This window comes from Pseudoalteromonas sp. APC 3358, assembly GCF_030408075.1.
Taxonomy (GTDB): Bacteria; Pseudomonadota; Gammaproteobacteria; order Enterobacterales; family Alteromonadaceae; genus Pseudoalteromonas; species Pseudoalteromonas arctica.
The window spans coordinates 57672-173014 of the sequence record NZ_JASDCE010000010.1 but is presented as its reverse complement, the minus strand read 5'-3'; the positions used below and the strand labels follow the sequence as shown (position 1 = coordinate 173014).

Annotated in this window: 105 protein-coding genes and 1 pseudogene (1 of these 106 only partly in view); 45 read left to right on the top strand and 61 right to left on the bottom strand. The window is 39.6% G+C overall.

Annotated features, from left to right (window positions below; genetic code table 11):
- From QL995_RS15855 to QL995_RS15820, 8 genes are all read left to right on the top strand, one after another.
- Nucleotides 1–2185: the 3' portion of a TonB-dependent receptor gene (locus QL995_RS15855; protein ID WP_290294577.1), read on the top strand. The gene continues 176 nt to the left of window position 1, outside the view; the window shows 2185 of its 2361 coding nt (coding positions 177–2361); the start codon falls outside the window, past its left edge; its stop codon occupies nt 2183–2185.
- A 10-nt stretch (nt 2186–2195) separates the two neighbouring features.
- On the top strand, nt 2196–4349 hold the full coding sequence (locus QL995_RS15850; protein ID WP_101216402.1) for a bifunctional TVP38/TMEM64 family protein/FAD-dependent oxidoreductase: 2154 nt from the start codon (nt 2196–2198) through the stop codon (nt 4347–4349).
- A gap of 2 nt (nt 4350–4351) precedes the next feature.
- The gene (locus tag QL995_RS15845) at nt 4352–5170 is read left to right on the top strand and encodes a DUF547 domain-containing protein (protein ID WP_290294576.1); all 819 of its coding nucleotides are present in this window, start codon (nt 4352–4354) and stop codon (nt 5168–5170) included.
- Nucleotides 5157–6491, top strand: coding sequence for an ABC transporter substrate-binding protein (locus QL995_RS15840; RefSeq protein ID WP_290294575.1), 1335 nt, complete (start codon nt 5157–5159; stop codon nt 6489–6491). The genes QL995_RS15845 and QL995_RS15840 overlap by 14 nt, the downstream gene beginning before the upstream one ends.
- On the top strand, nt 6488–8242 hold the full coding sequence (locus QL995_RS15835) for an ABC transporter permease subunit (protein ID WP_290294574.1): 1755 nt from the start codon (nt 6488–6490) through the stop codon (nt 8240–8242). Before QL995_RS15840 ends, QL995_RS15835 begins: the two co-directional genes overlap by 4 nt.
- A gap of 71 nt (nt 8243–8313) precedes the next feature.
- Nucleotides 8314–8952 (top strand): ATP-binding cassette domain-containing protein, encoded by a 639-nt coding sequence (locus QL995_RS15830; protein WP_290294573.1) that lies wholly within the window; start codon nt 8314–8316, stop codon nt 8950–8952.
- A 32-nt stretch (nt 8953–8984) separates the two neighbouring features.
- A complete protein-coding gene (locus QL995_RS15825; RefSeq protein ID WP_024607849.1) occupies nt 8985–9665 on the top strand; it encodes a CDP-alcohol phosphatidyltransferase family protein in 681 nt (226 codons plus the stop codon).
- Nucleotides 9658–10449 carry a sterol desaturase family protein gene (locus tag QL995_RS15820; protein WP_290294570.1) on the top strand — a complete coding sequence of 264 codons (792 nt, stop codon included), beginning with the start codon at nt 9658–9660 and terminating at the stop codon, nt 10447–10449. Before QL995_RS15825 ends, QL995_RS15820 begins: the two co-directional genes overlap by 8 nt.
- A gap of 34 nt (nt 10450–10483) precedes the next feature.
- Here the strand turns inward: QL995_RS15820 and QL995_RS15815 are convergent, their stop codons facing one another.
- Entirely contained in the window at nt 10484–12265 is a 1782-nt protein-coding gene (locus QL995_RS15815; RefSeq protein ID WP_290294569.1) for an alpha/beta hydrolase, read from the bottom strand.
- A 170-nt stretch (nt 12266–12435) separates the two neighbouring features.
- On the opposite strand from QL995_RS15815, the gene QL995_RS15810 reads away from it, so the two are divergent.
- The 3 genes from QL995_RS15810 to QL995_RS15800 all read left to right on the top strand — a co-directional run bounded on the left by QL995_RS15810 (nt 12436) and on the right by QL995_RS15800 (nt 20442).
- Nucleotides 12436–14460 carry a winged helix-turn-helix domain-containing protein gene (locus QL995_RS15810; protein WP_290294568.1) on the top strand — a complete coding sequence of 675 codons (2025 nt, stop codon included), beginning with the start codon at nt 12436–12438 and terminating at the stop codon, nt 14458–14460.
- Nucleotides 14461–14782: 322 nt separating this feature from the next.
- Nucleotides 14783–17443 (top strand): glycoside hydrolase family 16 protein, encoded by a 2661-nt coding sequence (locus tag QL995_RS15805; protein WP_290294567.1) that lies wholly within the window; start codon nt 14783–14785, stop codon nt 17441–17443.
- Between the two features lie 65 nt (nt 17444–17508).
- Complete coding sequence (locus QL995_RS15800) at nt 17509–20442, top strand: TonB-dependent receptor (RefSeq protein ID WP_290294566.1); 2934 nt, start codon at nt 17509–17511, stop codon at nt 20440–20442.
- A gap of 91 nt (nt 20443–20533) precedes the next feature.
- On the opposite strand, the gene QL995_RS15795 is transcribed toward QL995_RS15800, so the two are convergent.
- From QL995_RS15795 to QL995_RS15755, 9 genes are all read right to left on the bottom strand, one after another.
- Nucleotides 20534–21253 (bottom strand): hypothetical protein, encoded by a 720-nt coding sequence (locus QL995_RS15795; RefSeq protein ID WP_007584248.1) that lies wholly within the window; start codon nt 21251–21253, stop codon nt 20534–20536.
- 54 nt (nt 21254–21307) lie between these two features.
- Nucleotides 21308–22780 (bottom strand): S41 family peptidase, encoded by a 1473-nt coding sequence (locus tag QL995_RS15790; protein WP_290294565.1) that lies wholly within the window; start codon nt 22778–22780, stop codon nt 21308–21310.
- A 173-nt stretch (nt 22781–22953) separates the two neighbouring features.
- The gene (locus QL995_RS15785; RefSeq protein ID WP_007584259.1) at nt 22954–23325 is read right to left on the bottom strand and encodes a DUF3703 domain-containing protein; all 372 of its coding nucleotides are present in this window, start codon (nt 23323–23325) and stop codon (nt 22954–22956) included.
- Between the two features lie 104 nt (nt 23326–23429).
- A complete protein-coding gene (locus tag QL995_RS15780; RefSeq protein ID WP_290294564.1) occupies nt 23430–24668 on the bottom strand; it encodes a cation:proton antiporter in 1239 nt (412 codons plus the stop codon).
- A gap of 189 nt (nt 24669–24857) precedes the next feature.
- Nucleotides 24858–25400 (bottom strand): DoxX family protein, encoded by a 543-nt coding sequence (locus tag QL995_RS15775; RefSeq protein WP_290294563.1) that lies wholly within the window; start codon nt 25398–25400, stop codon nt 24858–24860.
- A 32-nt stretch (nt 25401–25432) separates the two neighbouring features.
- Complete coding sequence (locus QL995_RS15770) at nt 25433–26260, bottom strand: DNA-binding domain-containing protein (RefSeq protein WP_290294562.1); 828 nt, start codon at nt 26258–26260, stop codon at nt 25433–25435.
- Complete coding sequence (locus QL995_RS15765; protein ID WP_290294561.1) at nt 26257–27183, bottom strand: DUF692 domain-containing protein; 927 nt, start codon at nt 27181–27183, stop codon at nt 26257–26259. The genes QL995_RS15770 and QL995_RS15765 overlap by 4 nt, the downstream gene beginning before the upstream one ends.
- The gene (locus QL995_RS15760) at nt 27173–27520 is read right to left on the bottom strand and encodes a DUF2282 domain-containing protein (protein WP_008165743.1); all 348 of its coding nucleotides are present in this window, start codon (nt 27518–27520) and stop codon (nt 27173–27175) included. Before QL995_RS15760 ends, QL995_RS15765 begins: the two co-directional genes overlap by 11 nt.
- 747 nt (nt 27521–28267) lie before the next feature.
- Nucleotides 28268–29788 (bottom strand): aldehyde dehydrogenase family protein, encoded by a 1521-nt coding sequence (locus QL995_RS15755; protein WP_010553624.1) that lies wholly within the window; start codon nt 29786–29788, stop codon nt 28268–28270.
- 185 nt (nt 29789–29973) lie between these two features.
- Between QL995_RS15755 and QL995_RS15750 the strand changes: the two genes are divergently transcribed.
- Nucleotides 29974–30876 (top strand): AraC family transcriptional regulator, encoded by a 903-nt coding sequence (locus tag QL995_RS15750; protein ID WP_290294560.1) that lies wholly within the window; start codon nt 29974–29976, stop codon nt 30874–30876.
- A gap of 110 nt (nt 30877–30986) precedes the next feature.
- On the opposite strand, the pseudogene QL995_RS21730 reads toward QL995_RS15750, so the two are convergent.
- Nucleotides 30987–31097 (bottom strand): annotated as a pseudogene (locus tag QL995_RS21730) (hypothetical protein); the annotation flags it as partial.
- A 94-nt stretch (nt 31098–31191) separates the two neighbouring features.
- Complete coding sequence (locus QL995_RS15745; protein ID WP_290193274.1) at nt 31192–31587, bottom strand: hypothetical protein; 396 nt, start codon at nt 31585–31587, stop codon at nt 31192–31194.
- 202 nt (nt 31588–31789) lie between these two features.
- Between QL995_RS15745 and QL995_RS15740 the strand changes: the two genes are divergently transcribed.
- A complete protein-coding gene (locus QL995_RS15740) occupies nt 31790–33010 on the top strand; it encodes a Xaa-Pro peptidase family protein (protein WP_290294559.1) in 1221 nt (406 codons plus the stop codon).
- Nucleotides 33011–33093: 83 nt separating this feature from the next.
- Here the strand turns inward: QL995_RS15740 and QL995_RS15735 are convergent, their stop codons facing one another.
- Nucleotides 33094–33969 (bottom strand): DMT family transporter, encoded by an 876-nt coding sequence (locus QL995_RS15735; protein WP_010553617.1) that lies wholly within the window; start codon nt 33967–33969, stop codon nt 33094–33096.
- A gap of 97 nt (nt 33970–34066) precedes the next feature.
- Between QL995_RS15735 and QL995_RS15730 the strand changes: the two genes are divergently transcribed.
- Nucleotides 34067–34966, top strand: coding sequence for a LysR family transcriptional regulator (locus tag QL995_RS15730; protein ID WP_010553616.1), 900 nt, complete (start codon nt 34067–34069; stop codon nt 34964–34966).
- A gap of 114 nt (nt 34967–35080) precedes the next feature.
- A complete protein-coding gene (locus QL995_RS15725; protein ID WP_182194981.1) occupies nt 35081–36112 on the top strand; it encodes a LacI family DNA-binding transcriptional regulator in 1032 nt (343 codons plus the stop codon).
- Nucleotides 36113–36207: 95 nt separating this feature from the next.
- Here QL995_RS15725 and gtfA read toward each other — a convergent pair whose 3' ends face one another.
- A complete protein-coding gene (gene gtfA, locus QL995_RS15720; RefSeq protein WP_290294558.1) occupies nt 36208–37680 on the bottom strand; it encodes a sucrose phosphorylase in 1473 nt (490 codons plus the stop codon).
- Nucleotides 37681–37856: 176 nt separating this feature from the next.
- On the opposite strand from gtfA, the gene QL995_RS15715 reads away from it, so the two are divergent.
- From QL995_RS15715 to QL995_RS15705, 3 genes are all read left to right on the top strand, one after another.
- A complete protein-coding gene (locus QL995_RS15715) occupies nt 37857–39083 on the top strand; it encodes an MFS transporter (RefSeq protein ID WP_024597775.1) in 1227 nt (408 codons plus the stop codon).
- Between the two features lie 170 nt (nt 39084–39253).
- On the top strand, nt 39254–41650 hold the full coding sequence (locus tag QL995_RS15710) for a TonB-dependent receptor (protein WP_290294557.1): 2397 nt from the start codon (nt 39254–39256) through the stop codon (nt 41648–41650).
- A gap of 111 nt (nt 41651–41761) precedes the next feature.
- A complete protein-coding gene (locus QL995_RS15705) occupies nt 41762–42709 on the top strand; it encodes a carbohydrate kinase (protein ID WP_290294555.1) in 948 nt (315 codons plus the stop codon).
- Between the two features lie 44 nt (nt 42710–42753).
- Here the strand turns inward: QL995_RS15705 and QL995_RS15700 are convergent, their stop codons facing one another.
- From QL995_RS15700 to QL995_RS15685, 4 genes are all read right to left on the bottom strand, one after another.
- Nucleotides 42754–43206 (bottom strand): nuclear transport factor 2 family protein, encoded by a 453-nt coding sequence (locus QL995_RS15700; protein WP_165735588.1) that lies wholly within the window; start codon nt 43204–43206, stop codon nt 42754–42756.
- A gap of 157 nt (nt 43207–43363) precedes the next feature.
- Nucleotides 43364–43744: an STAS/SEC14 domain-containing protein gene (locus QL995_RS15695; protein WP_002960091.1), complete on the bottom strand. Its 381-nt coding sequence runs from the start codon at nt 43742–43744 to the stop codon at nt 43364–43366.
- Nucleotides 43745–43865: 121 nt separating this feature from the next.
- Nucleotides 43866–44558: a cupin domain-containing protein gene (locus QL995_RS15690; protein ID WP_290294554.1), complete on the bottom strand. Its 693-nt coding sequence runs from the start codon at nt 44556–44558 to the stop codon at nt 43866–43868.
- 49 nt (nt 44559–44607) lie between these two features.
- Nucleotides 44608–45228: a glutathione S-transferase gene (locus tag QL995_RS15685; RefSeq protein WP_290294553.1), complete on the bottom strand. Its 621-nt coding sequence runs from the start codon at nt 45226–45228 to the stop codon at nt 44608–44610.
- Nucleotides 45229–45617: 389 nt separating this feature from the next.
- Here QL995_RS15685 and QL995_RS15680 point away from each other — a divergent pair, with 389 nt between their 5' ends.
- Nucleotides 45618–46136, top strand: a complete 519-nt coding sequence (locus QL995_RS15680; protein ID WP_024597781.1) for a TetR/AcrR family transcriptional regulator — start codon at nt 45618–45620, stop codon at nt 46134–46136.
- Between the two features lie 84 nt (nt 46137–46220).
- On the opposite strand, the gene QL995_RS15675 is transcribed toward QL995_RS15680, so the two are convergent.
- The 5 genes from QL995_RS15675 to QL995_RS15655 all read right to left on the bottom strand — a co-directional run bounded on the left by QL995_RS15675 (nt 46221) and on the right by QL995_RS15655 (nt 53070).
- Nucleotides 46221–47690, bottom strand: a complete 1470-nt coding sequence (locus QL995_RS15675) for a carbon starvation CstA family protein (RefSeq protein ID WP_010553606.1) — start codon at nt 47688–47690, stop codon at nt 46221–46223.
- 269 nt (nt 47691–47959) lie between these two features.
- A complete protein-coding gene (locus QL995_RS15670) occupies nt 47960–48877 on the bottom strand; it encodes a carbohydrate kinase (protein WP_007584308.1) in 918 nt (305 codons plus the stop codon).
- 2 nt (nt 48878–48879) lie between these two features.
- Nucleotides 48880–50403, bottom strand: coding sequence for a mannitol dehydrogenase family protein (locus QL995_RS15665; RefSeq protein WP_169060747.1), 1524 nt, complete (start codon nt 50401–50403; stop codon nt 48880–48882).
- A gap of 60 nt (nt 50404–50463) precedes the next feature.
- Nucleotides 50464–52185, bottom strand: a complete 1722-nt coding sequence (locus QL995_RS15660) for a hypothetical protein (protein WP_290294552.1) — start codon at nt 52183–52185, stop codon at nt 50464–50466.
- Between the two features lie 210 nt (nt 52186–52395).
- A complete protein-coding gene (locus QL995_RS15655; protein ID WP_101216367.1) occupies nt 52396–53070 on the bottom strand; it encodes an HAD family hydrolase in 675 nt (224 codons plus the stop codon).
- 427 nt (nt 53071–53497) lie between these two features.
- Here QL995_RS15655 and QL995_RS15650 point away from each other — a divergent pair, with 427 nt between their 5' ends.
- Nucleotides 53498–55024 carry a catalase gene (locus QL995_RS15650; protein ID WP_024593258.1) on the top strand — a complete coding sequence of 509 codons (1527 nt, stop codon included), beginning with the start codon at nt 53498–53500 and terminating at the stop codon, nt 55022–55024.
- A gap of 134 nt (nt 55025–55158) precedes the next feature.
- Nucleotides 55159–55674 (top strand): ankyrin repeat domain-containing protein, encoded by a 516-nt coding sequence (locus tag QL995_RS15645; RefSeq protein ID WP_290294551.1) that lies wholly within the window; start codon nt 55159–55161, stop codon nt 55672–55674.
- Nucleotides 55675–55746: 72 nt separating this feature from the next.
- Here the strand turns inward: QL995_RS15645 and QL995_RS15640 are convergent, their stop codons facing one another.
- Together QL995_RS15640 and QL995_RS15635 are read right to left on the bottom strand one after the other, a co-directional pair.
- A complete protein-coding gene (locus tag QL995_RS15640; protein WP_290294550.1) occupies nt 55747–58902 on the bottom strand; it encodes a M1 family aminopeptidase in 3156 nt (1051 codons plus the stop codon).
- Nucleotides 58896–59759: an ABC transporter ATP-binding protein gene (locus QL995_RS15635; protein ID WP_290294549.1), complete on the bottom strand. Its 864-nt coding sequence runs from the start codon at nt 59757–59759 to the stop codon at nt 58896–58898. Before QL995_RS15635 ends, QL995_RS15640 begins: the two co-directional genes overlap by 7 nt.
- Nucleotides 59760–60102: 343 nt before the next feature.
- Between QL995_RS15635 and QL995_RS15630 the strand changes: the two genes are divergently transcribed.
- Nucleotides 60103–61611 carry a sensor histidine kinase gene (locus tag QL995_RS15630; RefSeq protein WP_290294548.1) on the top strand — a complete coding sequence of 503 codons (1509 nt, stop codon included), beginning with the start codon at nt 60103–60105 and terminating at the stop codon, nt 61609–61611.
- On the top strand, nt 61605–62285 hold the full coding sequence (locus tag QL995_RS15625) for a LytTR family DNA-binding domain-containing protein (RefSeq protein ID WP_007584325.1): 681 nt from the start codon (nt 61605–61607) through the stop codon (nt 62283–62285). Before QL995_RS15630 ends, QL995_RS15625 begins: the two co-directional genes overlap by 7 nt.
- Nucleotides 62286–62345: 60 nt before the next feature.
- On the opposite strand, the gene yddG is transcribed toward QL995_RS15625, so the two are convergent.
- Nucleotides 62346–63260: an aromatic amino acid DMT transporter YddG gene (yddG, locus tag QL995_RS15620; protein ID WP_290294547.1), complete on the bottom strand. Its 915-nt coding sequence runs from the start codon at nt 63258–63260 to the stop codon at nt 62346–62348.
- A gap of 447 nt (nt 63261–63707) precedes the next feature.
- Here yddG and QL995_RS15615 point away from each other — a divergent pair, with 447 nt between their 5' ends.
- The 7 genes from QL995_RS15615 (at nt 63708) to QL995_RS15585 (ending at nt 71455) form a co-directional block, all read left to right on the top strand.
- A complete protein-coding gene (locus tag QL995_RS15615; protein WP_290294546.1) occupies nt 63708–64361 on the top strand; it encodes a TetR/AcrR family transcriptional regulator in 654 nt (217 codons plus the stop codon).
- A 3-nt stretch (nt 64362–64364) separates the two neighbouring features.
- The gene (locus QL995_RS15610; RefSeq protein WP_165740670.1) at nt 64365–64847 is read left to right on the top strand and encodes a putative 4-hydroxy-4-methyl-2-oxoglutarate aldolase; all 483 of its coding nucleotides are present in this window, start codon (nt 64365–64367) and stop codon (nt 64845–64847) included.
- 464 nt (nt 64848–65311) lie between these two features.
- The gene (locus QL995_RS15605; protein WP_290294545.1) at nt 65312–66514 is read left to right on the top strand and encodes an amidase family protein; all 1203 of its coding nucleotides are present in this window, start codon (nt 65312–65314) and stop codon (nt 66512–66514) included.
- Nucleotides 66511–68112: a gamma-glutamyltransferase gene (locus QL995_RS15600; protein ID WP_290294544.1), complete on the top strand. Its 1602-nt coding sequence runs from the start codon at nt 66511–66513 to the stop codon at nt 68110–68112. Before QL995_RS15605 ends, QL995_RS15600 begins: the two co-directional genes overlap by 4 nt.
- Nucleotides 68100–68924, top strand: coding sequence for a sulfite exporter TauE/SafE family protein (locus QL995_RS15595; protein WP_290294543.1), 825 nt, complete (start codon nt 68100–68102; stop codon nt 68922–68924). Before QL995_RS15600 ends, QL995_RS15595 begins: the two co-directional genes overlap by 13 nt.
- A 3-nt stretch (nt 68925–68927) precedes the next feature.
- Nucleotides 68928–70157 carry an alanine--glyoxylate aminotransferase family protein gene (locus QL995_RS15590; protein WP_169044698.1) on the top strand — a complete coding sequence of 410 codons (1230 nt, stop codon included), beginning with the start codon at nt 68928–68930 and terminating at the stop codon, nt 70155–70157.
- Between the two features lie 14 nt (nt 70158–70171).
- The gene (locus QL995_RS15585) at nt 70172–71455 is read left to right on the top strand and encodes an allantoate amidohydrolase (RefSeq protein WP_290294542.1); all 1284 of its coding nucleotides are present in this window, start codon (nt 70172–70174) and stop codon (nt 71453–71455) included.
- Between the two features lie 137 nt (nt 71456–71592).
- Here the strand turns inward: QL995_RS15585 and QL995_RS15580 are convergent, their stop codons facing one another.
- From QL995_RS15580 to QL995_RS15505, 16 genes are all read right to left on the bottom strand, one after another.
- The gene (locus tag QL995_RS15580; protein ID WP_169044700.1) at nt 71593–71895 is read right to left on the bottom strand and encodes a hypothetical protein; all 303 of its coding nucleotides are present in this window, start codon (nt 71893–71895) and stop codon (nt 71593–71595) included.
- Between the two features lie 44 nt (nt 71896–71939).
- A complete protein-coding gene (locus tag QL995_RS15575) occupies nt 71940–72188 on the bottom strand; it encodes a DUF1272 domain-containing protein (RefSeq protein WP_169044701.1) in 249 nt (82 codons plus the stop codon).
- Nucleotides 72182–72544 carry a 2OG-Fe(II) oxygenase gene (locus tag QL995_RS15570; protein WP_010553586.1) on the bottom strand — a complete coding sequence of 121 codons (363 nt, stop codon included), beginning with the start codon at nt 72542–72544 and terminating at the stop codon, nt 72182–72184. The genes QL995_RS15575 and QL995_RS15570 overlap by 7 nt, the downstream gene beginning before the upstream one ends.
- Before the next feature lie 239 nt (nt 72545–72783).
- Nucleotides 72784–74322: a glucan biosynthesis protein gene (locus tag QL995_RS15565; RefSeq protein ID WP_169044702.1), complete on the bottom strand. Its 1539-nt coding sequence runs from the start codon at nt 74320–74322 to the stop codon at nt 72784–72786.
- A gap of 502 nt (nt 74323–74824) precedes the next feature.
- Complete coding sequence (locus QL995_RS15560; protein WP_007584346.1) at nt 74825–75121, bottom strand: YcxB family protein; 297 nt, start codon at nt 75119–75121, stop codon at nt 74825–74827.
- Nucleotides 75122–75629: 508 nt separating this feature from the next.
- Nucleotides 75630–75947 (bottom strand): hypothetical protein, encoded by a 318-nt coding sequence (locus QL995_RS15555; protein WP_165721719.1) that lies wholly within the window; start codon nt 75945–75947, stop codon nt 75630–75632.
- A gap of 115 nt (nt 75948–76062) precedes the next feature.
- Nucleotides 76063–76365 (bottom strand): hypothetical protein, encoded by a 303-nt coding sequence (locus tag QL995_RS15550; protein WP_290294541.1) that lies wholly within the window; start codon nt 76363–76365, stop codon nt 76063–76065.
- A 129-nt stretch (nt 76366–76494) separates the two neighbouring features.
- Entirely contained in the window at nt 76495–76617 is a 123-nt protein-coding gene (locus QL995_RS15545; RefSeq protein WP_269435573.1) for a hypothetical protein, read from the bottom strand.
- Between the two features lie 57 nt (nt 76618–76674).
- On the bottom strand, nt 76675–76842 hold the full coding sequence (locus QL995_RS15540; protein ID WP_290294540.1) for a hypothetical protein: 168 nt from the start codon (nt 76840–76842) through the stop codon (nt 76675–76677).
- A gap of 553 nt (nt 76843–77395) precedes the next feature.
- On the bottom strand, nt 77396–77800 hold the full coding sequence (locus tag QL995_RS15535) for a GNAT family N-acetyltransferase (protein WP_024599991.1): 405 nt from the start codon (nt 77798–77800) through the stop codon (nt 77396–77398).
- 327 nt (nt 77801–78127) lie between these two features.
- Nucleotides 78128–78550 (bottom strand): hypothetical protein, encoded by a 423-nt coding sequence (locus tag QL995_RS15530; RefSeq protein ID WP_169044704.1) that lies wholly within the window; start codon nt 78548–78550, stop codon nt 78128–78130.
- Nucleotides 78551–78628: 78 nt separating this feature from the next.
- The gene (locus tag QL995_RS15525; protein ID WP_197113126.1) at nt 78629–79027 is read right to left on the bottom strand and encodes a hypothetical protein; all 399 of its coding nucleotides are present in this window, start codon (nt 79025–79027) and stop codon (nt 78629–78631) included.
- A 66-nt stretch (nt 79028–79093) separates the two neighbouring features.
- The gene (locus tag QL995_RS15520; protein WP_024591965.1) at nt 79094–79276 is read right to left on the bottom strand and encodes a hypothetical protein; all 183 of its coding nucleotides are present in this window, start codon (nt 79274–79276) and stop codon (nt 79094–79096) included.
- A gap of 120 nt (nt 79277–79396) precedes the next feature.
- The gene (locus QL995_RS15515; protein ID WP_290294539.1) at nt 79397–79648 is read right to left on the bottom strand and encodes a hypothetical protein; all 252 of its coding nucleotides are present in this window, start codon (nt 79646–79648) and stop codon (nt 79397–79399) included.
- A gap of 537 nt (nt 79649–80185) precedes the next feature.
- Nucleotides 80186–80437, bottom strand: a complete 252-nt coding sequence (locus tag QL995_RS15510; RefSeq protein ID WP_024604525.1) for a Rho-binding antiterminator — start codon at nt 80435–80437, stop codon at nt 80186–80188.
- A gap of 17 nt (nt 80438–80454) precedes the next feature.
- Entirely contained in the window at nt 80455–81294 is an 840-nt protein-coding gene (locus QL995_RS15505; protein ID WP_290294538.1) for a DUF417 family protein, read from the bottom strand.
- Nucleotides 81295–81590: 296 nt separating this feature from the next.
- Here QL995_RS15505 and QL995_RS15500 point away from each other — a divergent pair, with 296 nt between their 5' ends.
- Both QL995_RS15500 and QL995_RS15495 read left to right on the top strand, forming a co-directional pair.
- A complete protein-coding gene (locus QL995_RS15500; protein ID WP_290294537.1) occupies nt 81591–83057 on the top strand; it encodes a DASS family sodium-coupled anion symporter in 1467 nt (488 codons plus the stop codon).
- 350 nt (nt 83058–83407) lie between these two features.
- Nucleotides 83408–83752: a GNAT family N-acetyltransferase gene (locus tag QL995_RS15495; protein ID WP_290294536.1), complete on the top strand. Its 345-nt coding sequence runs from the start codon at nt 83408–83410 to the stop codon at nt 83750–83752.
- Between the two features lie 2 nt (nt 83753–83754).
- Here the strand turns inward: QL995_RS15495 and QL995_RS15490 are convergent, their stop codons facing one another.
- From QL995_RS15490 to QL995_RS15435, 12 genes are all read right to left on the bottom strand, one after another.
- Nucleotides 83755–84390 carry a trimeric intracellular cation channel family protein gene (locus tag QL995_RS15490; protein ID WP_004334621.1) on the bottom strand — a complete coding sequence of 212 codons (636 nt, stop codon included), beginning with the start codon at nt 84388–84390 and terminating at the stop codon, nt 83755–83757.
- Nucleotides 84391–84562: 172 nt separating this feature from the next.
- The gene (locus tag QL995_RS15485) at nt 84563–84982 is read right to left on the bottom strand and encodes a hypothetical protein (protein ID WP_290294535.1); all 420 of its coding nucleotides are present in this window, start codon (nt 84980–84982) and stop codon (nt 84563–84565) included.
- An 11-nt stretch (nt 84983–84993) separates the two neighbouring features.
- Nucleotides 84994–85308, bottom strand: a complete 315-nt coding sequence (locus tag QL995_RS15480; RefSeq protein ID WP_290294534.1) for a hypothetical protein — start codon at nt 85306–85308, stop codon at nt 84994–84996.
- A gap of 75 nt (nt 85309–85383) precedes the next feature.
- A complete protein-coding gene (locus QL995_RS15475) occupies nt 85384–85869 on the bottom strand; it encodes a hypothetical protein (RefSeq protein ID WP_290294533.1) in 486 nt (161 codons plus the stop codon).
- A 21-nt stretch (nt 85870–85890) separates the two neighbouring features.
- Entirely contained in the window at nt 85891–86355 is a 465-nt protein-coding gene (locus tag QL995_RS15470; RefSeq protein ID WP_290294532.1) for a hypothetical protein, read from the bottom strand.
- A gap of 14 nt (nt 86356–86369) precedes the next feature.
- Nucleotides 86370–86966: an RDD family protein gene (locus QL995_RS15465; RefSeq protein ID WP_290294531.1), complete on the bottom strand. Its 597-nt coding sequence runs from the start codon at nt 86964–86966 to the stop codon at nt 86370–86372.
- A gap of 136 nt (nt 86967–87102) precedes the next feature.
- The gene (locus QL995_RS15460) at nt 87103–87837 is read right to left on the bottom strand and encodes a DUF5020 family protein (protein WP_197117244.1); all 735 of its coding nucleotides are present in this window, start codon (nt 87835–87837) and stop codon (nt 87103–87105) included.
- 30 nt (nt 87838–87867) lie between these two features.
- Nucleotides 87868–89244, bottom strand: coding sequence for a nucleobase:cation symporter-2 family protein (locus QL995_RS15455; protein WP_101216343.1), 1377 nt, complete (start codon nt 89242–89244; stop codon nt 87868–87870).
- Nucleotides 89245–89321: 77 nt separating this feature from the next.
- Entirely contained in the window at nt 89322–90389 is a 1068-nt protein-coding gene (locus QL995_RS15450) for a BMP family ABC transporter substrate-binding protein (protein ID WP_290294530.1), read from the bottom strand.
- A gap of 72 nt (nt 90390–90461) precedes the next feature.
- Nucleotides 90462–91388 carry an ABC transporter permease gene (locus tag QL995_RS15445; RefSeq protein ID WP_024591976.1) on the bottom strand — a complete coding sequence of 309 codons (927 nt, stop codon included), beginning with the start codon at nt 91386–91388 and terminating at the stop codon, nt 90462–90464.
- A gap of 3 nt (nt 91389–91391) precedes the next feature.
- Nucleotides 91392–92495 carry an ABC transporter permease gene (locus QL995_RS15440; protein ID WP_290294529.1) on the bottom strand — a complete coding sequence of 368 codons (1104 nt, stop codon included), beginning with the start codon at nt 92493–92495 and terminating at the stop codon, nt 91392–91394.
- The gene (locus QL995_RS15435) at nt 92492–94051 is read right to left on the bottom strand and encodes an ABC transporter ATP-binding protein (RefSeq protein WP_290294528.1); all 1560 of its coding nucleotides are present in this window, start codon (nt 94049–94051) and stop codon (nt 92492–92494) included. The genes QL995_RS15440 and QL995_RS15435 overlap by 4 nt, the downstream gene beginning before the upstream one ends.
- 198 nt (nt 94052–94249) lie before the next feature.
- Here QL995_RS15435 and xdhA point away from each other — a divergent pair, with 198 nt between their 5' ends.
- Genes xdhA through puuE form a run of 8 tightly spaced genes read left to right on the top strand, consistent with a single transcriptional unit; the run spans nt 94250 to nt 103320 of the window.
- Nucleotides 94250–95749, top strand: coding sequence for a xanthine dehydrogenase small subunit (gene xdhA / locus QL995_RS15430; protein WP_290294527.1), 1500 nt, complete (start codon nt 94250–94252; stop codon nt 95747–95749).
- Complete coding sequence (xdhB, locus tag QL995_RS15425) at nt 95736–98075, top strand: xanthine dehydrogenase molybdopterin binding subunit (RefSeq protein ID WP_290294526.1); 2340 nt, start codon at nt 95736–95738, stop codon at nt 98073–98075. Before xdhA ends, xdhB begins: the two co-directional genes overlap by 14 nt.
- Nucleotides 98068–98958 carry a xanthine dehydrogenase accessory protein XdhC gene (xdhC, locus tag QL995_RS15420; RefSeq protein WP_290294525.1) on the top strand — a complete coding sequence of 297 codons (891 nt, stop codon included), beginning with the start codon at nt 98068–98070 and terminating at the stop codon, nt 98956–98958. Before xdhB ends, xdhC begins: the two co-directional genes overlap by 8 nt.
- On the top strand, nt 98955–99455 hold the full coding sequence (uraD, locus tag QL995_RS15415) for a 2-oxo-4-hydroxy-4-carboxy-5-ureidoimidazoline decarboxylase (RefSeq protein ID WP_004334571.1): 501 nt from the start codon (nt 98955–98957) through the stop codon (nt 99453–99455). Before xdhC ends, uraD begins: the two co-directional genes overlap by 4 nt.
- Complete coding sequence (uraH, locus tag QL995_RS15410; RefSeq protein WP_033028479.1) at nt 99452–99802, top strand: hydroxyisourate hydrolase; 351 nt, start codon at nt 99452–99454, stop codon at nt 99800–99802. The genes uraD and uraH overlap by 4 nt, the downstream gene beginning before the upstream one ends.
- Nucleotides 99803–99804: 2 nt before the next feature.
- Nucleotides 99805–101169 (top strand): guanine deaminase, encoded by a 1365-nt coding sequence (guaD, locus tag QL995_RS15405; RefSeq protein WP_290294524.1) that lies wholly within the window; start codon nt 99805–99807, stop codon nt 101167–101169.
- A 5-nt stretch (nt 101170–101174) separates the two neighbouring features.
- Nucleotides 101175–102386 carry a urate hydroxylase PuuD gene (locus tag QL995_RS15400; protein ID WP_290294523.1) on the top strand — a complete coding sequence of 404 codons (1212 nt, stop codon included), beginning with the start codon at nt 101175–101177 and terminating at the stop codon, nt 102384–102386.
- Between the two features lies 1 nt (nt 102387).
- Complete coding sequence (gene puuE / locus QL995_RS15395; protein ID WP_290294522.1) at nt 102388–103320, top strand: allantoinase PuuE; 933 nt, start codon at nt 102388–102390, stop codon at nt 103318–103320.
- 68 nt (nt 103321–103388) lie between these two features.
- Here the strand turns inward: puuE and QL995_RS15390 are convergent, their stop codons facing one another.
- A complete protein-coding gene (locus tag QL995_RS15390) occupies nt 103389–105890 on the bottom strand; it encodes a S8 family serine peptidase (protein WP_007584405.1) in 2502 nt (833 codons plus the stop codon).
- A gap of 583 nt (nt 105891–106473) precedes the next feature.
- Between QL995_RS15390 and QL995_RS15385 the strand changes: the two genes are divergently transcribed.
- The 4 genes from QL995_RS15385 to QL995_RS15370 all read left to right on the top strand — a co-directional run bounded on the left by QL995_RS15385 (nt 106474) and on the right by QL995_RS15370 (nt 109604).
- A complete protein-coding gene (locus tag QL995_RS15385) occupies nt 106474–107976 on the top strand; it encodes a curlin (RefSeq protein WP_007584406.1) in 1503 nt (500 codons plus the stop codon).
- A 95-nt stretch (nt 107977–108071) separates the two neighbouring features.
- Entirely contained in the window at nt 108072–108416 is a 345-nt protein-coding gene (locus QL995_RS15380) for a curli production assembly/transport protein CsgE (RefSeq protein ID WP_085999476.1), read from the top strand.
- Nucleotides 108406–108831, top strand: a complete 426-nt coding sequence (locus QL995_RS15375; protein WP_007584408.1) for a curli assembly protein CsgF — start codon at nt 108406–108408, stop codon at nt 108829–108831. The genes QL995_RS15380 and QL995_RS15375 overlap by 11 nt, the downstream gene beginning before the upstream one ends.
- Nucleotides 108831–109604: a CsgG/HfaB family protein gene (locus QL995_RS15370; protein ID WP_007584410.1), complete on the top strand. Its 774-nt coding sequence runs from the start codon at nt 108831–108833 to the stop codon at nt 109602–109604. Before QL995_RS15375 ends, QL995_RS15370 begins: the two co-directional genes overlap by 1 nt.
- A gap of 157 nt (nt 109605–109761) precedes the next feature.
- Here QL995_RS15370 and QL995_RS15365 read toward each other — a convergent pair whose 3' ends face one another.
- From QL995_RS15365 to QL995_RS15340, 6 genes are all read right to left on the bottom strand, one after another.
- Entirely contained in the window at nt 109762–110451 is a 690-nt protein-coding gene (locus QL995_RS15365; protein ID WP_007584415.1) for a response regulator transcription factor, read from the bottom strand.
- A gap of 249 nt (nt 110452–110700) precedes the next feature.
- The gene (locus QL995_RS15360; RefSeq protein ID WP_169044721.1) at nt 110701–111222 is read right to left on the bottom strand and encodes a hypothetical protein; all 522 of its coding nucleotides are present in this window, start codon (nt 111220–111222) and stop codon (nt 110701–110703) included.
- A gap of 56 nt (nt 111223–111278) precedes the next feature.
- The gene (locus QL995_RS15355) at nt 111279–112817 is read right to left on the bottom strand and encodes an EAL domain-containing protein (protein WP_290294521.1); all 1539 of its coding nucleotides are present in this window, start codon (nt 112815–112817) and stop codon (nt 111279–111281) included.
- Between the two features lie 78 nt (nt 112818–112895).
- Nucleotides 112896–113531, bottom strand: a complete 636-nt coding sequence (locus QL995_RS15350; RefSeq protein WP_169060714.1) for an SGNH/GDSL hydrolase family protein — start codon at nt 113529–113531, stop codon at nt 112896–112898.
- 8 nt (nt 113532–113539) lie between these two features.
- Nucleotides 113540–114049 carry a DsrE family protein gene (locus QL995_RS15345; protein WP_197112997.1) on the bottom strand — a complete coding sequence of 170 codons (510 nt, stop codon included), beginning with the start codon at nt 114047–114049 and terminating at the stop codon, nt 113540–113542.
- A 72-nt stretch (nt 114050–114121) separates the two neighbouring features.
- On the bottom strand, nt 114122–114595 hold the full coding sequence (locus QL995_RS15340) for a flavodoxin family protein (protein ID WP_169044725.1): 474 nt from the start codon (nt 114593–114595) through the stop codon (nt 114122–114124).
- A gap of 76 nt (nt 114596–114671) precedes the next feature.
- On the opposite strand from QL995_RS15340, the gene soxR reads away from it, so the two are divergent.
- Nucleotides 114672–115130, top strand: a complete 459-nt coding sequence (soxR, locus tag QL995_RS15335; RefSeq protein WP_024607319.1) for a redox-sensitive transcriptional activator SoxR — start codon at nt 114672–114674, stop codon at nt 115128–115130.
- The last annotated feature ends 213 nt before the right edge of the window (nt 115131–115343 follow it).

The window sequence follows — 115343 nt, the reverse complement described above, 5'->3', positions numbered from 1 at the left end:
GTTTGGCGACAACTTAGCCCTACAAGATATAGCCCGATCAGTAACACCAATTTCAAGCGAGTTAATAGAGCAACTCAATATTACGACTTTACAAGACGTGCTCGCAGTAAGCCCTAATACCTATTCAGCCAGTGGTTTTGGCGCACCAAGTTTACCTACTATTCGTGGGCAATTAGGTGAGCTTTTCCAAGATGGTACACGCCGACAAGCCGGTAATAACGGCTTTGGCGTGCCGTTATCGTTCAACTCTATAGAACAGATAGACGTGGTAAAAGGCGCGCCGCCGGTATTATTTGGCTCAAGCCAACGCAACGGTGGTTTTGTAAACTTACATTCTAAAAAAGCATCAACTGACGAAAGTAAAGGCAAAGCAACGGTATCTGCAGGTCGATGGGATCAGTACAGTGTTTTAGTGGATTACAGTGCACCCATTGTAAAAGATAAAGTAGGTTTTAGAGTAAGCGCTGAACACATAGATAACGGCAGCTACTACGACTTTTCAGGCACAAAGAGCGACAGCTTATTTGCATCATTACGCGTATTACCCGATGACAAGAGCAGCTGGGATATTAACTTTGAGTTATACCAAGTTGAATTTACCGATAACGCAGGTATTAACCGCCCTACTCAAGCGCTAATAGATAATGGCCTTTATATTACCGGCCAAGGCGTGCAAGCAAATGGCAGCACAGTACCGGCAGCAGGTTCAATAATCTCACCAACTGGGCAAGTAAAAATAGACCGTAGTACAGTACTTACCGATCCTGATAATCAAAACGAAGCCACTACTTATTTACTACACAGCATTTATAAGCGTGAACTTTCCAACAACGCATCCATTAAAAACATTACGTATTTTCAGCACTTACAACGCGAAGAAATTGCACAAAATAGCTTTGTTGAAATTATAGATGGTGCCGATACCGCGCAAAACCGTACCGAGCTTACCTACCTTTGGAATAGTAATCAGCAAACAATTTTTGCATTTGATGTGCGTTATAACCGCGTATTAGGCTACAGCCAATTTACAACAGAAGCCGACTTACCTATTGATTTAACTGGCCCAATTTCAAATCGCCGCATTCCTTTAACTGATGTACAACAAGCGCGTTTAATTGAAATTAGCCCAGGTATATTTGTATCCCCTGGTGGTCAATATGATATTAATAATGACGGCAATGGCGACTTTAACTTATCAGACACTACCGATTCGCGCTCATGGCAAACAGGCTTTGCTATTCAGCAAGATTCTGATTGGACAGATAAGTTTCATACAAGTGTTGGCTACCGCATTGATTTTTATGACGTAGACGCGCACGACCCAATAGCACCAGAAGGTGAAATTGCAGCTCGCGATAGCATTAACGATAAGCTACATTCGGGGCAAGTAAGCTTTAACTACCGATTAAATGGTGATTACACCACTTATGGTGCAGCAAGTTACAACGAAGCCACATCAAATAGCATGGCTGGCGGCACGTCTCTTGGTGGCGACAACACGATTAGCGCGCAAAACTTTTCAACCGAAAATACTTTAGTTGAATTTGGTTTAAAATACGCACCAACCGACAGTGATTGGTACGCCGATGGAGCAGTATTCAGCCAACGTCGTAGTTTACGTAATCGCGATGGTAGCAATACCGGCATTCGTACTACCGGCTTTGAAAGCCAAGTATTTTATGATGCTTACCCTTATTGGCTAAGTGCTGGCTACAGCTATATTGACGCTCGCTACGATAATTCTGCAAGTAGCCAAGATTCAGCTCAAGTAGCCGATGCATTTGACAACTCACGTCCAGATATTATTGAAGGTACCAGTGTTGGCGCACCTAGCTTTACCGCTTTTGCACCTTCGAACACCCGTGTACAGGGTATCCCTGAGCAATCGTTCAGCTTTAACGGAAATTATTCAATTAATTCGAAATGGCAAACGGGTTTTTCAGGTCTATATACAAAGAGTTACCCATTAGACTTTTTGGCGACAGTAAAAATTCGTGATCAGTACACACTAAACGTAAATACTAGCTATGCTTTTACGCCTAGTACCAAGTTACGATTAGATGTGAACAACGTAACGAATCAAAAAAACTGGCGCCCAGTATTTGAAGGCGGTTACTTTGGTGCAACTTTAGCTTTCCCTGAGTTGCCAATTAACGCCAAGTTAACCCTTACGCATAGTTTTTAAGAGAGAGAACATGATTAAAAAAATATTTTTATTATTGATTGCAGCGGCCGCCGTCGGCCTGTTCTTTCATTTTGACTTACACCAACTACTTACGCTTGATGGCTTAAAAGGGTCAATGGATCAGTTTAGCGATTACAAAGAGCAGTCACCGTTGTTGGTTATTGGTGGGTTCTTTTTACTATACGTAGTTGTAACTGCTCTCTCTTTACCAGGCGCCGCTATTTTAACACTTGCCGCAGGTGCATTGTTTGGCTTGGTAGAGGGTTTATTGGTTGCATCTTTTGCCTCAACTATTGGCGCAACGCTTGCCTTTTTAGTATCGCGTTACTTACTACGCGACACTATTAAACAACGTTTTCCTGAGCGCTTAGCCGCCATTGATGCAGGCGTTGAAAAAGAAGGTGGATTTTACTTATTTACCCTTCGTTTAGTGCCGGTGTTTCCGTTCTTTTTAATCAATTTACTAATGGGTGTTACCTCAATAAAGTCATGGACTTATTACTGGGTAAGCCAAGCAGGTATGCTAGCCGGTACATTTGTATTTGTTAACGCAGGTACGCAACTGGCTCAAATAGATAGCTTATCTGGAATTTTATCATTCAACTTAATCTTATCATTCGCTTTATTGGGCATTTTCCCATTCATTGCTAAAGGAATCTTAAACGTGTTTAAAAAACGTCGCGTATACAAAAACTACACTAAGCCTAAAAAATTCGACCGTAACATGATTGTTATTGGCGCAGGCGCAGGTGGTTTGGTAACAAGTTATATAGCCGCTGCTGTTAAAGCAAAAGTAACCCTTATTGAAGCGGGCGAAATGGGCGGCGACTGTTTAAACTATGGTTGTGTTCCAAGTAAAGCAGTCATTAAAAGCGCTAAAATTGCAGAGCAAATTCGCCATGGTGAAAACTACGGCCTAGAAAACGCAACACCACAGTTTTCGTTCAAAAAAGTAATGGCACGTGTACATAAAGTTATTGCCGATGTAGCACCACACGACAGTGTTGAGCGTTACACAGACTTAGGCGTAGATGTAGTAAAAGGTTACGGTAAATTAATAGACCCGTGGACTGTAGAAATTAAACTTAACGACGGTGGCACGCAAACACTCACCGCTCGTACTATTGTGATTGCCACTGGCGCACGCCCATTTGTACCGCCACTACCTGGTATTGAAGAAACTGGCTATGTAACAAGCGATACATTGTGGAATAAATTTGCAGAGCTAGATGAGGCACCTAAAAAACTTGTAGTACTAGGTGGCGGTCCAATTGGTAGCGAATTAGCACAAAGCTTTGCACGTTTAGGTTCAAGTGTTACGCAAATTGAAATGAGCGAACGCATCATGATCAAAGAAGATCTTGAAGTGTCTACTTTTGCTCACGAAGCGTTAACCGAAAGTGGCGTTAATATTTTAACATCGCACCAAGCACTTCGCTGTGAAACGCGCGATGGTAAAAAATATATTGTTGTTAAACATAACGACAAAGAAATAGATATTGAATACGACGAGCTATTATGTGCTGTTGGTCGAAGTGCGCGCCTTAAAGGTTACGGTCTTGAAGAGCTAGGCATAGAAACAAACCGCACAGTAGTAACTAACGAATACCTAGAAACACTGTACCCAAATATTTTTGCAGCAGGCGATATTGTAGGTCCATACCAGTTTACACATGTGGCAGCCCATCAAGGTTGGTACGCAGCGGTAAATGGCTTATTTGGTCACCTTAAAAAGTTTAAAGTAGATTACCGTGTTATTCCGTGGACTACGTTTATTGACCCAGAAGTTGCACGTGTTGGCTTAAACGAGCAAGACGCAAAAGACAAAGGCATAGATTACGAAATTACTCGTTTTGAATTTGAAGAGCTAGACCGTGCAATTACCGACAGCGCTACAAAAGGCTTTATTAAAGTGATTACACCCAAAGGCAAAGATAAAATATTGGGCGTTACCGTGGTATCTGAACACGCTGGCGATTTAATTGCTGAGTTTGTACTGGCAATGAAACACGGCTTAGGTCTTAACAAAATACTCGGTACTATACACAGCTACCCTACTTGGGCTGAAGGTAACAAATACGCAGCAGGTGAGTGGAAACGCGCTCATGCACCTGAAAAAGTGCTTAACTTGCTTGAAAAATACCACACTTGGCGTAGAGGTTAATTATGTTTAAAACACCTCTAAAAGCATTGCTACTTGGTTCGGCTTTAGTTGTAACATCGTTTGCAACATCATTTTCGGCCCAAGCCCAAAACATGCACGATAGCTGGAATGCATTATTAAATAAGCATGTTGTCGCTATTAACCATAATCACAGTACTGAGGTTAATTACGCTGCCATAAAACGTGAGCATGCACAGCTAAAAACGTATTTAGATTCGTTAACGGCTGTAACGCAAAGCGAATTTGACGCATGGGAAAAGCCTAAGCAACTCGCTTTTTTAATCAATGCTTATAATGCGTGGACTGTTGAACTTATATTGACTAAGTACCCTGATATTAAGTCAATCAAAGACTTAGGGAGCTTTTTTAGCTCACCATGGAGTAAAGAGTTTGTGCCATTACTTGGCAAAACTCGCAGCCTTGATGATATAGAACATGGTTTAATTCGTGGCAGCGGTAAATACAACGACCCACGCATTCACTTTGCAGTAAATTGCGCAAGTATTGGTTGCCCAGCGCTTCGAGAAGAAGCGTATACAGCCACTGATTTGGAAAGCCAATTGCAAGAGCAAACAGTGCGCTTTTTATCAGATATGACACGCAATATGGCTCAAGAAAATACGCTAAGCGTGTCTTCAATATTTAAGTGGTACGGCGATGACTTTGAAAAAGGCTTTAGAGGTACAAACACGCTACAGCAGTTTTTCTTGCAATACAGCGATGCACTTAAACTGATACCCGCTCAGCAAAAAGCACTAAAAAATGATGACATGAAAGTTAAATTTTTAGACTATAACTGGGATTTAAATGTTCGCCATTAAGTTTTGGCAAACACAGGCGCGATACAGCTTTTGCTGTGTCGCGTTTTGCGTTTGTACAATCGCAAATTTTGCTGCTTTTTCGAGCACTGCGTTTGCTAATACCGTTATTAACTCAAATAGTAAAAGTAATTTAGTAATAAACACACAACAGGGATCTCGCTGGCAACAAGTTCAAACACTTGGTAGCAATCAAGATGTATACTTTTATGCATGGGGTGGCGACGCGCAAATAAATGCTTATATTCAATGGGCAGCGCAGCAAGTTAAAACTAAGTACAACATTAACCTAGTGCATGTAAAATTAAGCGATACCAGCGAAGCAGTTAGCCGTGTACTTGCCGAAAAATCAGCAAACAATAACAACCAAGGCAGCGTAGATTTAATGTGGATCAACGGGGCTAACTTTGCCACCATGAGTGAGCACTCTCTGCTTTTAAAGCAATGGGCAAATAAACTCCCCTACTTTGCATTAACCGATCCGGCTAATAACCCTGCTGTAACCTTTGATTTTGGTTTACCTACCAATGGGATGGAAGCGCCATGGGGGCAAGCGTCACTTACATTTTATTACGACAGCATTGCAATAAATGGTAAGGCAAACAATAAATTGCCGACGACATTAAACGAATTATTAAACTGGAGCGCGCAAAACCCTGGTCGCTTTAGTTACCCAAAGCCGCCTGACTTTTTAGGTATGAGCTTTTTAAAATACGCCTTAGTTGTACTGCATCAGCAAAGCGGCGAAAACATTAAAGCGCAGCTAAACCAACCAGCTACAACTAAAAATACGGCACAAGTATTAAACCCACTGTGGGACTTTTTAGATAAACTACACCCAACGCTTTGGCGTAGTGGCAGTCATTTTATGCAAAGTGGTGCTCAAATGCGCCGCCTTGTGGACGATACAGAGTTAAGTTTAGCCTTTACTTTTTCAGCACCTGAAGTACCGGCAGCTGTAAAACGCTATGATTTACCAAACAGCATTCGCAGTTACGCAATGAGTGATGGCAGTTTAAGTAATACTCATTTTGTGGCAATCCCTTACAATGTAAGCCACCAGCAAAGTGCGCAATTAGTGGCTAATTTTTTACTCAGCCCTGAGGCGCAAGCTGAAAAACAAAAAGCGCATATATGGGGCGATAAAAGCGTACTTATTCAATCAACGTTAACGCCTGAACAGCAAGCCTTATTTAAAACAGCTAAACCGCATCCAAGTGCACTGCCTTTAAACAGTATTAAACGCACATTGAGCGAACCTCATCCAAGCTGGGTAAACGCCATTATGCAAGGTTGGCAAACCCGTTATGGAGTAAGCCAATGAGCGTTATTTCAAAAAGTGCACCAGTAAATACCAAAGCAACAACGCAGTGCAGCACCGATATGTTTACGCGCATTGTAAAATTTAGCCCACGATTTTTACTCGCTTTACTTATACTACCCGTACTTGGTGGCTTAATTAGCGTATTGCTGCCTGCCTTTGGTTATGCGCCCGTACTTGAGCAAACAACGTTTAGCTTGCAAGGTTTTAATGCCCTTTGGCAAACACCTGGCCTTACCCAAATGGTTACCTTAAGCGTTGCAACGGGCTTAATAAGTACTTTGCTTGCATTTATCATTACCTTAATGATTTTAGCTGCGTTTTTTAATAGCCCGTGGCTTAACCGAATTCAGCGTTTATTGAGCCCTATATTAGTGATACCTCATGCCGCCGCGGCTATTGCAGTAGGGTTTTTAATTGCCCCTTCAGGTATGATTTCACGCTTAGCGTCGCCTTGGTTAAGCGGTTGGGATCTTGCACCAAACGGCATATTTCCCCATGACTCGTTTGGTATTAGTATTATTTTAGGCTTAACACTCAAAGAGCTTCCCTTTTTATTACTAATGGCACTGGGCGTACTTGCTCAACCTGAGCTTGGCAAAAAATTACGCCAACAACATAAGGTTGCGCTTAACTTGGGTTATTGCCCAATGACCGCCTTTTTTAAAGTAATACTGCCAAGCCTTTATCCGCTGCTGCGCTTACCACTTTTAGCCGTGCTTGCCTATGCAAGTGCCAGTGTAGAAATGCCACTCATTTTAGGCCCAAATACACCACCTACGTTGGCCGTTGCAATAATGCATTGGTTTAACGATGTTGATTTAAACCTGCGTATTAAAGCCTCAGCAGGTGCTTTATTACAACTGGTTGTTACAGGCGGTTTATTAGCCCTTTGGCTTGGCGGGGAAAAGGCCGTAAAAGTGCTATTTAGCGACTCTCTCACTAATGGAGTGCGCGAATACGGCGGATTTTATTGGCAAAAAATAACGGTAGTACTCACCACATTAGTAATTAGCTTTATACTGTTGTCACTTATTGGTTTAGTTATGTGGTCGGTTGCAGGTTTTTGGCGCTTTCCAGATGCAATGCCTGAGCAATTTACACTACTGCATTTCAAAAGTGCGCTAATGCAAATGGGCAGTCCGCTTTTTAATACGCTAGCAATCGGTTTAGTAACCACACTATTTGCCATTATTCTTACTTTATTATGTTTAGAATCAGAGCAGTTGAGTGACAAACCTATTTCTCGTTTTACCAGTTTAATTATTTATTTACCGTTATTAGTACCCAGTATTGCCTTTTTGTTTGGGCTAGTATGGATACAACAATTGGTAAATAACCAAGCCGCATTTTTTAATGTGGTACTTACGCATTTACTGTTTGTGTTGCCTTATGTGTTTTTGTCACTTGCGAGCAGTTATAGGCGCTTAGATCCTCGTTTTGCTCATGTTGCAGCAAGCCTAGGCGCAGCGCCATGCAAGGTGTTTTTTAAAGTAAAACTACCTCAGTTGTTTGCCCCTATTTTAATTGCAGCCGCACTGGGCTTAGCAATTAGTTTTGGACAATACCTCCCCACGCTTTTAGCTGGCGGCGGGCGCATAGCTACAATAACAACCGAAGCCGTTACGCTTGCCAATGGCGCAAGCAGACGCACCAGTGCCGTGTACGCTATTATGCAAATGGCGTTGCCACTTATTGGATTTATACTGGCATGGGGTTTACCTAAATATTTTTTCAAAAGTGCACGTGTTTAAAAGTACGCAAGTTTAAACGCGCACATATTTAAAGCACCCATGTTTAACACTATCAGGGTTAAGGTTTTTTAATGCAGTCATCGTTACAGATTAAAAATTGTCAGCTTTATCGCCAAAATGAGCTGTTACTTAGCTTAAACGAGCAAGTTAATGGCGGTGAAATTCTAACTATTATGGGCCCATCGGGCAGTGGTAAATCAAGCTTATTAAATTGGCTTACGGGTACTTTACCAAGTAGCTTTAAGGCCAATGGAGAGGTGTGGCTTAATGGTCAAAATATCGATAATACCCCTCCACACTTGCGCCATATTGGAGTGCTTTATCAAGACGCTTTATTGTTTTCGCATTTAACTGTTGCTGGTAACATTGCCTTTGCAATGCCCAAAGGTAATAAAAAACAACGCCTTGAAAAAATAGCACACGCACTTGAGCAAGTTGGTCTTAAAGACATGGGTAATCGTCACCCCGATAACTTATCGGGCGGGCAACAAGCCCGTGTTGCATTATTACGTATGCTGCTGAGCGAACCTAAAGCCATTTTACTCGACGAACCCTTTAGCAAACTCGACACCCAACTGCGTGTTGATACACGCGAACTCGTGTTTAGCCAAATACGCGATCATAAGCTACCTGCAATTATGGTAACTCATGACCATAGCGACGCCGACGCTGCAAATGGCAAACTCATTACTTTAAATAGCGCACTTTAATTCGTGGCTTTAATACGCATAAGGCAACAAACATGCTAGACAAATTTATCACCCCTGTAATTAAGCCACTTTTAACACCTGTGGTTATGCTTATGCATAAACGCGGCATAACTGCCGATCAGCTCACTGTGGTTGGCTTTTTAGTTGGCTTATTAGCCGTGCCATTACTGGCATTTGAAATGTGGTACGGGGCATTAGTTGCCATTGCTTTAAATCGAATTTTAGATGGACTTGATGGCGCATTAGCACGCTATGCAAACCAAAGTTCAAGCGCGGGTGGCTTTTTAGATATCACACTCGACTTTTTATTTTACGCGGCTATTCCGCTTGGCTTTATTTTGGCAAACCCTGAGCAAAACGCGATAGCGGGATCGTTATTACTTGCCACTTTTATTGGTACGGGCTCAAGCTTTTTAGCTTTTGCGATTGCCGCCGAAAAATTTAAACTCGAAAAACCGCAATTTAAATACAAAAGCTTTTACTACTTAAACGGCTTAACCGAAGGCACTGAAACAATAGCGCTATTTATTGCATTTTGTATTTGGCCGCAGCACTTTGCGGTTATGGCGAGCATTTTTGCTATTGCGTGTGGCATAACTATTTTTACCCGTATACATGGCGGTTATCACACGCTTAAGCAACAAGAAGCCGATGCTAACAAAGCAGCTGAAAACATGCCTAGCAGTGCAAATTCAGAGGTAATAAATGACTAATGAAGTATGGTGGCGACTCGGCTGCTTTTTTAGTATTTTAATTATAATGATGCTGCTTGAATGGCAAAAGCCTGCTCGCCAAGCACCTATTAAAAGCAGTACACGTTGGTTTGCTAATTTTGGGTTAGTGTTTGCTTCATCAGTTATTGCGCGCTTAGTGGTCCCTATTGGGTTAACCGCCGTGGCACTTTACAATCAAGAGCACGGCATTGGCTTATTTAATCAAATAGCCCTACCAAGCATTATAATTATTATATTGAGCATACTTTTACTCGATATATTAATTTATTGGCAGCATAGATTATTTCATCAAGTGCCTATTTTATGGCGCTTGCACCGCGTACATCACGCCGATGCCCACGTTGATACAAGTACGGGCTTGCGCTTTCACCCTATCGAAATTGTACTGAGCATACTTATAAAACTCATTGCAGTAACTGCTCTTGGCGTACCTGCCATTGCGGTACTTATATTTGAAATAGCACTTAATGGTTTAGCATTATTTAATCATGCAAATATACGCCTACCTAATGCTATTGAAAAACCACTTCGTTTAATATTAATGACGCAAATATTGCATAGAATTCACCATAGCCAAGTGGTTAGTGAAACTAACTCAAACTATGGTTTTAGTGTAATTTGGTGGGATAAATTATTTGGTAGCTACAAAGATAAAGCTAAAAAAACCGACGCAGATATAAATATTGGCTTAAAAGAATACCCAAGCAAAAAGCAAAATGCCTCATTGTGGGGCTTATTGATCATGCCTTTTAAAAATAAGTGAGCATAAGCTCACTTAGTTAATATATTACATCAGGTTATTTACTTTTTATATTTTTTATTGCTTTTAAAATGTCGTCTGGGCGCTGAAAAACTGCCATATGATCGCTATTACTTAGAGGTATATATTGCCCACCCGATTGCTCACTAATTTGCTGGCTCCATAAAGAGCCCTCTTGTTGCCATAATACTAAGTTATCAACGAATTCAGGTTCTGCATTTTTAATATCATGCGACTCAAAATCAGTATCTATAACGGAGATTGGAGTGGATGTGGCTATATCGGCACTAATAACACGATTTAAATCATCATGATAATTCATAATCTCTCTTGCTCGTGTTACTTGTTTATCAATTTGAGTACGGCTTTGGCTTATTAAATCAAAATACGGCCAATCCATTTCTGCTTTATACTGTGAAGGGATGAGTGTTTCGGTCGTTGTACGTTCATCAATTAATTTATCTCGAGTCCTTTGCGTCCAATTACCTTCTTCTATATGTGTGATTAAGGTATCACCCGCGTCTCTATACCAATATACGGGCCAATCTTGATACAAGCTAATAGAGTGTGGCAGCAAAACATCAGGGTCAATCCACACCATACCGTTAAGGCTAGTTACAAATTGTGAATCAGGTGAATTTTGCCATAAATGAGCCAAAATATTTGCACTGGCAAAGCTAACAATAATTAGCTCCTTTTCATTAAGCAGTCCTAACGTTTTATCTAATGCAGGCACAAAAGAAGCATACGATGGTTGCTCAGCAGGGCTACTAAAACCGCTTCCAAAGCGTTCTATAACGTGTACACGATGAGTTTTTGCTATCAATGGCTGCAGTAAAGCAAACCAAGCACTGTCACTATGAAAGTTTTTATTAAAGCCCGATAAAAGAATAATCGCGGGCCCCGAATGTTCAAGGCCCATGCTACGTACATGTACATCGTTTTTTTGTTGTTGATCAACGCGATATAATTTTGAGTAGGTATCGAGTTTAGTTTTACTTACTGTATCAAAAAAGCTTATTAATTCTTCAGTGGTGTTAAAACTACTAAATGCCCAACTATGCCCACCGCCTTCAATTGCTACCAATTGGTTGATATAGCTATCATTTTTAAATGTATATTTAGCGATTGCCTGACTTTTTTCTAATTGTACACCCGAATCAATACTGTTTTCTTTGGCTATTATTTCAATAGCAAGCCTACTTGGGATTAATCCAAAATTTGAATGAGTTTTACCTTCAAAGGGTAAAGTCTGATCATTTGTGCCATGTACCATCATGTAGTTGGTGTGATTTACTATCTCGCATCGTTGAGACAGCTGCTCTGACATAGGCGAGGCAACTGATGCTATGGCCGCAAACTTTAAACTACTATTACACATTAAATTTTGTGTAAATAAACCTCCTTGAGAAAACCCGACCGCAAAAAGCTCTCCATCAATAATGTTGTATTTAGCTTTAACATCATCAACAACATTTTCGACAAACACCAAATCATTAATGCCTAATCGATGGGGTTTATTGCAATCACATCCTTCATTCCACTCTTCAACTTTTGATTGTGGGTAAACAACTATATAATTTTCTGATGCAGATTCAAACGCAGCCATACTCTGCATATTTTTAGCGCTCTGCCCAGAACCATGAAAAGCTAATAAAAGCTTATAAGATTTTTTTGTATCAAAGTTATTACGTGGTGTTGCCACATAATAACTTCGATTTTTTAATTTAACTTTAGTTAAACCCTTGGGCTGGGTACTTGTTAAACTCGAATCCTTATTAGTACCATTACAACCGGCCATTAATAATGTGACAGTCATTATTTTCAATAATAAATATAAATAAGTACGCATCTTCTCTACTCTCATTAAATATGAGTTGGTAGCAAATCATATACTTATTTGTTGTTGCCATAGTTGACGCTTATGTTTTTGTTATATTTATGTTATGTTTAAAAAAGCAATGTAATTTCAATATGATAGAGAACCCTATGGCTGTCCATATTTCTGGTGTTATTTTTGACGAAGAGCAGCGAACATTAAAAAATGACAGTCAAACTAGAAAACTTGAACCAAAAGTATTCAGTTTATTAATTACTTTACTAGCAGCTAATGGGAAAATTGTCACTCGAGACCAACTCATCGTTGAAGTCTGGAATAATCGGGTTGTAGGTGAGGGGGCGATCAATCGAACCGTGTCTTTATTGAGAAACCATTTTTCAGCGTTAACTAATGAAAATATTATTGAAACTGTCCCAACTCAAGGGTATCGGTTAGTTGCTACTGTAACGAACACAGATATTTCTCACGATGAAATGCCTGTTGAGCAAAAGGTTGCTTTTAAAAGCCCATCATTCAAGAAACCTATGCGCAATATCAAAAAAGCATCAATTATTGCAATTATTATAACTCTGCTATTAATTACCCTTTTTAGCACACTCTTCAAAGTTGAAAACTTAATCACGCCAAATAAATTATCACTTGTTAGTGCGCCATTGATTGGTTTGCAAGGTAGAGAATATAAGCTCTCGGCCACCCAATCTGGGGGACTCATTTTGTTCCATCACCTTGATGAGAATGACCGTCAATCGGTTTATTTATATGATACAAAAACACATACTCAAAACAGTGTACTAACAAATTCGTTGGCGACGATAAGTGCTGATGGAGAATATATCGTTTATGCAACACACATTGATGAACAATGTTTAATTTCGACTTATCATGTACACACTAAGAAAAAGCAGTTTTTATTTTCATGTGATGAGTTCCCAACCTCACTAGCTTGGGGAGAAAACAATACATTTTACTTCAATAAACGTTTTAGTAAATCTCATCCATATCAAGTATATAGCTATAATATAAACACGAGTAGATTAAGACAAATTACAAATCCAAGTAGTAAAAATAATACTAAGGGCGATTTTGATTTCTCCTACAATAACCATAGTAATCAACTTGCTATTGTTCGTTATATAAGCGAAAACGACTCAAAAATAATTATTAAAAATGAAGAAGAAAAATTAAACGAATACGTAGTTAATCTGCGTGTAAAAAGTCTTGTATGGCATTCTAAAAACAATACTTTAGTTATCGCAAACAACAACACTATTTTCTCTTTAGAAGCCGCAAGTGGTGAATATTATTCGATAAAAAAATTAGATTTTACAATTAACTCTTTAGCTATTATCCCAGCTAAATTGAATGCCTCGCTATTAGTAAGTAGCCTTAATGTCGTAAGCGAAATTGTAAAATATAACACTATTAACAGTAGTCAACATGTGTGGCAGCAAAGTGCGCGCACAGAGCTGCTTCCTCGTATGCGGGCAAACACTCAAACTTTTTTGTCTACGCGTTACAAAAGCCATCACTTTTGGAGAGTTAAAAACGACGAGGCCCAATTAATTGATATCGATTTACCCTTTGATCTACAGTTTGTACGCTACGAACTATCTGATGATGGCAGCCGTATTTTATTTACTAAGCACGGCGATGTTTTTGAACTAGATTTAAATAAAAATGCCTATCAAAAAGTGTTTACTAAAAATCACAATAGCTATGTTGCTAATTACGACGCACAAAATAACATTATTTATAGCACAAACGCTTCTGGACAATGGCAACTGTGGTTGTATCAACAAAGTACCGATACACACAGTCAATTAACTTTAAATGGGGGTTATAGCGGCAGAATCGTAGATCAATACCTCTATTACTCTAAATTTAATGTAGATGGTTTATGGCGTAAAAATTTAACAACAACAAGTGAAGAACTTGTTATTAAAAACTTCAATCGAATCAACTGGCTAAACTGGCAACTTATTGACCACCAATTATACTTTTATCGAGAAGCAACGGGAGTTTGGACTTTTAATATCAATACTCAAAAAGAGAATTTGATCATGCCAAAACCTGATGGTTTTGTTCACCAGTATACAGTGGCACCTGATCAGCAACATATATTCTGGGTACGCCTAAAAACTATTCAAGGTGATATTTATCAATATACCTTTTAATTATCGTTTTTAAATATAGGTTGTGTGTTTTTCAAATATAAAATAATAAAAATGCTTTACTATAAGCTGTTTAGCAATACATATGTAAATAAGTAAACTGCTTACGCTCCTCGTATTTATGTATTTTTCAGTCCTGCAACTGGTCTTACCGTAAACTAATTGTAAATAAAATAAACAAATATGTTGACCATTTGCGTACTCCACAATATCATTTGTAAGCGCTTACAAAACACATTTACAAATGTAAGCGCTTACAACACAAAAATACATAGATCGTAAAACAATTAATCTGACAATAATCTGTTGAAACCGGGGTTCAGTTATGAACATTGAAACAACGCACATTACACGTTTACTTGCCGCTATCTCTTTAGTTACGTTAGCTGGCTGTGGTGGCGACTCTGCCACTAAATCAAATTTTGAAAATGTAGATGCCTCTGAACCAGTATCAGATTGGCAAATGGTTTGGAGCGACGAGTTTGAAGGCTCAGCCATTGATACAAACAAATGGAACTATGAATTAAACTGCAATGGCGGTGGTAACAACGAGAAACAGTGTTACACCGACAGCGAGCAAAATGCATTTATTGCAGACGGTGTGTTAAACATTGTTGCCCTACCCGCTGAAGAAGGTGCAGAAAAACCTTATACTTCAGCACGCTTAAATACGCGTTACAACGCTGACTTTACGTATGGTCGCTTTGAAGTGCGCGCCAAACTTCCATCAGGACAAGGTAGCTGGCCAGCATTTTGGATGCTGCCAACAGATGAAGTTTATGGCACTTGGCCTCGTTCTGGCGAAATAGATGTTTTAGAATCAGTAAATCTTAAAACACCGGATGAAGACGGTGGAATAGAGTCAAGCATCCACGGCACACTTCATTACGGACGCGCGTGGCCAGATAACAGCTCTACGGGCAAAGAATTTAAATTCCCTGAAAATACTAACCCGGCAGATGATTTCCACACGTATGCTGTTGAATGGCAAGAAGGTGAAATTCGCTGGTACGTAGACGGTTACCTTTATGCAACTCAGCGTCAATCAGAAGTTCGTACTAATGCAAGTGACGAGGCTGTAGGTCTAAAACACCGTGGCTGGTTTGCAGAATATTTTGAGCAAGGTTCTGGCGAGCTTGAAACTCACTGGGATAGCGCACCATTTGATAAAGACTTTCACTTATTGCTAAACCTAGCAGTAGGCGGCGACTGGCCTGAAAACGTTAATGATCTAGGTATAGATGCTAGCGCATTTGAAAACGGCCAAACCTTTGCTATTGATTACGTACGTGTTTATCAATGTGCATCAAACCCTGAAACAGGTAAAGGCTGTGAAACTATTCGCCCGGGTTACAATAGCCTAGACGATGCATTGCTTGAAGGCGATGCACCAATTCCTAGCCCACCTTCGACAGGCATTGCAACACCACTGACTATTTTTGGTGAGTCATTTAATCCAAATTGGCCTGCATGGGATTGTTGTGGAGGATCTACTCCCGCTATTGTTGCAGATGAAACCCAAGGTGATGTAGTTGAATTTGTAGTAGGTGCAGAACCCACTGTAATGGGCTTTATTAGCCGTGAGATTTTTATTACTGACGAAGCAGGAAAAGCCAGCCCGTTTGATGCTTCTCCAATGCTGGATGAAGGTTACGTTCGTTTTAAAATGAAAGTAACAAATGCACCAGGCACTGCTGATGCAGCTTGGCTTGTAAAACTTGAAAGTAATGAAGGTTCTAGCGCATTAGAAATGCCGATTACAGATAGCATTGAAGGCGTAAGTCCTGTTGTTGGCCAATGGCAAACTTATACATTTTTATTAAAAGATCTAGATGCTGCAAATTTAGATATTAGTGCAATTGATGTGATCATGGTGTTTCCAGCATGGGGCGCAGGTGAAGGCGCTGTTTATTTAATTGACGATGTTGAGATTACTCAAGATAACTTAGGCGTATCACCTGAGCTTACTATTTTTACTGATGAGCAAAATCTAGCATGGCCAATGTGGGATTGTTGTGGTGGCTCAACCCCTGTTGAAGCTATGGATGATGAAGAGCATGGTTTAACCGCAGAATTTAGCATTGGTGCAGAGCCTACTGTAATGGGCTTTAATAGCCGCACATCGTCAGGTGGCGCAGGTGAATCGTTTGATGCTAGTAGCATTTTAGATGAAGGCGTTATTCAATTTGATTTAAAAGTAACGTCTGCACCGAGTGACCCAACTACACCGTGGTTGTTTAAAGTTGAGTCAAACGAAGGTGACTCTGCAGTAGAGCTTGAATTAACGGCAAGTGTTGAAGGCGTAGCGCCAGTTACTGGCGAGTGGCAAACATATACGTTTAAGCTGTCTGATCTTGCAGCTGCTGGCTTAGATGTAAGTACTATAGATGTACTAATGATTTTCCCAGCGTGGGGTGCAGGTGAAGGCTCTGTTTACCGTGTAGATAACGTTAAGATTTATAATCCAAATGCAGCGCCAGCTGCAACGGGTGAGCTTACTGTATTTAAAGATGCAGCTGCCGATCAGTGGAGTATTTGGGATTGTTGTGGTGGCTCTACACCAACAACAGAAACCGATGATGACGCGCATGGCGCAGTAGCGCAATTTAGCATTGGTTCTACTGCTACAGTAATGGGCTTTATTGCTGATGAAGACGTATCGTTCGATGCATCTGCAATACTTGAAAATGGTGTAGTTCAATTTGATATGAAAGTTGTATCAGCCCCTTCAGATATTGACGCACAATGGCTATTTAAAATTGAATCAATTGGTACATCGAGTGCCGTAGAGCTTGCTTTATCTAGCAGTGTTGAAGGCCAAGTACCTGTAACGGGCGAATGGCAAACATACACCTTCCCTCTTCAGCAATTATTTGATGCCGGCTTAGACATTAGCGCATTAAACGTAATTATGGTTTTTCCTAGCTGGGACATGGGCGATGGCGCGCTTTACCGTATAGACAACGTGATTATTGCAAATCCATAAAACACACACCAATAGGCGCTTAGCGCCTATTGCTACACAACAACATTTTATAAAGCAGAGCTATTATGAACACATTCAATTTTAAAAAGAGCCAACTTGCGGCTTCTGTGTCTCTCATCATTGCTGCGAGCACATTAAACACAGCTATTGCGGCAGAAGCAGAAACAAGCGTTTCATCTGATGTAGAAGTTATTGAAGTAAAAGGTATTCGTGGTTCACTTATTCGTTCTATGGATATGAAACGCGACTCTTCAGGTATTGTAGATGCTATCTCGTCTGAAGAAATGGGTAAATTCCCAGATACCAACTTAGCAGAATCATTACAGCGTATTACCGGCGTATCGGTGAGCCGTGCAAACGGTGAAGGTAGCCAAATTACAGTACGTGGTTTTGGCCCTGAGTTTAACTTAATTACCTTAAATGGTCGCCAAATGCCGGGCACAGGTTATACACGTTCGTATAACCTTGAAAACATCGCCTCTGAAGGTGTAAGTGCCCTTGAAGTATTTAAAACAGCACGTGCAGACGTGCCAAGCGGTGGCTTAGGTGCAACAGTTAATATTTCTACTGCGCGCCCTTTTCAAAAGCCGGGTCAGAACTTTTCGGCAACCGTTAAAGCAAACCACGACTCGTCAAACGAAGCTGGCGATGACGTAACACCAGAGTTTTCTACTGTTTACAGCAATACTTTTGTAGATGACACTTTTGGTTTTGGTTTTTCGTTTTCGCACCAAGAGCGTGACTTTCAAAAACAAAGTGCCAATATTCAAGGCTGGCAAGCAAACGTAGACCTACCTGATTTAGATAGCAGCAACGTTGTTGATAACCGTACAGATACATCAGGTAACTACTACTTCCCTAAAGACATGAACTACTCTATTGAAGATGTAGAACGTGAACGTACGAACGGACAAGTTACTTTTCAGTTTGCACCGGTAGATGGCTTTGTAGCAACACTTGATTACACCGCAAGTAAAGCTGTAACAGGTTCTCAAAGTATTGGTTGGGGTATTTGGAACGACTTTGGTAGCAATATTAATGGCTACGAACTAGATGAAAATGGTACAGCTGTTTATGCTGATATTAGCGGTAACGATGCATCATTCACAGCTAATAAAGGTACTACAGAAGTAAAAGCGCGCTCTCTAGGTTTAAATCTAGATTGGGAAATTAACGACACGTGGCACGTAGAGCTTGATTACCACGACTCTAAAAACGAAACTGATAACGGCGCCGACAACGGGCTGGGAAGTGCCGGCCAAGTAATTTTAGGTTCTGATCAGCTAGCTAATAAAATTTATGATTACCGCACGGGCGAAGTACCCAGTGCACAAGTTAATTGGTTAAATGGCACAAGTGAATTAACGCCTGGCGAAATTGATTCAAACTTTAGTCAGTTTATTCATTCACCAGGTGAATCAAACATTGAACAATTACAGCTGCATACGACATGGTATAACGAAAGCTATGACATTGGTTTAGTTAAAGTTAAATTTGGCGCATCACGTACAGAACAAAACACTGGTGGTTACACCGCGTGGAGTGGTTTAGTAGGTGGGCCAGGCTTTAACCCATCGTATACAGAAATATTCCCAGATAGTATGTTTACCCGCAACGACACATCAGGGCTATTAGATCAATTTGAAGGCGGCGGCAGCAACTTACAACCTGGTTACTACTATACCTACGATTTTGACGAAGCTGTTGCGCGCCAAATTGCGTATTTAACGGCTGATGTAACGGGTGGCGATGCATATACAGCTAATGCATACGCAGACGGAATAGATAGCGAGAGCTACGTAGAAGAAATCACTAATAGCTTTTATGTTCAATCAAGCTGGGAATTTGACGTAAGTAACTACTACGTAAAAGTAAATGCAGGCCTACGCTATGAGCAAACAGACGTAACAAGTACTGTGCGCCAACGCGTTGAAGATCAAGTTAATTGGATCAGCGCTTCAGAGTGGATCATGCAATACGCTGCTGGCGGCGATGATAACTTCTTAGAGCAACAAGGTGATTACGATGTTTTACTGCCTTCAATCGACGTAAGTGTTGATTTAACTGAAGACGTAGTAGCCCGCGTATCTTGGGGTAAAACAATGTCGCGTGCACCACTAGGTAATCTAGCCGGTGGTCGTAGTTTAACAGGCAGCCCAAAACCAGGTTCTCGTACAGGTGGCCAAGGTAATACAAACTTATTACCGTTTGAATCAACAAACCTTGATTTATCACTTGAGTATTACTACGCAGAAGGCAGTTACGCGTCTGTTGGTTACTTTAAAAAAGATGTTGATAACTTTATTCAAACCACCATTACGCAAACCACTATTGATGGCTTGTACGATATTTTAAACGGCCCTCGTTACTTACAAGCCGTAAGCGATATTGAATCACGTGGCGAGCAAGCAACAACCGACGCTATTTTTGCACAAATGATTGCCAGCGGTTACGGCAATGCAAATGGCGTTATTGAGCCAAACAGCGACGATCCGCTAATTACATGGAATATTAGCCAGCCACAAAACACCGACAGTAAATCTGTAGATGGTTTTGAAGTTGCAGTTCAACATCTAATTGGTGAAACCGGTTTTGGTGTAGGTGTTAACGCGACGTTTGTAGATGGCGACGTTGAATTTGATAGCGAAAGCCTTGATCAACAAGCACCGCTTACAGGCTTAAGTGACTCAGCTAACTTCCAAGGCTTTTACGAAAAAGACGGCCTATCAGTTAAAATTACTTATGCATGGCGCGACTCATACCTAATTGGTGTAGGCCAAGCGCAAGGTTCAGCTGATGCGCCTCCGCAATATGCTAAAGCGTATGGCCAATGGGATATGAGCGTTAACTACGATGTAAACGAAAACGTAACGGTATTTTTTGATGGCATAAACTTAAACAATGCAACCGAAGAAGGTTACGGTCGTTACGAAGAGCAGTTCTTATTTGCTAATCAATACGGTCCTCGTTATTCAATTGGTGCTCGTTACACGTTCTAACTAAATTTTCTTTAGTAAAAAATGCAAAAAAACCGCTCACTGAGCGGTTTTTTATTGCCTTAACTCTTAGTTATTTACCAGTAATGAGCTGTTAACCTCCGACCTTTGGTAAAGGCTTCTTACTTAATATTTCAAATGTAATTAAATCCACAAGCATTGAATAAACCACATTATTATTAATAAAAATAACAAAAAGCTCCCCGTCAGAATTTAAACCTGATTCAACTATACGATTATAATCTGTAATAATTTCAGTGTAATTAGAGCCATCAACTTTACTTAAAGCAAAAGTCCGATTGTCGGTGTTATCCAATTTATTATCTAAATTTGTATCACTATTTATTACTTCATAAGAGATAGCGCGGGTGGCTGACCTTTCATTAAACTCATCATCTACAAGTGGCATTATATCTATAATCAACTGATCTATAGATTTAAATAACCAAACAGAGTTATTCGTAATGCTATTAGTGAAGAGAACGTTTTTTGATCTAGTTGGTTTATAGCTACTTCCGCCAAACTCATTATATATCCCCAGTACTTCACTTTTTTCTACAAACAGTTTTTCGGACTCAAGTGCAATAAAATAAAAATCAGTACCACTTATTTTATGTGGATAACCTAAGCGCCAGTTTTCTTCTTTGTTATCGTCTTGAGCTAAATTTAATGTTGTTTGTTTTACGAGAATTTGATCTTTAAAAATGACAGAAGCAAGTTGATAAAAAACAAACAATATAGCAATTATAAGTCCACTAAATAAAACTAGCCCATTAAGATTCCATACCCATTTAAAAAATTTATCTGATTTCATGTTATTCCAACTTCTAAGCTACTTAATTCTAAAGTAGGTAATTATTTACAAATCCTAGTATTTTTTAATCTGCTCAAGCAGCCGATTGGTTGTCCAATCAATGCCGTTATACGCAATATCTGGCTTGTAGTAAGCCCCTGCCCCTCGCGCTCTGTTTACGTATACTTTGTTAGGTACAATAACTTTGCCTAAGCCTGAAGGTAAATCAGCTAAACGTACCTCCATATACATAGAATCAGCACTACTTGGTGCACCAAATAACGTTGTATTTTCAAAAAGCTTAAACTTATCAAGTGCATCTAAACAAGCACTAGCACATTGCGGCGGAACAATAACAAACACCTTGGTTTTAAAGTCACTCACTAAAGGTGTATGTGGTATGTTATTTAGCGTATTAGTCTTTTCTTCTACATAAAACGGGGCATCATTTTCAAGTGATAGAGCCATGCCAGCAGCGACGGTTTTAAGAGTTTTCAGTACTTCGGGTTGATCTTTTACAACGCTAAATAAAGACTCTACATAGCCAGTATTATCTTTTGATGCTCTCCACCATACTTGCGTGTTTTGAGAAGTATTATTTGCTTTTTGCTCTACTACTTTTTGGCCCCATAATCCTTTTGCTATTTGTGAGCTCCAATAAGATGAACCACCTTGGTTATGGCGCAAATCTAATACCACGGCTTTTGCAGTAAGTAACTTGCTACGTTGCTGTTGTATTTTTTCAAACACTTTATTGTAGGCAGCAGTTTGTTTATCGGTTGATGAAAAGCTAGGCATAGCAATCCAACCAATGTTTTTTTCAGGCCACGTTAAATCAATGGGGAGTTCATCACCGTTATAAGCATTTTCTAAATGCTTACTTGCTGACTTAGGCTTTACTGACCAATTTAGTGCTTGTGTATAGGTATCACCATTGGCTTTAACAAATTCGCATTCTTTTAGGGGAGTTAAAAATGGATTACCCTCGTCAATTAGTAACCGCCAACCTTGCTGCCACCAGTGCCCAGGTTGTGCCACTTCACCATGAAACTTAAATATTCTCTCACGCATTAAGGTATCAGTGCTTTGCCCATCACATTGGCTTACAACGTCGCCTTTGCTAATATTGCTGGCTTCGCTGTAATACACTTTTAGCGCATCACCTCGCCAAACAGCACTAAAGCCTGGCCAGCGGCGCGCGGGTCTATTTACGCTTGAAAACGCACCAGCATGACCATCTTGCAACACAGTGCTAAGGCGTGCAATTGCCGCAACATGAACTTGCGGTCCGCTCGCTTGAGCCGACAATGTAAGCGCCTCTGCTTTTGCTTGTTTTAATAAATCAGGGAAAGTTGGGTTATTAACATCAAACATACCAGGGTGATTTTGTGCAGATATACTGTAAGCAGCTTCTATATCGCTATTTGTAACACTGCGCCACTGCTCTGGCGTTGTGGGTACAGCTTGCTCATGTCCAGCATTTACAAGTGGTGATAGTAGTAAAGTTGGGAGTAATACATAGTTGATTATTTTTGTTTTTATAGTCATAAAAATCCATTTAATTATTAGCTTTTTAAACATGCTAAGTTAAATATAAGCTGACAATAATGCAAAGTTTACTTTTATTTATAATTAAGAGCTAGTTAGCTAACTGAAGCATTTTTAAAAATTAGTCGGGGAAGCTATTTTTCGCCAAAAATGAAGTACTAATCAATAATGCTTTATTGTACATCTGATTTAGCGCGTGCAATATAATCTGAATACTCAGCAGAAATAGGCATGACTTTGAAGGGGCTGACGTTTGCCCCGCCAGTGTTACCGCTGGGAATTAATCCAAACGCAGTTTTGGTAGCTGCTCCAGCAATACGAAATGTCTGTCCTAAAAGCTCACGTAAATCGTTTTGCTTAAACGCCCAGCAAAACATCAATATATGCACTTTAACATGAAAATAAGTAGATTCTTGACCAAGTACATGAGCATTTTCTAAATGCTCAAATGCCTCTATAAACTTGCCATTTTTATTAGCTAAATGAGCTAAATCTAATTCGGCATTTACATATAATTTTATATTTTTAGTGAATTGACTAAACATACTTCTATCCCTGTAAGCGTATAACGAGTATTTAAAGCAACTCGTTTATAGCCTATGTTTATTAATGGCCAAACAATAACCGAGTTGCTATTTTGGTTCAATTGCTACTTTTGTTTTTTTAGTTTTGCGAGCTCTCTTGATTTAACCTTTAGCACTTTAATTTTAGCGCCGTACCAATTAGCCATAGGTGCTGCTGCAATACCGTGTATTAAAGTACTCATCCATACAGCGTTAATCGCAATAATTAAAACTGAGTGACCGTACTGGCCTAAAATATCTTTAGAAATAATAAGTGCAAAAAGCGCTGTGGCAAGACCTCGTGGTCCAAAGAACCCCATAAACACTTTTGTTAATACTTTAGCTTTAGTGCCAATTAACGATAGGTAAATAGCAAGAGGCCGTACAATAAATATACTCACTAAAATATAACCAACAACAGGGAGGGTTAAATGCTCAACAGCTGAAGGAAGTAAGCCAAGTCCAATAATAACAAACGAAGTCCATATTAATATTTGCCCTTCACTCTCAGTAAATTGGTATATAAATCGACAATGGCCTTTTACAATATTACCAAAGGCTAAACCTGCAACAAACGCTGATATAAATCCATTTCCGCCCAGTAAACTTGCCATTAGGTATGATGTGCCGGTAAGTGCTAAAACACCAATGCCTTCATATATAGTCGATGATATTTTTTTTGACTCAGAGTATAAAAATAAACGTCCGCTCGAGAACCCCATAAATGCGCCAACCAAAATACCTATAAATATTTGGCTAAATCCAAACACTAACCATGACATTTCATTTTCTTGAGAGCCGGTTTCCATAGCAACTATACTGGCAAAAAATAAAATAACAGGTAATGCTAGTCCGTCATTTAAACCACTCTCAACGGATAAACTTTGTCGCTCGTTTAAAGGGACACTTTCATTGCTAACAACAGCTTGACCTAAAGCTGCATCAGTCGGTGCTAAAATTGCCGCAACTAAGGCTAGCATTGCCCAAGGCCACTGTGGAAAAAACAAATAAGCAAAGCCTGTACCAATCAAAATACTCAACGGCAAGCCTATCAATAGCATTCTTAAAGGCCATGTATTTTGCCTTTTTAATCTGCGTAGGTTTATTTGTGAAGCATCTAAAAACAATAATACAACAAGCGATATTTCTGCTATTAAATACACGGTTTCATGTGCATCGCCTATATTAATAAGTCCAGCCTGAGATACGGCAAAACCAATACCTAAAAATACCATTGGCGCCGTGATAATAGTGGTAGAGAGTTTTTTTGCTAGCATAGAGTAAGCACTAACTGAGAAAAGAAGAATGAGTAATCCTATTTCCATTGGGAGTTCCTATTAGGCATGGCTTGGTATTTTTATTAGAAAATATCAGGGTTGGGGTTAGCTATATTAAATCAGCACAATTTATTGAGTTAATTTTTATAAGTTTATTTTTAACTTTAATCTAAAATAATAACCGGCACCTAAATAACATTAGCCTGCCGGTTACGTTTAACTTTAATATGCAAAAGCTTATTTAGCTGCTGCACGTTTTGCGTCTAAACCAAGTAACTTATCAATAGATAAAAAGCCAGGTCCACGAGCAAAAATCACTAATAATGAAACAGCCCACCACGATGCCGGATTAATCCAATGATCGAGTGTAGGAAAAACTGCAAGCTGAATAAACATTGTCATACCAATAAGGCCTAACGCTGCAAAGCGAGAAAACAAACCGATAATCAGTAATATTGGGAGTAACACTTCAACAACACCAGCAACCACAGCAAGTGTTTCAATTACTTTTACAAGAAATGAGCCATCAACATAATCTAATGTTTTTGGATCACAAAGCTGCAAAGCACCTTCTCTAACTGGATCAGGACAAAAAAATTCGTATTTAAATAAGTCGTATTTATCAACATTAAATTGTAAAAAGCCATCCCATTTACTCAAACCAGAGTCTAGGAATACTTTAGCGACCATAAAGCGAAGAAAAAACAGTGCTATAGGTTCTAAGAACCGCGATAACTGCTCTCCCATCTGTACGTACAGTTGTTGTATTTTTTTTATCATGCCCATATTTATTCCTACTCTTGTAATGTGTACTAATTGATTTGGATTTCTAATAACTCATTTTGCAAGCATGCTGTAAAAGCATCGCTCACTTCAAAGTTTTCATCTACCGTTATTGCTGCATCAAAAGCTTCACCTAAAGACCTACTTGTACCCTGTAGAGCCTGCATAAGTGCAACTTCTGCGATAGAAAGAGAGCGGGCTTGCACCGCACCTTGCAAACGCCATAACATTATAAAATCCTCAGTAGAGGATTTAGTTACAACGACATCATTATTATTTGTTTTTAGCGAAATCCATTCAAAAAATGCGCCTTCACTCACACTAAGTAACAGTACGCTGGGGTTAAGCTTTACATTGAGTTCAGTAAGCTCAGTACCTTGTTCCATTAGTTGAGTAACATATTCTATAGTTAAATTTTCAGTTGAATCAGCGCTCATCAAACTCATTAGCCACGCGTAATCTAAATGCGCAATATCAACTAAGTTCATATATAAATTTGATGCGCTTTGCTGATTCACAGTGACTTCAAAAATATGTTTATTTTCAATTTCACCATCTTTAATCAAATCTGCAACAAAGTCTGGAAAGCTTAATCCATATCCCACCAAAGTGCCCTGCTCTGGTGGAAAACGGTCAACATAAAGTCGTGCCATTTTACGAAAGTTCTCACTACCTACTTTTTTTTCACACATAGGAAAGTTAGCTATTAATGCATCAACGCAGCCTTTATAAAACCCGTTTCTATACACAGCTAATCTTTTAATGTGCGATGGATTTTCGCAAAAATGCTCCATTGCACCTGGATCGCCCGTTCGCAAATAGCGAGTAAAAGCATCAATATATTGATTGGTACTCATTGGCGAACCACTTCTTTATGAGATATATTTAAGCGACTTTGTGACTCGCTTTGATTCAAATAGTTTTGCGCAGTTTCTCGCTCGCTCATAAGCTCTTCAAACGATGGAATATTAGCATCTCGCTCAACAAGTACTGGTCGCTGACCAAATATCTCAATTGCTTGTTCTAGCAAATCCCATACAGGAGTTGCCACCGGTGCTGCATGGCTGTCTATCAATAGTGACTGACCAAGAGCGGGATCCGGATCGTGCCCTGCAATATGAATTTCTCCAACAAGCTCAGCGGGGATCTGCTTTAAATAATCAAGCGCATCAATACCCGTGTTTTTACTACTGATATATAAGTTATTAATATCGATCAGTAAGCCACAACCAGAGCGCTTAGCCGCCTCAACTAAAAATTGAGGTTCATCCATATCACTTATAAAATCTAAATAGTTACTTGGGTTTTCTACTAAGATTGACCGACCTATGCCCGTCTGGTAACAATCAATCCCATTAATTAAAGATGCAAGAGCGTCTTGTGTGCGAGGTAAAGGCATTAAGTCTGCAAAATATTTACCCTCAGACTTAGACCAAACTGCATGCTCAGATACCAGTGCTGGTTGAAACTCATCAATCAACGCTTTAACTCGTTTAGTATGAGCAAGCATGGCTTTATGATCAGAGCCTAACGAACCACCAACACCATGAAAACTAATATCAAAATTTTCACGTACCGCTCTCAAATAATTTAACCGAGGTCCACCTGCTACAAAATAATTTTCTGTATGCACTTCAAACCAAAGATTATTATTTGTAATTGGCTGTTCTACTGGTAAAGCTAAAATGTCGTCAAGATGTTCTGGCTTTAAACTAAGGCCTGCACCTAATTGCTCCCCAGCAACAATGTACTGGGGAAAACTTGCTTTATTAACCTTCAAGCGAGCCTTTACCATTAGGAGTTACAACTGATTCACATACGCCTTTAGGTGCATATGTCCATGCGTTAGCTTGGAAGTCTGTAGTTGAAGTGCCTTCACAACTTGTTCCTGCACCTGCTTTACAATCATTTTCACCAGCTAAAGCAATACCAAAACATTTATCTTTACGACCGCGAACTTTATCACCAGCTACCCAGCCTTTAAATTGCTCTTGTACTTTTGCTGAAGCACCTTCTGCAACTGTTAACTGGCTGTTAGGACCAGCTACTGCGCCTGCACTTAATACTGCTGCTGATGCGCCAATTAATAAAGCCGTAGTTAAATTTACTTTTTTCATTTGTATGCTCCTGATTAAAATATTTTTTCTTGTTTTATCAATGATTGTTAATAATACCAATCCGCAATAATACTTAATCATTTTGCGGGGCTAAATGTGTCGCTACCTGCGTTAAAAATTCTCATTTAGAACAACTAAATAGCGAATTTTTTGCCTAGCTATCAACACGTTTTTCCATCCTCAAAATAAATCACTTAATTAAGCGAATTGGTATAAAAACACTCATATTTTGATAAACAAGCACAATGGAGATAAGCAATATCGCCGTTTTATCAATTTAATAGACCTATCGTTGTTATAAAAACTTTCAGATTATTTGCTTACAACGAAAATACAACTGTAAACAAGAAGTAAATATAGTGGACTAAGCAGTTAATACAAACATTAGAAAAGCTAACCTAATTGTTTTGATAATGAATAAGCTTGGAAAAGTTCATATTTAGTGGATTAGATGCATTGAGGCACTTTGTTTTGGTAATGATCTACAAATAGAAATTTACTTAACTGAGGAAGGATAAAAATATTATTTAATGGCTCCTTATATTTACACCACTGTATACTCGCTAAATTAGCGTTTTTTAAGTAGGACTCGTAAACACCGTCATTATAATGTTATTTTCTGCAACGCTAAAATGTTGGACTATATGGCCATTATCAACGGTTGATTGCCTATAAAAAAAGCGCTACAAATAGGTAGCGCTGGCATTATTACTTAATGGTTGTTTATTTAAAGCTTAGGCTCTTTATTTAAAAGAAGCCGAGCGGATCCTCGCTGTAGCTTACTAATAGGTTTTTAGTTTGTTGGTAGTGACCCAGTGCGAGTTTGTGGTTTTCGCGACCAATACCTGATTTTTTATAGCCGCCAAACGCGGCATGAGCCGGATACATGTGGTAGCAGTTAGTCCATACTCGGCCTGCCTCAATTTTACGCCCCATACGATACGCTTGGTTCATGTTGCGGCTCCATACACCGGCGCCTAAACCAAATTCAGAGCTATTGGCAAGTGCCAACGCTTCGGCTTCGTCTTTAAAGGTCGACATTGAAATAACCGGGCCAAAAATCTCTTCTTGGAATACCCGCATGTCGTTGGTGCCTTTTAATAGCGTAGGCTGAATGTAATATCCGCCGTTAAGCTCATCGCTTAACTGCTCTACGTTACCACCAGTAAGTACTTCGGCGCCTTCTTTTTTACCAATTTCGATGTAGCTTAATATTTTATCGAATTGCGCTTTAGACGCCTGCGCACCTACCATGGTTTCGGTATCTAGCGGGTTACCGCGTTTAATTTGTGCTGTACGCTGTAAAATGCGTTCAATAAATTGCTCGTAAATATCTTCTTGAATAAATAGTCGCGATGGGCAAGTACACACTTCACCTTGGTTAAAGTAGGCCAGTATTGCGCCCTCTATTGCTTTAGATAAAAACGCGTCGTCTTTGTCCATTACATCGCTAAAGAAAATATTGGGTGACTTACCACCTAGCTCTACCGTTGATGGAATAATGTTTTCGGCGGCGCATTTTAAAATATGTGAACCCACTGGGGTAGACCCCGTAAAGGCGATTTTAGCAATACGGGTGTTGGTAGCCAGGGCTTCACCTGCTTCTTTACCAAAGCCATTAACTACGTTGAGTACGCCCGCTGGCAGTAAGTCGCCAATCACTTCCATTAACACTAAAATAGAGGCAGGGGTTTGCTCTGCCGGTTTTAGTATTACACAGTTGCCCGCAGCTAAGGCTGGGGCTAGCTTCCACGCTGCCATTAGTATTGGGAAGTTCCACGGAATTATTTGCCCAACTACACCTAACGGTTCATTAAAATGATAGGCAACGGTAGTTTCATCAATTTCACTAATACCGCCCTCTTGTGAGCGCAGGCAACCTGCAAAATAACGAAAGTGATCGGCGGCTAGTGGAATATCGGCCGCGAGTGTTTCGCGAATTGCTTTGCCGTTGTCCCACGTTTCGGCAACCGCAAGTAACTCTAAATTTTGTTCAATACGGTCGGCTATTTTTAGTAATACGTTACTACGATCGGTAACCGATGTAGTGCCCCACTGCGCTTTTACTGCATGGGCTTTGTCGAGCGCAAGTTCAATGTCGTCTTTGTCGGAGCGCGCTACTTTGCAAAACACTTTGCCGTTTACAGGGCTAATATTTTCAAAGTACTGGCCGTTTACTGGCTTTACCCATTCTCCACCAATGTAGTTTTCGTATTGCGCTTTAAAGGTAATTAGTGCATCTTTTTCGCCTGGATTTGCATAAATCATAGTGACACTCTCTTGTTGTTATTAGCTAAAAGTCGAGCTATTAAATAAGTCTTTTTGCTTTATATTTAATCAAGTGCTGTTTTATAATTAATCAGCATTGATTGACATTAGACTATCAAACACTTAAAAGCATGTATTGCTGTCCACAAAAGTTGTCTATGAGTCCAGATTTAAAAGGGATTAAAATGCATACTCCGCAATTAAATAAGCAACGCCAGCAATTAAAGGTGCTAATTGAAAATAAAGTGACCTTTGCTGCCGATAATAGCGAGCTAAGTATTTACGATACTTATGAAAATGCGCAAAAAGTAGCTTTGCATTCAAAAGAATTACTTTTTTGCGCCATGCTTAGTGGTAAAAAGGTAATGCATGTAGAGAGCTGCCAATATCATAAGGCATTTTTACCTCACGAATCCTTTGTATTAGCACCAGAGCAAGGGGTATTAATTGACTTTGAACAAGCATCTTTAAACGCGCCTACTACCTGCCTTGCTATTGAAATAAGCACAGACAAAATAACGCAGGTGGCTAATGCACTCAATATTGAGCAACGCTTTGCCAGCGATGACTTATTTGCCTATACACCACAGCTGGTACATAGCCAGCACAATAGCCAAACCCAACAACTTTTAGCGCGTATGGTGCATTTATTTAGTGAGCCCGACGAGCAGCGAGGTTATTTAATCGACTTATCGTTAAACGAGCTTATTACCCGTTTGCTACAGCAGCAAAGTCGAGATTTATTGCTAAAACACGGCAATAATCCGCAGCTTAAAACACCGGTAAATAATGCGTTGCAATACATAGAAGAGCACCTAAATGAGGCATTGGATATAGAGAGGCTGTGTAAAATTGCCTGCATGAGTCGCAGCAAGTTTTATCAACAGTTTAAGTTGGCGTTTGGTACTAGCCCAGCACTGTGGCAGCAGCAACTTAGGCTTAAAAAAGCCTATAGTAAATTGTTACAGGGGCGCACGGTTAGCCAAGCGTGTTATGAGCTGGGTTTTAATTGCCCTAGCCATTTTAGCCGATTATTTAAACAAGCCTATGGCGTACCACCAGCAAGCATTGCCAAAAAAAATCATTAAGTGATGGTTTAGATTAATTTTATAGCGAGGTTAATTAACGTTTCGTAGGCACTAAATACGCCTACGAAACTTATTTTATTGTATTTTTTATGGCGCATTAATACTGCGTATTAAAACCAAATTTCAACCTGAGCGCCTGCAACTAAGGCACTTTCGTCGCCCTCTTTGCCTGCAACACTTAACCCAGACTCTTGCCCGGCAGCCTTGTTCCAATCAAAATTACTTAGATAAAAGAAGAGTAAACAGAGTGGTAGGCTCCCTCAAAAGCGCTGCACTTAAACGCTATTAAGGGATAACGAGGGGATTTAAATCAAGCTAAATCAAACTAAAATAACTAAAAGCACATAAACTAATACCGGCTAATAACCATACTAATCCGTAGCTTTGCCAAAGTATTGCGTTATTATAAACCTGCTGCGGGTTATTTTTGTCAACTAACAGTGTGCAGGTTTTACCTTGTTTAAAACGGGTAAACATTTTTTCACGATATTCCACTAATACACTGTGCACCTGCCCATCAAAACGAAAACTCACTAGCATAGTTGGCTGATGCAACATTTCGGGTGCTGTTATTTGATTATTTGCCACGGCAGTTATTTGTTCTACAACACAAACCCGCCAGTGGCGTTTACTTACTTTACATTTTAACCAGCGTACAAATGGCAAAGTGCCAATTATTATAAATACCCCCCCCAACCACAACAGAGCCATACAACCACCTTTGTTTTTATTTTTATAGTTTACTAAACAACATACACAGCAAACAAAATGCCTAGACTATGTAGTACATACCTAGATTAATATAGCGCATTGGCTTTATTAAATACATGCTCAGATTACAAAATTTAACCGCAAGCAACTTGCAGTTAACCTGCCGCACAAGCACAATAGCCGCATAAAAGAGGAGATCATTATGACCACAATTGGTATTGGCACCCAAACCAAAAAACAAGCACTCGCTAGCTTAAGCAATATGACCAGCGATTTAACCCCTATTCAACCGGCAGAGTATTTAACTCGTATAGCCAAAGCGCAAACGTATATGCAAAACAATGGCATTGATGCCATTTATTTAAATGCAGGTACTAACCTCGCTTATTTTACCGGTATGCGTTGGTATGCAAGTGAGCGTTTAGTTGGCGCAATTTTGCCAGCTAAAGGTGAAGTGCAATACATAGCTCCTTATTTTGAAATTGGCTCACTTAATGGTTTTAAAGTAATTGACGGGCCAATCCGTGGTTGGCAAGAGCATCAAAACCCATATCAGTTATTTGTTAATATATTAACGGAAATGGGTATTGCGGCTAATGGCACTATTGGTATTGACGAAAGCGCGCAGTTCTTTATTTTTGATGGTATTAATAAAGCGCAAACGGGCTTAAATTTAGTGAATGCCCAGCCGGTTACAGCACATTGTAGAATGCATAAATCAGCCAATGAGCTGGCGTTAATGCAACGCGCTATGGATATGACCTTAGTGGTTCACCAAGCCACGGCAAGCATGCTACACGAAGGTATTAGTACCACTGAAGTAGAAGAATTTATAAAGCTAGCGCATCAAAAAGTAGGTGCGCCGGGTAACTACTTTTGTATCGTGTTATTTGGGCTTGCAACGTCATTCCCGCATGGGGTAAAAGATCCGCAAATTCTTAAAAAAGGCGACATGGTACTTATTGATACTGGCTGTAAAGTACATGATTACTTATCTGATATTACCCGCACTTATGTGTTTGGTGAAGCGACAGATCGCCAACGTCAATTTTGGAATAATGAAAAAGCAGCACAAATTGCAGCTTTCAATGCAGCAAAAATTGGCGTGCCATGTGAAGACGTAGATACAGCTGCGCGCAGCTACTTAGCCGAGCAAGGTTTAGGCCCTGATTACCAAACACCTGGTTGCCCGCACCGTACAGGCCACGGCATTGGTTTAGATATTCACGAATGGCCTTACTTGGTAGGCGGTAATAAAACACCACTAGCCGCTGGCATGTGTTTTAGTAACGAGCCAATGCTGGTTATACCGGATGAATTTGGGGTACGCTTAGAAGATCATTTTTATATGACCGACAGTGGTGCAAAATGGTTTACCGAGCCTAGCCACAGTATTGACGACCCGTTTGGTTTACAAAAGTAATATAAGCTCAAATTAACTAACATTTGTTTATTTAGCTTAAACGACTAAATACTACTGCGCAGTACAACACCACGCGCAGTAGTTTATTTTGTGAGTTGACGTTTAACCAATCGCTGTTTGTTTTTTTGTACGTTAGCCAACCACACTAAGGGTAAAATAATTAACGATGCGCCAATTATTAAGCCAAGTGTAGGCACTTCACCAAACCAAAATAAACCAACAACGACAGCCGCCACTAAGCCACTATATTCAGCGCTAGCAACTTGGCTCGATTCGATTTTGCTATAAACGTACACGCAAATTCCAGCATAAATTAAAATAAACAGTGTAGAGCCAAACGCAGTAATGAGTGCAGCCCAATGCCAAGGTTCGTTTTCCCACAGCGCCAAACCTAATCCCACAGGCATACCTACCAAATTGGTAAGTAACAAAGTTTGCATAATACTATGGTGCTTAGGTAACTTACGTATTAGTACATTATTTATTGCCAGTGTAATTGCGACTACAAGTGCAAATATAGCCGCCCAATTAATGTCGGTAGGCTGAATAACAATAAGTACCCCTATAAAGCCAATAACAGCCACAGCTATGCTGCTTTTTGTTAGCTGTTCACGAAATATCATTACTGCTAAAGGCAGCATTAATAAAGGCGCTGCATAAAAAATAGCGTTAGCGGTTGCAAGCGGTAAAGCTTTTAGCGCAAACACCATAAATATAATACCAAATAACCATACATGTCCGCGTACCGCATGCCATTTTAAACCGGCAAATAAATGTTTTTTATTCGCCGACAAACAAAACGGGAGCAAAATTAATACTGCGGTAAGTTGGCGCATAAATACAAACTGAAACGTGGGACTTTCTGCTGGTAAAGTTTTGATTATAGCATCAGAAAAAACCGCAATAATATTACCCACCACAAGTAATGTCATGCCTAAGCCAACCGATATTTTTTGCATTGTTACTCCGTGCCCGCAAATTAAAAACGCTAGCATAGAGCAATTCGTTTAATTATGTATAATGATTAAAATACTTTTAGTATGAGTTTAACTAATAATGAAATTACCCCCATTACGTGCTGTTCAGTGTTTTGAATCTGTAGCGCGATTAAATAGTTTTTCTAAAGCAGCAGAACATCTAAATGTGACGCAAAGTGCCGTGAGCCATCAGGTTAAATTACTAGAGCAATATTTAAACGAGCCGCTATTTAACCGCAGTGGCCGTAGCTTTTCGTTAACCGACGCGGGCAATCGTTACTATCAAGAAGTGAGTCATTCATTAACCAGTTTAGCCTCTGCCACACAAAAAATACGTTACGGCGAGCCTGGGCATATTCGTTTAGCACTTTATAGCTCATTAGCTGTAAAGTGGTTAATACCGCGATTAGAAAGCTTTAAACATGACTCGCCAGATATCGACTTAACTTTAAATATGATTGTAGATGAGGCGGATTTTAGCGACCGTGTTGCCGATTGTTTTATTACCACAACGCCACCTAAAGGTGAGTTTGTCAGCTTATTTTTATTTGCAGAAAAGCTTTACCCTGCTTGTGGCAAAGGCATGTGGCAGCAATTAAAAAATCAATCGCTGCCCAATGAATTATGGAAGCACCCGCTGTTGTCGGTGCAGTATGATGAGTCAGAGCAACGTAGCACCAATGACTGGCAGCAATGGTGTAAAAGCGGCGGCTTTGAGCTGCCTAAAAACGTAAGAGTTAATCACTTTAGTCACGTTATACTGGCCGCAGAAGCTGCGCGTTATAATTTAGGTATTACGCTTATTGATGCGTTTTTTATTGCCTCACAGCACGATAACCACTTAGTTAAGTTGCCACTGCATGGAGTTGAAACCGGCTGTAAATTTTATTTTGTATATAAAAAATCGCGAGCAAAACAAACCGATATTATTACCCTAAGCCGCTGGCTAAAAGCCCAGTGGGCCGAGGTTAAAAAATAAAATGAAAGTATTAAGTCATCATACTTCATGCCAGTTTATAGCTATAACTATTATTTGATTTTATACTATCTCTATTAATTTAAGCACAGTCTTTTTAAAGGATAATCATAACTCATGAGAAAACCGGCCCACTGGACCTTAAAAAGTATCGCTCTAGAATTAGGTGTGTCTAATGCTACGGTTTCTAATGCGTTTAATCGCCCTGATCAGCTATCGGCTAAACGCCGAGAAGATATTCTTGCAGCGTGTAAAAATTTGGGCTATTACGGGCCTAATAAGGCCGCGCAATCATTGCGTAATGGCACATTTAATATTGTCGCTTTAGTACTGCCCGATAGTGTGGAATACATGGTGTCGGATCCTGTGGCTAGCAGCTTTATGCGCGGTGTTACTTCGGTGCTTGAAAAAAACGGCATTAATGTTTTATTGTTTTCAGGTAATAGCGATACCCTTAATAACATAGTCGACTTTGTTGATGGTTTTATTTGTTATGGCCGTCCTCGTAATAATGCATTGGTTGAGCAGTTAAAAATAGTGTCTAAACATGTGGTGACTATTGACTTTGATATAGCCCGCAATGCCTCTGTAAATATAAATAATGAGCAAGCCAGTTACGAAATTGCTAGGCACGTTATACATAATCAAAATGATAAAGTCGCTATTTTGGGACTTAGATTACTTGATGAAAACGTATTGTGCCGCGTGTATGAGCATTACGAATTTGAAGCCGGACAATCTATTTCTCATCAACGTTTACGTGGTTATCAACGCGCTTTAAGCGAGGCAAATATTACGGTAGCTGACGATCGTATTTGGAATATACCTGAAAGTAGCGAACGTTTTGCCAATATTGCTGCAAAAGAAGTACTTAGTGCATCACCGCATCCTAACGTTATAATTTGTATGAGTGATTTAATTGCCCTTGCCACAATGCGAGAAGCAATAAAGCAAGGCATAAAAATAGGTGAAGAACTGCGTATTGTGGGCTTTGATGGTATTGATGAAGCAGCCCGGTTTGTACCTCGCCTAACCACTATTCATCAAAACAGCCAAGAAAAAGGCGTTATAGCCGCTGAATTATTTATTTCTAAAGAAGAAAAAACTCAGGAAGTCAGTTACGAATTAGAGATTGGTGCGAGTAGTTAGCTTACAAGCCTTGTAATTGTTTTATGTATTAAAAAGCCAAGCTTAAGTAGCTTGGCTTTTGTTTTACATGGCGTTTATAAATTACTTTTACAGCATTAAGCTAAAAATGAATTTAAGTTAATCGTTGTTTCTTCATCACCGTTTAGCTGCGTAATCAGTGCATGGCGTAATTTAAAATCAACAGTAAGTGAAATAGTTTGCTCACCTAGTTGCCACGATAAACAACACATACTGCCTTCACCTTGGGCACTAAATTCACCTGCAAACGCGGGGTGTGAATTGCGAATTTTAATTAATTCAATTAAACCTTTTACTACAGGCTTATTTAAGGCTTTGTCGATTATATTTGCATCTAAATATGGGCGGTTAATATCACGGCCAACATTTGTATTAGCTAATAGATCCATATCATTTTCACAGGCAAATAAGCCGCCGTAATATACTTGTGGTACACCTGGTGCAAAAAATTGAATTGCACGCGACAGTAAGTAATCAAAGTCTTTAGCGCCTAATGCGTTGTAGTACGTACAGTTAACTTGATATAAGTCGACATTACTCGCCGCAGCTCCCGTAGCTTGGCGGCTTTGGTTGTTACTGTTGGCGTGCATTGTTTCTACTAGGTTATCAATCTGCTGTGCATTTAATAGCCCTGGCTTGTCGCCCATTGGACCTGCGTCAATAATGCCAATACCGTCGTGTGTATCAAGTACGGTTAAGCAATTGCGTGGCGAAATTTGTAACCATTTGAGCAGTGCATCTACATCGTTGTTAAATAAGCTGTGTAAAATAAGTGGTGGTAACGCAAAGTCGTAAACCATATTTACACGTTTTGCCACTTCTACCTGAGTTTGATAATGGCTATGTATTTCTGCAATGGTTTCCATGCCTAAATCGTTTGCTTGCTTAGATAAGTTATCTAGGTAACCAAATGTTTCATCAAGCATAAAGCAATTAGTGCCCGCTTGCTTAATGGCGTAGCCCGCCGCATCTAAACGAATAATATTTACATTGTTAGCCGAAAATTTAGTAAGTACGTTATTTAAATACGCAACACCGGCTTCTGCTTTTACGTTTATATCGATTTGATTGTCGGTAAAAGTGGTCCAAAAATCATACGTTTGGCCGTCGCCACACTGCATTGGCGTAAAACAGCTACCTGGGCGTGGGCGGTAAATTGCTTTTTGCTCAGCTTCGCTTATACCATTTGGAAATACATCTTCTTTGGTTAAAAATAAATCCCAAAATTCTGATTGCTTACCTTTAGCTAATACATCTTGAAACTGAAAAGACTGCGCCGATACATGGTTAACAATTAGGTCTGCCATTAAGTCGAGATCTTTACCTAATACTTGTATGTCTTCCCAAGTGCCTATTCTAGAATCAACTTCACTATGATCAATAGGGTCAAAGCCAGCATCGCTGCCATCAATAGGATTGTAAAATGGCAATAAGTGCACACCACCAAATACGCCTTTTAAAGGGCCGTTTAAAAGTGTAGTTAGCGCGCCTATATTTTGGCCAGTGATTCGATCAGCGTATGTGATCAATTGAACTTTATTCTTCATCATTGTGTGATTACCATGTTGAAACTTAATCGATTAAGATATATCTTTAACTAGCGAGTAAGAATTTACAAGTAATTTTTAATAATTTTACATACAAATTTCGTGGCTCACGTAATACTACAGTAAGCAACTGACTGACTTACGAAGTGTTAATAGAGAATTTAACGAGGAATAAACACATGACAAAATCACACACACACGTAAGCAGCGACCCACTGCAACAAATACGCTGGCTTACATACATGATGTTTTTTATGTTTGCCATGACCTCTGACGCAGTCGGCATGATAATCCCCGAACTTATAAAAGATTTCGGTTTGAGCATGACTCAAGCTAGTGCATTTCATTACGCTCCCATGGCATTAATAGCCTTTAGTGGCTTATTTTTAGGCTTTTTAGCTGACAGCCTTGGCCGTAAAAAAACCATTATGCTGGGTTTATTAATATTTTCTGCTAGTTGTTTTTTATTTGCATTTAGCACCAGTTTTACTTTCTTTTTAGTATTGCTTTGCTGCATAGGCTTGGCCATTGGTTTATTTAAAACCGGCGCACTGGCATTGCTTGGCGATATTTCGCATAGTAACGACGACCACACTAAAACCATGAACAAGGTTGAGGGCTTTTTTGGCATTGGCGCTATTGTAGGCCCTGCCCTAGTTGGTGTTTTATTAGTGCAAAACGTAAGTTGGACATACCTGTATATTACTGCGGGCGTAATGTGTTTAATTCTTGCTTTATTAGCATGGCGCGCAGACTACCCTGACGTAGTAAAAACAACTGAAAAGCCAGCCTCTTTGGCCACCACCCTAAAAATGGTAAAAAACCCCTATGCACTTGGCTTTTCTTTGGCTATTGCACTTTATGTAGCGACTGAAGTGGCTATTTATGTATGGATGCCAACGCTATTAAAGGACTACACAGGCTCTTGGCCGCTCCTTGCAACTTATGCACTTACTATATTTTTTATACTACGTGCTGCAGGTCGTTTTATTGCCGTATGGTTACTAAACCGTTATAGCTGGCAAGGTGTTATGGCTTATTTAAGCTTAGGTATTGCGCTTTGTTATGTGGGCACACTTATTGGGGGGGTTGATTGGGCTGTAGGGTTATTACCTCTTTCAGGTTTATTTATGTCTATGGTTTATCCAACTTTAAACTCTAAAGGTATATCGTGTTTCCCTGCTGAGCGCCATGGAGCCGTAGCCGGCGTTATATTGTTTTTTACCGCATTATCGGCTGCTTTAGCTCCTTTATTTATGGGTATGATCAGCGATTACTTTGGCCATGTGCGCTATGGTTTTTACTTAGCAACAGGGTTTGCCGTGATTTTATTTGTAGCTATGTTGTTCAATTATTTACGCGACCCATCAATGAGTGCTTTACAAGAAAGTAACCCAACAGCTTAATAAACTTGTATTTCAATACAATAAAAACACCTTAAAAATCAAAATATGAATAATAAAAGAACAAATTAAACACAAAATGATTTGCTTATTGTAAAATATTTGTTATTTTTACTTAATCGATTAAGTAAAAATAACAAATCCTATTGGGATCAACACAACGAGGCGTTCACATGACAACACACAATACACCTTTATATTTAATCAGCGCTTTAGCACTTGCCGTAAGTCAAGGCGTTAACGCACAAGAAACAGACCAAGCAACACCTGAAGCATCACAAAACAAAGGTCTTGAAACAATTGTTGTAACCGGCGTACCACGTCGAACAACAATCATGGCTTCAAGCGTATCAGTTAGTAGCGTGTCACTTGAACAAGTTCAAGTGTCTACTCCTCGCTCAACAGCCGAGGCTTTTAGAATCATCCCTGGTATTCGTGCAGAATCTACAGGTGGCGAAGGCAATGCAAATATTGCTGTTCGTGGCCTGCCAGTTGCTTCAGGAGGTGCAAAATTTTTACAATTACAAGAAGATGGTTTACCTGTACTGCAATACGGTGATATCGCTTTTGGTAATTCAGATATTTTTATGCGATTAGATAACACTGTGCAAACTATCGAGTCGATTCGTGGTGGCTCAGCATCTACTGCAGCAAGTAATGCACCTGGTGGCATTATTAACTTTATCTCTAAAAATGGCGAAAACGAATCTGGCAGTGTGTCTACAACACTAGGCTTAGATTACGACAGCGTTCGTACAGACTTTGAATACGGCACTTACTTAACCGATAGCGTACGTTTTCATGTTGGTGGTTTTGTTCGACAAGGCGAAGGCCCGCGCGAAACAGGTTACACGTCTAATAAAGGTGGCCAAATAAAAGCTAACCTTACTAAAGATTTCGACAACGGTTACGTGCGCCTTTATTACAAACACTTAGACGATAAGAGTGTTGGCTACCTTCCTATGCCAATGTACTCAAATGGTGACTCTATTGCTGGCTTTGATGCACAATCAGACACACCTCACTCAGCGTTATTTACTAAAACAGTACGTTTAAATGGTGAAAACCAAATCAGTAGCGGCGATATCCGCGATGGTATGAATCCAAAGGTTGACTCTGTTGGTTTTGAAGCTGTATTTGATTTAGATAACGATTGGCGTATCGAAAACCGTTTTCGTAAATCATCAATAAGCGGCAACTTTAACTCGCTTATTCCTGCTGAGGTTGGCAGCGCATCATCTATTGCACAGAGTATTGGTGGTGTAGGCGCAACACTCAGTAACGCAAACACGGGAGCTGCATTTAACGACGACCTCGCTATGCGAATTCATACGTTTGACGTAACAATGAACGACTTCGATTCATTAGTTAACGACTTTAAACTAACTAAATCGTTTGATGATGACACCAGCATTACCTTTGGTTATTACGCGTCAACACAAAACATTGCTATGTCGTGGTTATGGAATTCATACCTTATGGAGCTTAAAGGCGACAATGCAGCATTATTAAATGTTACTGCAACTGACGGTACTGAATTTTCAGAAAATGGTTTATATGCATATGGCACACCTTACTGGGGAAACTGTTGCCAACGTGATTACGACACAGAGTACGACACCCGTGCACCATACGTTGCATTCTCTACTAAATTGGGTGATGTAAGCATTGATGCAAGTGCCCGTTACGATAGTGGCGAAGCTCGCGGTAACTACGCAGGTGCCGTAACATCAACTGTAGATATGAACCGCGACGGTGAAATATCAATCCCGGAACAAAATGTTGCTGGAATTGATACAGCAAACGCAAGTCCAGTAAACTACGACTGGAACTATTCTTCTTATTCAATTGGTGCTAATTATCAAATTGACCCAAGCCTTGCTACGTTTGCACGTATTAGTAAAGGTGGGCGTGCAAATGCTGACCGTCTTTTATTTGGTAAAGTACGCGCCGACGGCTCTGTTGCAAAAGAAGACGCTGTTGATGAAGTAAACCAGTTTGAGTTTGGTGTTAAGAAGCGCTTTGATTCGTTATCAGTATTTGCTACTGCGTTTTTTGCCGAAACTGAAGAGCAAAATTTTGAAGCAACATCACAAACGTTTTTTGACCGTGAATACGAAGCAAAAGGGATTGAAATAGAATCTACTTACTTTATTGATGCATGGGATTTTCGCGGTAATTTAACCTGGACCGATGCAGAAATAGCAAAAGATGCGCTTAACCCAGATGTGGTAGGTAATACGCCACGTCGTCAAGCCGATTTAATTTACTCATTAATGGCACGTTACAACTATGAAAAAGGCGCTGCAGGGGTAAGTTTCATTGGTACTACCGATGCATACGCTCAAGATAATAACGACTTGCAATTTGACGGCTACACACAGGTAAATGGCTTTGTAAGCTATGACTTATCTGAAAACCTTAATATTGCGCTTAATGTGAATAACCTATTTGATACAGTAGGTATTACAGAAGCAGAAGAAGGTTCAGTACCTGAAAATAACATTATTCGTGCCCGTACTATTAACGGGCGCACAACGTCGGTAACTTTAAAATACGCTTTTAACTAAATGTGTATTGCGCTGCGGTGAGTAGTCACTGTAGCGCCTTTTAAAGTATGAATAAATAACACCCTTCACGTTTTTTAGCCTAGCCTTGCTAGGCTTTTTAGGATATTCCAAATGACTAAACTCCTGTGCTTAGGCGAGCTATTAATTGATATGCTGCCACAAGATGCTAATAACTCGGCCTATTTACCTATACCAGGTGGCGCGCCTGCCAATGTAGCTGTTGGCTACGCAAAACTCGGCGCAGAGGCTGCATTTTGTGGAGGCAAAGGGGACGACCATTTTGCCAATCAATTAAGTAATGCATTAGCGCAATACAATGTAAATACAGACTATTTATTTACCATTGCAGGCTCACAAACCGCCATGGTTATAGTAAGCCTTGATGACACCGGCGAGCGTAGTTTTGGCTTTTATCGCCATAACACAGCCGATGTACTATTAACGCAGGCGCATTTAGCGCATATAAATTGGCAAGAAATAAGCACACTACACTTTTGTTCAAACACATTAACCGAATCAGCAATTGCCAACACAACAGTTAAAGCGCTAGAACTTGCAAAAGCGAATAATAAGCTCGTCAGCTTTGATGTAAATTTACGCTACAGCTTGTGGGAAAACACAAGCGATATAGCAAGCAATGTAAAAGCCTGTTACACCTATTGTGACATAGTAAAACTCTCGCGTGATGAGCTTAATTTTTTAGCCCAGCATAGCGATACAACGAGCGATGATTACATTCAAATGCTATTAAATACCGGAGTAAAACTGGTATTTTTAACCGATGGACCAGAGCCTGCCACGGTTTACCACAGCGCATTTACGCTTAACGAATCGGCACCAAAAATAAACGCCGTAGATACAACAAGCGCAGGTGATGCATTTATAGCGGGGGTTTTATACTACTTAAATAACTTAGGAAGTGATTTACCACTAGCAGAGAAACTAAATGATAAAGCGAGCGTAAAAGGCGCCTTGCACTTTGCTCTTAAATGTGGCTCTAAAGCGTGTTTAGCTAAAGGGGCATTTCCGGCATTACCTGTGCTGGCTGATGTGATTTAAATGATTAAAGCCCCATATTACGGGGCTTTAAATTAGAGTTGTATCTATTGCTTTATAAAGGTGACACCTTTTGGTATTTCATCTTGGGGTAACCGAGTAGAGTGCATTTGCGATAACAACCATTTGTCGCCCACTTTTGATACAACGGCACTTTCTAACCAATAAATATCAATACTTCTTTCGGTGTTTTTAATATTGGCTTTATTCCAGTAATTAATAAATGCAACATCACCCACTACACGCGAATTTATAACACTAAAATAATTAGTTCTTATAAAGTCAGAAGGCTTAACAACATTTATAAAGTCATTAATAGTCCACACTTCACCGTGCTCTAAAAGTAAAAATGAATCATCTACGGCTGCACGCATTTGCGTGTGGTCAACGTTAGAAACAGCCAAAAAAAGATCGCTCACCGGCGTGAATATATTGTTATCTTTTGCATGTATCGATGCCGAAAATATCAGGAATGTAATAAAGGTAAGTACTTGTTTCATTGTTTTTATAATGTGTAATTTGCTCAATAATAATGAGTGTATTTTAATAGAGCAGTATTAACAATTGAAATAAACCGAATGTAACTACCTAACAATGTTACCCATAGAGCAAAAAAGCACTCTATAAGAGTGCTTTAATTTAATTTTTTCGATCAAGCTATTCATCTAGCCAATCTATGGCTGCGGTAGCATTTTCAAAGTATTGAACCTCACCCGAAATAAACCAGTTACCTATTTTTGCCATTCGAGCTTGCCACTCTTTATTACCGTAAATAGCTACTTTTTTAAATTCTTTAGAGTGTTTAACACCTAACTTTAAGTCATCCCACGCTGCGCGTAGTTCCCAGCCTTCAAGTTCGCTACCATCTATTAAGGCGTTCACGACTGGGTGCTTAACTTCGCCAAGAGCTGAGTTTATCATTGGGGTAATTATTTTGTAGTCGTCGTGAGTAAGCGTACCAACGGCTTTAAGTTTTAAAAAAAACTCTCTTCCTGCACGTTCAAGACCAATCGATAAACCATGTGTTGTGTGTACCATTACTGCTCTCCTTAAATAGGCTGAGTGGTAAAAGTACACCTTCTAAAATTAATTAGTCCTGAACTAAATCAATAAATAGTCCTGAGCTAGATCATTAAATAGTCTCAAATAAACGACTCAATTACGCATTTTGTACGCGAGATATCTGGTTTTCTACATCAGTTAAATGGCCCGTTTTAAGCCATGCTTTTGCACCATTACTTCCCGCTTTAACGTTAACAGAGCTATTAATAGGCACTCTTAACCAACTGTTTTTTACAAGGGTATCGGCTTGCTCATCAAATGAGCCTTCAAGTACTAGCAGCTCTGCTCCGCCTTTTGCGCTTATAACCATGCAGGCGTTGGGCTTAAAGTCCAACAAGCTTACGTCTTCAAAATCGTCTTTGTATAAAGGGGTTACGGCTACATTTTTAAAACTAGGATGCGCCGTACTTTGCATCAAGTCTGTTTGCAAACGCACGTGCGTTCGATCCTCTGGCTGAAACTGCCATAACTTTACAAATATAACGCAGCCATTTTCAGACCCCGGTTTGTGCTTTGATTGCGGTGGATTACGGATATAAGAACCTGCCACAAAGTCACCATGTTCATCTTGAAATACCCCTTCAAGCACAACAAACTCTTCACCGCCTGTATGAACATGCGGCGAAAATTCACTGCCAGGTGCATAACGAACAATAGTCGTTGCGCGAGCAACTTCGTCGCCCACACGGTCCAGTGCTCGTCTATCAACACCCGCCATTGGCGATGCAACCCACGGGAGCGTTTCGCTATGTACCACAACTCGTTTACTAAAATCGGCAGCAATTTTCATATTTGGCTCCTAACCGTAACTCCACTTAAATTTTAAACTAACAACCTAATTAAGCCGCAACACTTGGGCGTTTTGCTACTTTTTCTTGCCATGCAACTAAATGGGTTAACTCATTCGGGATTGCTATTTGTGCAAATCCAGCAAATACCAGCCCAGCATACAATGTAATATCAGCAATACTAAACTGCTCACCAGCAACAAACGCCGATTGCGCTAGTACATCATTAAAATAGCTAAACCCTTGGCGTGCTTTTTCGCCTTGCTTTTCACCCCAAGCCACATTTTGATACGTTTCAAGCTCTGGACCTAAGCCATCAGTTGCATGATGAAAGTAAGTTGCCACAGCGTCAAGCACCATAGATTCTGCGCGTTTTTGCATCATGTTAATTACTGCACGCTCTTTTGCGGTTTCACCCATTAAAGATGGGCCTTCAAATGCGGTATCAATATACTCAGTAATAGCGGTACTTTCTGATATAAATGTGCCGTCATCTAGCTCTAATACGGGCACACCTGCTAATGGGTTTTTAGCTAAGAAGGCTTCTGTTCTGTGCTCACCATTTAATAAATCAACAGCTACAAACTCAACATTTGAAGTGGCATTTTTTTCAGCTAAAGCGATACGAACACGAAGTGGGTTTGGAAAGTTTTCTACATCATAAATTTTCATAGCAATCTCTATCTTTATTGTTTAAAAGTGAATTAATGGCAGCAACCTACCTACCGATAGGTAATTTATAATATTAAACTAAATTTAAGTCAACGTTTAAATTTTTCTGATTTATAGGATTTAACTTAATCATAATAAAACTAGGGGGTTGCTTAAAAATAAAAACGCTTGTAAATAACTACCTACTGGTCGATAATTTTGCTATACCAATTGCATTAAATAAGTGATCTATTATTGCGCTAAGAAAATAGCGCAATAACAAGGCGAAAATTATGACATCTAGTTATTCTATATGAATAATTTTTAACGCAGTTAGTGAGTTGTTTAATGCGATACAATGATCATGTTTTAATAAAATTGGTATTACTGCAGATAGGAAAATATTAAAAGTGAGTAAAAAAGAAGCGTTATTAAAAGCAGCTGAAAACAAGGTGCGCCTTGGCGGGTACAGTAATTTTAGTTTTAGAGAGCTCGCAAGCGAAGTTGGAATTAAGAGCGCCAGTGTGCACTATCACTTTCCGACTAAGGCCGATTTAGGTGCTGAGCTTGCTCATCAATATACTAATTCTTTTTTAGCTGCGTTAGGCGAGCCAAGCGAGCTTAAAGCAAGCGGTAAAAATCCTATTGATGTGTACACTCAGCTTTTTAGAAGTGCATTAGTAACCGATCGTAAAATGTGTTTATGTGGTTTGCTAGGAGCCGAAAGCGATAGCCTTCCAGATAAAGTACGCCTTGAAGTAAAACGCTTTTTTAATCAAAATTTAACATGGCTTAGCGCTGCGCATTTAGCTAATGGTGAACTCAACCCTACTAAAGCGGCTATTCAAACAGTGAGCTTGCTTGAGGGCGCTATGATGATAAGCAAAACGCTCGACGATAACAGTTACTTTGAACTTGCAACTCAGTAATACCTAAATTTAGTACACAAAAAAAGCGAGCTATTCATTATGAATAGCTCGCTTTTTTAATGCTTGAAATAACTTATGTGATTATTAAACCGCTGTTGGTTTAACTTTATGCTTAGAGTGCACAATAGCTAAAACAATTAAGCCAATCACTGTTACTACAGCACCAATAGGTTTACCTAAATCACTTGATAAGTTAAGACCAATTGCGGCAGTACCAATATAAGAAACCGTTACCGCAGTTGCTATAACAGCAGGAACACTCGCAATCCAATGGAATGTACCACGGTCAAACAAGTACTTAGTGGCAAGCCATAATACGCTTGTAGAAAGCAGCATGTTTGAAAATGCAAAGTAGCGCCAAATTAATGAAAAATCGAGTTTCGTCATAAAGTAAGCAATAGTAAGTATAGGTACAGCCACTAATAAGCGATTACGTAAACTTTGCGGAATATTAAACGCATCAACAACTGTTAAACGTAATGAGCGGAACGCTGTATCACCAGAAGTAATTGGGAAAACGGCTACTGCAATAATTGCCATTATACCGCCAAATACACCTAAGTAACTGTTAGCTACATGATTAACAACTAAACCTGGACCACCTTGGTCAAGCAACGCTTTTAAGCCCGCGTAACCATCTGGGAACGCTGCAATACCAGCAAGTGCCCATACACAACCTACAATACCTTCACACATCATAGCGCCGTAATAAACAGGACGTACGTATTTTTCGTTAGTTAAACAGCGCGCAATAATTGGCGCTTGAGTAGAGTGAAAACCACTAATAGCACCACAGGTAATTGTTATAAACAACAATGGCCATGTTGGTAATCCATCTGGATTTGGCTCTAAAAAGTCATGTGCGTGGTCAGCTTCAAAGTAAGCTAAAAAGTCACTTGGTACCGGTAAGTGCGGCGCATTAATTAGTAATGAAATAGCAATTGCCACTGTCATTACAATCATTAGCGCACCAAAAATTGGGTAAAACTTCGTGATAATTTTATCAATTGGTAGCAAGGTAGCTAAAAAGTAATACGCTAAAATAGCGAGTACCCAAAAGGTATTATTTGCCAGTATTGTACCTTCAAAGAAATCAAGGTTACTTAGCAAACCTGCAGGGCTCATAATAAATACTACACCTACAAAAAACAGTAGCATGGCAGTAAATACAAGCATAAAGCCTTTAAATACGACGTTGTAATAATGGCCTGCGATTTCTGGTAGGCTTTTACCGTCTTCTTTTATACTCATTACACCTGAGAAGAAGTCGTGTACAGCGCCACCTAAAACATTACCAAGTACTATCCATACTAGTGCAACTGGTCCGTATAAAGCACCTAAAATTGGGCCAAATATTGGACCTACGCCAGCAATGTTTAAAAACTGAATTAAAAATGCTCGTACAGGGTGAATAGCTACGTAATCAACACCTTCGCTAAAGCGTTTTTGTGGTGTGTCAGCAGTTGAATCCAAACCGGCTTGTTTTTCAACAAATGGGCTGTAAAACTTATAGCCCAGTATTAAAATAGTGAGGCAGATAAAAAAGATGATCATAAAGCACGTTTCTCTTTTTGTATTTTAGTTATAGAGCGCATTGTGTGTCGCCCCGCCTTTTCAATCCGTGAATAATCGACGAACAATAACAAAGCTTCAACCCTCAAACAATAAGACGTTTAGCTAATACAATAATCGATATAAGCCACTATTTACGCAACCTGCACACTTAACGCTCCACATTGAATATTTATTACACACGTCTTATTTTGGGCACAAAAAAAGCGGTTAAACTTTTACGTTATAACCGCTTTCACACACAATGTTTTTTAAAGTGGGTTCATAAATTCACTAATTTGTTGATGCGTTAAAGTAGGTGTTGCGCCAGAACTTTCGGCGACCATTGCTCCAACGGCACATGCAAAGTCAACGGCATATTGCGCGTCGTCGTTGCTACAAAGCTGATAAATTAACGAACCTAAAAACGAATCCCCTGCGCCAACAGTGTCAATTACGCTAATTAAATAACCTGAATTATAAAAATTTTCGCCTTTGATTGTTAATAAAGCACCGTGGCTGCCTTTAGTTACACATAAGTAATCGGTATTTGTTTGCTGTGCTATAAACGCTAAATTTTGTTCAAGCGAATGAAACTTACAACCCATCGCTTTTGCTATTTCGTATAGCTCTTCATCGTTTAACTTAATAAAGTCTGCTTTATTCATTAAATCTACAAGTGTTTCTAGCTTGTAATGCGGTGCACGTAGATTTACGTCAAATACTTTAAAGTTTGCTACATCAACTAGTTGATTTAACGTTGCTAAAGACGCTTCGCTTCGCCCAATTAGGCTGCCAAATACAAACACATCGCTACTTTTAACTTTACTAAGCAACTCATCAGTAAGCGCTATATTATCCCACGCAGTGTCTGCCACTATTTCATAACTTGCAGAGCCACCACTGTCGAGCGTTACCTCAACCGTGCTAGTTTTTTTGTCACTATTAATAGCAATGTATTCGCAGCTTACGCCTTTGCTAGTAATTTCGCCAAGTAACTCAGCGCCTAACTCGTCGTTACCTACTGCACTTATCATGTCGGCTTTAATGCCTAGTGAGTTAATACGCACACACATATTAAGTGGCGCGCCACCTAAGCGTTTACCTGAATCAAAACAATCCCACAGCACTTCGCCAAAGCAGCTAACACTTACGTTTTCGCCTGATTTATGATTAATTAAAATGCTCATAATTAGTTACTCTTTTGATCAAGTACAGCCTGCATAATGGCTTTAATTTTACTATTAGGTGCATACAACGCAGCAATCGACTTTTTATATTCAGCAGTAAACGTTTCGTTATGCTCAAGCTTACCAAACAAGCTCGTTAACTTTAAAAATGCAATCGGGCTAGTTTGAGTCTCTTGCGCGTAAGAATTAAGCTCTTTGTGCATCGCATCTTGAATTTCAAGCTTTTCGCCGTTTTCACTTAAACCTTTATCGCTGTATAAACACCAAGTTGCAATAACAAGCGTTGCCAGTGACACATCGCGACCTTGTACTAGGTTTTCGTTAATTGTGGCAATTAAAAACTTAGGCAGTTTAGCTGAGCTTTCACTACAGATACGCGCTAGGCTGTCTTTAATATTAGGATTAGCAAAACGCTCTATTAACGTATCTTTGTAGCTTTCAAGGTCAATGCCTTCAAGTGGTTCAAGATTTGGCGTTACTTCTTTATCCATAAAAGCACGCAGGTATGTGGCAAATAATTCATCAGATACCGTTTCGTCAATAGTGCCATAGCCATGGATTGAACCTAATAAACCAAGCACAGAATGCCCTGCATTAAGTAAACGTATTTTCATGGTTTCATAAGGCGTTACATCAGTAACAAACTGTGCACCAACAACATCCCAATTTGGGCGAGAGTCACTAAATGTGTCCTCTATTACCCATTGTGTAAACGACTCACAGGTAATTGGCCACTCGTCGCTAACACCATATGCATCAACCACGTAATCAATATCACTCTTTTTAGATACGGGTGTAATACGGTCAACCATCGCATTTGGAAACGATACGTTTTGCTCAATCCACTCACTTAGGTCTTTGTCTTGCTCTGTAGCAAAGGCTAAAAGCATTTTGCGTGTTACGTTACCGTTGTGCTGAATGTTATCGCACGACTGCACTGTAAATGCGCCTAAGCCTTGCTCTTTACGCAGTTTTAACGCAGCAGTAATGTAACCAAACGCTGTAATTGGGTCGTTCGGGTTATTAATGTCGTTAATAATATCTGGATTACTGTAATCAAATTCGCCCGTTGCAGGGTTAAAGTTGTAGCCGCCTTCGGTAATAGTAAGCGACACAATTTTAGTATCGCTGTGCGCTAACTTATTAATTACCGCTTGTTTGTCCTCTGGAGCAAACAAAAAGTCGATCATTGAGCCTATTACTTTGTTATCTATTTTACCGTCTGGGTGTCTAACAGTAAGCGTATAAAGGTAATCTTGCTGCTTTAAAATATCACGCAGACCACGGTTACCCTCTAAAAGGCCAACACCACATATGCCCCATTGCTCAGAGCCTGGGGTTTTTAAAAGCTCGTTAACATATACCGCTTGATGAGCACGATGAAAACCGCCCACGCCAATATGAACAATACCGGCTTTAACTGCGCTACGGTCGTAGGTTGGTGTATCAACATGGCTTGGTAATTGAGCCAAGCTTTGTTGGTTTAGCCCTGTAACTAGAGCGTCAGTGTGTTGATGTTGCGTCATGGTGCGACCTTACTAAACAAAAATAAAATATAAATTACGATACTGTATTACGATAAGTAATTACGATGCTGTATTGAGTACTTTATGGCGTTTTAACGACCAGTACGCAGTAACAAAATAAATAACAGTACAAATAAAACAGGCTATTTCGAATTGCGATTTATTAGCGCTGTACATACTCATAGTTTCACTGAAAAACATCACCTGGCTTGCAAATATAAAAATAATAACCAGTGAAACCGTAGAAACCGCATTAAGTACTTTGGTAAATACAGAGCGGTCAATTACTGGCTTTGGAATGTCTTTAGCTTCAGCAGCTTGATATTCTTTAATATCACGTTGCTCTTGCTCTTCTGCTGCAATCTCTTGTGTGTAATCTTCACCGGCGCCGTATTTTTTAGCTAAAAGCGTATAAATAACGATTGTGAAAATCCACGTAGGAATAAACAAATAGTAAAACGACATTACATCAATAGCATTTAAACCAAATCCAAACACAAGTGCTAACGCCCAAGATGCTATAGCCGGTACGCTGCGGGTAATGTTTTTATATTTAGCCCAGTAACGTGTTAGGCCAATTTTAGGAAATAACACATGTTCAGCAAACACAATGCCGCCTACTGGCACAACTAATAAGCCTGCATAGGTAAGTAGCGGAAGCATTTGTGAAAATACAAACGGGAAACACGCAATAATCACGGTTACAACACCTACAATAGCGGTTGTGCGTTCACGTGATTGATTAACAAATATAGATTGTGCTGCAAGGCCTGCACGGTAAAGGTTTGCGTTAGCTGTAGTCCAACCGGCAATAATTACAATAACAAAGCCAGTCCAACCTAATGCATGGTATGCAACATCTCCCGGATCAAGTGATGAAATAGTTGTTTTAAGTAATACCGCAACACCTGCGCCCATAATACCGGCAGAGATCCACGCTAAGTAATGACCAAAAAACATGCCCACGCCAGAAAACAAGCCATAGCTTTTGCGTTTAGCAAATCTAAAAATAGCCATGTCGATTAAACCAAAGTGAGTAATTGAGTTAGCAGCCCATGCAAAGCCAATCACTTCTAATAGGCCAATACCTTTTTCACCATCGGCATTGGTGCCCGTCCATATGGAGGAGTCGCCTATGGTCATAAAGTCGCTAAAGCTAGTTAAAGAGGTAGAACCTAATACGTGATTTGAAAGCTCAGGGAATAACGCGAACGAACCTGCAATAAATATAACAAATAGCCACGGCGCACACAGTTTCGAAAAGTCAGCAACCGTAGAAAAGCCATACATCGCAACAAACACAACAATAGAGCCAACAGCTAAAACAATGGCTACAAACCAAAAGCTATTTGGATACCAATCAAGTTGTGCAGGTATATCAAACAAAAACCGCACGGCGGTGGAGGATACCGTGATCATAGCGGCCGATATAACACTAAAAATAACCACGTTAGCCCAGTTATAGAGCTTGGTCATTGAGTTACCAGCAATTTTGTTTAAGTAGTTATATAAACTTAAGCGGGTTTCTACTGCAATGGGTGCAGTAATCAGCCACCAAGAACACATTGCTAACAGGTTACCTATTAATAAACCCAGTAGAATGTCGATGGTTGAAGCGCCTAATGCAACAAACGTTGCACCAATAACAAATTCAGTAGCCGCAACATGTTCGCCAGCATATAGCCCTGCAAAATGTTTCCAGCCGTGAAGCTTATTATTAGCAACAGGAAGTTGCTCTTCGTTTACATCTTTAAATGTTTGTGTGTGTGGACTCGTTGCCATGGTATTTCCTATTGTTAACAGCAAAGTATTTAATACCTAAATACTTTGCCTTTTATAATTTGGCTTATAAACGCATGATGTTTCGCCATGTTTTGTTTTATTTTTAGTAAAGCAAAACCATCTACATTTATATTTTGCGTTTGCTTGCCTGTCAGTGTGTAAGGCGAGCAAATCGCGTTTAAAACTTTGTTTATTTAAAAAGCTGCGTGTTTACTGCTTTTTAAGTGCAGGGTATGCACTAAAAAAATCTTGCCAATGCGTTAAATGATCAACATTTGGGTAAGCACTGTGCACATGATTAACAGAGCCTTGCATATGTTGCCCACCGCTGTAATGCAGTACTTGCATGTTGGCGTCGATTCCTGCATTTACGCCGGCTTTACTGTCTTCAATCACTAAACAATGCTCTGGCTTTACACCCATTTGTTTAGCTGCATGTAAAAATAAATCGGGTGCTGGTTTGCCACGCTTAACTTCGCTGCTGGTAAAAACCGTATCGCTAAAGTACTTACTTAAACTCACTACGCTCAACGCTTTTGCGGTGCGTGCTGGGCTGCTGCTAGTAGCTATACAAATAGGCACAGCTAAATTGTTAAGTACGTCTTTTATACCGTCAGTCGTGGTTAGTCCGGTTTCAAATTCGTTTAATAGTGCCTCGCGGTAGTCACCTTCAAAGCTTTCAGGAAGAGTGACATTAAATGCATCCGCTATTTTTTGGCTTACTGTTTTAAAGTTGCAGCCTAAAAAGTGTTGCTGTACATAAGCGCGGTCAATCTCAACGCCTTTTTCAACAAGCATATTAATGAGTACTTGTGCGCTTAAAATTTCGCTATCAATAACAACGCCATCACAATCAAATATCACTAGCTCAATATTAGTATTCATCTTGTCACCTTATTAAAACTGTTTGGTTTAGCTAATTTAAGTATAACGAGTTAAGCGCGATTGATATTGTGCAGCTTTTTAGTGCAACTCAATAATGAGCATAAGCCCACCGATTGAGCATATTCCCTTTATTGCACGAATATGTCAACACACTGTAAGTATAAAACGCACCAGCTTGGTGAAAATACACTCAGATAAAACTAAAAACCTTTGTATTTAATCAACTTTATAAAAGCATATTGCGACCAAGGTCGTAGTAAAAAAATTCCGTTAACGTAAAAAGTGCTCCTGTTAATTTATTTCATCTGTTTTACAAATCACATCAATCTAATTAATCAGTTTTACCGAAGTTAATAAAATCAATACTATCGTTAACAGATTAACAGCCTGCACCACTGCCGGCACTTTTAAATAGATGAGGTCGACAATGAATACTCAAATAAACAAAACAAAATTAACACTAACTGCACTAGCACTTGCAATGGCATTACCGGCAAGCGCAGCGACAACACTTACTAAAGATAACGGCGCAGCTGTTGGCGACAACCAAAATTCAATTACTGCAGGCGAACGTGGCAGTGTATTACTAGAAGACGTGCAACTAATTCAAAAGCTACAACGCTTTGCACGTGAGCGTATTCCTGAGCGTGTTGTGCATGCTCGTGGTACTGGCGCACACGGTGTGTTTGTAGCATCAAAAGAGCTAGACGATTTAACAATTGCAGCACCTTTTGCACAAGCAGGTAAAGAAACAGACGTATTTGTTCGCTTTTCATCTGTAATCCACTCTAAAGGTAGCCCAGAAACACTGCGTGACCCACGTGGCTTTGCAACTAAGTTTTACACAGACCAAGGTAACTGGGATTTAGTAGGTAATAACTTACCTGTGTTCTTTATTCGTGATGCAATCAAATTCCCAGACATGGTGCACTCTTTAAAGCCATCTCCGGTTGATAACATTCAAGATCCTAACCGTGTATTTGATTTTTTCTCGCATGAACCAGGTTCTACACAAATGCTAACGTGGGTTTACAGCGACTACGGTACACCAGCAAGTCTTCGTAAAATGGACGGTTGGGGTGTACATGCATACAAAATGATTAATAAATCGGGTGATGTTAAATACGTTAAGTTTCATTGGGTAAGCCAGCAAGGCATTGATAACCTTGACGCAAAAGAAGTGGCAAAAGTACAAAGCCAAAACTTTCAACATTTAACACAAGATTTATACACTGAAATAAACAGAGGCAATTTCCCAAAATGGGATCTGTACATTAAAACGCTTGATCCATCGCAGCTTGATGACTTTGATTACAACCCGTTAGATGCAACAAAAATGTGGTTAGATATTAAAGAAACTAAAGTAGGAACAATGACCTTAAACCGTATGCCAACTAACTTCTTCCAATCTACGGAACAAGTAGCAATGGCACCGGCAAACATTATTCCAGGTATTGAGCCATCAGAAGACCGTTTATTACAAGGTCGTATGTTTTCTTACGCTGATACACAAATGTACCGCCTAGGTGCTAACCACCAGCAATTGCCAATTAACCGTGCAAAAGTTGAAGTGGTTAACTACAACCAAGACGGCGCAATGAATATTGGTAACACGACAAGCAATGTGAACTACCAGCCAAGCCAAGAAAACGTAGCTGAAAACCCAATTGCACGTAGAAGTAACACAGAGCTTAAAGGCTTTGTACAACAAGCCGCGATTAAAAAGCAGCAAAACTTCGCGCAAGCAGGTGTTATATACCGTGGTTTTAGCAAGCAAGAACGTACAAACCTAATTAATAACCTAGCAGGCGATTTAGGCAAAGTGCAAAACAGCAGTGTTAAACACAAAATGCTTAGCCACTTTTACAAAGCAGATAGTGAGTACGGTACACGCTTAACTAAAGCTGTAAACGGCGACCTTAAAATGGTTAAACAACTAGCCGCTAACTTGTAAGTAGCTAGTTGTAATTAACTAGCTGTAAGTAATCAGTTGTAAAAATTAGTCCCAACTAAGCAAGCAGCTATATAAGCAACCACAATTATGAGGAAGGGATAACCCCCTTCCTCTTTTTATAAGAGACAATTGTTATGCGTAATTTATTAATTATAGTCGCTCTACTACTGAGCTTTACCAGTAGCGTTTACGCTCAAAATACCCCAAGTACACAAACACCCAGTACGCAAGTTGAAAGCCAACATTCTGCAAAAACACAATACCAAAGCTTATTTGCTTATTACTTTGCCGCAGCACGTACAAACGACACCGCTGTAATAGAGCAATTTGTAGATGCTGGTATTCCTATCGACAGCTACAACAATAAAGGCTACACCGCGTTAATGATTGCTACTTACCATGGTAATAAAAACACGGTTAACACACTTTTACACTTAGGCGCTAATGCCTGTCTAGAAGATAACCGTGGCAACACAGCGCTAATGGCCGCTATTTTTAGAGGTGAATTTAGTATAGCTAAAACATTCGTATCACTTGATTGCGACAACGCGCATCAAAACAAAGCCGGTCAAACAGCCGAGCAATTTGCACAAACATTTGGTCAACAAAAAGTTATAGAGTTACTAGCGCAGGTAAATAATGCAAAATAATCTGCACGCAACAAAAAGCCCTAAAATAATAGGGCTTTTGATTTACTAAATATATGTTCAAATTAAACGTACTTACTCTAAAAACAGTGTGTTTATTAAGCTTTCTTGTTCTTTTCCAGCTTCATGTTTTAATGCTCGTATAAAATCCATAGAATTGGCGGGACTGTTTGGATAACCATGATTTTTCCAAACCAACTTGAGCGCATTAATAATGGGTTCATCCCCAATAGCAGCGCGTAGCTTAGCAAAGACAATGGTTGCTCGCGAATATTGGTCAAAGCTTTGTGTAGCATCAACCAAGGCTGTTCGCTCCTTTATGTTCATCAGCATACTTTGCTCATAGCGTGTTGTTTCATACTCAACCAGCGCTTGCATTGTCGCTTTCCCATAACGCTGCTCTATAACAACAAGCTCAATATACTTTGCCATAGACTCCACTAAAAAAGCGCTATCTGAAAATACCCCATTACCAATATCATGGCCAAACCATTGATGCGCGGTTTCATGAACTGCACGGCGATAGCGTTGATCAAAGCCTGCATTAGCGCTTGGCTTTGATCTAAAACCAACACTGTCTTCAATAAGTATAAGTTGCGGCAATGCATAACCTGTAGCACCAACACTAGGCGAGCCTATTAAACTCAATTGTTTTGCTCTATAAGGGCTTATATTATTAAGCCATTTTATTGTATCGCCCATTGCGCTAAGGTTTACAGCTATAGACTCCGCTCGTGCTGGCTCGTTTTTATCTTTAGCAAACACGTTTAATATCACGCCATTTTGCTGTTTGGTAACAGGGGAATAAGGCACCGTGACCCAAGCTGGGATTGCATTTATGGGTGTACGAGTCTCAAAATGAAATATTTCGCGGTCATCTTTGCTGGTACGTGATATTTCCTCTCCTTGGGTTATAACCTGATAACCCCTTCTTGTACTCACTTTACTCGACATAGTAAGCCACTGGTAATGAGTACTTGCTTTCGCCGTTTTAGCAAATAGCTTCGTGGGTCTAATCACCGACTTCACTTTAAGTGCGTGTTGCTGACGAAGTATAGGATCGGTTAATTCATAATTATCTTGATAGCCAACAGTCGGCAATAAAGGCACTGATCGTATATAGCTAAATTCAGGGGTTATTATCTGATGGCCTCTTACTGGCCAAAGCTTAGCTTGATGAACATCAAACCGTGTAACTAGTTTACGTATTTCTCCTGGCTGCATTTCATTCTCAAACTTAAACACAGCTTGATTAAGCAAGGGAAAGCTTTTAGCCCTTTGCGCGCCATCGATTTCAATATCGGCCCATTTATAAAAACCAGAGCGCCCAACCAATATCTCTTTAATAGGATCTTGATGGGTGTTTTTTAAGGTATATATTAAGGAAAAATGAGCTTGCTGCTGATGCGGATAAAAGCCTACATTAGCATCAATGTGCACAATGTTTGGCTGTGCTACATTGCGCCATTGTGAGAATGCTTTTTCGTATTGTGCTTTGAATGCCTCGCGTTTATGCGAGTTGGTTAAAGGCTTCTCCTCAACCAGTCTTAAATGCAATTGAGTAAATAGTGCCACAGTAATAAGTAAAGGTATAAGTAACCAAAAATGTTTAACCCCCATTACTCTTTGGCTCAACCCGGCACCTCGGTGATTAAAAATCCCCGTAATTATAACTAAACTTATACACGCCACTAACCAAACTGATATATAAGGCCAATAACTACTTATACTTGCACGATAACCCCAAAAGTTATCAGGTGCCTGCAAAGGCGTCCAACCAACACTCCACAATGTATGCGTGAGGCCAAGGCTAGTCATTATCGGTGTAAATTTGATCAGTAAAATAACAGCAATTAGCAAACCCGCAATAAGCTGCGAACGACACAAATTAAATACACACAAAAATACACACGCAATAATGGCAAGCACAATTGCCATCAAAAATAAAATGGTTAAATGTACTTCAAATTGATATGCACTGTGTAAAAACCACTGAGCTGCACTTGCCCCTAATAAGCTCATTGTTAAAAAAAACAATATCATAGTACCTAGGGCCAATAACTGACTGTTTAAAAAGTAATATGTTTTGAGCGGTGTGGCAGCGATCAGCTCAGCTATATTATAGTATTTAGCGAAACAGCTTACTTGCCAGCTCCACAAAGCCATTAATAAAGTGCCAAACAACAATTGCATATCAAATGCATAATAACTGATCGCATCAAGGCTTGTGGTGCTCAGAACACTCATTGGTTCAACATAACCAGACGACGAGGCAACACTATTAAAAACTATCACCGGCCAAACAAAAATAATCAGTAAAGTAACAGGGTGTGAAACCAAATTAACCAGCGTAATTTTGTATAAACTGGCCATCATCAAAAATGGTTTTTTTGTGACTTTCGCTGTTTTATATTCAGCGGGTTCTAACGTGTTGTAACGAATGTATTCGTTAGTATTTTTACCATTTTCACTCTTTAATAATGTGTGTTTTTTATTTTTACTAAAAGTAATATAAAAAATACCAACAGCAAGCATACTCACAACAACGCGATTAATAGCAAATGAAGCTCCTAATGAATTGGTTAAACTGTTTATTACGGCTGTGTATGCAAAAGGGTCAAGCCAAACAAATAATGTATAAAATCGATTGCTTATAATACTACTTCCAGCAAGCATTGGATTTCCGGTAATACTTGCAAGCATTATGTAGCCTATCCACAACACTGTAAAAACAACATAATTGGGTAATGAATTAGCTGATTTATGGCAAACAAAAAAGGCAACAACAACTAAAAAGCAGCTATTTGGTAACAACACTAAAAAGCTATTAAATACAGTAAAAGAAACCATATTTGGTATATAGCCCAATTGCCTTACTTGCATGTATATCATTACTAAATCACTGATTAAACTAATAATAAAAACCAAGCAAATCAGTAAGCATACTCTTGCTAAACTGCGCTTAAATAAGCTAGTTTGCGTAGCATAAATAAGCTCCTGCATTGACGCGTGCTGATCTCGTAAAAATATAACGGGCGCCAATACTCCTACAAGCACAGGTAACTGCATCATTTGTAGCATTGTAATATTTAACTTAAATTGTTTTAACGAATTAACTTCAACTGCTGCAAGCCCAGAGGACAACATAACCGCAAATACCAAAGGGATAATAATGCACAGCCAAACAAGTGGTTGGCGCACTGCATATCGCCACTCATTAATAATTAACATGTTTGACTTCCTTCATTGAGTGCAAAAAAGTACTTGTCTTGAAGCGTAGCGGGCGAGTTTATTGCATTTTGTGCAGGCGCTGTGTCTGCATAGACATGAAATGACGCTCTACCATAGCGATGGCTCTTACTTAATACATGCTGATTTGGTATGCCCGTAGGTAAACTTTCGAGCTGCCAAATCTTACCTTCTAAAGGAACTAGTAACTCTTTTACGTCACCGCTTTGTATGAGTGCTCCTTGATCTATAATGGCCACGTAGTGACATAAATTTTCTACATCTTCAACAATATGGGTCGATAACAATACCAACCTATTTTGACTAATACTAACGAGTAAATTATTTAAACTTTCTCGTTCCACAGGATCGAGCCCAGCAGTGGGTTCATCCATAATAATTAGCTTTGGGTTACCTAACAAAGCCTGAGCCACACCAAAACGCTGCTTCATTCCTCCCGAAAAATTAACGACCTTTTTATTAGCAAACTGAGTCAAATTGGTTAGCTCAAGTAAACTATTAATTTGGTTTTTGCGTGCATTACCATCTATGCCTTTTAATACGGCAATATGCTCAAGTAACGCCCGACAACTCATGTTGGGGTACACGCCAAAATATTGTGGTAAATAGCCTAGCTGCGATCTAAGCGCATCTGGTTGGCTAATCACATCAAGGCCATTAAAATTAATATGTCCGGAGTCGGCATTTTGTAAACACGCGAGTGTGCGCATAAGTGTTGATTTACCCGCTCCATTAGGGCCAAGTAGACCGACCATACCGGCGGGTAGAGTGATCGTCACATCATTCAAAGCCTGCGTACCATCTGCGTATTTTTTGTTGATATTTTTCAGTGTAAGCATTAGTTTCATCCTTAATTGGTATAGCACAAGCTTAAGAAAGCAAGTCAATACAAGCGAGAAAATAATGGTTAACGTATTGAAATAAATGATGAACATAAAAAAGTAACGTTGGTCATTTAAATATGACCTTTCATCATTTAAATAAACGGCCTAGTATGCTTAAAACGGTTACTAACCCTATGAAATAAAATAATTATTTTAAAAATAAATTATGATTGAAACAATTTTATGGATAAACTAGCGCGCTCAGCGTAGTGAATTGTGCAAAGGTAATGTTTAAAATAAAAAGACAATTTTATCTAAGCATATCTGCTCAGAAACTATAATAAAAACGGAGTCACATATGCAGCAAGCTAATACACCAATATGGCAACGCTTTAGCATTACCCAGCTAATAATTTTTTTACCGCTAATAGCCGCTATTATGCTCGACTCTCATATACGCTTTTTGTCATCACATATGGATTCAACGAGCCAATATCTGGCTATTAATATTCAACTTTTTTTACAGTGTATTCCCTTTTTTATTGCCCATGCGTTTGCATATCGTTTATTACTTACACCCGCAATCATAGTTTGGCTGTTAGGCTTTTTAGCCTATCCATCTCTCTTGCTAGTATTTAATAACCAACTTCTTAACTTTTCGCAATGGCAATACCTTGATGCACAATGTTGGACACTGTGCGCATCTACAAGTGGCATATGGCTTATTACTAAACGCACTAATAAAAATAACAATGTGTTGAGTAATAAATGGCTTAAATCCTTGTTTTCACTTGATACAGTCGTGTTTATAGTACTTTTAGGTTGGGCAATAGTTACATCAAGCATACTCAATACGCACACTGATCCTATGTTAAACCAGCCTATTGAGCCTGTTATTGATGTTTATAAAGTATTCACACAGTTTGATACTTTTTTGGGTTACCTTTGGCAAATTACTGTTTGTGCCGGATTAGTATATGGAGTGTATTTATTAAATAGATATTTATTAATACGCTACGTATTAACCTATCATGGCGTATTAATATTTTTGTTTGCAAGTTTAATAAGCCTCGTTGTACTTACACCTATATTAACATCGTGCTTGCTACTGTTACCTATTAACGATTTACCCTCAGGCATTGCTAACTTAACACCAGGCGGTAATGATAATATTTTCAGCCCTGAAAATTATCAGTTCGTATTTTTGTTTTTAGCTATAAGCACACCGATTATTTTAGCGTTTGAACGACAGCAACAACACGTTCAAATTAGCAACATTGCCCAGCAACAAACAAAAACAGAGCTAATGCTACTTCAGCAGCAAATTAACCCTCATTTTTTATTTAATACATTAAACAACCTTTACGCGCTGACATTAAAAAAAGCAGATAATGCACCAGATCTTGTTATGCAATTAGCTAATTTACTGCGTTACAGTGTTTATGAAGGCCAAAAAGCACTGGTGAGTTTAGAAAAAGAAATTAATTACTTAAAAGGTTTTATTGCATTGCAGCATTTACGAAGTGCTGAGCGCTGCAACTTTGATGTGCAATGGCCTGAATATCAACAACACTATTTAATTTCGCCACTACTGTTAATAATGATTTTAGAAAACGCGATAAAGCATGGTGTAGAGCCCACCTCACAAAAAGTAACGGTTGTGTTTAAAATCACCATGGCCGATAACATACTAACGCTATTTTCCTCTAACCCTATTCTACCTAATAACAATTCAGAGCATGGGATGGGACTTAACAATTTACGCCGTAGGCTAACTCTTTTATATCCAAATAAGCACACATTAATTATTAATGAAAATAAAAACCTTTGGCAAACCACACTTAAATTGGAGCTGGCTGCATGCTAAACACAATAATTGTTGATGACGAGCCGCTCGCGCATGACGTTATACTGCATCATTTAAGTGCCCATAAAGATATTAATATAAGCGGACAGTACCTTACCGCTAAAGATGCATTATGTGCTTTAGCCACATCATCTATTGATTTGTTATTTTTAGACATAAACATGCCCGAACTATCAGGCATTGCATTACTAAAAGTGCTCGCGAATCGACCACAAGTGATTATTATTAGTGCGTATCAAGAATATGCTTTAGCCGGTTTTGAGCTTGACGTAACTGACTACCTACTAAAACCAGTCTCTGCGCAACGCCTTGAACAAGCACTCAATAAAGTACGGAAAAAAAGAAAACACATAACGCTAAATCCCAAGGCACCTCTGACTATTACGCTTAAAATCGATCGTGAAAAACATAAAATTCAATTAAGCGACATAGACATGTTTGAAGCGTATGGAAATTATGTAAAAGTATGGCAAGGTGAAAAAGCATTACTTGCAAGCTGTACTCTCAAATACATATTGCAGGAACTTGATACTTCATTTATTCAAGTCCACAAATCTTACGTTATTAACAAACACAAAGTGGTTGCGTTAAGTAATGAAAGCGTTCAACTAGCATCAGGCGTGTCAGTTAAAATTGGCAAGTCATTTAAACAACAAGTGCGCGACATTATTTAATCTGAGGTCTTGTTTTATGTTTACCTAAAACATAACTTTAAGCTCCCCCTAACAACGACTCTAGACTTTAGCGCTTAACCTTTGTGGCTTTTCTCGCGTTACAAAGTAGCAAATTAGCGAGCCCACTGTTACCAGTACAACCCCTTGCCAAAACGAAGCACTCAGCGTAATAGATAAATACAACGCCGAAATAATACTAGAAAACACCGGTGTAAAGTACGAAAGCGTACCCAACAGCATTAAGTTACCGCCAATAATAGCTTGATTCCACAGTGCATAACCGCTCCCCACGACTACACCGGCTAATAATAACGTCATGCTTGAGCCCAGTGAAAACGTTAATGGCGCTTCATTACTAAAACCATATTGCGCCCACAAACTCATTGCCGTAACAGTAAAAAATAACGTAATGGCATTTTTACCATTACTCAGCTTTTGAGTAACTACGCAATAAATAGCCCATATAAACGCTGCAGCTAATGCCATTAGGTAAGTAGCAGGATTATCAGCAAAGTTAGTAACAAGCGTATCGAGTGACATTTCTTGATCGCCCGTAATACACCAAGCAACCCCTAAAAAAGCAATAATCATGCTTGGGTAAACCCAGTAACTTACTTTTTTACGACCAATAATAATAGAGAGCAGTATTGTTAGCGTGGGCCATAAATAATTAATAACCGCCATTTCCATTGCCTGATGACGACTATTTGCCATACCAATAGAAAGCGCCAAGCAAATTTCGTACGATACAAATAATAAAGTACCTACTACCAAGTAGCGTTTCGAAAAACCACTAAACTTGGGCACTCCCATAACCAAAATTAAAAATATCGCACTGACAGAATACATAGCCGCAGCACCACCAATGGGGCTAAACAACTCAGAAATATCCCGTAGTAATGCAACTAAGCAACTCCACAGTAATATTGCAGCGACTCCATATAGTGTATATTTATTTTTGTTTATAAAATCCATTTGCCAATCCAAAAGTACTACTCGTAAATTTGAAACTAAACTAACAGTAATTATTTAATTAAACAATAAGGGTCTGTTGATCTTTCAAGGTTAAATTTGCAGCAGTCTGTTTGGTATTTAGGCAAGGCAGAGCCTATATAGTGTGGTTATTCCCCATTAATGGGCGATAACGTAGCATTAATGCCAAACAGGCGCTGCCCAAAGGGTTCTTCCTAGGGGCTACTTACTCTTTGTTGCTCGGTTTTTACTTAGCCCACTAGGTTACAAATCTCGCGCCGCGATTAAATAGCCCCTAGTTTGAACAAATTTTAATCCGCAAATATCAACAGACCCTAAAGTTAATAGCTTAAACCTCTCGCCTGTTTTTAACATTCACCCTTTTTAGTAATTGACCTTTTGGTCAGTAAAGCTACAATCAATCAATACGTTAAACACGCAAACTCAACAATGACCACACAAATAAAGCCAAATAAAAAAGAAATTACACGCGAGAAAAACCAAAAACTAATTCTAAATGCCGCCGAGCAATTGTTTTCGCAATTAGGTTACGACGGAGCAAGTATGAGCATGGTTGCTAAAGAAGCGCAGGTGCCAAAAGCTAATATTTTGTATTACTTTAAAAGTAAAGATGGCCTGTATGAGTCTGTGATCGACCGCATAATAGCTAATTGGAACTTGGGCCTCGATAACGTCACAATTAACCACGATCCAGCTACCGTGCTTTATAACTATATTAAAAGCAAAGTAATACTCGCCGTAAATCAGCCAATGCAATCTCGCTTATTTGCCAGTGAAATACTGCGCGGTGCCCCTTATTTACAAAACTACTTTAGAACCAATACCCGCCCTTGGGTTAAACAAAAGGTTGATGTACTTCAAGCATGGATGGACGCAGATAAAATGGATAAGGTTGACCCCTACCATTTGCTCTTTACTATTTGGTCTACCACGCAATATTACGCCGACTTTCAGGCTGAGGTTCTACTCGTAATGAACAAATTAGAGTACGACGAAACCGATGTGGCACAGATTACGCAATCAATTGCCCACATAATTTTAAAAGGTATTGGTCTTAAAATACCTGAGCAAAGTGAGACTTAACCCATGACATCCTTTACTACACCCGATTTATTTGACGATCATCGCGACAACGTACAAGTAGCAGACAGCGGCCTTTATCACTTTGGTAAAAAAACCACGTTTTATGGCAAAGTAGTTACCGTTACCTGCCCAGAAGACAACTCTTTTGCCGCCGATATATTGCATGAAAATGGTGAAGGTAAAGTATTGGTTATAAACGGGTTTGCGAGCAAACGCTTTGCGTTTATAGGCGATATTATGGCTGAGCGTGCCTTAAGTAATGGCTGGGAAGGCGTAATAATAAATGGCTGTTGCCGAGATATAGAAATACTTGCCACGATGAACTTACCTGTAATGGCGCTAGGTTCTACACCGCGTAGTACCTTAAAGCGCGGCTTTGGTGATAAAAACCAAGCTGTTACCATGCTTAGCACCACTATTGAACCTAACGATTGGGTTTACGCCGATATTAATGGTTTAATCATCAGTAAAACGCCCCTTATTTAGCACTCAAAACTATATAAATAAAGACCAATTTGGTGCATCTGCGCACCAAATTGGTTTGTTTTAGCTCATTTTAATCTCACCATTTCTACAGCCCACATTTAAAAATCTCATACAACCCACCAAAACCTGACCAGTTGGACAGGTTTTTAATTTATGGCATTCCTCTTGCTTAGTCTAAACACTATAAAATCAAAACTACCGATTAAAAAGCGGAGTTATACCAATTGCATTAAATTAGTGATCTACCATAACGTGAAGAAAATAGCGTAATAACAAGGCAAAAATTATGACATATAGTTGTTCTCTATGAATAATTTTTAACGAAGTAAGTGCGTTATTTAATCCGATAGAATGATCATTTTTTTAATAAAATTGGTATTAAAATAATAATAACCAGCCCGCTTTTTAATCACTCTTAACTTAATAAGTAAGTACTTGGTCAGTTTTATAATAATGAGCTGCAAATGAGTGATAAAAAAAACAAAAAAAGTATATTTTGCAATCACGGTCCTACCCTGTGGCAAACAAATCAATCTGGTCTACTTGCAAACAATCGCTTAGCCGTAAAAGATGTATTTGCAGTAAAAGGCGAGCGTAACAGCGCTGGCAATCCACACTGGTTTAAAACAGCTAAACCGGCTCAAAATACGGCAAGCTCGGTTAATAAGCTCATGACCGCTGGTTGTAACTTTATAGGCTTTACCCACACAGACGAACTGGCTTATAGCTTAGAGGGTAATAATATACATTATGGCGCTGCGCAAAATCCTAAATTAAAAGGGCATGCTTGCGGTGGTTCGAGTATGGGTTCGGCAGCAGCTGTGGCTGCTAACTTAGCCGATATTGGCTTAGGTACCGACACTGGCGGCTCAATTAGAATACCCGCCAGCTATTGTGGTTTATATGGCATAAGGCCAAGCCATAATGTAATTGAAAAAGAAGGATTAATTCCTCTCGCCCCGTCTTTCGATACCATAGGTTGGCTTACCCAAAGCGCCGAGCTATTAAGCGATGTAGGTAATGTACTGTTGCCACAACAAGCTATTAATAACGTTGATACCTTAGTTATTTGTGAGCCGTTATTTGAACTCGTTGGCCCTGCTTTACAAGCCCCACTTAAACAATTGCTTGAAAAAACCAAGCCTAATTTTAAACACCATAAAGAATTTGAACTACCTAACAGCAACTTATTAAGCGAACTGGCTGATAGTTTTAGAGTACTGCAAGGGCGAGCAATCGCTAAAACGCACCGAGACTGGCTTGAACTCCCAGATCAGCTTTCTCATTTTGCACCAGCAATTGCGGCTCGTTTTAAAATGGCACTGGCTTTAACCGAGCAAGAAGAACAAGAGGCGTTAAAAATACAGCACGAGTGGCAAACAATAGTCGCTAAAAACCTAAACAAACACAGCTGCTTATTTTTACCCACCACACCCACAACCGCACCTAAATTAGGCGCCGACACAAGCGCCTTACGCATGCAAATTATTACGCTTTCGGCAATTGCAGGACTTAGTGGCTCAGCGCAAGTGCATTTACCGCTGGCTGATTTAACAAATGATCACCCTTATGGTTTTTCATTAATGATGACCCACGGTAACGATAAAAGCTTACTTGCTTGCGTTAAGCACCTAGCTGCACACTTTAAACAGGACACACCGGCATGACCACACACAACATTGCATTTACCGCGTCTCATTTTTCGGCCACTGAGGCGGGTATAAATATACTAAAACAAGGCGGTACAGCTACCGAGGCTATGGTAGCGGCTGCCGCTGCGATTAGCGTTGTGTATCCACATATGAACTCAATTGGTGGCGACAGCTTTTGGCTTATCGATAACCCAAATCAAAAAACGCCCACAGCTATTGACGCCTGCGGCCGCGCAGCAACTAATACAACGGCGTATAACCCGCTCACGCAAATACCAGAGCGCGGCGGATTAAGCGCACTTACTCAAGCGGGTACAATACGCGGTTGGCAAAAAGCGCTTGAACTAGATGAGCACGCAGCACTACCACTGTCAAAAATTTTAGCACCCGCTATTGAGCTTGCGCGCGAGGGCTTTACAGTTACAAAAAGCTTGCAAGCAGGCTGCGAAAAGCTAGCCGCTGTTAACAATACCAATGACGCGTTTAAAAGCCTCTACATACCCAATGGCAAGCCCTTACAAGCAGGCCAGCATTTTAAAAACCCTAAACTTGCAGCAACGTTTGAATACCTAGCAAAACATGGTTTAAACGCATTTTATGAAGGCGCACTTGCCAACTCATTTGCCGCAGACTTAGCAAAAGCAGGCAGCTCAATTACCGCAGGTGACATTGCAAATACTAAAGCCGAGGTCGTTACTGCGCTAAATGCTAACTTATCAGGTATTGATTGCTACAACTTACCCGCGCCAACACAGGGCGTGCATTCACTACAAGTAATTGGTGCCGTAAATAAGTTAAAGCATTTAGCTAAAACCGATGCCGACTGGACGCACTTAATTGTTGAGGCAACTAAACAAAGCTTTACGCATCGCCCTACCCTTTGGGCAGATCCTGAAGTATTAGGGAACGATTATAAAAACGCACTAACCGATGATCGCTTAAGCCAACTTGCTAACAATATTGATATGAGTAAAGCCAAAAAATGGCCATTTAACGCAGAGCCTGGCGATACAGTGTGGATGGCTGCAAGAGATAAAAACGGGCAATTAGTAAGCTTTATTCAAAGTATTTACTGGGAGTTTGGCAGTGGAATATTAATGAGCGAAGGCGGCTTTGTGTGGAATAACCGTGGTTTAAGCTTTAGTTTAAACAATGAAGATATTGCTGCGAGTAACAATAATAACGCCCTTGCGCCAAATAAAAAGCCGGCTCATACACTTAACCCAGCACTGGCAAAGTTTAGCGATGGTCGTCGACTTGCTTACGGAACAATGGGCGGTGAAGGGCAACCACAAACCCAAGCCGCTGTTTTTGCAGGCTACGCATGGCGAAATAAATCAATAAAACAAGCAATTAGCGACCCTCGTTGGTTACTTGGACGTACATGGGGCGATACCAGTACAAATTTAAAAATTGAAAAAGGGTTAGTTTTTCATATAGAACATGAATTAAATCAACGTGACCACGATTGGGTAAGCGTTGATAATAATAACGAAATGATGGGGCACGCTGGGGCTATTTTAGATACACCTACAAGCCTTGAAGCTGCAACAGATCCTCGTTCAGATGGACGTGCAACAGTAACTACAGCAGGAACACAATGTCAGAAATAATAAACCAATGGCCAATAGTAGCGGCTTTAATAGCAACCGGTATTTTTGCCGGAATTTTAGCAGGACTTTTTGGTGTAGGCGGCGGTATTGTTATCGTACCTGTGCTGTATTTTTTACTGCAAGGTTTTGGCGTAAGCCCAGAGTCGGCAATGATGATAGCCACCGCTACATCACTTGCAACCATAGTACCTACTTCGCTTTCATCTATTCGCTCGCATCATAGCAAAGGAAATATTGACCTTGCGCTAATAAAATACTGGGCACCGTTTATATTAGTTATGGCGGTAGTCGGTAGTATTATTGCTCATACCGTTCGCGGTAACGCATTAGTGCTCATGTTTGCCTGCATTGCTATTTTAGTCAGTTTAAACATGTTATTTAGAGCCGGCGCACCCGCGCTTGTAAAACAACTGCCAGGTAAATTTGGTCAAGGCGTTATGGCAAGTATTGTAGGTAGTTTGTCGGTAATGATTGGCATAGGCGGCGGTACTATTGGCGTACCTATGCTAAACGCATTTAATGTACGCGCCCATGTTGCAGTAGGAACTGCGGCCGTTTTTGGTTTATTGATTGCGCTACCAGGTGTTATTACCTTATTAAGTATTGGCACAACGCCAACCGATGCTCCCCTAGGTACGTGGGGGTTGGTTAACCTCCCTGCCTTTTTCCTTATTATTCCGCTGACTATTTTATTTGCGCCTATTGGCGTAAAAATTGGTAGCAAGCTGGATCAAAAACAACTAAAACGCGCCTTTGCCGTTGTATTAATGATAACCGGCATTCGCATGCTCATTCAGACTCTGGGAGCCTAAAATATGTTTAATAACACGCAAGTTCAAACCTTAAACCCACCACAGCGTTTATTAATGGGACCAGGCCCTATTAATGCAGATCCTCGTGTTTTACGTGCTATGTCGGCGCAACTTATAGGTCAATACGACCCAGTAATGACCGGTTTTATGAACGAAACCATGGCGCGTTACCGCGAAATTTTTAAAACTAAAAACGAATGGACCATGCTAATAGATGGCACATCGCGCGCAGGGATTGAAGCCGTATTATGCTCAATTTTACGCCCAGGCGATAAAGTACTAGTACCAATTATGGGGCGCTTTGGTCACCTACTTGCTGAAATAGCAGAACGCGTTGGCGCAAAGGTGCACACAATAGAAGTACCGTGGGGCGAAGTGTTTACGCCTGAACAAATCGAAAAAGCCATTGTTGATGTAAAACCACATGTGCTTGCTATGGTACAAGGCGATACATCCACCACCATGAACCAACCTCTTGAGCATATTGGTGATATTTGCCAAAAGCACGATGTACTATTTTATTGCGATGCCACCGCCTCTATTGTGGGTAACGAACTTCCTGCCGATGAGTGGAAACTCGATGCACTTTCTGTTGGCCTACAAAAGTGTTTAGGCGGACCTTCTGGGTCTGCGCCATTAACACTAAGCGACAAATGCGCCGAGTGGATCCAAAAACGTAAAAAGGTAGAAGCAGGCATTCGCACAGCCAATCATATCGACGGCACAGAGCCCTTTGTACGCTCTAACTATTTTGATTTAGGTATGATCATGAATTACTGGGGAGAGGAGCGCCTAAATCATCATACCGAAGCCACCAGCATGCTGTATTGCGCCTCAGAATGCGCCCGCATAGTAATTGAAGAAGGCGTAGATAACTGCGTAGCACGCCACAAATTACATGGCGATGCCATGCTAACAGGCATTCAAGCACTGGGCTTAAATGTATTTGGCGATTTAACGCATAAAATGAACAACGTACTGGGTGTTTATATACCCGAGGGCATTAATGCCGATCACGTACGCGGGCAAATGCTAACCGATTTTGGAATAGAAATTGGCACCTCGTTTGGGCCACTTCATGGCAAAATTTGGCGTATTGGCACTATGGGCTACAACGCCCGAAAAGATACCGTACTACAAACACTTGCAAGCCTAGACGCTTGTTTGCATGCCAACGGTTACAAAGGTCCTAAAGGCGAAGCCGCCATTGCCGCCCTCACTCACTATAAATAAAAAAAGGATTTAGCATGACGATTGTAAGCCCCCTTTTAAAGCCTTTGTTAAACAAAGAACTTGCTGATGAATACGCAACACGCGCTTTATCTCGCTGTAAAACCCTCAGCGCACTATCGCAAATGCAAGGTGGCATTCACCGCGTGTACTTATCAAAAGAGCACAAAGAGTGTAACGCTGTTACCGCATCGTGGATGGTTGAGGCAGGCATGCAATCGTGGCAAGACGAAGTGGGCAACCTTTGGGGGCGGCTTAAATCATCAAACCCACATGCTAAACGTTTAATTATAGGATCGCACCTCGACACCGTACCAAACGCAGGTGCGTTTGATGGTATTTTAGGTGTACTACTGGGGATAGAAATTGCAGCGCTTGCACATAAGTTAAAGCTCGACCTGCCCTTTCATTTAGATGTAGTGGGCTTTTGCGATGAAGAAGGCACTCGCTTTGCCACTACTTTAATTGGCTCAAAAGCCCTCGCTAACGAATTTGACCCACAGTGGCTAAACATTGAAGACACAAACGGCATAACTATGCGCCAAGCCATGCTCGACTTTGGCTTAAATCCCAACGACTACGCAAAAGCCGCACTAAATAAAAGCGAATTACTAGGTTACTGTGAAACTCATATAGAGCAAGGTCCGGTGCTCGAATCGGTTAATCAGGCGCTGGGAGTAGTAACTGCTATAGCAGGTGCTAAACGCGCCATGATCACCCTAACAGGCCAAAGCGGTCATGCGGGTACAACCCCAATGAACTTAAGGCAGGATTCGTTAGCAGGCTGCGCTGAATTAGTAATCGAAATTGAAAAACTAGCAAGCAATGCTAAAAATGGCGAAGTTGCCACCGTAGGGCAAATACAATCTCGCCCAGGGGCTACAAACGTGATTGCAGGCAAAACGACCATAAGCCTAGATGCACGCGCACAAAGCGACACCGATCTCGCTAACTTACTAAGCGCCATACAAAGCAGCGCACAATCTATAGCAAGCAAACGCAATTTAACGCTTGATTGGCAATGGACTCATGCCGCCGGTGCCGTAGCGTGCGATACTCAAATTCAGCATTTGTTTTCAAGCGCATGTAAACTCAATAACCAAGCATCGCCTTCACTTGCCTCAGGCGCAGGGCACGATGCAATGGCAATCGCTCCAATTTGCCCCGTTGGCATGTTGTTTATACGCAGCCCTGGCGGTATAAGCCATCACCCAGCAGAAGCAGTTATCGACAGCGATGTAACAAAGGCACTCAGTGTAATGTACAGCGCGCTTTTACTTTATGTGAAAGAGTGTGATTGATTTAAGGTAATCGAGTAAACCAAGTATATTAACTTGGTATGCTTAGGGGCTTAAACCTCCTCAAAGTCATTTGGAGGTTATTACTGAAGGTAGGTAAATGCAGGAAAACACAGGAATATACGTTATTTAAAGTAGCTTTATCGAGCTGCCCTTTGCTCTTTTAGGCTAAGGCGTTTATGTGAGCTATATACATGTTGGGTATTTGTATCATTGACCAAATATGCATCCATTTCAACGGTAATTAAACCCGATAATGGCTTGATTTCTAGAACACCCAACTCACCTAAATTTGCAGATAGTAAAGTATTATTCCTAATAGCTAACAAAGTTTTGTCAGTATCTCGTAAGTCACCATTCACATATAATTTAGCACCACCAAACCAAGTGTTAATTATTTTAACTTTGATTGACTTAATAGTAAATTCAAAGGATTTTCTCATCAGATCTCCATATTCAGAAAATGTAATTATTATACTTTGTGTTCTTATGTGTTTGGCGCACAAACACTTTCTTTTAATACCCGTTTAGTCGATGCTGGGTAATTTTTTAGTGCAGCCAAAGGGCGAATTGGCCGCTGAACCAAATTACCTGAGCAGTTTGGGCACACGTTATTTAATACCGTTTGAGCACAGCCAGAACAAAATGTGCATTCAAATGAACAAATAAAAGCCTCTGTGGACTGTGCAGGTAGATTCTTATCGCAACATTCACAATTAGGTCTTAAATCTAGCATTTAGAGCTCCCTTTTATCCACCCTATGCTGAGTAAATACCGATTACCTTTTATAACTTTTGATACCTGATGCTCACTTACATCAGGGCGGAATAGCTTAACCCGCTTTGTTTCAAATATCGGATTACTGCAAATAAACTCACCACCCAAATCTGCTTTTTTAAGCACTATATTCAATCGATAGTGTTTACCAGATTCAACTTTGTCTGTGTGTGGTGCTATTTCACTTCCTTGTGGGAATTTAAGCAAATATGTATCAAATTTAATTGGCCACGTAGCACCACAAATCAACATTTTATCGTAGCCTGACTTTTGCCTACCTCGCTCCCAACAAAATAATTTACTCAAAAAAAACATGCAATCCCTCGAAACAGCTAACAAGCAGCAGGTTAACTCGTTTTTTATTTATTTTTATTGGTAAATAAACCATAGCCGAGTTCATATTTTGATTCAATCGTTTACTGTATTTTACGTGGGATATAAAAGGGAGTTTTAATGGTGTTTTGATTGGCGTTTTAAAAGACATTATGGTGGCTATAATTACCTAGCAAATCAATATATAGCCACCCGTTTTACTTTAATGCTTATTTAAGGTCTTATTTAATCGTTACCTTTGCATCACTTACCCATGTTTCAGTTATAGCTTCATCATTTTTATCAACTAAATACGCGCGTATGTTCACCGGATTGTTGTTAGCTTGTTTGTAGTCAAACGCTAATCGCCATTGGTTTGTACCAACTACCGGATAAACCCCAATAGGCTCTAGTATTTCACCATTGCTGGCTTCAACAATCGGCTTTATACCACTTTTGTTATCTAAGCCTTTAAATACTGGACCTTCAAAATCAATCACCATTTTGTTAACGCCTTCAGGGATTGGCTGGCCGGGAATCCCGCCTAAGCCTTGGCGAGTATTTACAACGCTTGCAAGGTTTTTTGATTTTGGATCGAGTGGACGCCACTCAATATCATAAGAAAAGGTAAACTCGTCGCCTTTGCGCGCCTCTTTTTCGGGCACCCAATAGGCAACAATATTGTCGAACGTTTCATCTTTTGTAGGAATTTCGATTAACTGTACTGCGCCTTTGCCCCAATCGTCAGTAGGTTTTATCCACGCTGATGAACGCTTATTGTAAAATACGCCGTCGTCCTGGTAGTTATTAAAGTCACGATCTCTTTGGATTAAGCCAAACCCTTTTGGGTTCTCATCAATAAAACTATTGGTCGACACCGACTGAGGATTATTTAATGGGCGCCAAACGTATTGACCCGATCCTGTGTGAATCGCCAGGCCATCGCTGTCGTGAATTTCAGGGCGCCAATCTTTAGCTTCTGTTTTATCTTTTTGTGAGTACCAATACATACTGGTTAACGGTGCTACGCCTAAGCGTTCAACATCGGCGCGCATATACAAATTTGCCGTTACAGAGGTAATATGGCCTTTGGCTTCTTTGTTATCTTTGCTTAAACCAAATCGATAAGCACCAGTGATAGAAGGCCCTTCAAGCAATGCCCAAACAGACACACTTTCACCTTTTTTCTCTGCGGGGCCAATCCAAAATGCAGAAAAGCGCGGAAATTCTTCTGGCTGATTCATACCCGTATTAATTGCAATACCTCGAGCCGACAGTCCATATTGCCCCTCTGGCCCGTCGGTACGAAAATAAGACGCGCCTAAAAAAGATATCCAATCTGGTTTCATATCTGGGCGCATTATTCTAAAGCCTGCAAATCCAAACCCCTCTGGGAGATCGTGAGCTGGGCTGTCATCAGGCATATCAAAAACGTCATTACTAAAAGGTACATTTTGAACCTGATTTTTATCATCTCGGATGTAAATACTTACAGGCTCAGGAAAATATCGGCCAGGGTAAAATAATTGTACGGGCGCCTTTTTTCCACTTGGATATAAGGTTTCATCTTCTTTAAAGCGTATTTTCCAATGTTCGTCATACGTAATTTTATCGATTAACTCCGGCGCTGGCACCTTGGTTGCCGTATAGGGCTTTTCGGCTGAGGCTTTTGCCAGCGCTTTTAAGTCTTCGAATGAAAACTCCGTTTGATCTACTGCTTCTGTCGCGTAAGACGACATCGAAGTGCTAAAAATAATTGCGATAAATAACTTTAATTTCATAAAAAGAATGTCCAATAAATTGAGTCAAATAAAAATGGGAACGCTGCACGAACGTATGTTTAACTTAAAGTTCTGTATGGATATTACGTGACGTAATATGAACTAGCGTTTACTAAGGTATTGTTATTTGACTACAGGACCTCCCATAATTAATTTGTTTTTACGGGAATTAATTTTAAGGGCGATTGCGCGCGTTTAATGATATCGCTGAAGTGAAAATAAACGGAAATAGCGCAGTTTATTGGACGAAGCCGTCAAGAGGTATGGATATATTTAGATTTTAGTTGCCCACTATTCCAAGGCAAATACTTGTAGAGTGGCTGGTTTTTCTATTCGTTGTAGTTACATAGTTGATTTGGGCTAAAGCGTATTATAAGCAGTAAAAAGTGAAGGGTAAGCCTATATAGAACTGTGGTATTTAAATTGATAAGGATTACATTTAAGTGTTGAAAAACAAAGAGGCTCACCACTTTTAAAATTTGCAATTAATAGCTAAATTTGACTAGTCGTCCACCTCAGGGCGTGTTGTTACGTGTTTGTTCATCGTAGCTAAAAGATCTTCTTTACATTTATCAGGTTTCAACGACTCAGGGTTAAAAATTATGGCAAGTACTTTATCAACATATACATAGATTGAACCATTAACTTCTTCGATATGCTCTACAACATCCCAGTCATAAAAGTTATAACCATATTGGTGGATTTCTTTTATACCATCAGCGCTTATTTCAAACTCTTTAGGACCAATCATTATTCCATTTTCATTTGGTGTAAAACATTGTGCAATTTTCACTTCCATAAATTTACTGAGAGCGACGTAAATAAAAAATAAAATGGATAATGTGAAAACAGAAAAGAACAACTTATTTTCTATTCCGCCAGACTGAAACTGAAAGAAGGACATAAAACTAAAAGTTAGCACCAACCAAAGACACACATTTTTAAGCATGGGTATCCATGTATAGGATTTCAACACCTTAGATGCTGTGTGAGCGTAAAAAGCGTCATAGTCGGCTTTAGATGTTTTAATTTTAAGATTCAAAAGATTCTCCATAATCTGAGATACGTATAATTAGCCTGTAGATTAACTCGTTTTTTATTTTTTATTTTTTATTGATAAACAAACCATAGCTGAGTTCCTATCAACTTAAAATCAATTTACCCATGCATTTATTGACCGTAATATTCCGCTTTTTATTTTAAAGAGAATCAGGCTTAATAAAGCCAAGTTGTTTACCATTCTATAATTGATAATTTCCGTAACGGTTAGAATAAGGTCACCCTAACTGCCCTTCATCATTAGTCATTCAAAACGCCTTTAACTGTATTATTTTTTTAAGACGTTTTTTAATGACCTTTTGCTCGCAATAAAGCCCGATAAAACCACCAACAGCAATTGAAGCCACAACCAACAACCAATATAAAGAGCTGTTAGATTCCTGAATACCCGAAATATAAAGGTATAAGTTGAACGGGATAATAAAAAATAAGCTACCTAATACTTTAATGAATTCCCTAAAAAGCTCTGTATCAGACTTTGCTTTGTCGATATGAGAGTTAATAGTTTCATTTGATATCTCATTTAGCTCTGGGTATGTCTTTTGTAACCAATTTAAATAATTCAATTATGCATCCTTGTATTTTTATATCTAGTGCTGCCTTAAATAGGCAAAATATATTTGCTAAAGTAAGCGACATAGCAGTAAAAACCAGATTTTTTTTGTTCTGCTTTACGACTTGTTATACGTTTTTACTACTCACTATTAGATTACAAGCTATCACCACATCAGATCGGTAATACTCTACAATTTCAGCTAACTCTTTATCTGATTTAACTAAGAACTCAGCGGAACATCTTTCTCTAACATGAATTAAAGGTAAATGATCTGTATCAGATGAAATTACACCAAATACATGAAACTCAGTATTCCAGCATTGACCATACTTTTTATTTCCAATTTGACAAAGATTCATAACTATATTTAAGTAATAGTCATCGCTTTCAAGTAATTTGGTAGCAAGTCTAATTGCATCATCAAACATTTTATTTACACCGAGCTTTAGAAGCGTATAACGAGGCTGTAGAATAGCTCTAACAGCCAAATAATAGTAAGTTAAAATAGAGACGCAGAAAAATGTTATTTGTCCTAGTTTATTACTTGTTATAAACCATTAACTACCAAATTCTCGGCTAACAATTGCTGCGGGGACAATATCTTCTGGTAGATCACTAGAAGCCTTTTGAGCAAAGTCACCAGCCATACCAAATACTTTGTCAACTGGATCGACTTTCACTCCGTTTTCGACAGCTAACTCCAGAAGTTTCTTGCCGATATCGTTACAAGAACTAACCTATTTTTTTGGTAATTTCCCCACAGTGATTTTAGGCTGACAAACTAGTTTAAAAGTTTCTTTACCTTCTTGTGTTTGAATTGAAACATCAACGAACCCACTTTTATATGGGTTAGCGAATACACTAGAACTAACCAGAATTATTGCTCCGACAAATATTTTTTTCATGACACTTCCTTATGGTTTATAACGGGCCTATAGATTGGCTCGTTTTTTATTTGTTTTTATTGATAAACAAACCATAGCTGAGTTCCTATTTTGGTTCAATCTTTTACTGTATTTTACGTGGAATATAAAAAGAGTTTGGTGTTGTTTTAATTGACGTTTTGGAAGGAATTACTGGAAAATTTGGTGTGGGTGTTTTTTTACTCTGATGGGCAAAATATATTTGTTAAAATAAGTGATGCAGCAGAAAACACCTAGCAGTTGAGGATCATCATAACGTTGGTAATATTCCACTTTTATTTTAAAGGAAGTTAGGCTCAATGAAGCCGAGTTATTTACCATTTTTTAATAAAAATTGTTGTCGTCTATCGGGCTACCAATTACTACTTTCATCTTGTCAATACAGCTCAGACTTTTGCGTGATGCACTTTCATGGATGTAACCTAACTCACTGCTATCATTGATAATTGACGTAAAAGTCAGAATGGGTGTCATCCTAACTTTTAGCGCTTGCTGCCCACCTCAGCGCGTGTTGTTATATGCCGCTTTAAACTTACTATAAAGCAACTTCCATTTTAAAGTAAGAAACATCAGCCTTATAAAAACGTTCCCCGTATGGCTGCATACCGAAGCGCTGATAGAAACTTAAAGCTGATTCTCTAGCATCACACCAAAAAAAATTTACAACCGTATTATTAAGAGAGTGAAGAATAAACTTTAGCATTTGAGAGCCAATGCCTTGCCCTTGATAATCAGTTTTAGTAGCAAACTTACGTAGGCGAGCTTTATCTGATTTTATGTATACGGAGGCAACACAAACAAGCTCGTCATTAACAAAGGCACCAAAATGCATTGCGTCATGATCGCCATCAACATGGCAATATTCAGGAGGCTTGTTTGGCCAAAGAACACTTTGTCGAAGCGGGATTGTTTGCTCCCAGGAAATATTGCGAATTTCCATATGATTTTGCAGAGCCTCCATAGGCTTATAACGAGCCTGTAGATTAACTCGTTTTTTTATTTGTTTTTATTGATAAACAAACCATAGCTGAGTTCCTATTTTGGTTCAATCTTTTACTGTATTTCACGTGGAATATAAAAAATTGTTAGCTGTTGTTTTAATTGGTGTTTTGGAAGGTATTACGGGAAAGTTTAGTGTGGTTGGCTTTTTACTCTTTCTTTCATTGTAGCTCAGCTTTTTGCGTGATTCATTTTTATAAAACTCACTTAACCCGCTGCTTTAATTTATTATTTATGTAAAAGTTAGAATGAATTTCATCCTAATTCTTTAGCTTTTGTTTAACTCTATTTTTGAAACGTAAAATACAATACCAGCAACAAGACCTACTATAGAAAATAAAAACAATTGTAAAAAGCTATATCCATAACCTATTAACGTAATTGAACCATTTTCGACCAATACCTTACCATTAATAATTGAGCTATCTAAACCTGAAGGGAAAACAAAAAAGAAAGAAACTAAGCAAGTAGATATAACTGAAGATTTGAGCACTGTATTTAGCGAATAACCACAGCTTTTAGTGATAAATTTATAAATGGGAAATGCTGTTACTGGAACCAAAATTAGAACAACTATTAACGTCCAAATAAATATACCAAAAGGAATAATAGTAAATTTCATTTCAATTGCCATTGGCGCTAAAAATGCAACAACTAAAGAGGCTAAAATAAAGCTAAATATTGTTCTCAACTCGAAACCTTCTTAGAAAGCTAACGCCTGTCATAACCGATTTGTGGCGCTCTTGTACTAATCCGGTTAATGGTTTTGTTATATAGCGTCACCGTCAAGTCCAAATTTTTTCTTGTTTAAAACTAGCGCTGCCAGCACAGTTACTCCTAACACTGTACCAACAGGGAACATGAAGAGTAACAATGTTGAATATATTATTAGTGCCCAAAAAAGCCACTTAGTTCGATAGTTTAAGCCCACAACGGAAAATGTTAAAAAGCAAAGTGCAACTAAAAATAAGATGAACCCTGTTACTGTAGACAAAGCTGTTGATGACATTTCTTCTTGTGATATTTTAGGTTCATTACTTCCAAACAGTGTTATCTCTTGAAATGAAGAGGACATAATTAAATACGAATCAACAATTCCCCAAAGAGGTGCCCAGAAAAGCAATAATCCCAAAACTGCGACGTATTTCCCTATAGTTTCCTTGTTCATCATCTCTCCTCACGTAGTGACATAACGCTTCATTAAGAAGCGAGTTTAGACTTGTTATATGTTTATTTACTCAACTATTTCTTTACCGAACTTATCCATTTTGCAATCACATTTTGGGCAAGTCCAGCCACCCCACATTAATTGCTGAATATTCTCGGGTATACGTAAAGCTGGCATTTTCTCATCGCACTTTGGACAGTAAACCTTATCTAAATTGATAGCCATTTTTGAACGTTCTGAATTCGACATGAACAACTTCCTTATTAAATTAAACTCTAAACTTGAAAAATATAACACCCCAAGTAGGGGATTTTGTGAGCGCTTTTCAGCGAGTAAAATTCCCGCTGGCTTGGCTTGCTATATGCCATATTAATCACCGCCAGCTGTATAATCATGTGATGACCTGATATTTGGACCTTTACTCTTAGTAAACGGAGCATCTTGACTCCGATGAAAGATCAATAAAGCTAGCGCCCCTACAAATGGTATGAGCCATACAATAAATATTTGCGCACCTTTTTGAAAGGTTTCCAAATCATCACGGCGCACCAAAAATATAGAAACAACTATATTGAGTAGCATCGCAATACCTACGACTAAGTACCAAATTTCAAATTCCATTTAAAAACTCCCTTGGCATATAACAACTTATCGAACACCACTTTGAGAGTTATAACCCCCCAAAATGGCGTATATTACATTGTTTAATAATTCCACTAAATAACTTTAATGTAAACAAGTGATTAGGCATGTTATAAAAAGGTCTTTGTTATTTTTCACCAAAACGATTTTTAATGATGTTATCGGACAAAATTAAAACAGCTGTTTATTTAAACAGCTGGCTCTGTAAGTTAGCTTTATTTATGTAGCTACCTTTTACGACCATAATTAACAAACGTACGGATACTAAGCGCTAGTTAAGGCTTATTGAGGCTTACTTATACTGGTTTAGCATTGTTATACGCTTTAATAGTTGGCGTTTAGCCTTATCTGGTGGAAAAACTCGATTATAAAACAGAGGTAAAAGTAATAGGAAAATTTTGGCTTTATGTATTTAGCGCGTAATTAGCTAAAGCATTGGTGAGATAAGCGAGCCTTAACATATTAATGATACAGGCTCGCTGAGGTGCTTATGATAAAAACGAATGAGTGAGGTGTTTACTTTACATCAAAGTTCACGTGGTCAAAGTATGGATTTTTCTCATGCGCTTTAAGTACACTAATTGTAGTAAGCACAATTAGTTGCAGCTCGCTATTTACGTTAACAACTATGCATTCGTCTCTATTAGCATTGCGTTTTGTGTCAGTTGCTACGCCACATACACCATCACCATTTTTTAATATAAGCTCAATGCTTAAATGGTGCATACAGGCAATTTCGATGTAGTCGTATTGGTTGCAACTGATCATAAAATCCCTCTTTAATATTATTTAGCCGGTTTAAAAATCATTAAAAAAGCAATAACAACAAGGTTGGCTATATACCAAAGATCTTTAATTACAAACTGCCCTAAGCGCTCCAATAAAGTGGATGAACTAAATGCACCGGTTGCGGTAATTAAGAATGTTTGGGTCATCATAAATACGCTTAAACACGCTAAGCCACTTACAATAATTAGCTTTTTATTATTTAAAAATAGCCCTAAGCCCAATAACACAGCAAATAATACATCAAACCCGCCAATCATGTTAGACGCGCCTTGTACGCTAAATACCGTGTATAACCACGACATAAACGGTGAGGTTTCTACTAAACTTACAATGCCTTTTGCTTCAAACTCATAAAACTTCATGCCGCCGATCCACAATAGAACCATAGCCACCGGTATAAAGTTTAAAAGTACGTGTTGTTTGTCGGTAAGTTTGTCTTTATAAAACAAAAACAAATACAAAGGCACTACAGCAAAGTATTTAATTATGCCCTGCCCACTACCAATGATTGGAAAGCCGCCAAGTTGAGCCATCCAACGGTTACTGGCAAACAAGGTAAGTAATGCAACTAAACTTATAATTGCTGCAAGTAAAAGTGCTGGTGTAGGTTTCATTAGTTTAAGGCGAGCGAGCACGGTGGCAAACGCTAAGGCAATCATAAATGAGCCACTAATTAAACCTAACGCAGATACAGATATTAGCGAATCAACGCCGTAAAAACTAAACGTAGCCGTTAACGTATTAGGGTTTGATCCTAACGCAAACGACAAGCCAAGTAACAAAAAGCTACTCGCTAATAAAAAAGTAATCACGTTGTTGGTTAATTTTAAGTTCATTGTATTTCCAAGTATTCGTTAAGACTTACAAAGACCTTGCTAGTCGATAAAACAATTCAAGCTAACTCTTAAAAATATAAGAGTTGATTAAGCACAACGTAAGCTCTCATAGGGTAATGTAATCAATCACTTTAGTTTATAGTTTATTACCTCTTTATTAATAAAATTAAATAAGTCTAATATTCATAGCTATCCATATGATGTGCGTCATTTTTTTTATTATAAAATGAAGTAGAATAACGTTGCCTTTTCAATACACAGAATGCATGCATTTCTAAAACTTAGGGACATTTTTAATGAAGGGTACTGATATTCGAGTTACCTCTGGACTGATTTCTATAGCCATTGTTTTACTACTTTGGTTTGCTGTACCGCCCCCGCAAGGTGTTACCGAAAACGCATGGCATTTGCTCGCTTTATTTATTGGTACTGTAGTTGCCATTATTGGTAAAGCAATGCCTATCGGCGCCATTGCTATTTTAGCTATTACTTCTGTTGCGTTAACCGGCGTAACTAATGACAGCCCATCTGGCGCTATTAAAGATGCACTAAGTGGCTTTTCTAATTCATTAATTTGGTTGATTGGTATTGCTATTATTATTTCTCGGGGTTTAGCTAAAACTGGTTTGGGAAATCGTATTGGCTATAATTTTATTTCTCTTTTTGGTAAAAAAACAGTTGGTATTGGTTACGCACTCGCACTTTCTGAACTTGTTATAGCGCCTGTAACGCCAAGTAATACCGCGCGAGGCGGCGCTATTATTCACCCAATTATGAAGTCGATAGCAACAAGCTTTGGCTCGTCCCCTGAGGAAGGTACATCTCGTAAAATTGGGCACTACCTTGCTTTAGTGAGCTACCATATAAACCCTATTACATCAGCTATGTTTATTACGGCGACTGCGCCAAACCCTCTAATTGTAAAGCTGATTGCTGATGCTACCGGTGCAAATATTAGTATTACATGGGGTACGTGGGCGCTCGCAGCGCTTGTTCCTGGTTTGCTATGTATTGCCCTTGTGCCTTTGGTTGTTTATGCCATTTACCCACCTGAAGTTAAAAGTACACCCGACGCTAAAACCTACGCAGAATCTAAATTAACTGAAATGGGCCCAATGAGTTACGGCGAAAAAATAATGGTGGGAGTTTTTGCCATGCTGCTTATTTTATGGGCCGGCGTACCCGCAATGATTTTAGGGGCTGACTACGCAGTTAACACAACCGCAGTGGCTTTTTTGGGTCTGTCGGTTTTATTAGTGACTGGTGTATTAAGCTGGGACGATGTACTTAAAGAAAAGTCTGCGTGGGATACCGTTGTTTGGTTTTCAGCATTAGTAATGATGGCCACTTTTTTAAATAAACTAGGTTTGGTAACGTGGTTTTCAACACTTGTTGAGAGCAATATTGCGCAACTGGGCTTTGACTGGATTATATCGGCCATTATATTGGTGGCTGTGTATTTTTACGCTCATTACTTTTTTGCCAGTACCACAGCACATATTACTGCTATGTTTGCCGCATTTTACGCTGCAGGTTTAGCGCTTGGCGCTCCGCCTTTATTTTTAGGTTTACTGTTAGCTGGCGCTTCATCACTCATGATGTCGTTAACACATTACGCAACTGGCACATCTCCCATAGTGTTTGGCTCAGGCTATGTATCGTTAAAAGACTGGTGGGTAATGGGCCTTATAATGAGCGTTATTAATTTAAGTGTATGGGGAATTATTGGCGGGCTTTGGTGGAAAGCACTTGGGTATTGGTAGTATTGCCTTTGTTATCTTGGCTTACACATTTAATACTGCGCACTTATTTTAGTTCGTTCTACAAATATAAACATTAAGGCTGTTGCAAGGGAGCACTATGGTTTTTAAATTTATAAAGGCAGCATATTCAGACCGAAACTACTTATTAAGCCTCAGAAAACTAACTATGGTTGAACACTTAGAAAGTGCCGGGTTATTTTTAATACCAATTCGCTTAATTAAGTGATCTATTTTGAGGCTGGAAAAACGTGTTGATAGCTAGGCAAAAAATTCGCTATTTAGTTGTTCTAAATGAGCATTTTTTAACGCAGGTAACGACACGTTTAGCCCCGCAAAATGCTTAAGTATTATTGCGGATTGGTATAACTGAGCAACAGCATGTTTTAAGGCTTGATGACCAATATGACTGCTCCCATCTTATAGTTATAAATGAGGTACCAATTGGTACTTTAAAATACCAAACGCACGCTCAATACATTGAAATAATGCAATTACAAATACATCCACTGCATCAAAATAAAGGGTATGGGAAAGCGGTTATTGAACAAGTTATTACAAGTGCGCAGTCAAAACCGATTAAACTCACCGTGCTTAAAAACAACCCAGCATTAGAACTTTATAAGCGGCTGGGTTTTACTATAACGGATGAGAATAATTACGAGTACCACATGCAAACGCGGGCTACTCGTAGCTAAAATTAGTCGCTTTGATCTCTGAAGTCTTTTTTTCTGAAAATAGTTAAATGCCAACCCCAATGCAAAGAGCCTAATCTTAAAAAAATAGTCGTAAAAAATGACCCTAAAATACACCAAATGTAATCTACATTAAGGCTAAATAAAGCGGCATAAACTGCTCCACCCGCTAAACACGCAGAGGCGTAAGGTTCGCTGCGCATAACAGTTGGCACCTCACGGCAAATTACGTCGCGTATTAAACCACCAAATATACCTGTAGTAATGCCCATGGTAATTGCGACCACCATACCAGAGCCATTAATGAGTGCTTTTTCTATCCCCATAATATTAAATAACGCCATACCAACAGCGTCTACCAACAAAAAGTAGTAATTATTAACGCGCGGTAAGTATCGAATAAATGCAATTGTTGCTATAACGGCCCCATAGGTTGAATATAAATACTCGGGGGTAGCAATCCAAAATACCGGTTTGTTTAAAAGTATATCTCTGAGGGTACCGCCCCCTAATGCTGTAACGGTTGCCACCACTACTACGCCAAAGCCACTAATGTTTTTTTCATACCCAAGCAATGCCCCTGCAACAGCAAAAAATGCAACACCGAGTAACCCTAGTACCATAAAGTATTCAGCAGTCATGGTAATTCCTTTTTAAAATTTATAAGGCGTTGTTTCAACTTACGTGCCAAAAAACATCCCTTAAAAGTTGAATTAACTTTAAAAAATACATTTAAAAACAACGCTGTAATTTACACTGAATGCAGTTTGAGGTTAGGTTTTATGAAAGGTAATATTTGAGAAGGTAATTATTTTAAAAGTAGGTATTTTTTACACGTTGTTTATAAGTAGCCCCTAAAATTAAATTAGCCCTATTTTTCCACTCAAAATAAGCAAGATAGCCTACAAAAATTGACTCAAAAATTAATAGGCTAATACCTACCCAACTTGCAGAATTAACATATTCAAAAATAAAGAAAATACAAATTATTACCCAAAAGCAGTTAGCTATAGCTAATACTTTAATGGCTAATAAGCTTCTTGTTCTTTTAAATGCTAATAAAAGTGCGCATACACCATAAAGTATATTAGCCACTGTAATAAATTGAAGTGCATACAAAGGTAGTGAATAAATTTCGTAGAACCAAGATTGAAAACTAAACAAAGTTAAACCAGCAAGTAAACCTGCTATACCGTCAAGGTAGAGTATGTCTAATTTTTTATGTGCAATCACTTTTATACCCTTCAGCTTTTTAACTGAGCTGCCTTTTTAAACGCCCACCAGCCAATCACTAAGCTCATTAATATACGTACAGGAAAGTAAATAATAGCTGGAATGCCAAATAACCAATTGGCAAAGCCTCGTGGCATTACATAAAATGCGACCTGCTTCACCCAAAATATAAACTCAACATACTGCGCTAAAAAGTCATTAAGCGATAAGCTTAAAAGTGCTAATTCATTACTTATTAAAACCCATAAGGCATATAAGCCAAGCAGACCATCACCCATACTGCCAATATAAGATGAGTAGCCTATAAATAATAAAAAGCCGCGCATGGTAAGTCCTTGTTAGCAGTTTCAGCAAGTTAAAATACAAACTAACTAATCTATAAAATATTAAAAATGGCTTTGTTAATTGCACCCTTTAGACGTTTTAACTAATTGAATATTATTAACACTTGCGTGTGCTCCACAGTAAAACATATGCTTAGAACAGTGGTAGTTTTCATCCTTAATATTCAAACCATTCTCATTAAATTCTAGCTCGAACTTACAGTTAATATCGTATTCGGGCTCTTGCTCTTCAAACACCAGTTTTTTACCCTTTAGTACTAAAGGTAATGGTTCTGTTGTCCCTTCTAACGGGGCTGTGATAGTGCAAATATGAAAGTTAAAGCCCCAGATAAGACCTTCTGTAAAATATTTATCGTCTTTTTTAAATACATTTATATAGCTCGTTTTTAATTTAAAACGCTCATTACTTTCGCTCCCATCGTCGTTGAGCATAGGGATCGCGCTAGTTATTTTGTCTGCTCTTGAATAGCATCCTTCAAATGAGCCTGCATGTGAATATCCACTAAAGACCGCACTTGCTAGAATAAAAGCTTTTTTAATCATCACTAGCTCCTTGCTGTAATGTTAATTTTCCTCAAAAAAACGCCCTCTATCATCTGTCATTTTTACTGGTAAACCGTTACCAACCATAAAGTGATAAAAACGCAAATCATCAATCAGGTCAGGGGCTGATATTTCTATGTCTCGGTAAGTCGCGTCTCTAAATTTAAACCTTAATGTATGCTCAAACCGTTTCGTTTGACAATAAAGTACTTCTTCTAGCTCAGACACCTTTATATTTATACCAAGTAATTTAAATTCACCATTCGCAATATCAATAGCTTGTGATTGCTTATTATTTGCAGATAGCCATTCAATAACCACTCCTAAAGAAGATAATCCAAACAAATATAAAAACTGATGCAATAAAGGTTTTTCGTTAATTACTTCCATGTAAAATAGAAAAATGACAATAAATAATGCTGATAAAGCCAAACTATAGACTATTTTAAATCCGGGTAATTTTTTTTGCCTAGGCAAAGCTGCCATAATTAATATCCTGATTAATCTACATAACTCACTTTTGTTCCCGCTAAATGATCATGTAAACATCGTTTATCTTTTCCAAATATAAATAATGGATTAACAAAACCAGCTATAAACTGACCTACCGAAGGGACAAGTGATAATAGTTGCATAGAAAGCATGCGTTTAAAGTAAATTGTAGTAAAGCTTGCTTGTGTACCATCTAAATTTTCAATACGGATAGACATTAAAGATTTACCAATTGTTTGTCCGCGTTGGTACATAAGGTAACCATGAAGCACTAACGTGCTTAATATGCCATAACCTAGCAAACCTGCAGATAAAGTAAGTGTTGGTTGGCTTAAACTACCAAACCCTACGAGCATGAATACAGGTATAAAACAAACAACACCTAAAACGCCATCAACAATAGCAGCCACTAGTCTATCTGAGCGCGTTGCTTTTTCTCCTGCTACTTTTGATACAATATTTTCAGATGGGCTCTGTGCTTCTCGCGTTTTAATTAAGTCGTCTATTTCTTTTGCTCGATCTGGGTAGGCTTCGCGATCTATAGCTCTCGCTGATGAGTAAAGCTCATCTAAAGTGTAGGTAGAAAAATCTATTTCAGAGTCCATGAAAAAATCCATATAGCGTTATTAAAAAGTAATCTAACACAACTAATTTAAGCTATTCAATTATTTAAGATTATCAAATAAAAAAGCTACTAAAAAGTAGCCTTTAATTATTAATTAAATACCATTCAATTTGCTGTTAAAAATGCCATTTAACTAGCAAGTTTGGATTATGTTCGGTTTGACCATCTACACCAAATTTATTTTTCCAATAAACATACTCAATACCAACATCAAGACGAGTGGTATCGAAGCCGAGCATAGGTGCAATATTGTATTTAATCTGTGAGGTAAAGTTAAAGCCGCCTTCACTTTTACCAAACATTGTGTCGGTGCTATCTACAATATCTAAAAAGCCATCGTATCTAAAGTTACCTTTGTTATAGCCCCACGTGACTGTTATTTGGTTATTATCTTCACGTTGAATGCCTATATCATCTTGAAAACGACGATAATAAGCCACATTAAAATATTGAAAGCCAGGTACATCAAGTGATACACCGCCCCCTAATAAATAGTTATTTTGATCCGTATCTCCCGAGCCATACTCTGTTTGTAGGCCTAAAAACACCTCTTTAACAAAGCTGTTTTGTGGCTTGTAAAGGGTTGGGTTTATGTTTAACTCACCGTACACTTCATCAGGATTACTTAGTCTATCCATAAAAAAGAACGTACTACCCCAAGTATGTCCCGACGCATGTTCTATAGTAACAACACTTCTATCGTCTTCCTCCCCTGAAAATGGCTCTAGGTAGTCGGCCCCTTTCATTGCGGTAATACTAAAATCAGACCAAAGCTCTTTAGCCGAAACACCTGTTGAGCACATTGTAATTGCAGTTATAAGTGCTAGTTTTTTTATTGTTTTAGTGTTCATTTTAATTCCTTTATTTTTATGAATCTTAGTTTAGTTAAGATGATCCGTACTTGCTGAGTAATTTTCTGGTAGTACCAACGTCATTATTATTGCGGTGATACCCGACACCGTCACTGCGCTACCGAATATGGCAGTAACCAACTTAGGTGCGTTTGTAAACAACTCTGGTACAAAACTAACACCTAGCCCTAGTCCCAAACTCACCGCAATAATAAGTAAACTTCTGCGATTTATTTTTTCGCTGGCTAGTATTTTGACCCCTGCGGCTGCTACGGTGCCAAACATTACAAGCGTTGCACCGCCCAAAACGGGTTTAGGTATATTTTGTAATACAGCGCCAATCACAGGAAATAAACCAAGGATGATTAAAATACCGCCGATCCACAGGCCTATGTACCTGCTGGCAACACCTGTTAGCTGAATAACCCCGTTGTTTTGACTAAAAGTAGTATTTGGAAAAGTGTTAAATAAGGCCGCAATCATCGAGTTAACGCCATCACCTAAAATACCACCGCGTATGCGTGCTAAGTAAGTAGGCCCTCTAACAGGTAACTTAGAAACAGCACAATTGGCAGTAATATCGCCTGTCGATTCAATTGCTGTTATAAGGTATAAAAAGCCAAAGGCTATCAGTGCACCAAAATCAACATTAAAACCGTACTTAAACGGTATTGGCATGGCGATTAAATCAAACTCGCCGACTTCAAATTTGGCTATTCCTAATATAACAGCCAGTATCCAACCTACTATCATGGCTACAACCACGGCAGTTAGCCTTACCCATTGGTTTTTACTTGCATTAAACAGCACCACTAAAGCAACAACCGAAAAACCAACAATTAGGTTACTTGGTGAGGCAAACTCGTCAGGCTTATTAGTTAATAGCCACTGGCCGCCGCCTATGTCGGTCATACCCACTTTTATAAGGTAGACGCCTATAGTGGTAATAACCACGCCGGTAACAACAGGCTTAATTACTTTGCCGAGTTTTTCTATAAAAAAACTAATAAATATCTCTACAAAGGCCGCTAAAAAACACACAGCAAAAATAGTAGCGAGTACTTCATCGTTATTGCCACCCGTAGCTTTAACAGTAAAGCCTGTGGCCAAAATAGTGCCTAAAAAAGCAAAACTGGTGCCTTGCACACATATAAGTCCAGAACCAACAGGCCCTACTCTGCGCGCTTGTATAAACGTACCAACACCCGATACAAACAACGCCATACTAATTAAATATGGTATTTCAGCAGCTAGGCCAAGCACCCCACCAATAATAAGTGTGGGTGTAATAATGCCTACAAAGCTTGCGAGTACGTGCTGTAGTGCAGCAAAAAATGATTCAGTTAGCCCTGGTTTATCATCTACCGCGTAAATTATGTCTTCTGAAATAGCTTCTTGGTTTGACATGGTCAATATCCTTTTAGCGCTTAAACTTGGGCAAGGTATTAACGCCCTGCCCTATTTAAATTCAAATACGTCTGCGTTTATTTAAGCTGCCCTTCTACGCCTTCAACGTAAAAGTCCATGCCGAGTAAGGTTTTATCATCAATAGTCTGCCCAGCTGTTGTAACCAGCTCACCTTGCTGATTTTTTATAGGGCCAGTAAATGGATGAAATTCACCTTTACCAATTTTCTCTGAAATAGCATTTACTTCACTTACTACATCACTTGGAATGTCTTTACTTAGCGGCGCTAAGCGAGTCATCCCTGAGCCTATCCCTTTCCATATATCTTGCGATTGCCATTTATCGTCAAGTACTTGCTGTACGCGCTCTGCATAAAATTCATCCCAGTGATGAACCGCTGCCGTTAAATGTGCTTTTTTACCGTACCCGCTCATATCTGAGTGGTAGCCAATAGCGTAAATACCAGCGGCTTCAGCTGCTTGCAATGGTGCAGGTGAATCAGTATGTTGAGTTATAATATCAACGCCTTGATCTATAAGGCTATCGGCAGCTTCTCGCTCTTTACCCGGATCAAACCAGCTATTAACCCACACTACTTTTACTTTTGCATTAGGCTTAACTGAGCGCAGGCCAAGCGTAAATGCATTTATACCGCGTATTACCTCCGGAATAGGAAACGCAGCAATATAACCAATGCTGTCGGTTTTACTCATGTGCCCTGCAATAACACCTGTAAGGTAGCGTCCTTCGTAAATGCGATCAAAGTAAGTGCTTACGTTTTTTGCGCGTTTATAGCCTGTGGCATGCTCAAACTTTACATTAGGAAACCGTTTAGCCACTTTAAGTGTTGGGTTCATGTAGCCAAACGACGTGGTAAATATTAAATCGTGCCCGCTTTTAGCCAGTTGCGTAATAACACGCTCTGCATCGGCCCCTTCTGGTACGCTTTCGACAAAAGTGGTTTCTATTTTGTCGCCAAACTTTTCTTCTAGGTAGTGGCGGCTAGAGTCATGTGTATAAGTCCAACCGGCTTCACCTATGGGGCTTACATATACAAAGCCAACTTTTACGCTATCTTTTGCAATAGCTGTTGCGCTTATGCCTAAGCTTAATGCAACCCCGAGTGCCGTTATAAGTTTTTTCATTGTTATTCTCCGTGTTATATTTTTAATATCCTGTTGAAGCAGGTAATTTACCTTATTGATTTTGTAATTAATTTAATGACCCTTGTGCCAAGGCTTACCTAGCCACATGGGTTCGTACATTTTTAACTTTTGTTTATTTTTACTGAGCATAATTAGTACTATAAGCGTTGCACCATAAGGCAGCATGGCGAGTAAGTTAGACTCCACAGCCCACCCAAAAGCCTGTGCCACTAAGTGCATAATGCTGGCAAAGCCAAATAAATAAGCGCCAAGCATTACGCGCTCAATACGCCAGCTTGCAAACACCACTAAAGCAAGGGCTATCCAACCTCGCCCTGCCGTCATGTTTTGAGTCCAAAGTGGTGTATAAGCCAACGACAAGTATGCGCCCGCAATGCCCGCCAGTGCGCCGCCAAACATAACGGCTAAATAACGTGTACGCATTACAGGTAATCCTAAGTTATTACCCACACTTGGGTTTTCACCAATAGCTCGTACTGCAAGCCCTGCTCTGTGGTATTTAAAAAACAAATACGCACCAAGCACTAAACCCCAACTTAAATACACAATGGCGTCTTGCGAAAATAGCGCTTTGCCTAAAACCGGAATATGCTCAAACCCTGCAATTGCTAAAGTAGGTAACGCGTTAATGGTTTTTCCCTCATAGTCGGCACCTAAAAATGCCGAAAGGCCTGTACCAAAAATAGTCAGCGCCAAACCTGCCGCTACTTGGCTAGCATTTAAATTAAGTGCTACAAAAGCAAAAATAAGTGAGGCCATAACCCCGACCAAAGCTGCTACCGTAAAACCAATAAATAGGTTGTCGCATTGGTACATAGTTATAAATCCTGCCACTGCGCCAAGTAGCATCATGCCTTCTTGCCCTAAATTTAAAGTGCCGCTTTTTTCGCATACCATTTCACCCAGCGCCACCAGCAATAGAGGGGTGCCTGTACGAATAGTGGCGTATAAAATATTAGTAATTACATCTAATTCCATGATTTAAGACTCCTGTGCAATATGTATTGGCTGCGCTTTTTGTTGTTTAAATGGCAGCGAAAATCTAAGGCGATAAGTAATAAGCACATCGCACGAGAGTAAATAAAACAGCATTAACCCCTGAAAAATACCGGTTATAGCATTAGGTAATCCCATGTTAATTTGCGCAAGTTCACCTCCCATATAAATAAGCCCCATTAATAAGCCCGCAAACGTAATTCCTACTGGGTGGAGTCGCCCTAAAAAAGCAACAATAATGGCGGCATAGCCATAACCGGGTGATATTTGCGGAACCAACTGCCCAATAGGCCCAGCTACTTCTCCCGCTCCAGCAAGCCCCGCCAAGCCCCCGCTAATAACTAGCACTCCGGCAATTAATAATGTTCGCTTGTAACCCGCCATTTTGGCCGCGGATGCATCAAGCCCAAGTACTTGTATTTGAAAGCCTATAAAGGTTTTACTAATAAAAACCCATGTGGCGCATAGCGCTAATAACGCAAACGCCAGGCCTAAGTGCAATCGAGTACCGTCGAATAAAACAGGTAATAACGTACTATCGCCAAACAATGCACTTTCAGGAAAGTTATAACCGTGAGGATCTTTTAGTGGCCCATGAACAGCCCACAGCAATACATTTACTGCTATGTAGTTGAGCATTATGGTGACTAAAATTTCATTGGTGTTTAAACGCAGCTTCATAAAAGCAGCAAGCCCCGCCCACAACATCCCACCTGCAATACCAGCGAGTAATGTAAGTGGCATTGCAAAAGCACTTGTTGAGTCAACAAAGTTGACGGCTACAGCACTTGCACATACACCACCAATAAGCAGTTGCCCTTCTGCGCCTATATTCCAAACCGATGCTCTATAACAAAGCGCTAAGCCATAGGCGCATAGCAAAATAGGAATGGTCATTACAAGTAGCTCAGTTACACCATACCAATCGGCAACAGGTGCTATAAGAAATGTATACAGGGCATTTAGAGGATCATGCCCTAATAAGGCAAACACCACGTAACCGGTTATTAATGTTAGTAAAATAGCTAAAACAGGAGAGAGATAACTCCAAGCTGGTGAGCGCTCAACACGTGGTTCTAATTTAATCATGCGAGTGCCCCTTGTGGTGTGTGTACTTTAGGCTGGTTATTAAAAACATCGCTAAAGTCGCCAGCCATCCACTGCCCTAACTGCACAAGCGGTACGGTATCGGTGTTTAAAATAGGAGACAGTTTTCCATCGCAAATTGCGCCAATGCGGTCGCAAATTTTATAAAGTTCATCTAAATCTTCTGAAATAACGAGTACCGCACACCCTTCGTCGCGAAGCTTTAAAATAGCTTCATGTATCGCCACTTGTGCGCCTATATCTACTCCCCAAGTAGGGTGCGACATAACGAGTAGTTTTGGGTTTTGCTCTACCTCGCGACCAATAATAAATTTTTGTAAATTACCACCTGAAAGGCTTGCTGCATGAGTGCGAAAACTTGGCGTTTTAACCTTGTATTTTGTAATGATTTTATTAGCAAGCTCAGTAATTTTTTGTTTTACTAAAAAGCCATTTTTAACCAGCCCATTATCAAAACTAGTAAGCAGTGCATTTTGTGCTAAATCCATAGTGGGCACGGCTCCTCGCCCAAGCCTGTCCTCTGGCACACATGCAAGCCCAAGGCGGCGCCTTTTTAGCGGGCACAGTGCATCAACAACGGTATTTTTAAATTTAATGGCGCTACTACTTGCTTGAACTTGCTCCCCCGAAAGCACTTTTAATAACTCTTCTTGTCCGTTGCCAGCAACACCCGCAATCCCCACTATTTCGCCTTGCTGTACTGCAAAGTTAATATTTTTAAGGGGTGTTTCAAATAACGCTTGTGCGGCGGTGGTTAGATTATTAACGGTTAAAAAATCCGCAGCACCCAAAGCTCTGCGAGTTTGGTTACTAATTGGCGTGTTGTCGCCTACCATCAGCCTAGCAATTGACTCACTAGTTTCGTTTTTAGGAATACAATGCCCGCTTACTTTCCCGCCTCTCAAAATGGTCGCACTGTCACATAACTCAATCACTTCGTGCAGTTTATGGCTAATAAACAGCACAGAGCAGCCTTCTTTTTTAAGTGACTTTAGGGTTTTAAATAATGCATCGACTTCTTGTGGAGTCAGTACTGAAGTGGGTTCGTCTAAAATAAGTAACTGAATATCTAATAATAAGCATCTAACAATTTCTACTCGTTGGCGCTCGCCAGTTGAAAGTGTTGATACCAGTCTATGGGGGTCTAATGGCATACCATAACGTGTTGATGTTTTTGTAATTCGACCCGCAAGCGTGCTGCTATGTCCTGCTAAATCACCTAACGCTAGTTCAATATTTTGGGCGACCGTAAGTGTTTCAAATAACGAAAAATGCTGAAAGACCATTCCAATGCCTAAATCACGCGCATCAGCAGGCTCTTTTATATTCATTATACGGCCATTGAAAAACATGTCCCCTTGGTCAGGTTTAACCACACCATAAAGCATTTTCATTAATGTGCTTTTACCTGCACCGTTTTCACCTAATAAGGCATGCACTTCACCATGCTTAATTTTTAAGGTTACGTCATTATTGGCTATACATCCGGGATACTGCTTTGTCATTCCCTGCATAGTAAGGCGGTATTTATTATTCATTATTAGGGCCTATTTGTACTTAATGAGCAATTTAGCCTACTCAAAACACCAACTGACCAACCGGTCAACAATGGCATGGTAACTGCAATATACTTACCAAGATGAAAAAGTATTTTTCTTACCCGTGCGCAAACAACAAGAAAAAACATACGCCAAGCCTTTATGTATCAGGGCTTTATAAAAATTAAGGGGGTCTGTGTGATTCAATTTTTATTAAATAACACGCCAATTGAAGTACAAGAATGCTCGCCAAGTCTCACCATTTTGGACTGGCTACGCACCAAAAAAGGGAAAGTGGGCACCAAAGAAGGGTGTGCAACTGGCGACTGTGGCGCGTGCACAATTTTAGTGGGTGAAGAGCGTATAAATGCAAACGGGCAAACTAGTTGGCAATACAAAACAATGAACAGCTGTTTATTGTTATTAGGTAATGCGCATGCAAAACATATAGTAACGGTAGAGGCTGTGACTACTGGTTTATACCCAAACTTAACCGATTTACACCCCGTACAACGTGCACTCGTTGAGTGCCATGGTTCGCAATGTGGTTTTTGCACGCCCGGTATAATAATGAGTTTGTTGGCTCTTTATATTAATGAACCAACGTACCCTGGTAAAAAAGCGGTTATTCATGCACTTGGTGGTAACTTATGCCGTTGTACAGGTTATAGCCCAATATTACTTGCAGCCGAAAAAGCCTATAGCTATGAACGTAAAGCTGAACCGTACTCAGCAATGGCCGCCCAATTTAAAGCATCACTTAATACGCAATATGATGACGATATTCCATTTTTAAAAAATGGTCCTCGCAAATTTTACTTACCACAAACTGCCCAACAACTTGTTGAGCTAAAAGCGCTTTATCCTTATGCACATTTAGTTGCTGGTGGCACCGACTTTGCCATTGAGCTTAGCCAAAACATGCTCTTACCGGATGTAATTATCTCCCTTAGCCAAGTAAAGGATCTTTGCACCTTGGCAGATAATAACGGTGAGCTACACATTGGTGCAGCACTACCTTATAGCCAATTTGTTGAGGTATTTTATAACCATTACCCAGAGTCAAAAGAGCTATTTGAACGCTTAGGATCAAGCCAAGTACGTAACAGCGGCACGCTTGGTGGCAGCATAGGGAATGCCTCTCCTATTGGCGATCCAGCTCCCCTTTTAATCGCTCTTAATGCATCAATGGATTTATTAAGCAGCGCTGGTACGCGCACTATTAAAGTTGCCGACTACTTTATTGATTACAAAAAAACAGTTCTTAAAAGCGATGAAGTAATTAGTAAGTTCACAATTCCAAAGCGCCCTGAGTCGCTAAAACTGGCGTGTCATAAAATATCAAAACGCTTTGAAGACGATATATCTACCGTGTGTTTGGTACTTGCTATAGAGCATTCACAAAACATGATTACTCAAGCCCGCTGCGCTATGGGCGGTATGGCTGCTATTCCTAAGCGCGCGCAGCATATTGAGCAAAAGCTGATATCTCAATCATTACAAGTAAGTAGTTTTATAGACGCAGCAACGGCTATTAACGATGACTTTACGCCCATGAGCGATGTAAGAAGCAGTGCGCATTATCGCACCACGGTAAGCAAAAATTTATTACAACGCATTGGTATTGAGTTTTGTGAGCCGCAAGCACGCAACAATAACAACATTGCCATTACGAGGATCTCACATGCGTCACTTTGAAATGGATAAACTAAAAGCGCAAGGTGGTAGCGTTGGAGAATCTAAATATCACGAAAGCGCTATTAAACAAGTTTGTGGCAGTGCAAATTTTGCCGACGATAACCCTGAGCCTTACGGTTGTCTGCATGCCTACCCAGTGCTCGCCCCTGTTACAAGCGGCTTTATTAAATCAATTGATACAAGTCTCGCACTGGCAGTTGAAGGTGTTAAACGTATTTTATCGGCCGAAGATGTACCGGGTAAATTAGATATTGGCCCGGTATTTCCAGGTGATATATTACTCACTAGTCATGAAATTCAATACCATGGACAACCTGTATTAATTGTCGTTGCCGACAGCTACGCCATAGCGCGCCGCGCGGCACGTTTAGTGGTTATAGAGTGCGAGCAAACCACCCCCATACTCGATATTAAAGAAGCAATAAAAAAAGAGCATTGGGTAAGGCCGCCACATTCACTTAACCGTGGTAGCAGCGAAAACGCCATTAATAACGCAGCCCACCAGCTTAAAGGCGAAATAAACATAGGCGGGCAAGAACACTTTTATTTAGAAGGCCAAATAGCGCTGGCGCAACCTGATAACGACGGTGGCATTCATGTTCAGTGTTCTACGCAACACCCTACTGAGGTTCAACACTTAGTTGCTAAAATTTTAAAAAAGCCATTTAGCTTTGTAAACGTAGAAACCCGCCGTATGGGCGGTGCTTTTGGCGGCAAAGAAACCCAAGGCGCACCATGGGCATGCCTTGCAGCTCTTGCGGTTTACCACCTTGGCTGCGCAGTAAAAATGCGCCTAGCCCGTAGCGACGATTTTAAATTAACCGGTAAGCGCCACCCTTTTTATAATCACTATCATGTTGGTTTTGACGAAAATGGTTTAATAGAAGGTGCCGACATTACCGTAAACGGATTTTGTGGCTACTCCCCCGATTTATCAGATGCAATTGTAGACCGCGCCATGTTTCATGCCGATAACGCCTACTACTACCCAGCCGCCACAATTAAAGGTAATCGCTGTAAAGTAAATACCGTAAGCCATACCGCATTTAGAGGATTTGGTGGCCCGCAAGGAATGATTATGGGCGAGCTAATAATGGACGATATAGCAGCCAAATTAGGTAAAGATCCGCTTGAGATCAGAAAACTCAATTTATACAGAAAAGGCCGCGATACCACGCCGTATCATCAAACCGTAGAGCAACATATTTTAAAAGATATGATAAACCAGCTTGAAGAGTCAGGTGACTACTGGGCACGTAAAAATGCTATTAAAGCATTCAACGCATCGTCACCTATTATCAAAAAAGGCCTTGCAATGACGCCGGTAAAATACGGTATTTCGTTTACGGTACAACACTTAAATCAAGCTGGTGCATTAGTGCATGTATACAGCGATGGCTCAATACATTTAAACCATGGCGGCACCGAAATGGGCCAGGGGCTAAACACCAAAATTGCGCAAATTGTAGCCCATGGCTTTGGGGTCGATTTTAACGCGGTAAGTATTAGTGCTACGCGTACCGACAAGGTACCAAACACTTCACCAACAGCGGCCTCAAGCGGTACCGACTTAAACGGTATGGCGGCGCTAAATGCAGTAAACACAATAAAAGAGCGCTTAATTGATTTTATTACCGAGCACTTTGAAGTAGACAGCAACACTGTTGTATTTAAAGATAACCTCATTACTTTTAGTAAAGGGGAAATTAGCTTTAGCGAACTTGCAAATCTTGCTTACATGAATCGTATATCGCTTTCATCTACCGGTTATTACGCCACACCAAAAATTCATTACGATAGAGCCAAAGGCGAAGGCCGTCCGTTTTTTTACTACGCTCACGGCGTAGCACTGAGTGAAGTAGAAGTAGATACCCTAACTGGCGAAAACACGGTAACTCGCGTTGATATACTGCACGATGTAGGCAGTTCAATTAATCCAGCTCTTGATATAGGCCAAATTGAAGGCGCCTTTGTGCAGGGTATGGGCTGGCTAACAACCGAAGACTTACAATGGAATGATAAAGGCCAGCTTGCAAGCTTTGGCCCAGCCAACTACAAAATACCAGCCATTGGCGATACCCCTGCCGAATTTAACGTCAATCTTTATAACTCAGCAAATCCAGAAACCACCGTGTTTAGATCAAAAGCCGTAGGCGAGCCGCCATTTATGTTGGCCTTTAGTGTATGGAGCGCTATTCGTAATGCAATAAGCAGTGTGGCTGATTACAAATACACCGCCCCACTGGATACACCCGCAACCCCAGAGCGAGTATTGAGTGCAATTGAGCAAACCGCTAGCTGGTTTAAGGAGCAGCAACATGGCTAATTTAAATGAGTCGTTTCAGGGTTTTCATACGCAAAACTGGGTGCAGGCTATAAACGAGCACGAAAAAAGCGGCACTAACTATGTTATTGCGACAGTGCTTGGAACCAATGGCTCAACCCCACGCGGCACAGGCTCAAAAATGGTAATAAGCGGCGAGCATATTTACGACACCCTTGGCGGTGGTCACCTTGAGTACGTAGTAATAGAAAAAGCCCGCGAACTACTTGCCAAAGGCGAAGCCGCCCAAGTAATTGAGCAATTTAACCTAGGTGCAAATTTAGGCCAGTGCTGCGGCGGGGCTGCCACCATTATACTTGAATGCATGCAATGCGAGCGCTTTACCCTCGACATTTATGGCGCAGGCCACGTAGCACAGGCGCTTATTGGTATATTGGCACAGCTGCCTATGCACATACGCTGGATAGATAGCCGCGCAGATGTATTCCCACAAGCTATTCCAAATAACGTAGTAAAAGTGGTTGATGAAGAACCAACAGAGCAAGTAAAACGTGCGCCTAAAGCTAATAACTACTTAATACTTACCCATAACCACCAGCTCGACTTTGCACTCACCCAAGCCATTATTAAACGCGCTGATGCCAATTGGCTGGGCGTTATTGGCTCTGACACTAAAGCAAAACGTTTTAAACAACGCCTAGCACATCGCGATTTTACAGCCGATCAAATACAGCAAATGACCTGCCCTGTTGGGCTTAATAACATTACGGGCAAATTGCCAATGGAAGTGGCTATTTCGATTAGTGGACAGCTAATTGGCCTTTATCAGGCTATGCAAACCCAAGCGCCAAAACGCCAAGGCTTGCAATGGCGCACAATAAAAAATGCCTTAATTAGCACCACGCAGGAGGAAGTAAACGCATGAGCAGTTTACAAATAAATACGCTAAATGATGCACAAGCAAAACAAGCACTTGAGCATTGCTGCGCGGCCCCTAACTGGGTAGCGGGCATGATAAAAGCAATGCCATTTAAAAGTGCTCAACAGCTGTTTGAATGCGCACAAAGCATATGGGATAGCCTTGGCGAGAGCGACTATTTAGCTGCCTTTGAAGGCCACCCGCAAATAGGCGACTTATCAACCCTTAGCAAAAAATACGCTGCTACCGCACAAAAAGCGGGGCATGAGCAATCAGGTATGAGCAAAGCAAACGAGGCCGTACTTACCAAAATGATTGCCCTTAATAAAGAGTACCTTAGCAAGTTTGGCTTTATTTTTATTGTGTGCGCCACCGGTAAAACGGCCGAACAAATGCTCGAACTCATAGAGCAGCGCATACACAACACCCGCAGTACAGAGCTAAATATAGCCGCGGGCGAACAAGCCAAAATAACAAAAATAAGATTGGAGTCACTGCTATGAATAAAAGTATGAACAAAAGCCCTATTACCACCCATATACTTGATACCAGCACCGGAAAACCTGCGGCAAACGTTGCTGTTAAGCTATTTAAACTTACAAATAACGAATGGGTACAACTAACCCAAGGCACAACCGATACCGATGGGCGAATTACCGACTGGCTAAATACAGAAGTAGAATTTGCAACCTATAAACTGGTATTTGATTTAGATAGTTATTACCAAAACCAACCTACCCCTGCGTTTTACCCAGAAGCGCAAATAACTTTTAGATTACAAGATACTAAACATCATCATATCCCATTGTTGCTTAGCCCGTTTGGCTACTCTACATACAGAGGTAGCTAATAATGAGCGCGCAAAACAATAATAACTTAACAGTAGTTTGTGCTGATATACTCGACTTTGTTGACGACCCGGCCATTGCTGGCGAAAGCGCACATCGTTTTTTTGAAAAAGGCGCATTAGTTATCAAGCACGGCAAAGTAGTTAAACTTGGTTACGAGCAAGACATACTGCCTACGATTGATAAATCAGCGCGTGTTATCCACCACGATGGCAAACTCGTTATGCCTGGTATGATTGACACCCACATACACTTACCACAAACCGAAATGGTGGGGGCGTACGGCGAGCAACTGCTAAGTTGGTTAACCGAGTATGCGTTTCCGACAGAGAAAAAATTTACGTGTAAGCATTATTCAAAAGAGATCTCTAATCGCTTTTTAGACGAGCTACTGCGCAATGGCACAACCACTGCCCTTGTATTTGGCACTGTGCACCCGCAATCGGTTGATGCGTTTTTTAAAGAATCACAAAAACGCAATTTACGTATGATTGCCGGTAAAGTAATGATGGATCGTAACTGCCCTGACGACTTATCTGATTGCGCGCAAACAAGCTATGACGAATCCAAAGCCCTAATAAAAAAATGGCACAATGTTGACAGGCTAAGCTACGCAGTTACGCCGCGTTTTGCCCCCACATCAACCCCAGAACAATTACAAAAATGCACTCAGTTACTTGAAGAATACCCAGACACCTACCTGCACACTCATCTATCAGAAAACAAAGACGAGTGCGAATGGGTTAAAGGGCTATTTCCAGAAGCTGAAGATTACCTTGGCGTTTACGAGCAAGCAAAAATGGTACGCAAACGCTCGGTTTTTGCCCATAGTATTCATTTATCTGAGCGCGAACTTTGCTGCCTTGCAGATAACAATGCGGCTATATCGCACTGCCCTACCTCAAACCTATTTTTAGGATCAGGACTTTTAAATTTAAAAGCCTGTGAAGAGCACGGCATAAACGTAGGCATGGGTACCGATGTAGGCGCAGGAACAAGCTTTTCTATGCTACAAACAGGTAACGAAGCTTACAAAATCCAACAGTTACAAGGTCAAAAGTTTTCAGCATTTAAAGGGCTGTATTTAGCAACACTCGGCGGTGCTAGAGCGCTCGATTTAGAAGGGACAATTGGTAATTTTGAAGCCGGTTGTGAGGCCGATTTTATTGTAATGGATTGTTCGGCAACTTCGTTTTTAAAATTTAGAATACAACATGCCAAAACCCTGCATGAAAAACTATTTGCAATGATGATGTTAGGCGACGACCGCTGCGTTGAGCAAACCTACATTATGGGTAAAAGTGTGTATAAGCGCGATGATAGCAATCAATTTTCAGACACCCGCTCACCGGTATTAGAAGAGGCTTAACCGTTATGGAAAACTATTTATTTGAGCTTGCTCATTTAGTACTGCGTTATTTTCATGTTATTGCTGGTATAGCTTGGATTGGCGCTTCATTTTATTTTGCATGGCTAGATAACAACCTACAAACACCACCGCAGTGGAAAATAGATAAAGGCATAAAAGGCGATTTATGGGCCGTGCATGGTGGTGGCTTTTACGAAGTGGCTAAGTATCAAAATGGCCCTGAACAAATGCCTCATACTCTGCATTGGTTTAAGTGGGAAGCCTACACAACGTGGATCACCGGTATATTACTATTTAGCTTACTTTATTATGTTGGCGCCGATGTGTATTTAATTGATAACAGTAAAAGTGAGCTAAGTAAATTTGCAGCTATTGGCGCATCCCTTGGTTTTATTGGCTTAGGCTATGGTGTTTATCGTTTATTGTGTAAAAGCCCACTGGTTGAAAACGGCAAAGTGTTTATTGCTGTAGTTATTGGTTTATTAGCTCTGTGGACTTTTGGGGTTGATCAATTATTTAGCGACCGCGCTGTGTATATTCATGTAGGTGCACTTATTGGCACGTGCATGGTGGGTAATGTGTATCACATTATTATGCCAGGGCAACGCTATATGGTAAGTGAAGTAGAAGCTGGTAGAATCCCTGATTCAGCGCCAGGTTTAAAGGCAAAGCTGTGTTCTATTCATAATAACTACGCCACGTTACCTGTGGTATTTATTATGCTTAGCAATCACTTTCCTTACACGTATAGCCACAATTTTGGCTGGCTTATTTTAATTGCGCTGTTTGGTATTGGTATGTGGATACGCCATTACTTTAACTTAAAACATCAAGGCGTTAATAAGCCTTCAGTACTTATAAGTGGTATCGCAGCATTTTTTGCCCTTATGCTAGCAATAGCACCTTGGCCCAGCAGTACAACAAATGCAGACGAAAACGCGCCTTTACAAGCAAGTATTACCGACGCACAAGCGTGGGATATAATCAGCAAACACTGTACGCAGTGCCACAGCGAGACACCTACCTCTGAGCTTTTTCAAACAGCGCCACTTGGCTTTAAACTCGACTCAATTGAACAGGTGAAAAAGTCGCAAGTACTTGTGCATACTCGCGCCGTAATAACTAAAGACATGCCACTGGCTAATATGACCAAAATGACTGACAAAGAGCGCGAAACGCTCGGCGCTTGGCTCACAGCACTTAAAAAGGAGCAATAAAATGAGCGAGCAATTTAAAAACTACCCGCGCGATTTAATTGGTTATGGTCCAGATGTACCCCATGCAAACTGGCCTAATAAAGCCCGCATTGCAGTGCAAGTGGTATTAAATTACGAAGAAGGCGGCGAAAATTGTGTATTACATGGTGATGCAGCCGCTGAAACGTTTTTATCAGAAATAGTCAGTGCCCCGCATGTTGAAGACCGCCATATAAGCATGGAGTCTATTTACGAATATGGCTCACGCGCGGGCGTGTGGAGGCTACTGCGTTTATTTAAAAAATACGATATACCGGTCACCATTTTTGCAGTGGCGATGGCCCTTGAGCGCCACCCCGATGTAGCTAAAGCCTTTGTTGAAGCAGGCCACGAGATTGCAAGCCATGGCCTGCGCTGGATTAATTATCAAAATATAGATAAACAAACCGAGCGCGAACATATGCAACAAGCCATTGACGTCATTAAAAAGCTTACAGGTAAAAAGCCCAAAGGCTGGTATACCGGCCGAACTAGCCCAAATACCGCAGCCCTTGTAGTTGAGAATGGCACATTTTTATATGACGCCGACGATTACAGCGACGATTTGCCCTTTTACAGTATTAAAGAAGGTAAGCCACAACTCATTGTGCCCTACACGCTCGATGTAAACGACATGCGCTTTGCTGCCGTACAGGGTTTTAATGCAGGGGATCAGTTTTATAATTATTTAAAAGATGCCTTTGATATGCTTTATGAAGAAGGTGACCCAGAAGGTGAAAACACCCCAAAAATGATGTCGATAGGTTTGCATTGCCGCTTAATTGGTCGCCCAGGAAGAATAAAAGCATTAGCACGGTTTTTAGAATATGCCCGATCGCATGAGCAGGTTTGGTTTGCCACGCGTGAACAAATAGCCGAGCACTGGCTTAAAACTCACCCGTATAAAAAAGCATAGTTTATATTTTTTAAAACATAAAAAAGCCCAGCAAAGCTGGGCTTAAATTACTTTAGGAGTAGTGAAATTTATTCAAAAGAAACGGTGATGATATTCGAACACACATTTTCTGTTACACATAATTGGTAATCGTACGATGGTAATGTAGCTCCACGCACGTAATCACGGTAGCGACCATTATCTGCAGTGGTATCAACTAACTCACCATTACGGTAAACGCTTAATGACTCTGCACCAACTTCTTCCCAGCTAAGTTCTACACGCATCGTACCTAGGCGTGTTTTGTTAGCGCGTTTTAAGTTCAGTTCAAGGGTCACGTCACTTACAACAACGGCTTGGGTAAATGTATCTGTATTACCTTCACTGTCAGTAACAGTTAGTTCTACATCGTAACTACCCGATTGCGCATATGCATGCACAGGGCTTGAATCTGTTGATGTAGCGCCATCGCCAAAGCTCCAGCTCCATTGTGTAATGTCGTTATTGGCATCATTGCTTGTATCTACAAACGAAGCTGTTAAACCTTGCGTATCAACAGTAAAGCCTGCACGTGGCGGTTGTGCACTTACTTCGCCTATAGCGCTAAGCGTAAGTGACCAGCCATTAATTGTACCTGTATCAGCGGCTGCAGTATCTTCTACATGAAGAGTCCAGTCACCATTTGCTACTTCGCCATTGAATGCACTAGACGTGAAGCTCTTAACAATATCATCGTTACTACCACCAACATTGCTTTGCAATGTTACCTCTGTACCTTGTGCCGATATTAGTTTTACAACTAAGTCACCAGAGTAAGTATGAGTAATATCAACATCGGCGGTTGTGCCAAATACGGTTAAATCATCAGAAACATTAATTACTGAGCTAATCCCCTGTGGAGAATTATCTGGAATTGCTACGCTACCAGTACTGCTGTAGGTAAAGTCATTTAACCCTAATGGTTGTATCATTAATTCAACCGATTGCTGTTTAACAATATCACCCGCAGTGGCCGTTACGGTAAACTCGTAATCTCCCCACTGAGTATCAGTATCGGTTTCAACATTTAGTATCACGTCATCACCAGGGCGCGCTGTAAGCGATGATAAATAAGCACCACCTAATGTTGTTGATAATTCAAGCGTTACTTCCTCATCCCACTCGGCAATTGAGCCAATTGTAAATGTATAGCTTGTAGCCTCTCCAGCTATAATTTGTTGGGTAAGCGGGCTAGCTGATATTTTAAAACCAGGAGTTGGATCCGCATCAATAAGTGCTTGGTTAACATTAAGTCGCGTACCGGCTACCGTTTTCCCCTGCAGTGCAGCATTAGCATCGCCCGAGCTCATTAATAAATCTTTAAGTTCTTGAGTAGATAACTCTGGATTAATAGATAAAACTAGCGCAGCTGCGCCAGCAACATGCGGTGTTGCCATTGACGTACCAGAATACGATGCATAACTTTCACCCGGTGTAGTAGATAAAATAGCAGTACCTGGTGCGCCCATATCAACACTGGTTAAGCCCCAATGAGAGAACCACGAAATATCATCAGTTTGGTTAGTACTTGCAACCGATAGAACACTCGCATTTTCGTAGTTTGATGGATAATGTGGGTTTACATCGTTATCAATAGTGTCGTTACCTGCTGCAGCTACAAACAATAGTTCGGCAGCTTCACTTGATTCGATTGCATCAGCCAGCGCTTGGCTATAGCCACCGCCACCCCAACTATTATTTAATACGCGGATGTTAACACCAGAGTTTTTTAGGCCAACCATGTAATCAATACACTTGATTGCATCTGATGTTGATCCATTACCTGCTGCATCTAAAAACTTACAACCAACAAGTGATACTTCATGATTTACACCCACTACACCCACAGAGTTATTACCACTCGCACCTATAGTTCCAGACACGTGCGTTCCGTGACCTTCATCATCCATAGGGTCGCCACTATTGGTAATCGCATTGATACCATGAATATCATCGATAAAGCCATTACCGTCATTATCAATACCATCGCCTGCGATTTCAGAGGTATTTACCCACATATTGCTCGCTAAATCGCTATGGCTATAATCAATACCTGTATCGATTACACCAACAACTACATCACGACTACCAGTAGAAATAGTCCACGCTTCTACAGCATCAATATCAGCGTCTGCCGTACCACCGGTCTGACCTTCATTATTTAGGCCCCAAAGCTCATCAAAACGAGGGTCGTTAGGTGCGCTCGCAATACTTACTCGGTAATCTGGCTCAACATATTCAATAGCTTGATGAGACTTTAAGCGCTCAATAGCTTCTTTAGTGCTCATGCCAGACACTTTAAATTTAGCAAGGCGACCTGAGAATAATGATGTGAAGTTATCATCAACTTCATCATTATTTAAATCTGTAATTTTTGCTTTAACCAAGCTTCGTGCTTGTTTACGCATTTGAGGCGTTGCATTTTTTTTATATTTAACAATAACAGAGTCACTGCTTGCAGCTGCTTGTGGAAGAGCTCCTGCATCAGGTAATTTAGCCGAAGCCAAACAAGGTAGTAAAGCAAGCGTAATAATAGATAATTTTGTTTTCATTGTTCTATCCATAGTTGGGTTAGCTTAGAAGCACTAAGCGGGTTTGTTCACTATTTCAAGTACAAGGGATCACGTGGCAAGTTATAAGCAAACTAGTAAATACGATATTTGACAAGTTAAAAAGTTAAAAAGAATTAAAAATCATAAATTTTGACCAGTTTGGCTATAAAAAAAACACTAAACACAGTCATTTTAATGAACTGCCCCATTACAGCCTTACCCATTATAGGGTCAAACTTTTTTACTGCTTTTGCTTACTATTACATTAAAACCCACCAGTTACACACATAAACCGATGATAATAAAAGGTTAATTATTTGGTAAAAAATGATGATTTAAGAAAATGAAATAGGGGAATACAGTTAATGGGTGATTATGAATTTGAGCTTAAACTTTGTTAGTTCAATATTTATGACAAATTAAAACTTAATTATTTATAGTCACATATTACGCTTCACCTACTTCTAAAGTTACGCAAGCGGATCACAAAAAATATATCGGCACGGCATGCTGAAACAACAAATACCTTATTAAAACCTATAACATTTAGGGTATTTGATTTTAATATTTCAAGGAGAAAATAATGAAGTTGAATAAATCACTTTTAAGTTGTGCTGTTGCAATAGCAATGGGTACCAGCTTTGCCTCATATGCAGATACCGACAACAAATCAGCATCAAACTCAGAACTTAGTACAAAAATATCTATACTTAGCACCGCTAATTCAATGACATTGGCGCAATCGCAAAATAATAACACCGCGATTTTAATGCAAGAGGGAGATAGTAATACTATTGAGGTTTCGACTACTGGAAACGAGAACACAACAGAAGTTACTCAATTACAATCAGGTAATTATGTTGGCGTAACAACAATTGGTAACAACAACGAGCAAGTATATGCCCAAGATGGCGTTGCCAACGGTGTAATTACCGAAGTTACTGGTAATAATAATTACCTAAATGTTTTGCAAAGTGGCCAAGGCTTTTTTGTAAACAACGAAGCTGTCAACATGATTGTTGGTGACGACAATATCGTTGATGTAGAGCAAGGCACTGGTGGTCATTGGTTTTACAACTTAGATATGAAAGGTAATGGCAACGAAATCAGTTCATTACAAACAGGTGAGTGGCATGAAGCTGAATTAACCTCTGTAATGGGCGATCAGAATAGCCTGAGCCTTGAGCAAAACGGTTACTGGAATACCTTCAAAGTGAGTTCTTTACAAGGCAACGATAACGAGCTTGATATTGAACAAGACGGCGATCGTAATACTGTTACCTTCACTGATATTTTAGGCGATGCAAATGAGCTTTCAATTGAACAAGAAGGCAATACTAATGCAGTAACATTTGTAGCTGTATTAGGCGATGAAAACGAAATTGATTTAGACCAAGAAGGTTCTTTAAATACTATCGAATCAAATTTATTCGAAGGTCAAAACAACGAAGTTACAGTAACTCAGGTTGATTTAAGCAACTCAACAACCGTTGATATTATTGGTGACGATAATGAATTAACGGCTACACAAGTTGGCTTATTAAATGATGCTTACATGGGCGTTTTAGGTACCGATAACGAATTTATGATTAACCAAGTAGGTGAATCAAATTCAGCGCACGTTGTTAACTTTAATGGGTCTGAAAATGACGTTAACGTTATCCAGTCTGGCCAAGAAAACACTGCTGTTGTTGAGTCTTCATACCCTGATATATCTTTAACATCAAACGACAACGATATCGATATTATGCAAAATGGTTCTCAAAACGAAGCCATGGTTACACTTGCAGGTATTTTAGATAGCAACATGAACCAAATTGACCTAGCTCAAACAGGTGAAATGAACGTAGTTGATATGATGGTTGAAGGTAATGGCCACAGCATTGATATTTCACAAACTGGCGAAGGTAACTGGGTAGTTGGAATGGAGCAACCTGCATTTTTAGTAGGTGGCGAAAACGTTTCGTTTAGCGTAACTCAAATGGGTAACGATAACATTGTTGAAGGCGCCGTAATTGGTTTCAACAGCACTGTTTCAGTGACCCAAATTGGTGACGGTAACGTGACTTCTATTACTCAAATGTAATTATTGAGGTTGGGGAGAGCAACTCTCCCCATTTAGTTATGCATAATAATAAAAACCATTACCAAGTATTATTACTTACGCTTTCTCTGTTTTTAATGCCCGCATCTTATGCCGCTGAAGAGTTGGAGATTGACGGCCTACTACTTGATAGGAGTATTAGCCGCTTTGGTCATCAGTTCTATTTTGAGTTTTCTAATTACTGGCGAGATCTCCCTTCAACTGCAGGTTTTAACATTGAAATTAAAGAAACGGTCATTCCAAAAGCAGGCACAAAGCTGTCGTTAATAATGAATAACCAACTTGTTTACGCAACTTACTTAGGTAGACGACTAGAGCCTTTAAATGAGCGTGTGGAGCAGGCTGTTTATACAGTGATAGATGCAATGGCTCGCGAAAACATGGCAGTGTCAACACCCGATATGGCTAAAGATGGATGGTAAAATGAAAAATATAGCCCTTATAATAATAACAACATTAAGCTTTTCAGCAGCAGCAACTGAAATAATTTACACCCCAATTAACCCAAGCTTTGGTGGTAACCCACTCAATGCAAATATGCTGTTGAGTAAAGCCCAAGCTCAAAACAAGCATAAAGCACCGGTAGTAGAAAAAGGTTACGCTGAACAATTTCAAGAAACTCTAGAGCGCACCTATTTAAATCGTATGGTAAGAGAAATTACCGATATGGCATTTGGTGAGGACATAGAAGATAGCCTTTTCAATCAAGACTCCATATTTATGAGTGGCGATTATCAAATTGAAGTTATAACCAGCACAACCGATTCTATTACAGTAAGAATAACAAATATAATTGATGACACCGTGGTGATCATTGAAGTACCGAGGTTTGGATAATGTATAAACTACTAATAACAATAATATTAATAGGATTGAGCGGTTGTGCGAGCCTAGGGAACTTAATCCCACCATCGCAACAAAAAGCAGTTAGTTTAGAACCAACCGAATTATTCGCAGATCTGAAAAACTTACCTAAACCGGTCGGGAGTATTCCTGTATCAGTGTACTCATTTAGAGATCAAACAGGTCAATATAAGCCACAAACTAACGTTAGCTCATTTTCGACTGCCGTTACTCAAGGTGCTAACTCAATACTCATACAAGCATTACATGAATCTGATTGGTTTACGCCGGTAGAGCGTGAAGGTTTACAAAACATTTTAACAGAGCGAAAAATTATTCGTGCGGGCCAAGCCGATAATCCTAACCAAGCTGATTTACCTCCGCTAACAACCGCAAAAATCATTTTAGAGGGCGGTATCATAAGCTACGACACTAATGTAAAAACAGGTGGTTTGGGTATGGAATACTTTGGTATAGGCGCATCAGAGCTTTACCGTGAAGATGCTATTTCAATATACTTACGCGCTGTTGATGTTCGAACAGGCCAAGTATTATTGAGTGTAGCCACCAGCAAAAAAGTACTTAGCCAAGAAATGCGTGCAGGCTTTTTTAGATACGTAAGCTACAAACGACTAGCAGAAGCAGAAGCAGGCTTTAGCGATAATGAACCTATGAGTATTTGTGTTACCCAAGCAATAGAAAAAGCACTCACAGATCTCATAACAAAAGGTATTGATAAAGGCTTATGGGCTAAAAAATCGGCGTAAACTGATTTCCTGGATTAACTAAAGGCTACATATTGTAGCCTTTATAGGTTGTGTGATTAGTAAGTTGAAAGTACTTCGCTAACCCAACTCTTATAAAAAATCTAGAGGATAAATTTTTTACTTTAATAACTTTAATAATGTATTGGTGGCTTTACTCTTATTTAGCCATTGGCAGCAAAACCGATATATAGCGCTGCGCCCAATTAGCAAGCTCCACCCTGTTGCGTGAGTTAGTTTTTTTAAACGCACTGTATAAATGTGTTTTTACAGTGTGGTCGCTAATGTTAAGTTTATCAGCGATTGTATTGTTACTCGCCCCCTGTGCAATTAAATGAATAACAGACTTTTCTCGTTTTGTTAAATGATCGTAATCGTCCTGCTTTAATTCAATGTCGTCGTGTAAGCTATTAAACGACGATGCCACGGCTAAAATATCGTTAAAAGCTTTTGAAATCACTTTACGCGTAAACCACAGCTCGCCAGTATTAACACGAAGTAACCCTTTAAAAATATCTTCAGGTGGATCAGATTTATAAAAAACACCATTAAAATGGTTAAGCAATAAGTTTTGCTCGCACACATCTTCTTTATCAACATTAAAAATGACAACACTATAGTGTTTAGCTAAACAAATAAGGTCAGTCGGAATAAGGTCTTGCCATTTGCTTTTAGCACCATCTATTAAAAACAAATCATAATTTGTGCGCTGCTCAGCTTTAGGAATAACCTCGTCCATTTTAATATCACCAAACAAAGCTTGTAGTGTTCTTAAAATAGCGGTGTAGTTGTGTGAATGAAAAGATGATTGAAACGTTGTTTTTACAAATACCGAGTTTTTATGGGGCATAAATTTCGTCCTTGAAACATTTACACTACATTACCTAAATCAAATACAACTTACAATGGGATTTTGATATTAAAGTACTGTTATTCTTTCTCATCCTAAAATAGATAAAAATCAATTAAATCAATGCAAAACCTTCATCAATTTTATTTTTAAAATTGCTTTTATAAGATAAATAACAGATCGGATTAGTGGCTTAATAACTTATAAAGCCTTAAATATGCATTAGCCTAAACTAACTTTTAGGATCAATTATTCTATACTCGCTTTTAGTTTATTTAGCGCATCAACCGAAAAACCTCGATCATAAAAATATAAAATTTCGCCGCTGTTATTTATAAGTACCACACGTGAGTTATTTGGGCTTTGATTACCTGTAAACTTTTGTACCGCTTCACCATCTTTATAAATAGTGATTACCCCACCCCATAATTCTTTAGGGATGCCTTTGCGCATACCGCTGTCTATAAATGTACTAAACATGCGTGGTGCCATGCCGGCAATGGTTGGTAGTTCGTATGTAGGGAGCGTTACACCCGCCATATCTAAACCAATTAACCAACGGTCTATATCAAACTGACTATCTTGCTTGTACCCAATAAGCAGTAGTGTTTTATCTGCTTTAAAATCGCTGGGTATAGTCACCATGCTTTGCTCTAAACTTTCGCCGCTAATGCTTGGGAACTGCTTACCTGTTAATTGTTGGTTTGGGTACTGTGTTGTACATGCACTAAGTAATAAAAATGCAAAAGCACTTAATGTTAATTTGATCATAATAAACCTAATATTTATAAATTTCATAACGATACGTTTAGTATGGCAGCTGAGATCTAAAAATGCTGATTAGTTATATAATTTTTAAATTTAGACGCCGTCATGGGCTTACCATACTTCCAACCCTGCCCATAATGCACACCCGCCATTTTTAAAATAGCTTCTTGCTCAGTGGTTTCAATCCCTTCTGCCACACAGGTATAATTAAACTTATGCACAAGTTCCATAATATTTGGGATCATAGAGGCTTTTAAGCCCTCAGTTGCTATATCTTGAACAAACGTACGATCAATTTTAAGTTGATGAAAGCTCAAATTTTGTAAGTTTCTTAAATTCGAATAACCCGTACCAAAGTCATCTAATGATAAGTTAAATCCCGATTCAACTAAGGTTCTAAAATGAGCATGCGCAATGCTTGTATCAAGATATTCGTCTTCAGTTATTTCTAAACAGATAATAAAGCGTGAGTTGGTAAGCTCTGTAATTTGCGGCAGTAACGACACATTACCCAGCTCTACATCACACGGAAATATATTAAGCGACACTTTAAAGCCTTCTGGCAATAACTCTATAGAGGTTAACTCTTTTATTGTGGTAGCAATCATCGCCTCAGTAAAAGTCCAAGTTAAATTATTTTTTCTAATAACCGGAATAAACTCATCTGGAAATAAAGCACCGTACTTATCTTCAAAACGTGCAAGTACCTCGCAACCAATCAGCTTGCCACTTTGCAAACAAATAATGGGCTGGTAAGTCCAATAAAATGATCCCTTTTTGAGCCCTTTACGAATACGTTGATTGGTAGAGCGGCGTGCAGCAATCCTCGCATCAACTATTAACGCACTCGATATGCCCGCTAAACAGGTTAAAATTAACGAAATTATTAATAATAAGTGATTATTAGAAAAAAACAGACTCCAAGGCAAGTGCACTACTACACAATATTGACTACTTGTAGAACTGCAAACTGAGTTAGTTTCGTAAGGAAAGAAAACGCTGTTTTTTACCTGCTGGTACAGCCCCTCTTTACCTGCTAAATGATGCAAAGCATTTGGTGTTTTATAAATAACTTCCCAATCTGGCGCAGTAATTCCGATGTTGGTAAAGGGCGTGCTCTGCATAATTAAATTATAATCCCCTTGTCTGACTATAATTACCTCCATAGGGCGCTCACTAAATAATAATAGATAAAGCTCTGGCTCAAAACGAACCCTCACCTTCTCATCATCTCGAATAAAGTCAGGCTGTTTGTCGTTAATTGGTTTACTTAATAAGCCTGCGCCAGTAGTGCAAACTAGCTGGTTACCTTTAAAAAAGCCTATATCAATTACATATTTTGCGTCAAATAAAGCGCGGCGCATCTCAAGAAGAGTTGTATTATCACACTGTTTAAACGCAAGCTTATTTAATGGGGTAAGAATTCGACGCCTCTCTGCAATTGCACCTTCTACATGACCGAGAATATATTCAGCATCATACTTTGTTTGTGCTGTTAACTGCTGCGCTGCAAAATTGAGCAAGATAAAACAGCCAGTTACAAAAACTAACCCTCCGGTTAAAATGGCTATAATAGATTTTTGTTGGTACTTTTTCATAGCATCTCGAAGTTGTTAATTTATATCACTACTTTATTAGATGATTGCATAAGTCGCATTAAATTCAAACAGATAGATTCAAGAATTATTGAATGAATTTTGAACCAATTGAGTAATTTTAGCACTTAGCGTTAAATGCTGATTACTTTCAAAGTGAAGCCCATCACCGGCTGTTACATTAATAAATGTATTAAAATCAATAAAAGTACATTTATTATTAGCCGCAACGCTTTTAAATGCACTAGAGAGCTCTGTTGCTTTTGTATCTGCACCTTCGTAAATACGCGAATACTGCTCGGTGATTCTTATTTTAGGTGGGCTAGCAATAATAATTTTAGGAGATTTTAAAGTACTACCTTGCTGATAATAAATATGTATTGAGTTAATTAAATCATTTAAGCCACCTGCTATTAAACTAGGTGTTAAATTAAAACGTTTTTTAAGATCGTTTGTACCAAGGGCAATAATAATAAAGGCGAGCTCATGCTTATCCAAATAAGGCTTTAGATAACTAACACCATTAAGCACGCCATCAAACGGTGGATTATGCACTAACGTGCGGTTAGGCTGCCCTGCCTCTATTACGTTAAAGCCACACCCTAAGTTTTTATTTAATAACGATGTCCAACGGGTATTTTCATCAAAGCGTTTTCCCGTTACAGGGTTTAAAGCCCACGTATTAGAATCACCAAAGCAGAGAATATTTTTTGTCATGTTAATTATTAAAATGGATTGAGTGTATAACCCTGCTGTTGCAGCTGGGCATGTGCTGTCATCGCCGAAAGTGACATTTGCACACCTTCAATTAGTTGTTCTGGTGCTACTTTATAATGCGTAGCCGATTGCCCACATACATAAACCACGGTGTTATTGGCCAACAATTGCTTTATTAAACTTTGATTTTTGTTATCTGCTTTAAAACGTTCTTTATATTCACTATTAGCCAATACATCAACGCTAGCACTGCCATGTACCACTAACGCTAATTGAATGTTATCTGGCTTTACACCGTGTGCTACATGCATATTAATAAAACGTGCAAGTGAGTTCATTGAATTGTTCTGCTCACCTTTTTTAGCGCCATCACCAACATCAAAGGCTATTTTGAATACCGTAGAGTCATTTATCGGAACATGCTCCGGGACACTATAAAAGTAACCAAAGTCTTTAATAAGGTTTTCACCCGCTTGCGAAAATGGGCTTATAAGTAAAAGCAATAATAGGTATTTCATAAACAATCCTGTGTTTTAAATAAGTTAACCTATTTATAAAACTAACAGAAGCAAAGAAAAAAGGGCAGCTTATCATGCTGCCGATTGAGTGTTTTTATGATAGTGGTTAATAAACTGCATACCTAAATAGCTAAATGTTCGTTTAAACATTTCTACAAAAATATCAGGCGCTTCAAGCGATGATGCGTTTGATAACAACGAAAAATCTTTATTACGTAAAGCCCGTAACTTCGGCTTCAAGGTTTCGTCATCCATGTAATCTGTGATCCTATCTATAAAAGACTTCATTTGTACCGTAGTGTTATACCAATAAACAGGAGACGCGAACACCCAATGGTCGTACTTTAAAACCACTTCAAATAGCGCGTAAAAGTCATCATTTTTATAGTTTTTGTCATAACAATACGGCGCAATTTTATAATCATCCAGACAAATTACGCGCACATCATTTTGCTCGGCAAAGCTATTAACATGGGCTGTGGTATTGCCGTTTTTTCGTGCGCTTGAATAAATAATAACAGTATTACGCTCAAGTTTTTGTTGCATTTAGTTAGCTCCTTTTTTAATGTGGTAGAAGCTTAAAACCTCAAGTTATATTGAGGTCAACTGAAGGATTAAAATAATGCCACTAGGACAAAAAAAATTAACCGAAGCTAACCTAACCGTTGGCTATGTAGCAAAAAGAAGTGGTGTAAAAGTATCTACTCTTCACTTTTACGAAACTAAGTTTTTAATTAAGAGCTGGCGAAATAATGGTAATCAGCGACGTTATAAACCTGATGTATTACGCCGTGTAGCTGTAATAAAAGCAGCTCAAGCGATGGGAATTACGCTCGATGAGATTAAAAACACCTTAGCTACCCTACCCGACAACCGCACACCAACAAAACAAGACTGGTCAGCACTTTCAAAACATTGGCAAGCGCAACTTGATGAGCGAATTGCGCATATGCAACGCCTGCGCGACAAAGTAGACGGTTGTATAGGATGTGGTTGCTTATCACTTAAAAGTTGCCCAATTTACAATAAAGATGATCATTTAGGCGAAAATAAAAGCGGCGCTGTGCTTTTAAATACATAGTCTTTGCCTGTGTAAAAAGTTCTCCACTTTTGTATAACAAAAATAAATACCCCTCTTAGGCGTTGGGCCAACAGCGCCTTAAATATAAAGGCTAACTACGCCTCATTATTGAGTTATTAAAGAAGGTTTTTTTAGTCCGTTTATTGGTAATACGTTACTTTGCTAACAAAATAGCCTCAGGTACTACAAAAACTCTCTATTCATTAATATAGA

What these genes read in the sequence shown, in the direction of transcription:
- QL995_RS15365 (WP_007584415.1), bottom strand. Translation starts at nt 110,451, where the DNA reads ATGCCCCATAAAAACTCGGTATTTGTAAAAACAACGTTTCAATCATCT.
- guaD (WP_290294524.1), top strand. Translation starts at nt 99,805, where the DNA reads ATGAGCGCGCAAAACAATAATAACTTAACAGTAGTTTGTGCTGATATA.
- QL995_RS15845 (WP_290294576.1), top strand. Translation starts at nt 4,352, where the DNA reads ATGTTTAAAACACCTCTAAAAGCATTGCTACTTGGTTCGGCTTTAGTT.
- QL995_RS15390 (WP_007584405.1), bottom strand. Translation starts at nt 105,890, where the DNA reads ATGAAAACAAAATTATCTATTATTACGCTTGCTTTACTACCTTGTTTG.
- QL995_RS15490 (WP_004334621.1), bottom strand. Translation starts at nt 84,390, where the DNA reads ATGACTGCTGAATACTTTATGGTACTAGGGTTACTCGGTGTTGCATTT.
- QL995_RS15675 (WP_010553606.1), bottom strand. Translation starts at nt 47,690, where the DNA reads ATGATCATCTTTTTTATCTGCCTCACTATTTTAATACTGGGCTATAAG.
- QL995_RS15595 (WP_290294543.1), top strand. Translation starts at nt 68,100, where the DNA reads ATGTCAGAAATAATAAACCAATGGCCAATAGTAGCGGCTTTAATAGCA.
- QL995_RS15710 (WP_290294557.1), top strand. Translation starts at nt 39,254, where the DNA reads ATGACAACACACAATACACCTTTATATTTAATCAGCGCTTTAGCACTT.
- QL995_RS15615 (WP_290294546.1), top strand. Translation starts at nt 63,708, where the DNA reads ATGACCACACAAATAAAGCCAAATAAAAAAGAAATTACACGCGAGAAA.
- soxR (WP_024607319.1), top strand. Translation starts at nt 114,672, where the DNA reads ATGCCACTAGGACAAAAAAAATTAACCGAAGCTAACCTAACCGTTGGC.
- uraD (WP_004334571.1), top strand. Translation starts at nt 98,955, where the DNA reads ATGAGCAGTTTACAAATAAATACGCTAAATGATGCACAAGCAAAACAA.
- QL995_RS15685 (WP_290294553.1), bottom strand. Translation starts at nt 45,228, where the DNA reads ATGAAAATTTATGATGTAGAAAACTTTCCAAACCCACTTCGTGTTCGT.
- QL995_RS15700 (WP_165735588.1), bottom strand. Translation starts at nt 43,206, where the DNA reads ATGAAACAAGTACTTACCTTTATTACATTCCTGATATTTTCGGCATCG.
- QL995_RS15815 (WP_290294569.1), bottom strand. Translation starts at nt 12,265, where the DNA reads ATGACTGTCACATTATTAATGGCCGGTTGTAATGGTACTAATAAGGAT.
- QL995_RS15625 (WP_007584325.1), top strand. Translation starts at nt 61,605, where the DNA reads ATGCTAAACACAATAATTGTTGATGACGAGCCGCTCGCGCATGACGTT.
- QL995_RS15525 (WP_197113126.1), bottom strand. Translation starts at nt 79,027, where the DNA reads ATGAACAAGGAAACTATAGGGAAATACGTCGCAGTTTTGGGATTATTG.
- uraH (WP_033028479.1), top strand. Translation starts at nt 99,452, where the DNA reads ATGAATAAAAGTATGAACAAAAGCCCTATTACCACCCATATACTTGAT.
- QL995_RS15840 (WP_290294575.1), top strand. Translation starts at nt 5,157, where the DNA reads ATGTTCGCCATTAAGTTTTGGCAAACACAGGCGCGATACAGCTTTTGC.
- QL995_RS15550 (WP_290294541.1), bottom strand. Translation starts at nt 76,365, where the DNA reads ATGTTTGATGATGCAATTAGACTTGCTACCAAATTACTTGAAAGCGAT.
- QL995_RS15770 (WP_290294562.1), bottom strand. Translation starts at nt 26,260, where the DNA reads ATGAGTACCAATCAATATATTGATGCTTTTACTCGCTATTTGCGAACG.
- QL995_RS15635 (WP_290294549.1), bottom strand. Translation starts at nt 59,759, where the DNA reads ATGCTTACACTGAAAAATATCAACAAAAAATACGCAGATGGTACGCAG.
- QL995_RS15445 (WP_024591976.1), bottom strand. Translation starts at nt 91,388, where the DNA reads ATGGAATTAGATGTAATTACTAATATTTTATACGCCACTATTCGTACA.
- QL995_RS15570 (WP_010553586.1), bottom strand. Translation starts at nt 72,544, where the DNA reads ATGTTTTTTTTGAGTAAATTATTTTGTTGGGAGCGAGGTAGGCAAAAG.
- QL995_RS15590 (WP_169044698.1), top strand. Translation starts at nt 68,928, where the DNA reads ATGTTTAATAACACGCAAGTTCAAACCTTAAACCCACCACAGCGTTTA.
- QL995_RS15455 (WP_101216343.1), bottom strand. Translation starts at nt 89,244, where the DNA reads ATGTCAAACCAAGAAGCTATTTCAGAAGACATAATTTACGCGGTAGAT.
- QL995_RS15375 (WP_007584408.1), top strand. Translation starts at nt 108,406, where the DNA reads ATGGATGGTAAAATGAAAAATATAGCCCTTATAATAATAACAACATTA.
- QL995_RS15460 (WP_197117244.1), bottom strand. Translation starts at nt 87,837, where the DNA reads ATGAACACTAAAACAATAAAAAAACTAGCACTTATAACTGCAATTACA.
- QL995_RS15695 (WP_002960091.1), bottom strand. Translation starts at nt 43,744, where the DNA reads ATGGTACACACAACACATGGTTTATCGATTGGTCTTGAACGTGCAGGA.
- gtfA (WP_290294558.1), bottom strand. Translation starts at nt 37,680, where the DNA reads ATGATGAAGAATAAAGTTCAATTGATCACATACGCTGATCGAATCACT.
- QL995_RS15780 (WP_290294564.1), bottom strand. Translation starts at nt 24,668, where the DNA reads ATGGAAATAGGATTACTCATTCTTCTTTTCTCAGTTAGTGCTTACTCT.
- QL995_RS15785 (WP_007584259.1), bottom strand. Translation starts at nt 23,325, where the DNA reads ATGTTTAGTCAATTCACTAAAAATATAAAATTATATGTAAATGCCGAA.
- QL995_RS15480 (WP_290294534.1), bottom strand. Translation starts at nt 85,308, where the DNA reads ATGCGCGGCTTTTTATTATTTATAGGCTACTCATCTTATATTGGCAGT.
- QL995_RS15810 (WP_290294568.1), top strand. Translation starts at nt 12,436, where the DNA reads ATGGCTGTCCATATTTCTGGTGTTATTTTTGACGAAGAGCAGCGAACA.
- QL995_RS15830 (WP_290294573.1), top strand. Translation starts at nt 8,314, where the DNA reads ATGCAGTCATCGTTACAGATTAAAAATTGTCAGCTTTATCGCCAAAAT.
- QL995_RS15355 (WP_290294521.1), bottom strand. Translation starts at nt 112,817, where the DNA reads ATGAAAAAGTACCAACAAAAATCTATTATAGCCATTTTAACCGGAGGG.
- QL995_RS15585 (WP_290294542.1), top strand. Translation starts at nt 70,172, where the DNA reads ATGACGATTGTAAGCCCCCTTTTAAAGCCTTTGTTAAACAAAGAACTT.
- QL995_RS15660 (WP_290294552.1), bottom strand. Translation starts at nt 52,185, where the DNA reads ATGGCAACGAGTCCACACACACAAACATTTAAAGATGTAAACGAAGAG.
- QL995_RS15370 (WP_007584410.1), top strand. Translation starts at nt 108,831, where the DNA reads ATGTATAAACTACTAATAACAATAATATTAATAGGATTGAGCGGTTGT.
- QL995_RS15580 (WP_169044700.1), bottom strand. Translation starts at nt 71,895, where the DNA reads ATGAGAAAATCCTTTGAATTTACTATTAAGTCAATCAAAGTTAAAATA.
- QL995_RS15535 (WP_024599991.1), bottom strand. Translation starts at nt 77,800, where the DNA reads ATGGAAATTCGCAATATTTCCTGGGAGCAAACAATCCCGCTTCGACAA.
- puuE (WP_290294522.1), top strand. Translation starts at nt 102,388, where the DNA reads ATGAGCGAGCAATTTAAAAACTACCCGCGCGATTTAATTGGTTATGGT.
- QL995_RS15760 (WP_008165743.1), bottom strand. Translation starts at nt 27,520, where the DNA reads ATGAAAAAAGTAAATTTAACTACGGCTTTATTAATTGGCGCATCAGCA.
- QL995_RS15670 (WP_007584308.1), bottom strand. Translation starts at nt 48,877, where the DNA reads ATGAGCATTTTAATTAATCATAAATCAGGCGAAAACGTAAGTGTTAGC.
- QL995_RS15655 (WP_101216367.1), bottom strand. Translation starts at nt 53,070, where the DNA reads ATGAATACTAATATTGAGCTAGTGATATTTGATTGTGATGGCGTTGTT.
- QL995_RS15745 (WP_290193274.1), bottom strand. Translation starts at nt 31,587, where the DNA reads ATGGCTCTGTTGTGGTTGGGGGGGGTATTTATAATAATTGGCACTTTG.
- QL995_RS15805 (WP_290294567.1), top strand. Translation starts at nt 14,783, where the DNA reads ATGAACATTGAAACAACGCACATTACACGTTTACTTGCCGCTATCTCT.
- QL995_RS15400 (WP_290294523.1), top strand. Translation starts at nt 101,175, where the DNA reads ATGGAAAACTATTTATTTGAGCTTGCTCATTTAGTACTGCGTTATTTT.
- QL995_RS15755 (WP_010553624.1), bottom strand. Translation starts at nt 29,788, where the DNA reads ATGATTTATGCAAATCCAGGCGAAAAAGATGCACTAATTACCTTTAAA.
- QL995_RS15475 (WP_290294533.1), bottom strand. Translation starts at nt 85,869, where the DNA reads ATGATTAAAAAAGCTTTTATTCTAGCAAGTGCGGTCTTTAGTGGATAT.
- QL995_RS15850 (WP_101216402.1), top strand. Translation starts at nt 2,196, where the DNA reads ATGATTAAAAAAATATTTTTATTATTGATTGCAGCGGCCGCCGTCGGC.
- QL995_RS15630 (WP_290294548.1), top strand. Translation starts at nt 60,103, where the DNA reads ATGCAGCAAGCTAATACACCAATATGGCAACGCTTTAGCATTACCCAG.
- QL995_RS15435 (WP_290294528.1), bottom strand. Translation starts at nt 94,051, where the DNA reads ATGAATAATAAATACCGCCTTACTATGCAGGGAATGACAAAGCAGTAT.
- QL995_RS15705 (WP_290294555.1), top strand. Translation starts at nt 41,762, where the DNA reads ATGACTAAACTCCTGTGCTTAGGCGAGCTATTAATTGATATGCTGCCA.
- QL995_RS15740 (WP_290294559.1), top strand. Translation starts at nt 31,790, where the DNA reads ATGACCACAATTGGTATTGGCACCCAAACCAAAAAACAAGCACTCGCT.
- QL995_RS15345 (WP_197112997.1), bottom strand. Translation starts at nt 114,049, where the DNA reads ATGAAATACCTATTATTGCTTTTACTTATAAGCCCATTTTCGCAAGCG.
- QL995_RS15790 (WP_290294565.1), bottom strand. Translation starts at nt 22,780, where the DNA reads ATGACTATAAAAACAAAAATAATCAACTATGTATTACTCCCAACTTTA.
- QL995_RS15835 (WP_290294574.1), top strand. Translation starts at nt 6,488, where the DNA reads ATGAGCGTTATTTCAAAAAGTGCACCAGTAAATACCAAAGCAACAACG.
- QL995_RS15560 (WP_007584346.1), bottom strand. Translation starts at nt 75,121, where the DNA reads ATGGAAGTGAAAATTGCACAATGTTTTACACCAAATGAAAATGGAATA.
- QL995_RS15735 (WP_010553617.1), bottom strand. Translation starts at nt 33,969, where the DNA reads ATGCAAAAAATATCGGTTGGCTTAGGCATGACATTACTTGTGGTGGGT.
- QL995_RS15515 (WP_290294539.1), bottom strand. Translation starts at nt 79,648, where the DNA reads ATGGAATTTGAAATTTGGTACTTAGTCGTAGGTATTGCGATGCTACTC.
- QL995_RS15385 (WP_007584406.1), top strand. Translation starts at nt 106,474, where the DNA reads ATGAAGTTGAATAAATCACTTTTAAGTTGTGCTGTTGCAATAGCAATG.
- QL995_RS15730 (WP_010553616.1), top strand. Translation starts at nt 34,067, where the DNA reads ATGAAATTACCCCCATTACGTGCTGTTCAGTGTTTTGAATCTGTAGCG.
- QL995_RS15565 (WP_169044702.1), bottom strand. Translation starts at nt 74,322, where the DNA reads ATGAAATTAAAGTTATTTATCGCAATTATTTTTAGCACTTCGATGTCG.
- QL995_RS15470 (WP_290294532.1), bottom strand. Translation starts at nt 86,355, where the DNA reads ATGGCAGCTTTGCCTAGGCAAAAAAAATTACCCGGATTTAAAATAGTC.
- QL995_RS15340 (WP_169044725.1), bottom strand. Translation starts at nt 114,595, where the DNA reads ATGCAACAAAAACTTGAGCGTAATACTGTTATTATTTATTCAAGCGCA.
- QL995_RS15350 (WP_169060714.1), bottom strand. Translation starts at nt 113,531, where the DNA reads ATGACAAAAAATATTCTCTGCTTTGGTGATTCTAATACGTGGGCTTTA.
- yddG (WP_290294547.1), bottom strand. Translation starts at nt 63,260, where the DNA reads ATGGATTTTATAAACAAAAATAAATATACACTATATGGAGTCGCTGCA.
- QL995_RS15500 (WP_290294537.1), top strand. Translation starts at nt 81,591, where the DNA reads ATGAAGGGTACTGATATTCGAGTTACCTCTGGACTGATTTCTATAGCC.
- QL995_RS15465 (WP_290294531.1), bottom strand. Translation starts at nt 86,966, where the DNA reads ATGGACTCTGAAATAGATTTTTCTACCTACACTTTAGATGAGCTTTAC.
- QL995_RS15380 (WP_085999476.1), top strand. Translation starts at nt 108,072, where the DNA reads ATGCCCGCATCTTATGCCGCTGAAGAGTTGGAGATTGACGGCCTACTA.
- QL995_RS15540 (WP_290294540.1), bottom strand. Translation starts at nt 76,842, where the DNA reads ATGAAAAAAATATTTGTCGGAGCAATAATTCTGGTTAGTTCTAGTGTA.
- QL995_RS15690 (WP_290294554.1), bottom strand. Translation starts at nt 44,558, where the DNA reads ATGAAAATTGCTGCCGATTTTAGTAAACGAGTTGTGGTACATAGCGAA.
- QL995_RS15725 (WP_182194981.1), top strand. Translation starts at nt 35,081, where the DNA reads ATGAGAAAACCGGCCCACTGGACCTTAAAAAGTATCGCTCTAGAATTA.
- QL995_RS15440 (WP_290294529.1), bottom strand. Translation starts at nt 92,495, where the DNA reads ATGATTAAATTAGAACCACGTGTTGAGCGCTCACCAGCTTGGAGTTAT.
- QL995_RS15795 (WP_007584248.1), bottom strand. Translation starts at nt 21,253, where the DNA reads ATGAAATCAGATAAATTTTTTAAATGGGTATGGAATCTTAATGGGCTA.
- QL995_RS15665 (WP_169060747.1), bottom strand. Translation starts at nt 50,403, where the DNA reads ATGACGCAACATCAACACACTGACGCTCTAGTTACAGGGCTAAACCAA.
- QL995_RS15800 (WP_290294566.1), top strand. Translation starts at nt 17,509, where the DNA reads ATGAACACATTCAATTTTAAAAAGAGCCAACTTGCGGCTTCTGTGTCT.
- QL995_RS15715 (WP_024597775.1), top strand. Translation starts at nt 37,857, where the DNA reads ATGACAAAATCACACACACACGTAAGCAGCGACCCACTGCAACAAATA.
- QL995_RS15520 (WP_024591965.1), bottom strand. Translation starts at nt 79,276, where the DNA reads ATGTCGAATTCAGAACGTTCAAAAATGGCTATCAATTTAGATAAGGTT.
- QL995_RS15825 (WP_024607849.1), top strand. Translation starts at nt 8,985, where the DNA reads ATGCTAGACAAATTTATCACCCCTGTAATTAAGCCACTTTTAACACCT.
- QL995_RS15505 (WP_290294538.1), bottom strand. Translation starts at nt 81,294, where the DNA reads ATGAACTTAAAATTAACCAACAACGTGATTACTTTTTTATTAGCGAGT.
- QL995_RS15575 (WP_169044701.1), bottom strand. Translation starts at nt 72,188, where the DNA reads ATGCTAGATTTAAGACCTAATTGTGAATGTTGCGATAAGAATCTACCT.
- QL995_RS15610 (WP_165740670.1), top strand. Translation starts at nt 64,365, where the DNA reads ATGACATCCTTTACTACACCCGATTTATTTGACGATCATCGCGACAAC.
- QL995_RS15510 (WP_024604525.1), bottom strand. Translation starts at nt 80,437, where the DNA reads ATGATCAGTTGCAACCAATACGACTACATCGAAATTGCCTGTATGCAC.
- QL995_RS15600 (WP_290294544.1), top strand. Translation starts at nt 66,511, where the DNA reads ATGACCACACACAACATTGCATTTACCGCGTCTCATTTTTCGGCCACT.
- QL995_RS15820 (WP_290294570.1), top strand. Translation starts at nt 9,658, where the DNA reads ATGACTAATGAAGTATGGTGGCGACTCGGCTGCTTTTTTAGTATTTTA.
- xdhB (WP_290294526.1), top strand. Translation starts at nt 95,736, where the DNA reads ATGCGTCACTTTGAAATGGATAAACTAAAAGCGCAAGGTGGTAGCGTT.
- QL995_RS15360 (WP_169044721.1), bottom strand. Translation starts at nt 111,222, where the DNA reads ATGATCAAATTAACATTAAGTGCTTTTGCATTTTTATTACTTAGTGCA.
- xdhC (WP_290294525.1), top strand. Translation starts at nt 98,068, where the DNA reads ATGGCTAATTTAAATGAGTCGTTTCAGGGTTTTCATACGCAAAACTGG.
- QL995_RS15775 (WP_290294563.1), bottom strand. Translation starts at nt 25,400, where the DNA reads ATGATAAAAAAAATACAACAACTGTACGTACAGATGGGAGAGCAGTTA.
- QL995_RS15750 (WP_290294560.1), top strand. Translation starts at nt 29,974, where the DNA reads ATGCATACTCCGCAATTAAATAAGCAACGCCAGCAATTAAAGGTGCTA.
- QL995_RS15450 (WP_290294530.1), bottom strand. Translation starts at nt 90,389, where the DNA reads ATGAAAAAACTTATAACGGCACTCGGGGTTGCATTAAGCTTAGGCATA.
- QL995_RS15605 (WP_290294545.1), top strand. Translation starts at nt 65,312, where the DNA reads ATGAGTGATAAAAAAAACAAAAAAAGTATATTTTGCAATCACGGTCCT.
- QL995_RS15645 (WP_290294551.1), top strand. Translation starts at nt 55,159, where the DNA reads ATGCGTAATTTATTAATTATAGTCGCTCTACTACTGAGCTTTACCAGT.
- QL995_RS15650 (WP_024593258.1), top strand. Translation starts at nt 53,498, where the DNA reads ATGAATACTCAAATAAACAAAACAAAATTAACACTAACTGCACTAGCA.
- QL995_RS15640 (WP_290294550.1), bottom strand. Translation starts at nt 58,902, where the DNA reads ATGTTAATTATTAATGAGTGGCGATATGCAGTGCGCCAACCACTTGTT.